This is a genomic window from Paenibacillus sp. R-74696 (assembly GCF_055814915.1).
On sequence record NZ_JBPULM010000005.1, the window covers coordinates 1 to 87,657 of the forward strand.

Consider the following 87,657-nt stretch of genomic DNA (forward strand, 5'->3'; position numbering starts at 1 on the left):
AGATTTGAGATTAGAGATTAGAGAATAAGGACTACGGACTAAACATTAGGTCGTCTTTTTGTTAGACGACCTGTTAGAAGCAGGAGCTGGCATGGGGATGCGCCATTTGTGGCGGATGTCAGCCCGCTCATCCCAGATTATGCCGCGCCGCGCTGCATCGAGCAAAGGCTCGATGTCGGCTGCAAGCGCCGCGTAGCTTGGCGTCGCCGCGAGCGCTGCGGCTAGCGGGTCCAGGCACCCGGCCAGCGCCGTGCGGTCGCCGGAGTAGAAGGCTTCGACATACCGTTCGTCAAGAGCCGGTATGTCTGTGAGGGCTCTAGTCTCGCGCGCGCACAGCAGCGCGAGCGCGAGCGCGGCTTTTGCCGCTGCTGGCGAGATGAGCCAGCTCGGCAGCGTGCGGTATTCGAAGCCGCCATGCGGCTGCTGGCGGTATTCGCCAAGGGCGCCGTAACGGGGGCGTCTGCCCCGACCGGCCGGGTCTTCGACGAGAGCGAGCGGAAACGCCGCGTAGCTGTCGAGCAGCCGCAGCAATCGGCTGGATAGCGGCGTGCCGCTGAGATGGATGTGCCCGCCGAGCGGCAGCCCCGGCACGGGCATTGCTCCGGCGACCCAGCATAGGCTGGGGTCGCTGATACGTTCGGCGGCGCGCAGCAGCAGCCGCCGGAGATTCGCGGCCAGTGCGGCCGGGCTTTCGGCCGGCTCCGGCCGCAGCTCGGCGACGGGGTAGACGATCCGTCGCCCAATAAGCATGGCGTCGCTGCCCGCAGCCCCTTGGGCCCCATCGCCAAAAAAGCGCGAAGCCGGCACAATTCGCCCATCCGGCCGCATCAGCGCAAACTCCGGGTCGGCGCCCAGCATCAGCTTGGGCGCCGTTCCGGGCAAAGGCGCTGCGGCCGCCTCATACCAGGCGGCCATTCGCGCCAAGCCCACTGCGCGCAGCTTCGCATCGCGCACAGCCCCCGCTGCGCGGACGGCGGCTCGCCCGCCTGCGCCCAGCACAACCTCGGCCTCGCCCATATCGAGGCCGAGTGCATACAAAGCGGCGACTGCGGCGCGGATGACCCGCCGCAGAGCCGCATCCCGCGGCCATGGCGCTGCCGCATGGCCGCCTGGCTCCGCCCGCAGCAGCGGCTGACCCGCTGCGGGCCTGCCCCACCGATCGAGGCGCTGCAGCTCGATCAGCTCCAAATGCGCAATAGCGACTCTATATAATCGGTCGCTATCTCCCAGCTCCTGCCGCCGAAGCAGGCCTGCCCGGCGCAGCCTTTGCTGCTGCTCGGCGGCAGACATCGCCGCAAAGCCGAGCTCGCCCTCATTCAGCAGCCAGATGCCGCTTGGCAAAGCAGGCAGCCCCTCCTTTTTCTGAAAAGCGCAGCTGCTCACGATAACCGCGTCGCCAGACTTAACCTCATCAAGCAGGCTTGCTGTTGGAGGTGATCCAGCGGCAGCAGTCTCTTTACCTGCCTGCTCCAACCGCCCGGTACTGCTGTTCCACAGCCACACTGCCGCCATCTCATTGCTCCTTTCGGCCATAATCTACTCACCCTTAACTTATGAGCACCATTTTCTGACCAAACCTCCCCCTTCTCCATCTCAGCCCCGGGCATACGCCCGAATATGTTCAATATCAACAAAAAGAGGGCTTTCGCCCTCAAGTTTGCGGACATTGCCGCATATCATACCGTACAGAAGCCGAGGCACAGTGGCGTTAAGCTGACGTGTTGAGGATTTAAGCTTCCTTGCCGGGAAGATTCAATCCACGCTAGCCATATGGCCGTCAGGCTGCCAGATTAAAGCTCGTCGTCGAGCAAATCCGGATCAAGATCCTCGTAGTCTTCATCGTCGAGTCCGTACTCGTATTCCTTGGCATCGAGGCCGTCCAAACCTCCAGGGATACAAGCAACCGTCACTTTCGTCTCGGCAACCAGCTCTACCGAAAATTCGCGTTCAACCCGGATGACAACGCCGGAGCCGCTCGATGAAACATTCGCTTCAATGCAATTCGGCTCCTGAAGCGCGTCTGCTGAAACTTCCACGGTTGTAGCGCGATGCTTCGGATCGACAAACGAAAGCGGAACATTTTCTACATAATGAACGGATTCCTTCGCAACTTCGGTTTGCGAGTTTTTGCTGTACGAGTACCAGATGTTAATGTCGTAAGTACCGATGACCTCAATTCCATCGCCCGAACGAACCGCTTCATATTGATGGTTGATAATCCATGCGCCCAAAATACTGGTCGGATGTTGAGGCGGCGTAACGGTATGGGTTACAGTGGAAAACTTACGACCTTTGCCGCAGACAGCTTTGGTGATAATTTCTCTGTATTGAAGCTGTTTATCTGCATTAGCCATTGATTTAACCTCCTCCATGCAATCATTCACTTAAAGTGTATGCAGGACGTGGGCGAATGTTGATAAAACGAATGCAGACAAAGAGAGATTGTTTTAAAAAACACCCACAAAACCCGCTGCAAAACGTAAATCCACGTTTCCCCAAGACCTTCGCTCCCCATTTCCCCGCCTTTAGTTGGCCGCTATATACGAGCAGCTTGCGGGAGGCTCGCCGCAAAATCCTTTTTTTCACCCTTGCAGCTCCCGCTCCTATTACGAAAGCGCCAGCTAAAATCGAACTATACTAATAGTTATGAAGCCACCCCAGCCATTATGCCAAAGCCTGTTTTTGTACCTCTTTTCAACCACGCACAAGCTAATTATCTTACATAAAAATCACTGCGTACAATGTACTACTGCTCACGCCAGCCCGCCATCAGCTTGCGCTCCAGCGCAGAAACGGCTTTGTACATAACCGTGGCGACCGCCGCAATGACTAGCAGACTGGAAAGAACAAGCGTAAAGTTGAACACTTGGAAGCCATAAATAATAAGGTAGCCCAGCCCAAGCTTCGCAACGAGAAATTCGCCTACTATAACGCCGATCCATGCCAAACCCACATTCACTTTCAGTGTCGAAATAATAACCGGGAACGAGGCTGGCAAAATTACGCTGCGAAAAAGCTGTGACCGCCCCGCTCCGAACAGCCGAACAACTTTAATGTAGCCTGCGTCCACCTCGCGAAACTGGTTATAAATGTTTAAAGTCGTGATAATAACCGTTACTGACAAAGTGACCGCTACAATGGAGAGAAAGCCGGGGCCAAGACAAACGATAAATATTGGCCCCAGCGCGACCTTCGGCATGCTGTTCAGTACGACCAAATAAGGGTCCGCAACCCGTGATACAAAAGGGAACCACCATAGCAGCGCCGCAAGCAGCGTGCCCAGTAGTGTGCCTAGTGCAAAGCCGACAATCGTTTCCGATACGGTCACTCCGATATGCGGCCAGATTGAGCCGTCCGACATCGTCCCCCACAATTGATGGAACATCTTCGTTGGATAGCTGAACAGCAGCGGATCAATCCACCGATTTCGTCCCGCGGCCTCCCACAGTCCAATAAATAGTACTAAAATTATAAACTGTGTAACCCCTACTAGCGCAGTCGTCCTTTTTGCCCGCTTCATATAAGCTCGGTGCAGCCAGTCTAGCCAGTCTGCTCTGACCTCTTTCACCTCAGAAGGAGATTGCTTCTGTCCCTGCCCTACTCGCTCTGGCTCTCTATCTGCATGTTCCCCGTCATCCTTCATTGCTTTCGCTCCCTTCCCAGAGGGTCTTCTCGGCAGCATCCAGCTCTGCCCATAATTGATCGAACAGCGGCTGAAACTCCGGCAGCTGTCGAGCTTTCATCGGCGATGCCTGCCGAATGGAATCCGGAATAGTCAGCTCGCAGCGAATTCTCCCTGGATTTGCTGCCAGTACAATGACGCGGTCACTCATCGCCACAGCTTCAGATAAATCATGCGTCACAAGCAGCGCTGTTTTTCCAAGCTTTCGCAGCGTTTCCTGTACCAAATCCTCCAGTTGAAGCTTGATGTGCAAATCCAGCGCCGAAAAAGGCTCATCCAGCAGCAATACTTCTGGCTCAGTTGCCAACGTCCGCGCCAAGGCAACACGCTGCCTCATACCGCCCGACAGCTCATGCGGATAACGGGTTTCCGCTCCGGGCAAGCCGAGCTCAGCCAGCAAATCGGCTACGGTTTCAACCGCAGTACGCGTCTTTTTCCCCGTTAGTTCCAACCCCAGCGTCGCATTATCCAAAATCGTCCGCCATGGAAACAAATAATCCTGCTGGAGCATATAACCGACAAGGGTAGACGGCTGTATTACCTGTCGATTGTTCAGGAGCACTTCGCCGCGTGTCGGCAAAAATAAGCCAGCCAGCATGCTGAGCACCGTCGTTTTTCCACAACCACTCGGCCCGACCAGACTGACGAACTCGCCGCGCTGAACGGTCAAATTCATATCCTCCACAGCAAGCGAGGCGCCCTTCTCATTCACATATACATGAGTCACTTGCCGCAGCGTAAGCGCGGGGTCACTATTCGCCATCGTTTTTCCTCCTCGCAACCATCGTTACTTCACGGCTTCAATCGCAGCTTCCGCAAAGGCCGTGTTTACGATGGCATCATGCTCGGTTCGCGCCTTCAGTTCGCCGGCCGAGGTCATGACGTCCAGCAAATTGTTCCATTCCTCCTGATCAATGATCGGGTCAACCGCAAAAGAGCCTTGCTGCTTATAACGATCGATTGAGCTAATCAAAATACCGCGATCTACATTTTCAAAATAAGGCAGGACAACGTCCGCAATGGTTTCAGCATTATTTTCAGCCACCCATAATTGCGCTCGATGAATCGCATTGGTGAAAGATTGCAGCGCACCCTTGTTTTTGTTTGTAAAGCTTTGCTTCGCCATATAAACGGTATACGGCAAATGACCGCTCTCCGCCCCGAAGGAAGCGACAACCTTGCCACGGCCCTCTTTCTCAAAAATAGACGCCGTCGGCTCAAAAAGCTGCACAAAATCGCCTGTTCCTGAAGCATAAGCTGCCGAAATATTGGCGAAATCGACATTTTGGATCAGCTCCAAATCCTTCTGCGGGTCAATTCCGAATTTTTTCAGCGTAAACTCTCCAGCCATCTGTGGCATGCCGCCCTTCCGCTGTCCAAGGAAAGTTTTTCCTTTCAACGACTGCCAATCAAAGCTAGGCTCAGGCTCGCGAGCGACGAGAAACGTACCATCGGTCTGCGTCAATTGGGCAAAATTGATGACCGGGTCATCCGCCCCCTGCTGATACACATAAATCGACGTCTCCGAGCCGACAAGCGCCACATCGATTACGCCTGACAGGAGCGCCGTCATCGTCTTGTCCCCGCCAGCCGTTGTCGTTAGTTCAATATTCAGCCCTTCCTCAGCAAAATAACCCTTCTCCAGCGCTACATATTGTGGCGCATAAAAGAGGGAGCGCGTGACCTCGCCGACTTTTAGCGTTGTTTTCTCACTTTTTCCGCCGCAGCCTGCCAGCACAGCGGTTGCAGCCAGCGTGACAACTAGCAGCAACGTTGTCCATCTTCTCCTCATCCTTTTTCTCCTCCCGCTATTTACAGCTTGCGTGTTGTACTCCAGCCTATGCGTGCGCACGCTCGGCGGTGATTGCCGCTAGCCGCTTTTTGGGCATGAAAAAGCCGTTATTCCACCTGTTGCGGAATAACGGCTCTACTAGGGCATGTATGCAATCGCTAGCAAGCTAGATCTCGAAAGAAGCCAACGTTCAAACGTCTTCCCTCTACTACCGAGAATGGCATAACTCATAAATGTGAGCCTACTCACCAAAAGACAGCTTCATGCTGCTCTTTTTGGAGCTTTGCTCCCTGCACAAGACACAAAGATAGACTTGGAGGACACAGCAGCCGCTATTTCAACCGAATCACTGGTTTTGGCACAGGTTGCGGACTCAGGAGACGCTAATGCGCTGTTCATCGTCATTTTGAGAGGATTATGAAGGGAATAGCGGATCTCCTGTCCGCTTAAGGCCCGAAATGAGAGTAAAATCCAGAATAACGGAAACTCAGTCCTTCAAAAAAGGAATAAGTTGCCAAATACACATTTTCTCAGCCACAGTGGTCTCTGTGACTGTGCTCTAAGTAACAATCGCATGCTGTGCTTCCTTAAGCCTTGAAAGGTCAGAGGGGATTGGCCTCGAATACGTACTTAGCAAGGTGCAGCAGGAAGAGCTTCCGTCTGCATGCACATCATTTGAAACAATAAAATAAATTTGCATTTTATAGAAGCTAATAAACATGTCAATCCACACTCCCGCACGGGGAGCGACCTAATTACACCTTAAAGGAGCTTGACCACGATCAGTTTCAATCCACGCTCCCGCACGAGGAGCGACAGTACGAAATTTCAATGCTCGCTGCATAACCTTGTTTCAATCCACGCTCCCGCACGGGGAGCCACAAAAACGTTCATCGGCTCCCAACCAGTTCCGTTAGTTTCAATCCACACTCCCGCACGGGGAGCGACAGCACACCCAAAAACTCCTTACCTAGCAAGGAAAAAAAGGCCCATTTTCGCGAATCTCATTTCCCTCTCTCTTATCCGTCCCATTATTTAACCCGAAATCCGCATTTCCGCTTATTGGGCGCGGAGTGCGAATGTCACGGGGTTTTCATGGGAGCTTGGGGTTCGCGTGGGGAGTCGGGTCCTGCCAATATCGCTGCTCCCTTCCCCCCCAAACCAAACCTTCCTTACAAGCTTTCCTTATAACTTACAACCATTCCCTTATTACAGCTTATAAATCTCGCTATATTTCTTCTCCAAATATTTCACCAAATATTGCGGGTCCAGCGGCTTTCCGGTTACATTTTGGATCAACTCAGAAGGTGTTCTGAGCTTGCCGTATTTGTAAATGCGTTCGCTGAGCCATTCTTTAATCGGCAGCAGATCCCCTGTACTTACAAGCTCCCAGAAGTTCGGCAGCTCCCGCTCCAGCGTATCGGCGAATTGCGCCGCATACATGTTGCCCAGAGAATACGACGGGAAATAGCCGAATGCGCCACCGGACCAGTGTACATCCTGCAGAACGCCTTCTGCATTTGTCGGCGGCTCAATACCCAGGTATTCCTTATATTTTTCATTCCAAATGGCTGGAAGATCTGCCGCCTTCGCACCTTCATTAAATATCATTTTCTCAATTTCATAGCGGATAATAATATGAAGATTGTACGTCAGCTCATCGGCTTCAATGCGAATAAGAGACGGCTGAACGACGTTATTGCCCCGATAAAATTGATCCAGCGTCACATCCAGCTGGCCCGGAAACTGCTGCTGCAAAGCGGCAAAATTATGCTGCCAGAACGGCTTGCTGCGGCCAATGACATTTTCCCAGAAACGCGATTGCGATTCATGAATGCCCATTGAAGTGCCCGTGCTCAGCGTCGTTCCATCCAGCTCAGCCATAATATTTTGCTCATAAAGCGCATGTCCGCCCTCATGAATGGTGCCGAACAAGGCGCTCGTCACATCGTCTTCCAAATAACGAGTCGTAATTCGCACATCGCCTGTGTTGAGTCCCGTTGCAAACGGATGCGCGCTTTCATCAAGCCTGCCCGCTTCAAAATCATAGCCCATCTGCTTCAAAATCCGCAGGCTGAATGCTTTTTGAGCTTGCTTTTCATAGTTTTGACGCAGGAAGGACGTATCCGGCTGATGCTTGGACGCAGCAATTGCTGCTGCGAGTGGAACCAGCTGCTCGCGCAAGCCGCCAAACACTTTATCCAGCTCCTTCACGGTCATGCCTGGCTCATATTGGTCAAGCAGCGTGTCATAACGGGTTTCTTTCGGTCCCCAGAGGTCGATAAACTGCTGCGTGTAGTCGATTACTTTTTCCAAATATGGCTGGAAGCCCTCGTAATCGTTCGCTGCCTTCGCTTCTTCCCACTTGGATTCAGCCTGAGAGCAAATAACGACATGCTCCTCATAAAGCTTCGGCGGAATTTTAACGCTGCGATCGTATTCTTCCCTTGTATCGGTTACAAGCTTGCGCTCGATTTCGCTTAGTCCACTGAATGTTTCTGGCTGTTCCAGCTCACTCAGCCATTCACCTAATTCAGGCGATGTGGAAAGCTTGAACATGTCGCCGGATAAAGATCCGATGACCTCCGAACGCATATCCATGCCTTTGCGCGGAGCGCCGGTGCGCAAATCCCAATAAAGTACGCCAAGCGCCTCACCGTAAGCCTTCAATTTTTTCACCGTTTCCAGAAATGGAGCTAGCGCCTTCGAATTATGTACGGTCATTTCTCATCACCCTTTCCAAATAAATAAAAGATCAGCCTAATTCAACATGAAATGTGCAATTGCTGCCAAAGAATAACAGCATTCCTTCATCTTTCATCTGATCTTAACTTGATCTTAACGATTACTGTACGTATAATCAACTTTAATCTAAACATCATTAAAGTGCGAATTGATATGGAAGAGAGGCATCACCTATGTTTATAACTTTTTCACCATCCGCAGTTGAGCAGCTTTCTCCCTATTTAGAAGACGGCGTTCACCAGCTTAAGCTGCTGCATGATACCGAAGGCTGCGGCTGCGTCGTCAGCGGTGTCCCCGCCCTACAGCTTGTAAAGGAATCTAGTGCAGACGACCGATTAACACAAGGACAGCCCTTCGCCTTTTTGTATGAACCCCGCCATGAAGTTTTTTTTGAACCTCAACTGCGCATCGGTTACGATACGGATCGTGGAACATTCAGTTTGAAAAGCGACGGACAAATTTATTCCCTTAATTTGCGATTTCTGACGGCCTGACGGCTCCCGCCTACTACACTGTATTTTATGAACTTTTAACTAAGATTAACCTGTAACACCAGATATAGGAGGAGCCTATGAACAACGTTGACCAAATCATGAACGACAATAAAGCTTTTGTCGAGCGCAAAGATTATGAGCAGTACATAACGAGCCGTTTCCCCGACCGTAAAATGGTCATCGTCACCTGCATGGATACGCGGCTGACCGAAATGCTGCCGAAAGCAATGAACCTGCGCAATGGAGACGCCAAAATTATCAAAAATGCTGGCGGCATCGTCACCCAGCCGTTCGGCAATATTATGAGGAGTGTTTTAATCGCCATCTATGAGCTGCAAGCCGATGAAGTATTTGTCGTCGGGCATCATGGCTGCGGCATGACCGGTCTTAATCCCGAGGTTATCGTTCAGCATATGACGGAACGCGGCGTACCCGAGCAGACGGTTGAAACGCTAAGGCACTCTGGGCTTAATTTCATGCGCTGGCTGACCGGATTCGACAATGTGAAAGAAAGCGTGGAGAAAAGCGTAGGCATTATCCGCAATCACCCCTTGCTTCCGCCTAATGTTCCCGTGCATGGCATGACGATTGAGCCGGAAACAGGACAACTCGATCTGATTGTCAACGGCTATGACAGACTGAAACAAGAATAGCCGCAAGCCTTTCCTACATATATCTATTGATTTGAAAAAGAAGCCATTCCCGCACAAAAGGGAAGCTGAACGTTCACTGCTTTCGCAGAGCCGTTCAACGATTGTGCGTGGATGGCTTCTTTTTTCTCGCGGCAATCGCTTCTTCTCTCGCGGCAATGACATCGCTGCGATCCCGCAACGTATGACGATGGATAAGCGCTTCGTCTGTCTTATCACTCGGCAATCCCCACTGCGACAGAGCCAGTCCTCTTTCGGCACATTGCTGCTCGCATAACAATTGCAGCTCGGCATCAACAATAACGAGATTCATATCTTTATAAGCAGGCGAAGTAGCATCTTCTAGCTGTTTTGACCTTGAAAGTGCAGCCTCCAGTTCTATTACAGCTACAGCGCCATCTAGCCCGAGTCTGTCCAGTGATTCGACAGTCAGCTTGCCAAGCGCTTGCTCATACATTTTTGCTGCACCTGCAAGATTGCCCCGCCGCTCATGATATTGGCCAACAGCCAGCTGAATCAGCCCAACCCAGATTAGCGCCCGTTCATCTGCGGGATGCTCCTTCCAATACTCTTCCAGCTGCTCATGGCATTCGAAAAAGTCTCTCGTCGCATGAAACTCAACTAAATACGATACATAATGACCTGGATATCTCATTGCAATCTACCCCTTCTGCCTTTCTAATCATTGTAGCGTTTTGCATTGCTGATGTGCAACTGACTATCAAGCACGATAGTACCACTTATAAAAAGGCCTAGATAACAAGCTGTTTCCGACGATCTAACGGAAACAGCTTGTTTTTTACAGACTCGCTGACCATTATTAAAATTTATCACCATATTACATCATTAATTTCAATTAAAACCTGAACCTCAGGCATATGTCCAAGCGAGCAAGCTTCTGCCTGCATTAAATAGTTAGAAATTATTATTAGGAGGTATTACGCTATGGCTTGTAGTAACAGTGCATCTGCTCTTACTTGCTGTTCAGATAAAAATTTCGTTCAAGATAAAGTATGTACGCCTTGGAGTGGCACAGTTGTAGCGGCTGATGTCCTTGTTGTTACTTTTACGAATAACATTAACCAAAATATTGTAGGAACTGGTTATTTGCAATATGACGTCGGTCCTGATGATATCACCTTTGATTTCCTTGACAGTACCGGAACCCCTATTAACCCTACTCCTTTTACACTTGCTCCTGGAACAAGCATGGCATTTACCTATCGTCGTTTCAGCTCTATCCAAATTACACTGCCGGCAGCATCTCCAGGCACTTATCAAGGAGAGTTTTGTATTACTACCCGATACCCTATTTAATAAAAAGGACGCAGGAGGTATAAACGCATATGTGTGATACTACACCTTCACTTAGTTGTTGTACGGACAAAATTATTGTACAAGATAAAGTATGTATCAATTGGCAGTTAGCTGCTGCAGGTACTCAAGTTATTTTTTCAGATAACATACCTCAAATTATTAGCGGTACAGGTTTTGTGAAATATGAAACAGGCACGGGTGCTCTAACCGTAAACTTTTTCGCGGCAGGAATTGTTGCTCCCATTGAAACGATTGTTATTCCTGTCGGAGGAAGCGCATCGTTCACTGTAGCACGATTTCAATCCATTTCCTTAACTTCAACAGCAGCTGTACAAGGCGAATTCTGTATAACCGTGCGTTACAATCTATAAAATAAGCAGGTTTTAATAAGGTGGTTCTTCCATTTCGATGGAGAACCACCTTATTTATTGCCCGTTCACTGTGGAGGAGCTGGCAGATAATTGCAAGGTGGTTGAAATCACATATTTTCCTTCCACATAGGTGAAATCATTTCCTTGTACAGAGATTTTAACTGATTTTACACCTTGCCCAATAAAATTGGATGTATTTCCGGGCAATACTATGATCCGCTTTGTTTCCTCGCCGCTTATGTCTACGTTTAAAGCATCCGTGCTCGCGGCATTTGAGAAAATACTTATTTGTGCAATCGTTGTTTGGGAGTCGACATCGGCCTCCCATATTAAAAATTCAGGCTGCTTTCCTTGAATAAGCACATTACCACAGCACTCTTTTTCAATGACGATATCATTGGCATTTTTACAAGGCTTCACCGGAATAATCGGGACGATTGGACTTATAGGGTTCACAGGGGTCACAGGATTTACTGGATTCACTGGGTTTACGGGATCTAAACAAGGTGCAGTGGGGAACGTAATTGGGAAGGAAAGTGCTTTACGGCAGCGTTTGGGACGGTTTAAAAAAACCGGACGCAATCTCCGTTTTCGCCTGCGATTTCTACAACGTCTTTTCTTTATCTTGCAGTTAAATTTGCGTTTGTGTTTGCGTTTGATTTTCTGAATACAGGAGGAATTCATTTTGAGAACGATCATAAACGAGGGCAAGATTTCTCTTCTTGAACGACGTCCCTTTTTCAGCATATTATCCCTCTTTCAACAACGACAATTCAGTCACTTACTTATATTAAATGTTCCTCCTCCGCATATGGTTATACATGATGAGAATTTATTTCAAAAAAACGGTTTAAGTGATTTCGTGCATTGACCAAACAACGCCATTCGTGGCCCCATTCCCAATATTAAGTGCAATAGTTAATCCGTTCGCATTATAAAATAATCCAATTACATCGCCTGCCGTAAGCGTAACCTCGCCCGCTAAAGTTACTTCTCCACTTCCGAGAACAGCGCGTAATGTTAACACCAGCACGACACTGACATTTAGTATAGGTAACAGACCTGCAACTAAAGAAGTCACAGTAGGAGAGGTTCTTTGAACAACAAAAAATGGGTTGATTCCTGCACCAAGGGTGACACTCAGAGCAGCGGTTGTTGCATAATTTATAGTCGCTAAAATCGTGTATCTTCCGGTTGCCGGAATTGTGAAATTCCCTGTTACAGCATTAAAATTCGGATGTCCATAATAAGGATTCGCCACCGACCAGTTTGTAAGCTGTCCAGTTGCGGATAACGCAATATTAGATAAAAATGCAGAAAATCCTTGTGTAGCAAAATTGGGACCGGTAGCCCCCGTTGCTCCCGTTCCTCCTGTGGCTCCTGTTCCTCCAGTCACCCCGGTAGCCCCAGTCGCTCCCGTTCCCCCAGTCGCTCCCGTTCCCCCCGTCGCTCCCGTTCCCCCCGTCGCTCCCGTTCCCCCTGTCGCTCCCGTTCCCCCTGTCGCTCCCGTTCCACCCGTCGCTCCCGTTGCCCCCGTCGCTCCCGTTCCCCCTGTCGCTCCCGTTCCACCCGTCGCTCCCGTTCCCCCAGTCGCTCCCGTTCCACCCGTCGCTCCCGTTCCCCCCGTCGCTCCCGTTCCCCCAGTCGCTCCCGTTCCCCCCGTCGCTCCCGTTCCACCCGTCGCTCCCGTTCCACCCGTCGCTCCCGTTCCCCCAGTCGCTCCCGTTCCCCCCGTCGCTCCCGTTGCCCCCGTCGCTCCCGTTGCCCCCGTCGCTCCTGTTGCCCCCGTCGCTCCTGTTCCTCCAGTCACCCCGGTTTCACCTGTAGCTCCAGTCCCTCCCGTCGCACCTGTCGCACCGGTTGCCCCTGTTACGCCTTTCTTGCTGGGTATTCCATTACAGCTTAACTGACCACCACAAGTACAATGGTTATTTGAACCTCCTTGGCAATTGCTGCAATATCCCGAGCTGCTTAAATACATCTGCTTAGCCACTCCCTTTATGCGGTTCTCCCCATTGCCTCAGATCATTAGAATCAGAAAAATATTGCTAACGATAAAATAGTAAACCTACTTGTTCTCGCCCTGCTATTAAAGAGAGTTATATTAAAGTCAGCGTTCACCCAACGCTCTAACATGCTTTGTTTACCAATTCCTCGACATGACTTCTCTACTACTAGTTAATGGATTTCTCAAGCACATGGTTTGTACGTATGCCTTTTCTTCATAAGAATAGTTTAGAGCACAAAGAAACCGGCTCCCTCACGAGCAGGCTTCTTTGACTTACCCATCTTTTTATTTCACAAGCCTTTAGAATTACTTCTTAATAAAAAAGAAACTCCCAGCAGCTTGCGCCGCAGGAGCCTCTAAATAATCACACCCAATCTATACGTTATCCGCTAAGTATTTGCACCATAGCCCAATAGATCGAGCCTTTCCTCATCACTGATTTTTGGGCAAGTGCTGCAATACCCATGCACCTGGTGTCCCTCCCGCCTCAGCCGGTAAGCCAAGCAGCAATAACGGCGTAAAACAATTGGAGCCCCTTCATATTGAGGATGATGAAATTCGCGAAATGAAACAGCCAGCGGGTTGCCCTTCCTTTGTTCTAACAAAATACTCCGATCGGCCAAAATAAGCTGTAATCGCTGTTCCGTTCGCCAAACATCCACATTCTGCTCCAGACGGGCATAGCTATTCTGAACATAATTCGAAATGAGCGACCACATCATGTTCACCTTTGCACCTGTATGCGAGGATACCGCCGCCAAAATCATTTCTGTATGCTGCAGCAAACGATCTGTCCAATTTTCAACCTCAACTTTGCGCTGTTCCAGCTCAAAAACGGGCAGTGATGGATGCGCCGCTACCCTTACCTGATATTCCATTGCAGCAAGACTCGTTATTCGAAATCGCACACTTTCAGGCGCTGTTGCAAGTCTGCAATCAAATAAACTAACAGCAGACACCAGCCCCATAAAAAACACGGCGTAACGTTTTGCAAACAAGGTTCCCACTACGATATCGCCCGGATCTTCCAGCTGTCTGGACTGGAGCCTCATAATATGAGAACATCTGGTAGGATCTAGAAGCTCTACGGCAGAAAATGGATAGGCATCCTTCTCCAATTCCCCTATGGAAATACGAAAATTCTGTTGTAAAAAGCAAGCCGCTTGTTCCTGCTGGGCATAGTCCTCCATCTGCTTACTCCATCATTTTCAATACTTCATCTATAATTTGTCCACGGCCAATGACGCCCCAGCCTTTAAACAGCCAAAACGAGTCTGTTTCATACACCTCATTATTTTGCACCGCAGAAACCTTATTCCAGAAGGAGCTGTCCTTAATGCTATTCAAATTATCCAGTCCATTAGGGTCAACTTCAAGCACGATATAATCAGCGTCGAGGTCAGAAATCACTTCTAAAGACAGCTCGCCGCGCTGCTCCTCTGGCGTCAATGAAGTTTTCGAAAAACCGAGATCATGGTACAACAGCGTATTTGTAGGATGGCCTTTTTCCGCGTATATTTGCAGATTCTTCTCTCTGACTCTTAAATAGGCAAGGTTATGATTTTCGATAGCCTTTATCTTCTCGCTGGCTTGCCTAGTCTTTTCATCAAGCTTGGCAATTTTCTCCTTAGCCAAATCCACTTTGTCGTACAGCTCGGCCACTTTCAATAAATCTGCAGTCCAGTAGGCCGTATCATCGCCATACTCCAGCCACTCCGTACCAAGCACAATCGTTGGTGCGATCTTTTCCAGCTGATCATACGTATTCTCCGCAGTCCGACTCTCTATGAGAATGACATCCGGCTCCAGCTGAACAATCGCTTCCAAATTGGGACTATCCGCAGAGCCCATCAGCTGTACACCTGCAAGCTCGCTTGCCAAATAAGGCAGGTAGTCTCCACCATAACGGGTCTCCACATTTACACCAACTGGTTTTTCGCCAATAGTCAGCAGATGATCGATATAAGCAGCGGAGAGCACGACTATTTTGTCGATTTTCGCAGGAACGATCGCCTCCCCTTTCAGATGGGTAACGGTACGAGTCGCGTTTTCCACTGGTTGATTCACAGGCTGATTCGTTTGCTCGGGTGCGCTCGCTTGTCCTTCTCCTTTACCACAAGCCGTCACCGCAAGCAGCAGCATAGAAAGTAATACAAGGTACATCATTCGGTACTTATTCATTTGTTTTTAACCCTCTCTTTATAGTAATAATAATCATTATCACTAATCATAAAGAAAGGCCCTTTCAATAACCATGGATAAATCCATGCAATTAAGGTGGATCTTTTCACTCTATTATTCCGAGCTTTAATGCCGTATAATTCATCGCCCACATCCTACCGGAAGGTCCCAGCGCTTTGAAAAATAAATCACTAGCGTCATAAACATGATGGCGACGTACCGCATCAAGTGATTGCCATTCTTCCGATTGAAGCAAATGCTGCAAGCGCATTTTCGAGCCTTTAGTGGGGTCAGCCATAAGAAAAATATGCTGTGAATTAAATAATGACAGGTCGTTTAGCTGGATATCGAGCGCCCATTCGTTGGCAGGGAACCGATCCGGAAGCGATAATCCCAGATCATCATAAAAAAGGCTGCCCGTTTGATTGTTTTTTCCATATACCCGATAAAAGTTCTGGCTTACCCTTATAAAATAAACGCTCTGTCCTCCCCAATGCGCCTTCAATCGTTCCTTCAGCTTTTCCGTTCTCTCGCCATACCTGCTTATCCATGCTGCGGCCTGCCGCTCTCTGCCCAATAGGCCCGCAAGCTGCTCCAGCGTCTGTCCGTATTTGTTCGAATGCTTAAGCATGGCAGTTGGCGCAATCTGATTCAGCAGCTCATCCCGCTCCAAGCGATCACTTGTCAGTATCAGATCAGGCTTTGTTCGGAGCAGCTTATCGTAATTCGTGTGACCGCCTTGGAGCATAGGGCTTTGCTGGCTGTACGCATTCTGCCTCGGAATAATGCAGGTCGAGGAAACCCGAGCGGTATAGGACAGTGCAGCAACCGGCTCATATCCAAGTGTAATTAAATGGTCATCTAGCCCATAATATAACGCAGCAATGCGATGGCATTTACTTTTAATATATAAGGTAGGAGCAACGCCTTCGGCTTTTTTGAAAACTCTGCTGAAATAATGCTCATCCTTGTATCCGACCTGCTCAGCTACACGCTTCGCTTTCATCGAGGAAACCAATAATTGCTTTGCTTTTGTAATCCGTTGTTGCAAAAGATATTCCGTAGGTGTGCTGCCCATTTGATTTTTAAACGTTTTCGTAAAATGATTCGGACTGAAGCCTGCCATTTCCGCCAATTGGCTAACCTGCAAATCCTTCTGGTAATTTTCATTCATGTAGGCCAGCACCTTGTCCATGCCTACAGTCTGCTGCTTCTCAGACCTGCTTTTGCCCATCAGCAGCAGCAGCAGCTTTGAAAGAATATAATGGATCGTATGCCTCTCCTGTACTCGGAAATGCCGACTTAACTCAAGCAATTGCTGGATTAGCCCCTCTACGGCTGAACGATCGTCCACTAGCTCAAGCTTCCCCTGCATTGGAAAAATGGGCCGCTTAACCGACCAGCCTTCTATCGGCTTGCTTAAATGCATACAGGAAAACAGAATCAAAGAATATTGAATCGGATCTATGGAATCAGAATACCCTTCAACCATCGTTTCAGGCTGTAGAAAAAATAAATCACCAGACTTGACTGGAGTGGCATGACCGCTTATTTTCAGCAAACCCTTGCCAGCTGTTACATAGCCTATGGCATAGGTATGGAGCATTTTAGGAGTTAATTTAGGGGTTAATGGATCGTCCGCTAGACCCCGGAAAGAAAAGCAGTGAACCGAGGTAAAGATAAGTCTCCTCATCAAGTTTGCTAGATTGTGCATGACCGCCCTCCCTTCATTTCTTTCACCCTAGAGCCTTCAATTTTGCAGCCTATTCAGTCGGAATATAGACGAATAAGCCATCTCCGATGCAATACCGGAAACAGCTTATCGCCTCGCTTCAGATCTTTTTTGCTGCAAAAAGGACCATTTAAGAACCGCGACGCCGCCAGCCAAACACGCGCACATGCACAATGCCCTTCGTCACCCAATGAGCTAAAACATACAGTACAATTAACACAATAAGGAGCGGTTTAAAAAAGATCACCGCCACTAGCCAGCTGACGAGAATCTGCCAGCGTTTCATGCGCCTTATGACCTTCATCGGTGCTAAAAAGATACGATACAGCTTATGGCTGTTTTGCAAGGCATTCAAATATTCATCCTGATACTGCTTATCCTCTGGATTGAGCCTGACGGCACTTTGCATATACTTTTCCTGCAGCGTATAGTCGCCCCGATGACCTGCCGCCCAAGCGAGGTGCAGAAGCACAGCAGGCTCTTCCGCCTCTGCCCGAATAGCCTGCCTGTCCAATTGCTCCGATTCCTCAAAATGACCGAGCAGCGCTTCCGTATAGCTCAGCACAGCCAAATAAAGCGGCGACTCTGCATTCAGCTGTAGCGCTTGCAGCAGATGCTCCTTCGCTTCCTTGAATTTCCCCATTTTGTTCATCCGACTAGCAAGCAAAAAGTAGTACTGAGCTCTGTATGGTTCAATTCGCAAAGCTTCATGTGCCGCTTCGAAAAAGGCCTTCACATCATCCGTATCGTAAAAGGTGACAACGCGTACATACCAAGCAACCGTATGGTCCGGATCACGCTTCAACACTTCACCAGACCAATACAAGCTTTTTTCGTAATCTTCCATTTGCAAATAAATTTGAGCTATAAGTGCCAATGCATCTATATCTTCCGGGTTATGGCGCAAAATCTGCTCCGTTTGCTCTAGAGCTTCCTTATACCGTTTCCACTCGAGCAGCTGATATACAGCAGCATACGTATTTTGCTCAAAATCTCTGTCTTCCGCCAAAGCTTCTCCCTGCCCCTTCCTGCTACTTAATGCCGTGCTTCTTCATATAATCCAGCACAACCTGATAGTCACGGTTGACATCACTGAAGGTGGCATAGTTTTTCGCAGTGGAGAACCACTCCAGCGTTGTCGCTTTGCGGGATTTTACTGCAGCTTTCACATCATTTTGCGAAATCGGCTGCACTTCACCCGTCTCCAGCATGCGCTCCATCGCCGATTCCACCGCATCGCTAACGACCTGCTCCAAATCAGCTCCGGAAAAATATTTCGTCTCGGCAGCAATTCGCTCCAAATTCAGTGAATCCACGGGCTTGCCTTTCAGCTTCAGCCCCAAAATCGTTTGGCGCTCTGCTTCCTCTGGCGGCGGTACAAATACAAGATGGTTAAAGCGTCCAGGACGTCTGAGCGCGGAATCCAAATACCATGGCGTATTAGTTGCTCCAATTACAAAAACATTTTCGTTCTCCGCTTGCAGACCGTCCAGCTCAAGCAGCAGCTGATTGACCAGCATGCGGTCGTGATGCTGGCGCATTTGGTTCCGGCTGCCGCCCATTGCATCCAGTTCGTCTATGAAAATGACACAAGGCCTGCACTGGCGCGCTTTTTCAAAAAAGTCATGCAAGTTATGCTCGCTCTGCCCCGTATACATCGAAAGAATCGCCTGCAGCTCTATATGAATAAAATTAGCTTCAATTTCGCCCGCCACCGCTCGCGCAAGAAACGTTTTGCCACACCCCGGAGGCCCGAACAGCAGCAGGCTTCCTCCTGCTGATTTGCCATAGGCTGCGAACAATTCCGGCTGCTTTAGCGGCAAAATAAAGTTCATGCGAATTTTCTTCTTAACATCTTCCAGACCGCCTACATCATCGAACGTTTCCGCTGGCTTATCTGACTCGACAAGCGATTGATCCTCTTGATTGAATTGAATAAGCTTTAGATTTTTGCGCCTTTGCGCTGCGAGATCATCAAAATCAGACATTAGGCTCTCTCCTCTACTAATCTAGCATGCTGAATTTACGCTATAAAACCAGAATAAAGAAATAAATTGTCGTTTGCAAGGGTAGCGGTTCATTCTACTATTCCTCCACTGCCTCTCCCCAGGCAGCTTCTCTTCCTTGCCTTTCAACCGACGAGCCATGTGCTCCCTTAAAGGGCGCCAATAAACTAGCGTCCCGGTCTACCATTTCATAAACCTGCACTCTGAAAATATTATCGGCGTTAATATAGCTGTCTTCCTCATCACCTGCGAACAAACGCCAGCCGCTGTCCTGCTCATCGTCGCCAGCTTCACGGTACATCCAGCATACGGCATCGCCCTGCTCCAAGCAGCGTCTAGATACGAGTGCCATCTTTTCGCCATCCGCAAGCCATCTCTCATCGCCTTCCTGCAGGATTGTTCTGGCAATATGCTGAGGCTCGAACACTAGGCTGTCTCCTGACTTCAAGCTTTTCAAATAGACCGGCTGGTTCGTCAACACCCCGGTGTATTGCTCAGTTGCTTGGTTAAAACCTGTAACCTCCACCCACATTCGTTCGGCTCTCGGCTCATTTTCACCCGGGTTTGCCAGTGTAAAATGCAATCTGACCCGTCTTCCTACTTCTTGCGCCCGCCGCTCCTTCGCAGGCGGGATAAAGAAGCTGTCTGGATACAGCCTGCTGGTCTGCTCTACATCTTCAAGCGTCCATTCCATCATTTGTTCCTCTCTCTCTTATATTCCTCGTATCCCCAGAAGGCTTCCTCTGTTCCGCCGTCCTCCAGCAGGATCATCACTGCGTAAGAGATGATGCTCAGCCACTCTTCCATCTGCTTCGTTTGCTCTTCTGTAATGAGGCCATTGCTTCGCAGCATGCCGTCCGGCTCTATTGCCCAGGCTCTGCCCAAATGGCAAATGCTCCACAAACAGCCCATCATTTCACTGCTAACCGATTTGCTCGCTAATTCGGGCGACAGCACATCAAGAATGGCCATCACCTCATGAAAATTATCCTCCACGAGCTGGCCGCTAAAGGGGCGAAGCATACCGAGAAACCCGTTCATCATCTTATCATGCTCGATATCTTCAAACGCAAAAGCATGACATTTTAATAAGACTAAAGCCTCTTCCCTATTCATTGGCCTCTCCTTGCATTTTCAAGTTTCGCCTTGTAATAGCCTTGTATTAAGAAAAAAGCTGTCCTCGCACAAATCAGAAAGTTGTGCTGTGAGCTGCAAAAAGCCTCTCAGTTCCATTCTTGTGCTTGGACAGCTTTATAGGTTTCAGGCGATCGGGAAAGGCTTAAAGCTCTTTCGACGCCTGCTCCAAATACTTCGTCAATTGCGAATAGTCGGGGGAATCCTTTTCTTGAATTTTAATTGTTTTCCGCTCCTCCGGCCCTTCAAACAGCTCCGCTGGCAAATCCAGACCTGTCGTATGGAACAGAGTGAAGGAAATCGCTTTTTTAGAAGGCGAAATGACCGCCGCATACTTGCCATTTTTCAAAAAATGAGGCTTCTTATATTGCAGTCGCTCCTGAACGTCTGGAATGACCTCGTGTATGAGGCTGCGCAGCTGATTCGATACGTCAACCTGCCATGGCATGTCCAATGCTTCTATAAAAGCGGTGATTTCTTCCGTTTCGGGCAAAACGATTCCACCTCTCGCATATCGTATATATTTCGACAATAGTTTACAGGCTTATTTCCAAATGTCGTTCCTGAGTGTATTATGCAGGATTATGGCAGCAATGTCCATATTCATGCATTTACGTTCCGCAATAAGTACGGTAAGCACGGCCTGACGGCTCAGGCAATGCTGCATATTCAGCCTGCTTTGGAGAATGGACATAGGGATCGGCAAGTGCTTCAAGCAGCCGCTCCATCACCGTATAATCTCCATTAACCGCAGCCTCCAGTGCCTCTTCCACCCGATGATTGCGCGGAATGATGGCTGGATTGCTGCTGCGCATGAGCTGCCCCGCTTCCTCTACGGACTGCTCCTGCCTGCCGAGCCTATTCTGCCAGCGCTCATGCCACTCTGTATATTCAGGGCTGCTAAACAAAGCCGAGTCATCCAGCTTGTTAAACGTTAACGCCACAAACGTATTGGTGTAGTCTGCGCCATGCTTCTCCATCAACGTGAGCAGGTCTTTCATCAGCTCGTCGTCCTGCTCCTCCTCATTGCAAATGCCCAGCTTTCCACGCATGCCTGCGAGCCAATGACGGTGATATTGGTCTGTAAAATCCGCTAAAGCTTTTTCCGCAAGCTTTAAAGCCTGCTCCTCATCGTCATGCAGCAGCGACAATAGCGATTCAGCCAATCTTGCCAAATTCCAGACCGCAATGTAAGGCTGATTTCCATAAGCATAACGGCCTTGACTGTCAATGGAGCTGAACACTGTCGCTAGGCTAAAAGCATCCATAAAGGCACATGGGCCGTAATCTATCGTTTCGCCACTAATCGCCATGTTGTCCGTATTCATGACGCCATGAATAAAACCGACGAGCTGCCATTTGGCAATAAGCGACGCCTGGCGCTTAATCACTTCCTGCAGCAAGGAGAGATAGCGATTGTCATCCCCAGCAATTTGCGGAAAATGTCTTTGCACGGTGTAGTCCGCCAGTGCTCGCAGCTCCTCTGCCGTTCCCCATTGGGCAGCAAATTGGAACGTTCCGACACGGATATGGCTCGCAGCTACGCGGGTCAAAATGGCACCCTGCTGTGTATCCTCGCGGTAAACAGGCTCGCCTGTTTTCACGATCGCCAAGCTGCGGGTAGTGGGAATGCCCAGCCCATGCATTGCTTCGCTAATGATGTATTCACGCAGCATCGGCCCAACCCCCGCACGGCCATCGCCACCGCGAGAATAGGGCGTTCGTCCTGCGCCTTTTAGCTGAATGTCGACTCGCTCGCCTGAGGGTGTAATTTGTTCGCCCAGCAGCAAAGCCCGTCCGTCACCTAAGCGGTTAAAATGACCAAACTGATGGCCTGCATAAGCCTGAGCAAGCGGCAAAGCGCCCTCGGGAATTAGATTGCCCGCAAGCATAGCCGCGCCTTCCTCGCTTTGCAGCGCCTCGGCACCCAGTCCTAGCGCTTCAGCCAGCTTGTCATTGCAAATTATCAGCTCTGGAGAACGTACCGGAGTTGGATTTGTTGCTGTAAATAATCCTTCTGGCAACCTTGCATAGCTGTTGTCAAAGTTCCATCCGATATGTATATTGGCTTGCTTCTCGCTCATATTCGATCGCCTACTTTTTCGTCAATTTGCACACTTCTTCATTATACTACAATCTGAAACTACATTCTGCGCTCCCGCTTAGCCGCTTAGCCGCTCAACAATTAGCCAGCCGCCTTCGTCTCAGGATATAATTAACAATATATCATAACAGATATAGCTATTTCATAATGAGGAGTGAAGCATACCTATGGACCAGCAGCTTCTGGCACAAATCAACCTTTGGCATGAAGAAGAAGCGTTCGAGAGCATTGTTGATCGACTGCAAGAAATCCCTGAAGCCGACAGAGATTATGAGGTCATTATCCAGCTTGCCCGAGCCCTTAACAATACAGATTGTTACCGTGATGCACTAAAGCAGCTTTCCTTCATTTCAGAGCAAGGCAGACACGACCCTTTATGGCATTTTCGCCAAGGCTATGCCTTTTATTTTCTAGCTCGTTACGTGGACGCCTTGCAGGCTTTTGAGCAGTCCTTCCGCTTGGATCCCAAATCTGAGCCAACCTTGGAGTTTTTGGAGTGGACCAAGCCGCTCGCTGATAAAATGGTACGCCAGCATAAGCGTTATGTGGAGGAAAGCGCAGCGGCTGGGCAAAATCGGGGCTCCGAGCCAGACGCACCATTGTCCTCACTTGATTTACAAAGCTTTTGGGAGGAAAGCGACTATGCCCGCAAGTCTTATGTGCTGCCGCCTCCAACCGCTGAGCTGATTGCATCCATTGAGCAGGAGCTTGGCTACAAGCTGCCAGCCTCCTACATTGCCCTAATGAACAGCCAAAACGGCGGAATTCCGGTCAATTGCCGCTTTCCAGCGGAGGAGCCAACCTCCTGGTCAGAGGATCACGTCGCGATTACTGGCATTATGGGTATTGGACGAAATAAATCCTACACGCTAGGGGGGGATTTGGGCAGCCGGTTTATGATCGAAGAATGGGGCTATCCTGACCTTGGGGTCGTTATTTGCGACTGTCCATCCGCAGGCCATGATGTCATCATGCTGGATTACCGCTTCTGTGGGCCAGAAGGCGAACCTGCCGTCGTTCACGTTGATCAAGAGGACGAATACAACATTACTTATTTGGCATGCAGCTTTGAACAGTTTATTAAAGGGCTCGTTCATGATGATGTGTACGATAGATCAGCTGAAGAGAAAGAAGCAGATTTGAAGAAAGTAGCCGAAGGCGCATTTTCCCCTCTATTGGCTGAGCTTTGTGCCGCTGTGACGGAAACCGATGAGCTGGAAGGGAAAATCCGGTCGATTGGCAGACAGATTACCGAGGAGAAAGGGTATTTCGTCTTTCAAGCCGACGAGCTGTCTACCTTGATGTATGATTTGCAATTTTGGCTTTATACGAAAACCTACCCGAATCCTGCACGAAAAAAATATTTAGACGACTATGATAAGCTGATCGCATTCGGCGAAGGAGAGTTTAGCACAGGCGGCTATGCGCCAGCCTTTATTACGGACTGGCTCGATGATCGTATCAAGCTGGGAAAAATCATCGTAACCGATCGTACTCTCGCCATGACGGATGAAGCTATCGAGCAGGTGATTGAGCAGTTAAACGCCTATGCAGCCCCTAACCATAAAGCAGCGCTTCATTCAGAGGCTGACGGGATTACAGCACATTTGCAGCCTCTTATTTTTATTGACCACGACAATAAATCCTGGTCTGTTATTTTAAATGCCGGCACCTACAAGCAGGAACTGTTTGAAACGAGGGCGGAAGAAGGCTTTCAAGGCAGCGGCTATGACTGGGGCTCGCTTGCAGCCGTATTTTTGGAGGAAAAAATGCCTGAGCTTGCCGAGCAAATCCACTTCGATCCAGAGGCAGATATGTTCTGCGTATATTCAAGCAATCGGGAAGCCATGGTGAAGTTTGCGTTAGCCTTCAAAGCAGCCTGTGAGGATCATGATTTAATCAGCGATCTATTTACTCGCGCAGAGCTGGATTAAATTTATGTAACGACCTGCCTTCATTCATTTAGTGCTGCTAACTTCCTTATTTTTCATAATCGCTAACTAAAAAATGCCCGATAGGCTCCTTTATAGAAGCCTTCGGGCATTTTTTCTAGCTAGTTTAGCTGATTTCGCTAATCTCATGAGGCTTATATAGCCCCACTCACCAAATTTCCTTTATACCATACGGACTGCCGCTGAGCTTTTCTTGCAACAGCCTCAGCCGAGCAGCTCGCGTGCGTCAATACAAAACTGGCGGCATCGCCTACTTTGGGCCACACCTGCTCGCCTTTCGCATTGAGCGGTGTAATTCCGCCTGTAATAAAGGCAAGTGTCTGGGACAACGAGGCTTCCTCTTGGCAACCATACAATTCAGCGTAGCGTCCTGCCTTATCCAGCAAATCCCCATTGCCAAATGGCGACCAGTGATCCGTGAGGCTATCGGTTACCAGCTTCACCTTGACGCCTTGACGGCTCAGCATCGGCAGCGGCATATTCATTTTCCCAATCGGCACTGTAGAAGCAATGGACATGCCCAGCCTAGCCATCCGTCCAGCCATTTCTTTTGCCTCCTGCGGCTCAGCGCCTGCAAACCAAAAGGCATGGCTAACCGTTACTTTTCCGTGCAGGCCCGCTTCTTCAGCTAGCTCCGCTAGCCGGCTTAAGGTTTCCCGTCCAGCTTCGTGTCCATCATGCAAATGAATATCGACGCCCGCACCATAATGAACGGCCAATTCAATGATCGTTTGCAACGATTTTTCAATATCTCCATCTACTGAATACGGATCTACCCCACCAACATGGGTGGCACCCTCAGCCAATGATTGCTTGACGAGTGCAACCGAATCAGAGCGAAGCAGGCCATGCTGGGGAAAAGCTACAATTTCGGCCGAGATTTTACCAGAGAACGTCTCCAAAGCTTGCTTCGTAGCTTCTAGCCGCTTAAGTCCGCTGACGGGTTCAATATTGCAGTGGCTGCGCACATGCGTGGCGCCAAATCGTTGAATCAGTGACAAAATACGCTCCGCTTGCAGCTTTGCTGTCGGCAGCAGCTTGGGCAATAAAACCTTCTCTTCCTCTATCCGTTCGAAAATACTCACTACAGGCTTGACTGCTTTCCACGGACCGCCAAAATAGGTTTTGTCTAGATGAATGTGTCCTTCCTCAAACGATGGCAGCAGCAATAATCCTTTTGCATCATATTTCGGCAGAGGGCTGGCTAGCTCCACTCCACCCTCCAAAATTTCAGCAATGGCTCCGTTTTCTATCCGCAAATGGCAGTTGCCCGTTCTGGTACCCGTTATCCGTCCAGCCTCAAACTCATACCCTTGCTCCAGCCTTGCATTGGTTAACCAATAAGATGTATTCACCATGTCAGCCCCGCTTTCATTTCAGCTTAAAACTATGGTAACATAGCTATCATCATACTAAAAATATTTAAAAAATTCGTTTTCCATACTTTTTTCGTTTGGAATGGGAAGGGTTTGCCGCATGGATATTCGCCAGCTTCGTTATTTCATTGCGATCGCGGAAGAGAAACAAATTACAGCGGCCGCTGAAAGGCTGCATATGACACAGCCTCCGCTTGGACAACAGCTGAAAGGACTGGAGGAAGAGCTCGGGGTACAGCTTTTTGTAAGAAGCGGGAAATGGCTGGAGCTTACTGACGCCGGGGAGGCTTTATATAGGCGTGCCTTATCCTTAACAAAGGCGCTCGAAGAGACCAAGCTGGAGGTGAAAGAAATTGGCAGCGGTACACGGGGCAAATTAATGCTGGGTATCAATACGTTGTCATCCATCGTTTTGCCACAGCTACTGCACAAGTTTAAAGAAGCATATCCGCTTATCACTTATAAGATTCAGCAAAATGAATCTGCCCAAATTGTCCGGCTTCTCAAGGAACGTTCCATTGAGCTTGGCATCGTGCGGCTGCCGCTGGAGCTAGGTGATTTCGAAGTGCTGGAGCTTCCTTCGGAGCCCTTTTATTTTGTTGCCGCGAGCAGTGTCCTGCACCCCGCTGACAAATGCTCCTACCGTGATATTCAGCGTTATCCGCTTATTTTGCCCAGTGCGGAAGGGCTCGGCCTTTATAAAAGCATCCTCCAGCAGTTTACTGATCGCGGCTTACAGGCTAATGTGATCGGAGAATGCTCCGATATTTCCCTACTGTTGAAGTGGGTAGCCTACGGGGATGGAGCAACCATTGTGCCACAGTCCGTTCTTGAGCTGCATCAAGGCTATGACATTCAATCATTCGCCATTTCAGACAGCGAGCTTCATTTTGCCACCGGACTCATCTGGCTAAAGGACCGTTATTTGACCAAAGCGGCACAACGCTTTATTGAATTGATGAAGCAGGAAATCGTTCATCTTCGATTGTGATGTTCCCACGCTCCAGTACCATAATTCGGCTGCACATGAATTGCACGGCCGCTAAATCATGCGAAATAAACAAGCAGGCAAAACCAAGCTGCTGCTGTAATCGCTGCAATAGCTTTAAAATCTGGGCTTGGATGATCATATCCAGGCTCGCGGTCGGCTCATCCAAAATAATAAAATCAGGCGCAATGCTGATCGCTCTGGCGATACATACCCGCTGCTTCTGACCTCCGCTCAGCTCATGGGGATATTGCCGCATGACGCTAGCCGGAAGCCCTACCATATCCAGCAAAAGAGCAGCCGCTTCGTCCCGTTTATATCGGCTATCACCTAAAAAAGCTGGTGTTTTGTCCCTGAATACGTCGAGCGGCTCCATTAAGGAATCCACAATCGTCAGCCTCGGGTTCAAGCTGGCTGCTGGATTTTGAAATACCGTTTGAATACGTCCGTTTATGAACGATCTTGCAGCAGCTTTCCGGTTATGCAGCGGCATTTGCTGGAACAGGAGCTCTCCTTTGTCAAGCGGCTCCATAAGCATTAAGCATCTAGCCATTGTACTTTTACCGCTGCCGCTCTCGCCGACCAGCCCTAAACACTCCCCAGCTTTCAGCGTAAAAGATACTTGATCCAGCGCCTTGATGCCTTTCGGGTACGTTTTGACAAGGTTTTGAGCAGCAAGCAAAGCATTCCCTATCGTAGTCGCTGCCCCTGTTCCCTGATCCAGCATCGTTTGATCGGCATCTACTAATTGCAGCATCGCTTCTTGTTCTATCGTTATTGCTGGTGACGACAATAGAGCCGACTCAGCCGCAAGGAGCTGCTTCGTATAGAAATGGGCTGGCTGTTCCAGCACGGACCGCACATCACCCGACTCGAGCACACAGCCTCCGCGCATAATCGCCACTTGATCGGCATAACGCCTGACATGCTTTAAATCATGTGTAATAAACAGAATAGCGCAGCCGATTCGCTCCTGCATTTTCTTTAGCAAACAGAGTATTTCCTCTCCCGTTTCCTGATCCAGCGCAGTCGTTGGTTCATCGGCAATAAGCAGCTTCGGCTGAAGCAGCATGGCTGCCGCAATCGAAACCCGCTGCAATTGGCCTCCACTGAGCTCACACGGATAGCTCTTATATACACGCTCTGCTGGCAGACGCACCTCTTCTAAGCAAGTCAAAATTTGCTTTTTCCGCTCCTTGCGTCCTAAGCCACTATGGGCTTGCAGCGTTTCATCCAGCTGCTTCCCCAGTCGAATAAAGGGACTGAACATCCCCGCATAATCTTGGAAAACATAAGCAATCTCTTTGCCTCGCAGCCCGTTTATTTGATGGGCCGAAAGCTCCGAAAGGGATCGTCCTTTAACCAAAATCTCGCCATTTGTCATACGCACAGCCTGAGGCAGCAAACCCGCGATCGCGAGGCCAGTCAGCGTTTTCCCGCTGCCGCTTTCACCAATTAATGCGAGCCATTGCTGCTTTTCAATAGATAGATGAAGGTCTTGAACAAGCTGCTGCCGCCCTGCGTTTAAGCTAAGTCCTGTTATTTTCAATACGCTCATCGCTGTGACCTCCTTTACTCCCTGCTGCGCTTCACATCCAGCCGATCACGAATCCGATCCCCCCAAGCGTTCGACAATAGTACAACTAGCATAATCGCAAGTCCCGGCGCAAGCATCAAATACGGAGCCTGGTGAAAATAGGCGCGGCCTTCATTCAGCATCGCTCCCCATTCTGGAGACGGCGGCTGAACGCCAAGTCCAATGTAAGATAACGACGCAATCATCAAAATAATTTTGCCCACGTCCAGCGAAGCAATAACGATCACATGGCTGAAGGCGTGCGGCAACAAATGCTTCATGACGATATGGAGCGAGCTTAAGCCATTCAAGCGGGCAATCGCTATATAATCCTTGTGCTTTTCAGACCTCACACTATTGCGCACAATACGCGAGTAAGCGATCCATTTGACCGCTGCAATGGCAAAAATCAAATTAAAAATGTCCGGTCCTAGCAGGCCGCTTAGCACAATAGCAATGATGAAATCCGGAAATGCAAGAAAGGAATCCGACACACGCATGAAAAGGCGATCGACGAAGCCGCCGATATATCCCGACAGCAGCCCTACAGGTATGCCAATGCTTAGCGCTGCCACAAGCACGATCAGACTAGCGCCTATCGTATTCCGCCCTCCAATGAGCAGACGCGAAAACAAGTCTCTGCCGAGTCCATCGGTTCCCAGCCAATATTGCGCCGTCGGCGGCAGCAAACGGTTGTTAAGATTCACGACATATGGATCATGAGGAACGAGGAAAACCGAGAAAGAAAGCACGGCGATAAGAAGCATGGCCATATATCCGTTAATACCTATCTTCTTCATCAGTTCTCCCCCTTCAAGCGCATTTCCGGGTTCAGAGCATGATTCGCCAAATCCACCATTAAATGAATAAGCGTAACGGCAATTCCCATCACGACCATATAACCTTGAATGACCGGATAATCCCTGCTCTGAATGGCATCCACAATAAATTTGCCCATGCCCGGATAAGCAAAAAGCACCTCAATGACAACCGTGCCGCCGAGCAAGCTTCCTATGCTGACACCGAACATCGTCACAACGGGCGTAAGCGCATGGCGAAAAGCATGACGGAGCAAAATTTTTCCGCTGCCAATGCCGCGCGACCTCGCTCCCCTAATAAAATCCTGCGTTAAGCTATCCATCAGGCTGGAGCGAATCAAGCGGACATAAACGGCAGACATCGTAAGCCCGAGCGTCAGCGAAGGCAGCACGAGATGTGCAAGAGTCCCCGTTCCCATTGACGGCAATAAGCCCAACCTTACAGATAGCCCTTCTATTAAAAGAAGCCCTAGCCAAAAGCTAGGGATAGAGGTTCCGAGTACAGCAAGGAGCCTACTTGCGCGGTCAATGAAACGATTGGGATAAAGGGCCGACAAAGCGCCGAGCGGCACTGCAATGAGTAATAAAATGAGCAGCGAGCTGCCGGTAAGCAGCAGCGTGGCTGGCATTTTACGAAGCAGCTCCTCGCTGACTGGCCGATTCGTCATATACGACTTTCCCAAATCAAGCTGCGCCAGCCTGGCAAGCCAGCTGCCATACTGAACCAATACCGGCTCGTTTAGCCCCAGCTCCTCCCTCTGTTGCTTGATTTCTGAGCTTGTGATCGCAACGTCATCTGAACGAAGCATTTGCTTAACGGCATCTCCCGGAGCAAGCTTAACGAAGACAAAGCTGACGAAGGAAAGCAGCAAAATAAACAGAACAAGCTCTACGCCCCTTTTCCAAACGATGCTCATTTCACTTCTACATCCAGCTCATTCGTCAGCATATAATATTCGCTTTTACTCGTCACCCAGTTTTTCACCTTGTCACGGTACACAACGAGCGTATTGGGATGAACGAGATAGGAATAATACATTTCTTCATTAATGCGGGTAAGCGCCTGTTTAATTAAAGCATAACGCTCATTCGTTTCAACCGTCTGATCCAGCTCATCAATCCAAGCGCTCAGCTCTTGGTCGTTGATTTTACCGAAATTGAGCGAGCCATCCGCCTTAAAGGCTACATTTAGAAAATAACTCGCATCCCCGCGCGGCGCAATTAACGGGCTGTATGTGCCCAAATCCCAATCATCCTTCTCCAGTAAATAATCCTCGTATTTATCGACTTGTGCGATCGTTATGGCAATGCCAAGCTCCTTCGCTTGCGATTGCAGCACTTGGGCCAGCAATGGAAATTCCGCTCGCGAAGCGTACGTGACCAGCTTGAAGGAAAGCGGCTGTCCACCCTTGGTCACCTTGCCCTGCTTAACCTCATAGCCTGCTTGCTGAAACCATTTGAGGGCAGCGGCCACTCCGTTTTCCTTCGGTTCATAGCCGGGCACGAACGGAAATTCCGGCAAAAAAGGACCGCTGGCAACCGTCGCTTGGCCGCCCATAATAGCGTCCTTCAACTCATCGCGATTGACGAGTGCATCGAAAGCTTTGCGAACATATTTGTTTTGAAAATCGGCATGCTTCGTATTAAAAATAAGCTCATGTGTCCGCAAGCTGACAACAGAATCCAAATGCAGGCTGGCATCACTTTTCATCGTTTCCATGCTTTCAACTGGCGGACGGTACACAATATCCGCATCCCCTGCCATAAGCGCTGACAAGCGGGCATTGGCATCCTCATTAAAGCTGAAGGTCGCATGGTTGAGCTTTGCTGCACCGTCCCAATATTTGTCGTAGCGATCCAGCTTAAGCGAGCTGCCTGAAGTGAATGAGGCTACTTGAAACGGACCGGTTCCGATTGGCTTTTTATCCGGCTCCGGTGCAGACACGTCAATAATCGCTGTATTGGGATGAACCAGCTCCGATGGAAACTGTGGAAATGGCTGCTCCGTCGTAATTTGCAAGCTTTGTCCACTGGCTTCCATTTGCTTGATTTTCAAAACCTGCTTCACACCCGGATTTTGCTCCATCGCCCGCTCAAGCGATTGCTTGACGGCATCCGCATCGAGCGCCTTACCATTTTGGAACGTCACCTGTTCCCGAATTTTAAACGTCCAATGCTGCCCATCCGGGCTGCTCCACTCCTCCGCAAGCCAAGGCTGGATTTGGAGGTCTTCGCCCAGCTTGACCAGCGTTTCAACAACACCTGCTCGGAGCGGTGTGTAATCCAGATGTGGATCTATCGTTTGGCTTGCAAAGTTAAACAGAAAGGACAGCTCTTTCTTAGGCGGTTGTGATTGCTCTCCGTTCGTATTTACCCCTTTGGAGCAGGCCGCCGTGAGCAGCAGCAAACCGATGAATAGAATGAATGGGATGATTTTTCGCATATGCAATGTAAGCTTACCTCCATATTTTTAAATGATACAAGATTACCTGCCTCATCGTACCTTAAGAAGCCCTGAATGATAATAGCCCTATCGAGCTATTGCGCAGCAAAAAATGTGACAATAATAAGCCAGATCAGAGCTCGTTTACAGCGTAAACCTGCTGTGCTATGCTCGGTTCTAGAGATTTTAAACTTTTCATTAAAGAAAGGCGGCGTTCCCATGATCCTCGTAAGCTCCTGCCTGGCAGGCATGAAGGTGAGATATAACGGGACGGATTGTTTAGACGAAACCGTTCGCAGGCTGCTGGACGATCATAAAGCCATAGCGGTATGCCCAGAGCTGCTTGGTGGCTTCTCCACCCCACGGGAATCAGCTGAAATCGTAGGTGGAAATGGTGAGGATGTGTTAGGAGGAACAGCCTTTGTCATCGACAAATCGGGGACGGACGTTACGGACCTCTATATAAAAGGCGCATATGAAACCCTTCATCAAGCGCTCGAATTAGAAGCCACAGTAGTTGTACTTAAAGAAAACAGTCCTTCCTGCGGCAGTACAATGATTTACAACGGACAATTTTCGGGTGAAAAGATCGCGGGAAATGGCGTTACATCGGCGCTGCTCCGCCAGCATGGCATCAAGGTCATATCGGAAGATGGGCTGCAGGATTTGCTGCTCCCTTGATTATGAACGTAACGAGCTTAGGCCGATCACCATTTATTTTTCCAACCAGACAGGCTAACGTTTAGTCTATTAATTGTTTATAAGCAACAAGGAGGAATACGTTATGCAATATGCAACATTCGCCGGCGGCTGTTTTTGGTGTATGGTTACCCCTTTCGAGGAGCTTCCAGGCATACATAGTATTGTATCTGGCTATATGGGCGGATATCAGGAGAACCCAACCTATGAGCAGGTAAAAACAGGAGAGACGGGACATGCGGAGGTTGTGCAAATTGCCTTCGATCCGCAGCTGTTCCCTTATGAGCGTCTGCTTGAGCTTTATTGGCCGCAAATTGATCCGACGGACGAAGGCGGTCAATTTCAAGATCGCGGCAGTCAGTACCGCACGGTGATTTTTTACCATAATGAGGAGCAGCATGCCCTAGCCCTCACTTCCAAGCAGGAGCTTGCGAGCAGCGGCCGCTTCGATAAACCGATCGTTACAGAAATTCGGGCGGCAGATACATTTTATGCGGCGGAGGAATATCATCAAAACTTCCATAAGAAAAATCCAAAGCATTACAAAGAGGATCGTGCGCAATCGGGCCGCGACGAATTTATTGAGCAGAAATGGAAATAGTGCTTAACTTATTAGAAGAAAAAATACCAAACACCCCTTCAGGCGATTGCTGGAGGGGTGTTTGGCTTTCCAAGCATTCATCTATAGATTATACGTTTAAGATAGCTATGTAATTCTCAATGTTGCCCGCCCTTAGGCCGATGCTGCCGTTTAGCAGCAGCTTGAGCGCAGCACAGCATCAGCAGACAAAAGGATCGGTTATGCCCAATATAAAAAGAGGATAGGTCATAGCGGTTACGATCCGGCTCGAACGTTACGAGCATGCGATGCTTCATTCGCTGCATTGCAAGCTGAATGAAATACTCCGTCTGCTCACAAGCCGGAAACGTAATATACGCATACAGCGAATGATCCTCTGGCTCATCAAGCACGCTAACGCCAGCGCATGAAAATTCCGTCGGTATGCCCAGATCCTTGAGCAGCGTCAGTGCAGGAAGCAGCTCAGCATCTATCGCAACATGCCCAAGCAGCAACGTTTGCTTCTGATGCTTGGTTATTTTTTCACGCTCTCGCCAGCTCTGCAATTCCCGTTCACGCCGCTGCCAGCGCTGCGCAGTATGCATGCTTATTACCTTTTCCACCTCGCAAGCCAAATATGTCTTCTGCGACAAGTTTTCTCCCCCTCCTTCACTTCATACGGCATACACCTAGTCTGCCCTTCTCATCACTCAAACAAGCTAAAATGATGCAGCAAATCATCATGCTCCCGCCAATTGCCCTGCGTTCCTTCTTCCGTCAGCAGCGCGACATCAAATGATCGAATGGATTTAATCGTAATTATTACGCTTTTAGGCGATCATACTTCCCCATGGGCAGACCTGTCAACTACATGGTTTTCGGTTTATATTCACTCAACGCCTCCTGAATATGAGACTGGAGCAGCGGGCTGCTCTCAATGATCGCCTTACGCTTCGCCTTGAGCACAATTTGCTCCATATCCGCAAAGCTGCATCCGGCAAGCAGACTGGCGGTCGTATCATATATATGAGCCTGCTGTTCAAAATCTCCAATTAACAGCGATATATATTCGTACCTGCAGCGATCATCCGGCATGCCGTAATGCATCTTCGTATCGAAGCGCCGCCATATCGCATTGTCCAGTTCCTCCTCCAAATTAGTTGCCGCAATAAAAATACTATCGCAATCAAACTCGTCCAAGCACTGCAATAGCGTATTAACGACCCTCGCCATTTCCTTCACTTCATCATTATTTTCACGGGTCCTTGCAATCGCATCGAACTCATCGAGAAATAAGACGCAGGGGGTCGCTTTGGCGTAATCGAATATTTTGCGGACATTGCTCGCCGTCTCTCCTAGATGACTATGGATAATCGCATCGAGCCTGACCAAAATAAGCGGAACATCCAACCGCTGCGCAATGTAGAAGGCGGTCAATGTTTTTCCCGTACCTGGCGGCCCGTACATAACGACTTTGTTGGGAATTGGCACATCATGCTCCTCAAACTTTTCCTTCATGCCCATAATCGTAAAAAATTCTTCCACGATTTGCCGATTCATCGGCGGCAGCACGATACGTTTCACCTTTTTCGCACAGTCCTTCGGGCTGTAAAAGCTAGCCATATCCGTTCCTTTGGCCCTTGGCAGCCGGTGATTGCCTTGATTTTTACTCATGTTAGCAAGACTCCTTCGATAAAAGTTTCGCGCGAAAAACCCGACTTGTTGGTCGGGCCATATCGCTAAATGGCGGCCATATGTTCAAGAAATCCAGAAGATGCCCTCCTGATCGATTTAACCCTGCTCCAGCTGCTGCTCAAAATGAGGATGCGGCGCTATTTCGGAGACAGCCTTCCAGCCGCCATCGCCGTCTGTGGCATATACATGCCACTGCTCCTGTTTCCAATGAAATTGGGCAATTGGTTCGCCCGTCCATTGTCGCTTTTCAAAATCCGGAAGCTCCTCTGTCAAAGTGAGCCGATTGCCTTCCCACTCATAGGTCAAACGGACAGCTGAACGCACAGCCGGGGGGATTTTGCGATGAATGTAGCCGTCCAATATTTTTTCCAGCCTGCGTATAGTAAATGGGTCCATGTTCTCCCCCCTTCCGAAAGAGTTTTCATTTCCGTTAGTAACGCCGTTAGGTTACCAGCTTGCTTTTTTAATGCCGGGAATTTGCCCTTTATAAGCAAGCTCGCGGAATGCGATCCGCGACACTTTAAATTTACGCAAGTAGCCATGCGGCCTGCCCGTCAGCTCACAGCGGTGATGCAGCCGAGCCCGCGAAGCATCGCGGGGCAGCTTACTAAGTCCAACATAATCCTTGTTTTCCTTGAGCTGCTTGCGAAGCTCAGCATAATGCGCAACTGTCTCCTGGCGTTTTCTTTCCCTAACTACTTTCGACTTTTTAGCCATCCTTGTCGTCTTCCTTTCTTATTTGGAGAAGCACATATTTTTGTTTATTCGTAAACTTTACGATTTATTATAGCGCATGGGCTGGGTTTTGGAAAGGGGGGATGCAAGCCTTACTGGCTCACATACTCTTCACCCGCCTGCTGCACCCATTGCACGAACAGCTTTGCCCCTTCCGTCAGCACCTCTTCATCGATATCGAATAAGGGATGATGCAGCGGATAAACCGTTTCGGCTGCTGGATGAGCACTGCCAATAAACGCGAATGCTCCCGGCACCTCCTGTACATACAGCGCAAAGTCTTCCCCAGCAAGGCTAGGCTTGTCCAAAATAACAACCTTATCGTCACCCAAGACGTTTCGCCCGGCCTGAATGGTCAGCTGAACGGCTGACGCGTCATTAAGCAGCGGTGTTCCTAGCCGATATTGCGACGTATAGCTGCCGCCATAAGTGCTGGCGACAGCACCCGCTCTCTTTTCCAGCAGTTGATGAATTTGCGCAGTCAGCTCCGGGTGAAAAACGCGATATGTCCCGCTCAGCTCGCTTTCCCCCGCAATTGCATTAATCGCAGTACCCGCGTGCAAAGTACCGAATGCGAACACCTTCGTTTCCCACGGGTCTGTTTCCACTGCAAGGGCGAATTTAACATCGGAAACAAATTGCACCGCCATCGACAGCGCGTCTACAGCCAAATGCGGCGTACTGTGATGACCGTTCAACCCTTGAAAAGCGATATGAAAATGTGTGGATGCCGCCATCGCCTCCTTGCGATGAATGCCAACAATACCCGTAGGCAGCTCCGGCCATACATGCATGGCAAAGCATAGGTCGACACCTTCCAGCACCCCAGCCTCAATCATATCTCGGCCACCACTTATCATCCGCCCATCAATTGGACTAGGAAGCGCACTTTCCTCAGCGGGCTGAAATACAAATTTAATCGTTCCTGACCATATATCTCGGTGCCGACTTAACGCCTTTGCTGCTCCGAGCAGCATCGTCATATGAGCATCATGCCCACAGGCATGCATAGCTCCTTCGCTCGCGGAACGGTGTTCAAATATATTTTCCTCCGTAATCGCCAGAGCATCCATATCTGCTCGCAGCACGATTGTCGGTCCCGGCTTATCGCTGCTGAGAATGCCAACAACGCCTTTGCCAAAATGCTTGCCGACATGCCGCTGAACTTGCAAGCCCCATTCCGATAAATAGCCCGCTACCTTCTCTGCAGTCCGGTCCACCTCAAATAATACCTCGGGATGCTTGTGAAAATCTCTGCGCAGCGCGATTAATTCCTCACGCAACGTATCTACATAGGCTAGCGCAGCTTGTGCCTTCATAAAAATAGCCTCCTTATATGTGAAATCTTTTTTATCCAGATCGACATATGCAAGCAAAAACGACTTCGTCGTCCTTCTGGGACGTGTGAAAAGCTTTGTCGGAGAATTCTAAGCGGATATAAGGATAAAACTTATAAATCCTTAGAATTCAAGGTGAAACGGCTGTCGTCGTCCTCTGGCGGCACAGCGCGTTTCACTCCGAGAAATATAGAGAAAGCATGGCGAAATCATATACTTTCCTATATTTCAAAAAAAGCGGAAACATCCCTTGTATCAGGATGTTTCCGCTTTTACGGTCAACTCTATTTTCAATAATAGGTATGGCCTAGCCATAAGTCAATGCCAGTTACATTTTAATACTGGCGAAAAGCAAGCACCGCGTTGACTCCGCCAAAGCCATAGGAGTTGGACACTGCTGCCGCGGACTTCACCGTACGCGGATTTTTGACAACCAAGTCAAGCTGCGCCTCCGGGTCTGGCTCATCCAAATTCGTAGTTGGCGGCAGCCAGCCATTGCGCAGCGCAAGCAGCGTAATCGCTGCTTCAATAGCGCCTGATGCGCCAAGCGGATGACCGTATAAGCCTTTCGTGCCGCTGACGGCTACCGGACGGTTGCCAAATACTTGGCGAATGACCCGCGATTCCGTCACATCATTGAGCAGCGTCGAAGAGCCGTGGGCATTGACATAGTCAATGTCCTCCGGTGCCATATCCGCGCTCGTCAGCGCCTGGCGCAAGGCGCGTGCTGCCTGCGTGCCGCATGGGAGCGGCGCGCTCATATGATGCGCATCGTTGGTCAGCCCGAAGCCTGCCAGCTCGCCATATATTTTCGCGCCTCGCGCCCTCGCATGATGCTCGGCTTCAATGACGAGCACGGCGCTGCCCTCACCCATGACGAAGCCGTCGCGATTGCGGTCGAACGGCCGGCTTGCCACACCCGGCGACTCATTGCGAGTAGACATCGCACGCAGCATGTCGAAGGCGCCGAAGGAAAGCGGCGCAAGCGGGGCTTCCGAGCCGCCTGCCATAATGACATCCGCTTCGCCGCGCCGGATCGCTTGCAGCGCCCGGCCAATGGCGACAGCGCCAGAAGCGCAGGACATTGCGTTTGTCTCATTTAGGCCCGTCATGCCAAACTCCATGGCAAGATTGCACGAGGCCGCGCCGCCGAACACGGAAAACCCCAGCGTCGGCGACACAGCCCGGAAGCCGCCATTATGGTAGCGGCTGCACTGCTCTTCCGCATAGGCGATGCCGCCCAGCGCACTGCCCATAAATACGCCTGCCCGATCAGCATCCAGATCGGCAGGGTTCAGCCCGGCGTCGCGCAGCGCCAGCGCGCCGCTGGCAACGGCTAGCTGCGAATAACGGTCCATGCGATGCGCCCGCTTTTTATCCATATAATGCTCCGCCTGAAAATCCGGAATTTGTGCAGCTATTCGGCTCCGCAGCCCTTCCGGCACAAAACGTTCAATTTCTCTCACCGCGCTTTGTCCCCGCACTAGACCTTCCCATAGCTGCTCCACACCTGCGCCAATCGGCGTTACACAGCCTATTCCGGTTATGACCGCCTTAATCGCATTAGCCATTGCGCCCACCTTCCTCTCTTTGTTGAATACTGGCTTGCTCTGCCGCATCGTTTGTGAACTGCTCAGCTAATTGTTCTCTTAGAGCCTCCCATTGCAGGTCTGTCCATTGCCCGGAATCAGGGAGCTCTTCTTGCACAGCTTGCTTCTTGGCAGCAAGCGCGGCTTCGAGTTCAGCCTGCTGCTTCAAGCCTTGCAGCGTTCTCTCCGCAATTGCATAGACGAACTGCTTGCCGATAAAACCGGCGAAAAGCCTGCGGCTCCATGGTGGAGAATTCCAGCGATGCACAATCGATACGGAAACCTTTTCTCCAGCCGGTACAATGCGCCATTCTACCTCCATCCCTTTCGTTACACCGCGCACATGGCGGTAACCAACGATCAGTTCCTCCTCGCTGACAACCATTTCGCTTTCCCACCAGACCGGCCACTGAAACCGTTTAAACGGCCGAACGGCGGCCATTCTCACGAGCCCTCCCCGCTCACTGCCGCCATAGCGAAACTGGATGTGGCGATAATGCGGGAGCAGCTGCGGCCAATTTTCGATTTTTCGCGCATAATGGAAGGCCGTCAGCGGCTCACAGCGCATCGTTACCTCGTTGTAGGTATGCATGTGTATTCAATCCTCCTTGTATGTGTAACTATTCACAAGCAATCGCCAATTACTGCCGCCAGGCGACTGCGGGCGGCAGGCAGCGAGCCAAGTCCACGCAAAGCGGATTGCCACAGCAGCTCATGCCTGCTCGTCCATTCAATTAATTTTTGCAGCCGAATAGCTGGTGCGAAGCGGCTTTGCTGAAGTGCCGCATAGCGAGCAAGCGGCGCATCGCTGTCGATCTCGAGCGCTTGAAGCAGCAGCGGCGCAGCAAGCTCCGCACTGCTGAGCGCGCGGTAAATGCCCTGGCCTGTCAGCGGATCATAATAACCGGCAGCATCGCCAATGAGCAGCAGCCCTGCTTGCTGCGTTGCCCGCACACGGCGGTCAAATGGCCCACAGGCGAGCACCTCGCCTGTGCAAGCCACACCCTGCAAGCGCTCCGCCAGCTCTGGCAGCTCGCCCGCCTTTTCAAGCAACCATGCAGCGCGCCCCTCCTTGCTTTTAGCAGAAGCAGCTCTGTTATCCGCTTCAGCAGGTGCAGAAGCCCGAACAGTCCCATCGCAAGAGGCAGGAGCTTTTCCACTTGCATTGACATAAAGCGATGCGGCTTCAAGCGTCTCCATCTGCGTATCCATAACCGTATCCATATCCGCATGACTAGCTTCATTCTTAACAGCTCCGCTTTCTTTCAAGCCCGCGGCTACTGCTGCCGCACTCCCGGCTCTCGACAGCTGGGCAAGCGTCATATTGGCCTCACCCCCGCCAATCGGCGCGAGCCCAACAACGAGGCCTCGCCCAGTGAACAGCTCGACACGTGGCTGCAAATCCCGCACACCGCTCACCCGCGCCGTGAACGCTGTTTTCCGCAGCGGGCCGAAGCTGCTAAGCCCCGCACAGCGGGCCACTGCTGAGCGAATCCCATCGGCGCCAATAACGAGGCGCGCCCGAAATTCCGCTGCCTGCCCCGCTGCGGAATAAGCGACAACACCAGCCACACGCCCTTGCTCCCAAATGAGACGCTGCACCCGCATTTGTTCTATGACCTGCGCACCAGCCTCCCCAGCATGCAGAGCAAGCGCATAATCCAGCTTTTCACGGGCGCAGGCCATTCCGAATTGGCCTGCGGGGAAAGACGCCAGCAGCTCCGCCTTTCCGCTTGTCAGCCGCCAGCCATGAATGAGCGAATGCTCCATGCTGCTGCGAATCGCAGCGAATTTTCCAGCAGGCAGTATACGCGCAAGCGCAGCGACTGCGCCAGGATTCAGCGATTCGCCGCACGGCTTGCGCCGCGGAAGCGATTCACGCTCCAGCACAAGCACCTTTACACCTTGAGCAGCTAACAGTGCTGCCAGTACGCTGCCCGCTGGTCCTGCACCGACAATGATGACATCATGCATGGCACACTAGCGCCAAACGAAATGGAAAATGCCGATGCACGACAGCAGCGGGAACACCTGCCTGTGCCAGCAGCTCCTTCGCTTCGCGCGCTGTATAGGAGCGCTGGACGGACATTGGCCCATCATGCTTCGTCACCGGGCTGCGCCAGATAAACTTCGCAAGCATTCGCGCGGACAGCAGCGCCAGCCGGTGCCGCTCCAAATCGGTGACGACCCAGCCGACCCTCGCTACCCGGTCGATTTCCCCCAGCATGCGGCTCGCCTCCCCATCATCCAAATGATGCAGCGCCAAATTGCTGAAGACGATGTCAAAGCTGTTATCCTCGAATGGAAGAGCGGTCCCATCAGCTTGCAGCACCTGTATGGCAGTCTGATGAGCGGTGCGTTTTGCCGCAAGCTCCACCATTTTAGGATGAATATCCACGCCGACAATTTCTACCGCCATACCGCGCCTGCTGCACCATTTCTCCAAGGCGATCGGGATATCCGCGAGCCCTGTCGCCACATCGAGCAGCTTTATTTTCACCCTATCGCCTTGCGCAGGCCTAGATCCTGACCCGGTCCATCCCCACTGTTTTCCTTGCGAATTCTTCGCCGTTCCTTGCTCTAGCTCCGCTCTCTGCTCTAGTTCTGCTCTCTGCTCCAGTCCCGCTCCTTGCTCCAGTCCGGCGCTCTGCCCAAATATCTGCTCCAGCTCCTGTGCACGCCGTGCGATAGCCGTCTGTCTGAGCAGCCGCTCCAAATGCTTGAACAGCACCGGATTGCCGCCCAAATAGCGGTTGACCTGCCACACCTCAGCGAGACTCCTCTCGAGCTCCTCCAGTTCTAACTCTTCCTCATCGAGCTTTTCCTTCGCATACAGCCGCTTCATAGCTGCCACCTCCTGCTTTGCTGTCCTTATTGTTATTGTTTTCCACCTTTTTTATCCGCTCACGGTTATATTTATTTCATTTTTTTACCTGATGGAATAAGGCAGCTGCCTTCGCAACCTCCGGCCTCCCCTTGCGTCTAATAGAGTAGAGAAACTAGAGGAGAGTGATAGATCGCTTATGAAATTCAAAATGAGAAAGCTGACCGCCTTGCTGGTGCTGCTTATGCTGAGCCAGGCTTTTGCCGCGGGCAGCAGCATGGCCGCGAGCTCCGCAACCAAGTACCGGGTGTATCAGAACGAGGCGGCGCTCAAGGAATTTACAACCGAGAAGCAGGCGATTGCCTATGCCCAAAGCTTTGCCTATAGTCATGTCGAGCAAATATCGGGTCGCGTGTGGGTGTGGGATAATTTTCCGAGGTATAAGGTTTATCAAGGCGGCGCCTCCAATCCCAAGTGGGAATATCGCACCTATGAACAAGCACAGGCCGCAGCGAAGCAGCTAGGTCAAGTACATATTCGGGATTTGCAGCAGCCAGGCTGGGTGTACGAATCTTATGCCAAATTCCAGCTTTATCAAGGCGAAAGCACGAAAAGCAGCTGGGGCTTTACTACCCTTGCAGCTGCTAAGAAGGAAGCTGCCAATTGGGGCAATGCCCATATTATTAAACGCTCCACAAATGAATGGGTATGGGATAATGTGAAGGCTGCCCAAAAGAAAGAGCAGCGTGCAGGCAAAGCCGTGTACACGATAACGAAGAATGGCGCGCAAATTTCCGGCACCAAAACATACGCTTACCTCTATGACGCTGTTCAAGCAGCAGCCAAGCAAGAAGACAGTGAAGTAACCAATACTGCGAAAGGCAAGGTCGTTTTCTCCAATGTTCGCAGTTACGAAGTTCAACAAAATGGCAAAACCATCAAAGCTTTTATTAGTGTTGATGCCGCAATACCCTTTTCCAAAAAATATGCTGGAGCAGATATCGTTTACAATAACGTAGTCTGGTGGACCAACAAGCCTTATTTATCCGTTTATCAAAACGATAAAATCATTAAAAGCGTACACACCAGAGAATCCGCAGTGACGCTAGCCAAAAGCTATGCAAATGCCACCGTTCGAAATGCGGATGGACGGATATTATGGAGCAATGCAACAAAGCTGATTTATATGGGCTGGAATGGTTCTTCGAACAGCCAGACGATTTTGGGGCATGTTGCGGGGACACAAGGGCTTGATATTGATTCTCCGACTTGGTTCGAGCTAGGCGACGCGAATGGCAAGCTGAACGATATGTCGGATGCTGCGACCGCCAGCACCTTGAAGGCGCAGGGCGTTCTCGTCATGCCGCTTCTGCACAACCAGTTTGATAAAAAGATGACGAGCGCCTTTCTCGCCAATCCAGCAGCACAGGCTGCTTTCATTAACAGCCTCGTCACCAAGCTTGCGGCGCTTCACGTCTATGGCCTCAATATTGATTTTGAAGAGGTAGCTGGGGCGGACCGGGCAAGCTATACCGCTTTTGTCAAAGCACTCACGAAAGCTGTTCATGCCAAAGGCATGAAGGTATCGATCGATCTGCCGCGCGGCAGCGCCAGCTGGAATCAGGCAACGGCGTATGACCACACTGCACTGGCAGGCATTGTCGATACGATTATTATTATGGCTTATGACGAGCACTGGAGCACAGGCCCAGAAGCGGGCTCTGTATCCAGCTTGGCGTGGGCTGAAGAGGGCGTGAAACAGTTTCTCGATTACGGCATTCCACGCAAAAAGCTTATGCTCGGCATTCCTTTCTACGTTCGCGAGTGGAAGCTGGATAGCGCAGGTGCCCTCATTAGCAATCGCGCAATTTATATGAAGGAAGTGCCGCAGCTTATTAAAGATACGAATGCTGTAGGAACGCAGGATGTAGCTTCCGGTCAAACGAAATACACCTATGTTAAAGATGGTTTTACCTATGTATTTTGGGCAGAGACCGCTTCAACCGTGCAAGCCCGCATCAATATGGCGAAAAAATATGATCTCGCAGGTGTTGCAGCGTGGCGCCTGGGCTACGAAAGTGCCGATCTATGGACGATGATGCTGCGTTTGAAATAATTTGTATATTTATTTTATGGATGAAAAAAGGTCAAGCCAGAGGGTTAATAGCCCTCTGGCTTGACCTTTTTGATAAAGCAAACTTTATTAGATTGGCTGTACTTATATCTGAGCCTTCACAACACGTTTCACGGCATCATTGGCCGCTTCCTCGATCGAAGAGCTGTTTATAGCCACATCGATTGGCAAAAAGGCTTGGCCGATTATTTCTTTCGCAATGGCTTGGTCGTTGTCGTTCGCAGAACCAACCAGTACCAAGGCAATAAGTCCCGCATTGTTTAGCAATGTGGCATAAACCGCGATTTGCCGCACAGATTCTTTTAGGCTGTTATCGATTAGCATCGTATGATAGCCTCTCGCTACCAACCGTTTCTCGATTCCCTTCGCAAGAGCCAAGTTGTCTGAAGCTGAACCAGTAAGCCAAAGCGTTAATGGCTGCTGTCCTTTTTGCTGGGCACGTACATCTCTTGTGATTTCCGTATCGAGCTGGCCCGCACTGTCAGAGCTTTGAAGAGCTTCGTCAATGACGCCGCAAGCGGATGTCATATTCGTTACACGATCGATGAGAATAAATCCACCGATGCTTTTATTTTTTTCAAACGCATCAAAGATAATACCATCCGATAATGAAAATTCACATTTAGCCACTTCATTCTTAACCACATGATCGGCTGTAACCGTATTGCCTGTATTAATATCGATTTTGTGTTTAATTGCCGTCACAGTACCAGGAAGAACCTTTGTACCTACCTTCACCAGAACATTTTTTCCCGGCGTCAGGACAGAATCATCCATCCAAAGAATCGTGGCGCTAAAGCTGTCGGCCTCTTGGAGCTGATTGTCCTTCGTAAACACACAACCTCTTGAAACGTCGACTTCCCGATCTAATTGAATAGTGACAGGTTGTCCGGCATGAGCCGAGTTCCTGTCTTGGTCGGTTACAAAGATTCGTTTAACCTTCGCCTTCTCACGGCTAGGCAGAGTTGTCAGTTCATCGCCAACTGCGATGCTGCCGGCTTCAATCTGGCCTTGGAATCCGCGGAATGTGTGGTCTGGCCTGCATACCCGCTGAATGGGCATCATAAACGGCAACACATCGTCGTTCGAATGAACATCAACACCCTCCAAATAGGGTAGCAAAGGAAGCCCCTCGTACCACGGCATATTGGGCGATTTCATCGTAATGTTATCCCCTTCTGTTGCAGAAACAGGGATCACCTGAATGCTTTCAAACTGGAATTCAGTAGTGGTGCGAGAGAAGTCTTCTTTAATTTCATCAAATTTCTTCGTATCAAAATCCACCAAATCCATTTTGTTTACCGCCAGGACCAGATGCTTAATCCCCATGAGGGCGCAAATCCGGGTATGGCGCTTCGTTTGAGTAATAATCCCTTTGGTTGCGTCCACCAGAATAATGGCAAGATCCGCAAAAGATGCGCCTACGGCCATGTTGCGTGTATATTCTTCGTGCCCTGGCGTGTCCGCTACAATGAACGAACGGTGATCCGTCGTAAAATACCGATAAGCCACATCAATCGTAATTCCTTGCTCACGTTCGGCTATCAGCCCATCAAGAAGCAAGGAGTAGTCAATTTTGCCGCCGCGGCTGCCCAGCCTGCTGTCCAGCTCCAAGGCTCTCTCCTGATCGGCGAATAAAAGCTTAGCCTCATAAAGCATATGTCCAATCAAAGTGGATTTCCCGTCATCCACACTTCCACAAGTAATAAATTTAAGCAGACTCTTCATCTTAGAAATAGCCCTCCCGTTTACGTCTTTCCATGCTTCCCGCTTCTTCCTGATCGATAACTCTTGTTGTCCGTTCGGATGATACCGCACCAAGTGTTTCTTCAATAATAGCATCCAGCGTGTCCGCATCTGACAGGGCGCCGCCAGTCAGCGGATAGCAGCCTAATGTGCGAAATCTCATCTTCATCATTTCAATCTTCTCACCCGGCTCAAGCTTCATTCGCTCATCATCCGCCATGATGATCTGTCCATCGCGATTAACGACAGGCCTTTCTTTCGCTAAATAAAGAGGAACAATATCAATGTTCTCTCTGCGAATGTATTGCCAGATATCTTTTTCTGTCCAGTTGGAAATTGGGAATACGCGAATGCTTTCACCCTTATTAATTCTTGTGTTGAAAAGCTTCCACATTTCCGGCCGCTGGTTTTTCGGATCCCAGGCATGATTTTTATTACGGAATGAGAAAATCCGCTCCTTCGCACGTGACTTTTCCTCATCACGTCTTCCACCGCCAAAAGCAGCTGTAAATCCGTACTTGTCAAGGCCCTGCTTCAGGGCTTGGGTTTTCATAATATCCGTATAAGCGGAACCATGATCGAATGGGTTGATCCCTTGCTCAATCCCTTCCTGATTGGAGTGAACAAGCATGTTGATTCCAAATTCTTTCGCCTTGCGGTCGCGGAATTCAATCATCTCTTTGAACTTCCACGTTGTATCAATATGCATGAAAGGAAACGGCGGCTTCTCCGGATAAAATGCTTTCAGCGCCAAATGCAGCATCACGGAGCTATCCTTACCGATCGAGTACAGCATCACGGGATTTTCACATTCCGCCGCTACTTCTCGAATAATATAAATCGCCTCAGCCTCGAGTTGATCCAGATGTGTCGTTGCATCTATGGAATCAAGCATCATTTTGTCCATGAAAAAAGTGCCTCCCTTTAATCCTTACTAAATCTATAGACTATAATATATATCCTATCAGATTTTCACTTTTATGCAAAGTGGAATAAAGTGAATTCTTTTATTTTTTTAATCCATCCGTTTTCATCAAAAAGCACAATGGAACTACACACAATTGGATTGGATAATTCCATTATAGAAAAAATGTAGGGATGATGTGTATCAAGCTAGCATGAACCCCTGATTCGGGATGATTGCTTTGAAGACGTCATTTTTTTGCGCCTTACTTAACCTCCTGCTCAAAAACCAGCTTCCCAAGCGGCAACTCCATGAATTTCGCATAAGCTTCTGCACGCTGTTCAATGCCATCCTTAAAATCATCAAGGGGTTCAAAGGGATGAATGACGACATCAATCCCCTTCTTCTTAATCGTTCGTTTCCATGTGCCTACGACTTGTCCATTAACCACAATCATCGGCAAAAACACGCCATTATTGCCAGGAACAATTCGCGGAGCAACTTCAGGCTTCAACACGGCGCTGCGTTCCTTATAGCCTAAAATAAATTCATCAAAGCCAGGCAGCAAATAAACGCCGGAAGCTTTACCCTGCTGCTCCTCATCCTTCGTATGCCTCTTTTCCCCCTGCTCTGTCCAAGCACCAGCTGTCTGCTTTACCATCCAATAGTCATTCCCGTCCATTCGCTCACTATCCAGCTTGCCTTTTATTGCTTCCAGTCCTTCCCTTGCATCCGCAAGCGTCATCCCTGTCCACCAGGCAAAATCATGAACCGTAGCAGGGCCATGAGCGGTAAAATATCGCAAAGCAAGCTTCGCAAGCGCAGCTTCACGCGTCAATTTCTGCGCATCAGTAGCCCATTCATCTAGCAACACGAACGTTTGCTGCTTGCCGCTTATCGGTCCAAAGCAAATCAGCCCTTTATAGGCGCTATGCCATAAAATATGATAACCCCGCTGGCTGTCCGTGCGTATGCCCGCCTGCTCAAGCTGTTCTAGCAGTTCTCCGCGCGAAACCTGCGCTCCCCCTTGCAGCATATTGCGAATCAAGCTTTCGCTGCGCGTAAGCGTTGCATCATCTAACTCAAGCTGCTCCCTCCGCCGTTTCGACTGCTGAAGCAAGCGCGGGGCAGCGAGTGATAACCGCCATAATACATCCTCCGTTGGCACAAAATGAATCGTTCCGCGCTGCGTCCAGGTCAGTACCATCTCGCGGCTTGCAATGCTCTGCTCAACCTTGGACAGCGTTGCTCCAGGCGAACGCAGGCCAATTGCCCACATTGCCTGCATATAATCCTGAGCCTGCACAGCGCCGAGCTGCTGGACTACCTGCTTAGGTGACCAATTGCTTTCAGCTGATGCTATCCCTTGATTTTGCAGGCGAAGTCCTGCTATCCTGTTTATGTTCATCCGGCACCCCTCTTGCACAAAATCCATGCATTTTGCTTCCATTTTACCACAGGGTACGAATACCGTTTCATCTTCATCGAAACAAGCCCACGGTTTCAAAACTGAAAATGTTACAATTTCGATACATTTTCTGCATATTTCGAAACGATTGCCCGTTATAATTCGTCATAGGGATCACTTAAGGAGGCATTTTTGAACATGAAGATAAAAAGAACAGGACAGGCTCTGACGGTTCTGCTGCTGCTGTTTGCGTTTGGCTGTACTGGCGCACAAGAAACGGTATCGCCCATAGCTAGCCAATCACCAGCAAGCAATACGAATACCGATGCTGCTGGGACAGCGGTGGATAACGCCGTGCAAGAAACGTCTGGTACCGTTGAGGATTTGCTTGTCGTAGCGAACCCTGCTGCAGCTGTTGTACTCGTAAACAAGCAATATAGCTTGCCAGAAGGTTATGAGCCGCAGGATTTGGTATATCCTGATGTGGCATTCACCTTCACTGAGAAAATCGACAAGCGCATGCTGCGCAAGGAAGCAGCTGACGCTTTAGAGCAATTATTCGCCGGAGCAGCTGGTGATGGCATTAAGCTAGCTGGCGTTTCCGGCTATCGATCTTATGATCGCCAGAAAACACTGTTCGACAATTATGTGAAAAAAGATGGCGAAGAAGCCGCTCGCATGTACAGCGCAGTTCCGGGTACGAGCGAGCATCAGACCGGCCTAGCCATTGATGTTACGGGTGCAGATGGCAAATGTGCGGCAGAGGATTGTTTTGCGGGTACGCCTGAAGCAGATTGGCTCGCAGATCATGCATCGGAATATGGCTATATTATTCGTTATCCCGAAGGGAAAGACAGCATTACCGGCTACAAATATGAGCCTTGGCATATTCGATATGTCGGCAAGGAGCTGGCTAAAGAGCTTGACGAGCGCGACATTACGCTCGATGAATATTACAATGCGGTTCCGGTGTCCGAGAAACGTTAATACGCATTAAAAAAAGAGGACGTTTGTAATCTGGTACCCATACACTGGACACTTCAAAAATGTGTTTAGTGCATGGGTACCTTTTTGTATACTGAAGACAACAGTGGAGGTAAGGTAAATGAACAAAAAGCTTTTCAATCAAACCGAACGTGAACGACTTGCGTCATATCTGTATGTTTTGCGAGTGAGCGAAAAATCGATTACCTATGCCGATGAATTTAAACGTCTGTTCATCGATCAATATTTGTCTGTTCAATCACCCAGAGAGATATTCGAGGCGAACCTATTCGATGTGGAGCTGCTCGGAATGAAACGAGTCGAGCAAGGTACGGATCGTTGGAAGAAAGCCTATGTGAAAGACGGAATTACGGGACTGGCGGACTCGCGTAAAGAAGCTGCACTACGCCCTTCAAAATGCTCCTTATCCCCAGAAGGGATGATTGCGAAGCAAGAAGCGAAGATTAAACTCATGGAGTCTCAGCTGGCATACGTAAAAAAGTTAGACAAGAACGAAGGAGGCTGTTAGCAAACGGACAAAATCTACACAAGAGTGACTGTTTTGAGCTTATCCAAAACGCGCTAAAGCATGGCCAAGAACGAATGACTCGTTACTTCTGTCAATTGCTAGGCGTGTCTCGTTCAGGGTACTACAACTACCTTAAAAGCGCTGAAAAACGACTTACACGCCTCAAAGCGGACAAGCCCGCTGGTGCTTTGATCAAGAAGGCACTTCATCGAAGAGGCTTCAAGAAGGGTTCTCGCTCCATTAAGATGACCTTGGAAAATGATTACCATACGGTGTATAGAAAAAGGCCTGCACGACCAATCTGGATGCAGACCATTCCTTCCTATAACTACAAACCGTTGTCCTCAATAATTTGCTGTTTGATTTTTAATATCTCATTTAACGCTTTCTGAGAGCTTGAAAAAAACTCTAAATCCTTCAAGTCAGAAAACTTTAAATTCTCTAATGGAATATTTGTAATTTCATTGCTATCACTAGTCAGATCTAGATAGCTAAAGAATGAATCAACAAGCAAATAACTATCTTCCTCAGTGTAATCATTTAGCTCTAGGTCAGATAAGAATACTAAATATTGATGATCTGGTTTCATTAGATTTTGAGTGGAATAATATAGCGGTTTTGTATGACCTTCTCTTATTGCAAAACCATACGTTCCATAAACGAATGCTGAGGTATTAACAATATCACTATTTCCTTTTATTACTTTCTCTATTATTATCTCCTGACCTAAGCTGAAATGCTTTTGAGTAATATTTCCTGCAGGTTTTGCTACCACTATTAAAGACGCACTTTTCACACTATCAAGATAAGTGCTCTGATAGTCTACAAAGCTTTCATAGGTATCTTCTGCAAATACATAATCGAGACCATGTTCTAAAGTAAATGCCTCTTCTGTACTTTTAATATCTAAAAGGCCTGCATCTGTAAATGTTGTTTTCAGAGATTGACCAATGACTAGAGCAACCACAACTATCAATACTTGCAAGGCAATCCAGCGTTTCATCATCATTCACCTTCACTTAGAACGCCATTAAGCATAAAAAACTTCTTATCACAAAGTTGATCAATATCCTCTTTGCTGTGACTCGCTAATAAGACCAGAGCCCCACGTTCAGACTCCTGTTTAATAATTGTCCTTACAAGCTCAATACCACTATCATCAAGGGCATTTGTAGGCTCATCAAGCAAAAGGAAATCAGGTTTTTCCATAATTGCTTGTGCAATTACGATTCTTTGTTTCATACCCAATGAATACTTCTTTACTGTTCGCTTATCATCCGGGTCAAGTCCTACTCTTTGTATCGCAACTTTTATTTCTTCATTACCAACTAGTTTATTGATTTTTGCTAACAGTTGAAGATTTTTAAAACCAGTAAATTCAGGATATAGTCCGGCATTTTCTATTATAATCCCTATTTTCTTTACAGAGTGAACTTCTTTGTGTAGCTCTTTTCTATCGATAAGAATCTTGCCAGTAGTAGGTTTAATCAAACCACTAAGAGCACGGAAGAGCATTGTTTTCCCAGATCCATTTTTGCCAACAAATCCGTATATTTGTCCACTTTCCAAAGAGATATTAATGTCTTTTAGTACCTGAGTCCCTTTTATATCTTTGCTGAGGTTGTAGGTTGTAATTTGTGGCAAGTTATCCAACTACCTTTCTCAATCAATTACTCTCATTGTCTATCATCGCTATATCCATCTTATTAATGTATCTAGCACCAATCATAACTACTATTCCATTTAAAAAGATAAAATAAGAACTAGTAGTTATATTCATCAAATCGTTCTCCATCATGTTCAAGATAATAGCAGCTACAGGATTAAGTAAAAGCAAATATGGGTTTTCATTAAAGATGGGAATGGAACGCATACTCAATGTAAGTGTAATTAGTATCATTATGACAATATAGACGCTTAGAAAGGCGATATTACTACTAAAGCGAATAGATAACAAGTTAATCAGTAACGTCACCAAAGTAAGGAATAAGGTAATCGTGATCCATAGAAATATAAGCATTTTTACAGTTTCAGTGTCCAATCCGTTATTTGATCGATATAAGCATACTAAAAGAATGGTAGCTAGGAATAGAGTGGTATAGCACCCAGCTATACTGACCAATTCTACACTTTTTTTATGAAACCATTTTCTTTTATCCTTCACTCTTGAAAACAGGTATTCACTGCCCACTAAAAAATTTCTGTATATGTGGGTTCCAAATAACATGCTAAAGAGTAAAATATAAAATAGCTTATCAAGTATCAACGTATAAGACTTAATACTTCCAACATGCAAAGCACCAAACAATAATTCTGCAATCATCGTTTTAATTGGAACATCTAATTGTGTTGAACTAGATAAGGTCAGGGTATGGTAAAACACGATTACAGGTACTATAGAGAATATTTTCAATAGCAAATTTCTTCTAGTCATAGTGTCCCCTAGATCTGGTCATGCCTACTGACCTGATATGTTCTAAATATAGAAAAACCGAGAATAGTTATGCAAAATATCAAATAGAAGGCTAGGCTTTTTCCTGCCGTTGTATCGATTGACACATAATCTAGCAAATCGGTATTTAGATATTTGGTCGAATTGAAAGAATGAAAATCAGCAGTGTCAAAGACAAACATCAAAAGATACATTGGAATAAATACTAAGACTTTGAACTTTTTAATCCAATAAGAACATGCTAAAGCAAATATACTTAGAAGTCCTGATAATAGAGATAACAAGAATAGATACAACAGATTGTAGAGAAAAGGACTAGTTAAATAAAATCCTAAAAACGACATACCGTATCCATAAGATTCATTTATAACATTTTGGCCAGTTAAATCTTTGATGAAATTTATATCATTAAAATAACCAAAATAGGTATTAGAGTTTTCGGGAAATGTGATTAAGTTCAATAAAATGTTCACAAGAAAAGGAATGAAAATCAATATAAATCCACCTATAAAAGCTATGATTAGTTTTGAATAGTAATAATTATTCCCCATCCTTGTCAGCAAAAACGGAGAAACTTTTACACTTTGATCATTAAGATAAGAAAATGAAAAAGGAAATACAACAATATAGGGGAAAATTGATGAAAAATATCGAAAGTAAGAACCAAATGAATTGCCAATATAAAAGGAGTCTGCTGAATAAAGGGTAGATATGTCCTCTCCCATATTTGAATAGACGTTCAATATGTAGACACCTACAGAAAACAACATCATTATCGAAAAGCCAATTTTGAAATTCAATTTGTTTACCATTAACGAAAATTGCATAATCAGTGACCTAGCTAAATCCATATAAATGTTCCTCTCAGTTAAAATCATTTTACTCATTGTCCAAATTGGCACATCCCAACATCTGGAATGTGCCTCTATTAGTTTACTTATTTTGCATCAAAAACACCAGTGATTTTGCAGTCCAACGCAGGATCATTTCCTTTAGCGTAAAATGAAAGAGATACTTTAGCTACTCTATATTCTGATGATATTGGAATTGTAATGTCTTCACCTTTTGGAACATCTACATTTGTACTTAGTGAGACAATAGTTGACCCAGAGCGCACTTGACCATCTATTTCTTTATAAGTACTGTTCGTTCCGTCAGCTTTATAAATGTTGCTTACATTAACGACTGGATTGCTAGTTGAATTTTTCGTTCCTGTTGATCCAACCACAATTCCAAACGAATTGCTATCTACATGTTGTTGAGTAAAGGAACCTGCGAAAGCAGCCTGTGCAGTGATTGCGAGCAATGCTGCGGTAATAGCAAATCCTTTCAAAGCCGTCTTTTTAGTAATCACTTTTTTCATTTTTAATCCCTCCAATTTTTAGGTTGAAATTCAAACTATTGTTATTATTAATTTGTAATTGTTTTATAATTACCCTCATTATCCTCCTTTATTTAAAAATTAATTACAAATTTTAAAATAATTAAATTTGAATCAACTAAAGATTAACCCAATATTTTTCATATGGCAAGTTAAATTTAATTTTCGGTATTTTAGAACCATATAACGACAATATTCGATATAATATATAGGTCTAAAGTAATTATGTGGAAATAAATGCTCGTACCTCAAGTGATTGATTGTCTGAATACAAAACAAAAGGAAAAATTCCAAATGATTATAGTAAGTTATCTGACTTTGGGGAGGGTCAACTTTTACGAGGATAGCAGAGGGTTTCTTCCTTACAACTCAACTTTCGCAGAGCGAAAATTGGCACAATAGAATGATATAACTGAATAAACGGAGAATCCAATTTAGTAGTTGTAAAATAGAAAAACACCGCTTCATTTGGTAAAGTGAAAGTGTCGAAGCAATCACTACAATACAGAAGAGATGTCCTCTTATGATAGAGCAAAATGTGCAAAAGAACCAACTCCCGAAAGAAATCAAAACAGCTTTCAAAGAACTGAAAGTGCTACAACACTTGAAAACAGCAGGTTTCAAGAAGAATTTTGGTTTGCCTGCTTGTTTTTATTCCAGCTTGTTTTTGTGCTCTTGTTCCATCACAGAAACTGGTTTCGCCTACTGGAAAGCGAGAAAGGTGAGTCTTTTTCTGGCAAGGATGCGGTCTATCGACTCCTTAATAACAGCGGTTATGCATGGCGTCGGTTTTTGTCCTTGCTCAGCTCCTCCACCATTGACAAAGTTCCACCGCTAAAAGGAGAAGATCGTATATCCGTATTTGTGATTGACGACTCTATGTTCAAACGTAATCTTAGTAAAGCGGTAGAGTTGCTTTCCAGATTTAAGGATCACGCGCCAGGTTTCTACTACAAAGGATTTCGAATACTCACGCTAGGGTGGTTGGATGGCCATACGTTTATCCCAGTTGACTTCTCCTTGCTCGCTTCTGTTAAATCTCAAGTGAACGGTATCATGCAAGGGATCAACAAGTGAACATCCGGATACAAGCGGCGGGTCGAGGCTTTACTCCCAGCTCCTGAAGTCATTCCAACTATGCTTGATCGTGCGTTTTCGGCTGGTATACAGGCTTCATACGTGCTTATAGTTGGTTCACACATGCTCCATTAATCCAAGCGATGCTTGATCTGGGTCTGGATGTGATTGGTATGGTCAAAGCAGACAAGAAGCGCTATATTTCTGGTGAATGCCGCTTATCCTTACAAGAGCTTTACTTTGAAGCTATCCCCGTTCAAGGAAAGAGTAAGTGGATCTTACGTTCCATTCGTACCGAGCTGTCTCCGAGGAAGAAATTATCCGGGTCTATGGAGTTCGTTGGGATATTGAAGTGTTCTTCAAGTGCGCAAAATCCTTACTGCGACTACAAACAGAGTTTTAGGGATGTTCCTATGACACGTTCATAAGTCACACTACCATTGTCTTTTCCCGTTACATTTTGCTCGCATGGCAACATCGAAAAAGTAAGCCAATTAGATTGGGCCATAGCCTTAAAACAACTCATTGAAATGATCGAGGATGACGCCAAGAAAGCAAATAAGAAGATCACAATATTTATTCAAACACAACTCCAGCAATGTATCGCCAGTTTGCCAAGTTACATCACATCAAGGGTCACGTACAGGAATCATCTCTTACGTGCTGCTTAATTCTTTTTTCTAAGTGTCCTTGACTTAGGGTCCAGATTATTGGCCATTTTTTTTATTTCCCCTTCTAATTCTCTTAAATATACTGCTCGTCCGTTGCCAGAATGGAATCCAGCAGCCCTGGAAAACATAAGTCGAGATTGTCCCGGCGAACGGAATAGTAGTGCTGCTTGCCTTCAATTCGCGGCTGAATTATTCCTCCTTCGCGCAATATTTTGACATGATGCGATAGCGTCGATTTGGACAGATGCTCCACCTCGAAGGAGGAGCAGTTTTTCTCCCCTGCCCGGGCAAGGCATAAAACAATTTTAAGCCGCACAGGGTCGCTCAGCGCATGAAGCACCGTTGTGAGCTTCATTTCATTGGCTTCTGGTAATTTTACAGTTCTCATACTGCCCAACGTATCACATCCGGCAGCATGTTTCAATGTTCGAGTTTATTCAAACTATTCCTTGTATTCCTTTGGCGCGTTATGCTAAGCTGTCATCAGTTCGATAATTATCGAACTAAATATTTATATCTGCGTAATAGGCGCAAAGATTAGGAGCAATGATGATGAACAACACGACAAAAGCAACCGTTTTAGACGATTATTTCCAACTTTTTGACGCCTCCCGTACAGACGAGCAGGCGATGGAGAAGCTGCTGGCTCTCTTCACACCTGATGTAGCAATTGTTTTAAATGGTACAAAACGTACAGGCTTCGAAAGCTTCATTAAAGCCTTTCACCAATTCAATAATGACATTAAGCATATGTGGGACAGCTGGGAGCTGCAGGGCAATGGCACTTACCAGACCAACTGGGCAGTATGCGGTAAAACAGCTGAAGGTGCTGTATACGCTAAAACCGGGATTGATATCGCCAAACTAACAGACGACGGAAAAATCTTGTATTTGGAAAACGTCCAGGATGACAAAGGCGCTTTTAAAAAATATGAATAAGCAAACGAATCAGCCCTGTCACTTTCCTCTTGGAAAAAGACAGGGCTGTTTCGTTTAGGGCTGCTAATGCTGCAGTGTTTTCCGTAAAATTCTGTGGGATAACTCATCGAGTTAAAATCGTATGCTCCAAATGTTCTTACCCCACAATTTAAGCAGGCCATCATCATAAATTTCACAATTGCCTCCTTTAAAAAATCTTTCCCTTGGGCAACATATAAGCGCAACGGAATATTTGAATGAAAGGAGCCGCAAACCCATGCTGCTCGTTTATGCTATCGCCCTCCTGCTTGGAGGATTATTCGCGGTGAATGCCGTATTCGCTTATCAGAGCAAGCATATAGATCCTGTTTTCTGGGCGACGATCTGGTATCAGTTCAAGCTGCTCCCCATCATCTTTGCTGCAAATGTCATGATTGGCTTTGGCGTCAAATTTTTGTATAAAGGCTTTGGAAATTTGACCTTTGCTCTCACCTTATCAAAAGGCATTGAAATTTTGGTTTGTGTAATTATTGGGATGATATTTTTGCGGGAGTTGCCCAATTGGAAAACAATTGCAGGGCTTGCTATCGTCGTGCTTGGCTTCTGGATTACGAAGCTCAAATGAGCGCTATCTATCCCAAGCATTACTGGAAAATAGCAAACAGCCTAAAGCCGCCCCCGTTATAGCAGGCGTCCGCTTTAGACTGTTTATTTTCATTAGTTCATAATTTCTTCGTTCTGCACATTGCTCCCACTGATCAATTCAAAGGCTGTTCGTATTTTCTCAATGTAAGCAGGATCATTGCCGGTACACATAAAGCGAACGCTGCCGCTTCTTACGCCGCCTACCATGCCTACTCGGCTTAGCAGCGCCGTGAGGCGTTTTATCGTGCCCGCATTGCCATCTATAATCTGAATGTGTGGCGGCAATATTTCGCGGAGCAGCCCTTTATAGAAGGGGTAATGGGTACAGCCCAGGACGACAATGCCATAACGGTCCAAATCATACCCAGCCAGCTTGGAGTGGAAATAGTCGCCCATAATGCGCTTGTCAAACTGCAAGTCCTCACAATAGCGGACAAGCTCAGGAAGCGGCAAGGAGTCTACAATCCCCTCATCGTCTACCCGTGACACAAGAGCATAATACTTAGGCTGCTGCAGCGTTAGCGGTGTCGCGAACACCAGCACCCGCTTCCCCGTCCTGCGGTTCATCTCAACCGCTGGCTTAACCGCCGGCTCCATGCCGACAATGGGAAAAGAATACATCGTTCGCAGCTCGGCAACAGCAATGCTGGTCGCTGTATTGCAAGCAACAACCAAGGCATCAATTCCTTCGCCCACCATCGTTTCCACAGCCTCCAGAATAAAAGCTCTGACTTCCTCCTTCGACTTCGTTCCATAAGGAACATGCAAATTATCAGCCATAAAAAGATAATCCTGAGCAGGGAGTCGTCGAAGCGCCTCAGCCATTACGGTTAGCCCGCCAATACCCGAATCCAAAAAACCAATTTTCATTTTTATCGTTCCCTAACTTTTGTAATAAAGGCTTATACCAGCATAGCGCGATAGCAGGCTATAGGCAATATCCGTAAAGAAGATTTCAGCAGCATACGCTCATAAACGAATAAATTTTTTCAAAAAAAGAACCAACCAGACGTTCCTGATTGGCCTTTTCCCCTATTATATATCATTTTACTTGCATTTTTTAATAGACGCCTACGGCATTATAAGCTTGCTTAACTGAAGCTACTTGCGTCGAAGTTGCGCCGTACAGCTCCGTTGCCGATTGGATGACTGCTGCACGAGTGGCGGAGAAATTAGAGAATGTCGACAAATAGTATACAAGCGCATTGTAATAAATTTGTACCGCTTGTTCCCTACCAATACCCGTAACGCTCACGCCGCTAAACGTTCCGCCTTGCGCCAGCAAATAAAACGCTTTGTTGTTAATGCCGCTATTGATATGCACGCCGCCATTGTCAGCGGAACCTGTATAGCGATTGCTGTAGTGGGCGGGCTGATTATATAAAGTTGGATTGGCTAGCGAGCGGAGCGCATCTCCCGGAATGCCTGGCGTATACACATCATCCCCAATCAACCAGCCGTCCCCTTCAATGGAGTTGCCGATAATATCGGAAATCGATTCATTAATAGCACCCGATTCGCCGTAATACTCCAGATTAGCCGTATATTCCGTTACGCCATGCGTAAACTCGTGGCCGACTACATCCAAATCGCCAGACAGCGGCTTAAAGGTTACGCCATCGCCATCGCCGTATACCATTTGCACGCCATTCCAGAACGCATTGTTATAGTTCGTATAATAATGGACCGTAGAACGGAGCTGCAGGCCATTGTTGTTCAAGCTGTTGCGGCCGAATTTCTGCCAATAATAATCATAGGTTTTAGCTGCATAAGCATGAGCGTCAACAGCAGCTCCATCCGTCCAAATGTTCGTTGATCTGGAGAAAATCGTTCCCGGAAGCGACAGCCCATTATTTGCATTATAAGTTATAATGCCGTTCCCGCGAGTTATATCATACAGCTGATAATTGGAGCCAACCTGCCTCGTTTCAAATGTCTTGCTGTCTCCGTTCACACCTGTTCCCGTACCCGTTATATGATGCAAAATATTATATTTAAACAATACGCTGCCTGTCTCCGCCGCGATAAAATATCTAACCCGCAGCGGCTCAGGCTCCAGTACATTCACTTCTGTAATATAAGATAATACCGGCTCGCCATCCTGTACGAAATAATACAAATCTGCTTTAGGAGTCGTTTGCGGCTCGCCAAGCGCGCCATACTCCTGTGCCACGTCAGCCTCGGCGGCGGCAATCGCATCTGCTTCGCTAATCGGAATGACCGGAACGAGCGTTTGCGGCAGCTTTTCCTGCACATTTTCAACAACGCTGCCGAGAAGGGACGTTACCTGTCCTTCACTATCAACATGCAGCGTCTGATCGGCACCATATACAGGAATGCCCGACGCATATTGGCTCAACCTAAAATGGATCGTCCCGGTTGTACCATTGGTCTGCTGCTCTACAATACGGAAATGATCACGAATGTCGCCCTCTGTGCCAACATTCAATCTGTCTCTTACACTTTCCAAATAGCCCCATACCTTTTCCTCAGGCGATACAGCCAAAGGAGCTACCCAATCCGGCGTCGTAATGAAAATTTGCGAGGAATCAGTAAAATTTGGCTCGCTATTTTCTTCTGCTGCGACTATCGAGGCGAATGAACCAAATACCAGCATACCTGCAACAATAGAAGCTACTCTCTTTTTCATAAAAATACACTCCTCCAATATGAATACTAGGATATAAATGTAAGTGAGTACCTGTTGATTTTCATTCAGGCGGATGCCAAAGCTGTTATCTGGGATGAGAGACGGTTGCGACGGACCACTTACCTTTCATTGCTAGTAGTCAGCTATAAACCTATCACCTACCTAATAAGGAAATTTTTACAATCTATTGAAGCTGATTTCATATTACACGAGAGTCTTTCATTTGTGAAGCTTTTTTTGATAATTTTGGAAATTTCTTCTAACCTACTATGTAAGATTACGTTAAGTTATTCGCCCCATGTCTTCCATAATTAATCATTCCAAAAGAGGATTTTGGAAAACTTTGACGAATGATGACAGGTATAGAGAGACTATATCACTATAGATGGGAGTCATATCTTTGCAAACACCACCTAGAAGACCGGGAACATCGCCCTATAGGCCCGGGCAGCCCTCAGCAGCGAGGCCTACCAGTGCCCAAACTCAGCGGCCAGTTGCCAATCCGCGAGTGGCCTCCGGACAAGCGACTGCAGCAGCACGCCAAGCCGCTCCTCCTGCGTCTGCTCGACCTGTACCACAACCCATACCCGCTGCGCACAACAAACAACCGAAAAATAGGCTGGCCTTAGCGATTATATCGCTCATTTTTGGCATTATCAGCGTATTGCTGTGCGTTGGAGGCTTGTTCAGTTTTATTGGGACGGCATTAAATCCATATGCCAGTGATACAACTGGAATGGCCAGTGTCATTATTTCTGCTATTCTCATTTTCATTTTCAGCCTGCTCGGATTTATATTCGGTCTGGCCTCCAAGCGTTCCTCCAGCGGCAAAGGCATGGCGATAGCAGGCATTATTTTATCCGCGCCTCCACTGTTTCTGACGGTGCTTGGGGTAGGCGGCTTTATGTTTGCTGCGATATTCGCAATGTATTAAGTTAACACTTGGCAACACTTTTCTTGAAGTAAATAAGCCTTCGCATTCCATATGGAATGCAAAGGCTTATTTTGTTTTTCTAGCTTGCTATAAATCTATTACGCTGCTACTGCTTCAAAATCCCTGGCAGCACTTCAATCAGCTTCTCTCTTGCAAGCGGATCAGTTGAAACGCCTAGGCTTCCATCAATAAAATAAACTTTCCCTGCTTTAACTGCCGGGAGATCTCTCCAGATTGGCTCAGTGATCATTTTTTTCGCCGCTTCGCCTTCTTCTGCATCAATGTAGACGATGAAAATGCGGTCGCCAGCCAACTCCGGCAGCATTTCGGCAGATATATCGACATAGCCATAGCCTTTTGGATCCTCAATCAGCTTTTGAATCGGTTCAGTCGGCTTAAAGCCGTCCTTATCATAAACAAAGCTTGCTAAATAGCTGGTTGTGTATACGCTCAGCCTGTTCGCCGTTAACATATGCTGAAATACAGAGGCTGTTTCACCCTCTTTGATCGTTCCATCCGTCACCAAAGCCTTCCACATGTCAGCTACTTTCCCATTATGCTCGTTTAGAAAAGCATCTGCCTCCTTTTCATAACCGAACCATTCGCCAATTCGTTTAATACGCTCTGCCATCGGGTCCCATTCGTTCGTTACGAGAACCGGAGCAATTTTGGACATTGCTTCAATTTGTGCGGCATCCGTAACTGAGGTAATAATAACATCCGGCTGAATCTCGATCAGCTTCTCTGCACTAATGGGCCAGCCCACATCTGCAACATCTTTAATTTTCTCTTTATATACGGCATTTTCCAAACCGCCTTGCACTAATCCCACAGGCTGAATACCAAATAACAAAATATCGCCTACCGTATTGTCTGTATATACGACCCGCTGCGGCGAGCTAGGAATTTCTACTTTTCTGTCTGCTGAATCCGTAACGGTTTTCGTTGCTGCTGCCTGTGATTCCGTATTTCCCGTTGCGGCTGGCGCTGCTTCTCCCTGCACCGAGTTAGTCCCGTTGCTGCTGCCACAAGCGCTAATCATCGTTGCCATTAAAATAAACATAAGACTCATCCATAACCATGGTGTCTTGTTCAATAAAGCTTTCATTTTGCACATTCCCCTTTATATATCGATAATGATTCTCAACATCATTTATTATATCGTTACACTTAATTGTGCCACAATGGATAGAACGGCTGTTTTTTTGCACCAATCGGAAGGCTGATGGACGAATCGGATGCATTGTAATGAATGGACATTTCGTGTAAAATCAATTCCATTGATAACTATTCTCAAAAAGAGGTGTTTGTTTTGAATTTGAATATGCTGCATGCCACGAGCCCGGTAAACTCCCTATCCTTTCAACTGTATGGCATGCTGCAAGGCAGCTTTTCTCACCCATTAATCGTACCACAGCAGGAGCTTACAACGTACACGCTGATCGTCGCACAGCAAGGGGAAGGTGTCCTGACTTGGAACAACGAAGAGCATTCCTTAATGTACGGCACCTGCTTTCTGCTAAATCCACACTGTACGATTGAGATAAAAAATACAGATCAATCCCCGCTATCGCTGTGGATTTTAACCTTTTCCATACATACGAACGAAAGTCATCCGCCTTCCCTTTTAAACGCTGGAGAGTTTAGCGTCCCGTCCTTCGAGGCGTTAATCCGCGAGCTCAAGGAAATCGCCAAGCACCAGCATACAGCTGATGCTCAGGAGCAAATGGCTGCACATAGCAGCTTTCAGAAGCTGATGGGCAGCCTGCTCCAGCATCTGGGACCGCATAAAAAAACAGAAAACTCGCGGCAAGCTGTGCTGGAAATCATCGCTATGTTGAAGGAGAATTATCAGCAGGACGTATCCGTTGAGGAGCTTGCTGGGCAAGCCAAAATCAGCATTCGCCGATTTACCCATTGGTTTAAGCTGTTGACCGGCACCAATGTATCCGGCTTTATGACCGCTTTGCGGATAAATCAAGCCAAGCAGCTGCTGCTGAGCGGCGGGCGCCTGCAGGAAATTGCCGATACAGTCGGATACCGGGATGAGTTTTATTTTAATCGGCGCTTCAAGCAAACCGTAGGGATATCACCCGGCCAATTCATTCGCAATCATAAAAAACAGCAGGTTAACATTTGCGCGATGAGCTGTCTCGGCCATTTGCTTGCGCTAGGCATTCGCCCCATTGCTGCTGCCAAAAACCTGGCGAACAATTTGCATCTTCGCGAGCTAAGCTCCGATATCCACAAGGTCAACAGCATCCCTATGCAGCTTGAGGAAATAGCCAATCTTCAGCCGGAGCTCATTCTTGCCCCATGTCAAAACGATTACGATAAGCTGTCCACCATTGCTCCGACCCTATTGTTGTCAGGTAATGAGCATAACCCACTCTCCCTGCTTCAAATGCTTGGGGAAACGTTCAATAAGCAGCAGGAGGCTGAGCAGTGGATTGTGCAATACAATCGGAAAACGGAGCGGCATAAGACGCGACTAGCTGCTATTTTTGCAAGAGACGAAACGTTCTCCTCTATTGAAATTCGCTCGGATTCGATTTATGTGTTCGGCAATTTCTGGTGCAGAGGCGCCTACAATTTATATGACGGTCTGGAGCTCGCTGCCCCAGCTATTATTCAGCGGGAAATGATTAACAAGGAAGCATACCGCATTATTTCGGAGGAGCAGCTCCCGCTTTATGTGGGCGATCATCTCTTTTTGACGGTAGTTGATCCCGATCGCTTTAAGCAATTATCGGCTACATTATGGTGGAAATCTCTGCCGGCAGTGAAGAATAGTCACGTCTATCATACGCAATTGGAAAAATTCCGCGTTAGCGACCCTATTTCGCTGCATAAGCAGCTGGATACGCAAATGAAATTGCTGCTTGCACGCTGAACACGCTAATTTAAAAGCTTCAAGGCTGATTTCAGCTTGCATTCAACAGATCATGCTTGTATACAACAGAAAGAACGGCGAGCCCAACGCTCGTCGTTCTTTTGTTCACTTGCAATCCTATTGGACCTTAAACCTCATGTGACCATCTTACCTTCAGGCTCTGGAACTATACAGCTTAGTTAACCTGCTCATGAAGCCTACTTGGCAGCGGATTGTGCATTAGGAATGCTTTGCCTGCCTGGCCCTGCAACGAATGCCGCCACAATGCCAAGAACAGCGAAGACAATACTTAGCATAAATCCATGATTAATCGCGGTTCCCAAAGAATCACGTACGAAAGCAATAATATCTTGCGGAACATTGCCTGCCCCTCGCACGAGCTGTTCTGGATTCGCCAGCGTTGCGATCTGATCCTGTGGAATGTGGTGCTCAGCCGCTCCATCCGACAGCAGCGTCTTCAAGTTGTTGTTGACTATGGTCGCCATGATGGATGCGCCGAGAACGCCGCCAATGCTGCGCCAGAAACCAACGATGGACGAGCTAATACCGATGTATTTGCGTTCCACGCTTGCCGCCATAGCTGTCTGCGACATGCTCATCAAAGGGCCGATAGCTCCGAGTCCAAGCAGTATCATAAGACCAATCATATACCAATTGGAAGCATCATGGCTAACCGTACTGAGCAAGTAGCTGACGATAACTCCGGCTGCCATTGTGAAAGCAATAAGCGTCCGATAAGCAAATTTGGATTGCAAGAAACCAAACAAAACCGCTCCGGATATTAACGAAACCATCATCGGAGTCAACAAAGCGTTGGAGTTTTCATGCCCTAATACGGCGGTTGAGAAAATCGGCAAATAAGCAATGGCCGAAAACATAATCGCTCCCTGACAGAGACAAGCGAGACATAGCCCGACGACCATCCGATTTTTGAACAAAACTAAGGGCAATATCGGCTCCTCTGCACGCAGCTCAACGGATATGAACAGCAAGCCCACGATAACCGACACCGCGAACAGCGATAAAATCTGCCAAGACGTCCACGCGTAGTCCTTGCCACCCCACTCCAAAGCGAGCATCAAGGAAATGGTGCAAATGATGAGGAATGCCGTTCCTAAATAATCGATTTTTGGCTTCCGCTCCGAACGAGATTCCTTGAGGGCAAAGAGCAATACAAGAAAGGATACGATGCCAATCGGAACATTGACGTAAAAGCACCATCTCCAGCCCCAAGCCTCTGATAACAACGTCCCGATTTGCGGTCCTGCAACGGAAGACAAGCCGAAGATACCGGCAAAAACGCCAGCCATTTTGGAAGCTTGCTTCGGATCGGCAAACACCGTGTAAATGATCGTAAAGCTGATTGGCAGCAGCGCCCCCGCACCAATTCCTTGAATAGCCCGGAACACGATTAATTGTGTTATATCCTGCGCCATGCCGCATAAGGCTGAACCAAGGAGGAAAATCGATATGCCAATAAGATAAAATAGCTTGCGGCCGAATAAATCGGACATTTTGCCAAAAACGAGCATCATGCTCGTTGAAGCGAGCATATAGGCGGTAAATACCCAGCTGACCTGCTCAAATCCGCCAATGTCTTTAATAATATGGCTCAGTGCCGCAGAGGTAATCGTGTTGTCGAGAGACGACATTAGCAGGCCGAGTGCCATTGCCAATACGATCAGCCCTGTTTTTTCCTTGTTCATGTTGAACCCCTTCTCCTTATAATTGAGCTTTCAGCTTCCGTAATCCTTCTACCAAAATTTGATGGGAGCTCTCCTGATTGGCAATACCGATTGTGATACACAGCTCTTGGGTAGCATTCATGTTGGGTTTCCAATTTGCATAATCTGCCGTTAATTGGGCAATCTCTTCCTCCTGTTTGGCAATCGTTTTCTCCAGCCATTGAATCACTTGCTCCTGATCTGCCCATTTTCCAAAAACGAGCCTCACCATAAAATCGGATTTCGTTTCCACAGCCTGGATATCGCTTTTTAAATAAAGCATAAACTGTTCCCGGCCCGCTTCCGTAATCGTATACACATTTTTATTCGGCTTGCCATCCTGCAAAATGCTCTCCTTCGTAATTAATCCCTGCTTCTCCATCTTGCCGAGCGTCGGATAAATCGTTCCATAGCTGGCATTGTAAAAATAAGAAAACAGCGTTTCAAATTTGTGCTTGATTTCGTAACCCGAACAATTCTCATCCATTAAAATTCCTAAAATCACATCTTGGCTGTTCAAAAAATTCCCCACCTTCTTTGTAAATATCATTGCGCAAACTTATATTAACATAAAGCATATATCAGTTCAACATATAAATGTTCAGCATATTCCGGTAAACGATATGAACAGTAGTGAAGCAGCTTCATGGCTAAATTCGTTATGCATTCAGCAGTTCATGCCTGTATGCAACAAAAAGAACGGTGATCCAGTGCTCACCGTTCTTTTTGTTCACTATTATTTTTAATCTATTCGGCTGGCTATTCGCTCTCTTCGTCCTCCGTTACGCCTAACGCGCGATTTTTCTCTTTAAACTTCTCATTATGCGAGGATACATAGGCCATCATCGGGGCTTCCGGGTCCAAATATTGCTTGGCGCTATTGAGTGCCATAATGCCATCCGTAAATGTGCCAGCGATCAGCTCAACTTTACTGCCATAGGTTACGAAATCGCCTGCGGCAAATACGCCCGGCAAATTCGTTTCCATATGTTCGCCGACGGTTACATGCCACGCTCCGAGGTCAAGACCCCAGCCCTCCACTGGCCCGAAATCGCATTTCATCCCGTGATTGACGATCACCGCATCGACTTCCAGCAGCTTACGTTCGCCTGTTTCCAAATGAGCGATGGTCACCTGATCAATGCTAGTCCCATTACTGCTTTGCAGAGCTTCTACGGTATAAGGCGTACAAATTTTCACCGAGGAGCTTCTCATGTTCGAGACGTTTCGCTCATGTCCGCCGAATTGGCTGCGGCGATGTACAATGGTGACGCTTGCTGCAATCGGTTCTAGTTCATTCGCCCAATCAACTGCCGAATCGCCGCCTCCCGAAATGAGCACATGCTTGCCGCGGAAGCCTTCCAGCTCCTGAACGGTGTAATACAAATTCGTTACTTCGAAACGGTCTGCTCCTTCGATTTCCAGTTTAACCAGCTTGCGGGCTCCATAACCTATGGCCAAAATAACGGTTTTCGTATGATGCTGCTCGCCGCTCGATGCTGTCAGCACAATCGTGCCATCCTCCTGCCGCTCAAAGCCTGAAATTTGCTGGCCAAGTACGATCGTTGGCTCGAAGGTTTTCGCTTGCTCTACTAATTGAGCGATCAATTTTTCTCCACGGATCGGGGTTATACCCCCTACATCCCAGATCATTTTTTCAGGATAGGTTAAAATTCGTCCTCCGAGCTCCGGCTGTGATTCGATCAGCTTTGTTTTCAAGTCGCGCATGCCGCTATAAAAGGTTGTGTACAATCCAGCCGGACCGCCACCGATTATCGTTACATCATAAAGCTCCAATTGTTTATTCATCTTCTGCCTCCAGCTTCTATAAGTTCGCTGGTAGTATAGATTCATTTTCCGCTGCTGACAATGGACACAACTGCTTGCCTTAACCAGATAGCCAGCCTTAAAGTACAAAGTAGAAAGCAAGCCGGCAGATTAGGGCGTGTCTGAAAACCCGTTCAGAGGCACCTTTCACCGCCTTTTCGCCCCCTGCTTCGTTCCGTTTGCTTGACGTACCCCCGGTACGCCTTCACAAGCGCGCCTTGCATGGAACGAAAATTCGGCAAAATTTGCTGTCCTCAGAGTTCTCAGACACGCCCTAGTGTCGCGCATCGTTCCATTTGTTTCTTTTCCTCCAACCCCCTATAATCGAAAGAACATATAGATGAGGAAAGTAGGAAAATAAAGATGAACCTGTCATCATTGCTCCCGGCTATTGAGCCGCTGGATTTAAGGAGCTGCCTGGTATCACATAATGGCAAGCTTATCATCGAGCATTACCGAAATGAGCGTACGAGAGAAGAAATTGCAAAAGTTAATTCCTGTACCAAAAGCGTCGTTTCTGCGCTGATTTGTATCGCGATGGACAAGCAGCTTCTGCCGGGGGCATCGACGCCCGCCGCTTCATTTTTCCCCCAGCTTGCTGAAGATCCTGATTCGCGAAAACAAGCGATCACGCTGGAGCATCTATTGACGATGTCAGCTGGCTTCAACTGGACGGAGTTCGGCGGGCAAAACTCCTTCCCCCGGATGACGCAAACGCCAAACTGGATTCAATTTGCCTTGGAGCAGCCTTTGTCGGAGGAGCCTGGTTCACGAATGGAATACAACTCTGGCATCTCACAAATGCTGTCCGCCCTTCTCGCACAAGCAAGCGGCATGACCACTGCTGCATTTGCCGAGCGTTTCCTGTTCCAGCCTTTAGGCATTACTCAATATGAATGGGAACATGATCCACAGGGCATTCATACAGGGGGCTTTGGACTAAGACTGCTGCCTGCCGATATGCTGAAGCTGGGAGAGCTGTATTTGCAGCAGGGTGCATGGAATGGACAGCAGCTTATCTCTCAAGCTTTAGTAGAACGCTCCGTCTATCCTGCAATAGCCGCTGAGTCTCCTCGTCATGGCCAGTACGGCTGGCATTGGTGGGTCGATTCTTATTCAGCAGCTGCGGACTCCGCTTCGCCTTCCGCTTTCGATTTTTATTATGCTTTAGGATTTGGCGGACAGACGATTACCGTTGTTCCCAGCCTCCATATCGTCGCAGTCGTCACCAATGACAGACTGAAAAGAGGCAAGCCTCCAGCGGATGTTTTCCGCCAGCACATTGCGCCGCTGCTCATACAGCAATAATTTGAAAACCAAGACAACCTCCCTCGCGGACGTTGTCTTTTTATGTCGTATAGTTTTCCAGAGCGCAAGCCATACTGGTAAATGTAAGAAACCAGGACATGGAAACTAGGTGAGCGAACATGACAACCGAGAATGGACATACGGGGACCAGCACTCAGGATACGATGCCGTCCGTACCACAAAGTGGACAATCAGGCAGCGGGGATGGGAAGCAACCGATTAACTCCACATTGGAGGACAATCTTCGTTATCTGGAATCTGTCTTTGACCGCAGCTCCGACATCATCTTTATGCATTGGCACTACGGCCCCGAAATGAAGCATAAAGCATGCTCGATCTACTACAGCTCGCTCATTCAAGACGATACCATTAACTATATGAAAATATCGCTGCAGGATCTTGTAGCGCATGAAGTCGGACCCGGGATGGAAGCCGGAATTGAAGAGGTCCGTTTTTTTTTCGAAAACCATGGCCCTTCCGGTAAAAAAGTACAGCTCGTAAACGATTTAGATGCTGTCGTAGGCAGCATTTCCAGCGGACAGCTGCTCATTTTATTCGATGGATGGAATCAGGCACTCAGCTTTAAAGCCCAATCCGTTGAGACGAGACAGGTCAATGAGCCCGTCAATGAATCGGTCGTGCAGGGGCCTCGGGAAAGCACCGTTGAAAACCTGCAGAAAAATTTAGGACTGCTTCGGCTGCGGCTGAAAACGCCGAAATTCAAAATTGAGCTCATGAGCGGCGGCGGCGATACAAACACAACGGTCGCATTCGGTTATTTGGAAGGCAAAGTGGATAACGAAATGCTCGCCGAGTTTAAGAAGCGAATGGAGCTCATTAAGACGGTCGATGTACTCGAAACCTCCTATATCGAGCAGCTTATTGAAGATTCCAGCTATTCTCCTTTTCCTCAGCATCGCTATACAGAACGAACAGACATGGCTGTGGCAGCGCTATTAAACGGCAAAATCGTCGTGCTCGTGCAAGGAACCGGCGGCATGCTGATTTGTCCAGGCATGTTTACTGAATTTTTCCAATCCAGCGAGGATTATTACCAGCGTACGGTAATTTCCACGATGATCCGCTGGCTGCGAATTATTGCCTTTATTATCGCGTTGTCGCTGCCCAGCGTCTATATTGCGCTATCGACCTTTCATCCCGAGCTTATCCCGACCGTCCTGCTGCTTGCGGTACTGAATGCGCGTGAGGGATTGCCACTCCCCGCTTTCTTCGAGGCACTGCTGATGGAATTTTTCTTCGAGCTGATGCGTGAGGCTGGGGTACGTCTGCCAAGGACGGTAGGCTCTGCTGTCAGCATAGTCGGGGCACTCGTCATTGGAGACGCAGCGATAAGCGCCGGGATCGCTTCCCCCATTATGGTTATCGTCGTCGCGCTGACAGGGATTGCCTCCTTCTCCATTCCACAATACGGCATCGCTATTGCGCTTCGAATTTTACGCTTTCCGCTTATGATCTCCGCAGCGCTGCTCGGCGGGTTTGGGATGATGATTTGCTTTCTGTTTATTTTGCTTCATCTATGCAAGCTGAGGTCGCTTGGTCAGCCTTATATGGCTCCGCTCGCACCTTTTCGACTGGTCGAGCTTCGCGATGTCATTATGAGAATCCCGCTTAAAAGGCTGCTGCATAAGCCGCAAAAAATGCATCGGCAATAAGTTCATGCAGCCAGCCGCAGCAAACTCAAAAATATGAAAAAGAATGGATCGATATGAGAAAACAAACGGGCGATTTCCCCCTTCCAGCCTCACTAATCATCATGCTGACACTACTCTCAACTGTGCTTACGGGCTGCTGGAGCAAATACGAGCTGACCGAGCGTGGATTTGTGATGGGCGTCGCGCTGGATGAAACGAAGGATGGAAAAATCGAAATGCTGACGCAAATTTATCGGCCAGCCTCGGTTGAAACCGGCAAGTCAGCGACAACCCAAACGTCCAGCGTCAGCATTCGAACGCATGATGACACGGTGATGGAGGCGATTCGAGACATACCCATTCATTTGGGTCGCAAAGCCCAGTGGAGCCATACCAGAATCATTATTGTTGGAGAAAAGCTGGCAAGAAGTCAGGATTTGGGCAAAACACTGGATATTTTTTACCGTGATCATGAGCCGCGCAGCAGTGTTAAGCTGCTCATCTCCAAGGGTCCAGCCCACAAAATGCTGGAGAAGCAGCCGCTTATTGAACAAACGACGGCGCAGCAAATTTTGCGAACAGAAGAGTTTTCTTATCTCAACGCAGCTAAAACGATGGATACCACTCTACTTAGCTTGCTGCTGCAAAGGGAAAGCGCTCATCCCGACGCCGTCCTCTCCTATGTATACAACGAAGCTAGCCCAGAGGAATCGATGTCCACTGCGGGGCTTGCCCTGATCAAGGATGGCAAGCTTAAAAAAATTATGCCACCGGATAAAGTGGAAGGGCTGCTCATGCTGCGTAACGACTATCATTCCGGCGTGCTAGAGACACCCTGCTCAGGCATGAAAGGGGAAAAGGAAACCGCCGAAGTGCTCTCGCTTCAAACGGCGATGACAACGAAGATCCATGACGGTCGGCCCCAGGTGAGCTTTCATATTAAAGGAGAGCTTGCGATTACCGAACTGAAATGCTCATCGATTATATCGTACGAGGACGAACAAAAATTTATTGAGAAATTTTCAGCAGCCATTCTTCGGCAAACGAGGGGAACGCTCCGTTTTTTACAAAAAAATAAGCTTGAGGTTATTGGTATTGGCAACCAGCTGTACCGTCAAAGCCCAAAAGAGTGGCTGAAGCTGCAGCAAGACTGGGATGAGCAGTTTGCACAGCTGCCGATTGAAGTTAAAGCGGAGCTTAAGCTTGTGACAGGAGGAACGATAAACAGCAGGCCATCCTCATAACTAGTAGAAAGGACAAATTCGATGTGGGAAAGAACGCTGGTTGTGGCAGTAGTTTTTGGGGGAATGCTCATTTATGACAGCATCACGCTGCGCGGGAAAACAACGAAGAAGGATAAGTGGATCTATGCCTTAATTGTATCTGCTTGCCTCTACATGGCCATTGATTATGTAGTAAACAAGGACTGGCTCGATTATTTTGACGTCGTTGAGCAAATTTTGGGCGGCCCCGCTAAACAGATTAATAGCATGCTGGGCGGACCTGGTTAAGAAAACAAGGAGAGGAGTTCCTTTGAATTGAATGGTCAAAAAGTCAGTTCTTTTCAAATAGCTGTGCTCCTCTATGTATTTTTGACTGGGGCTGCGGTCATATATGTACCTGGTCCGCTAATTGGCATAGCTGGTGCTGGCGCATGGATATCCCTGCTGTTTTCTGGCGCAATTGGCTTTATCATTCTCATGATGCTGTTTTATTTAAGCCGCCGCTTTCCTGGTCGGGATTACATTGACTACAGCCGAGCGTTAATTGGCAACGTACTGACGATGCTTTTTGGTCTTGCAGCCATCTCTTATCTATTGCCTATGCAAGCTTCTATCATCGAAGGTGTTGGCTTGTTTATGGTTAGCGCCATGATGAGAGAAACGCCCTTATACCTTTTCTCCTCCCTTGTGTTTCTCATTGCCGCTTGTACAGCACGCGCAGGAATTGAGGTAATAGCACGCATGTTCTCCCTCATCATGCTTGTGACTACTTTCTTCATCATCATCGTACTTGTATTTGCGCTCCCTGAATACCAGCCGGAACAATTGCTCCCCCTTTCTCCTAATGGGATGCTGCCGATCACTTACGGAGCTTATTTTACGTTCGGGCTTCCTTTTGCCGAGGTGACTATGTTTGGGATGCTGCTGCCATTCGTAGCAGGGAACACGTCGACAAAGCGGCTGCACCTATCTCTATCGCTTGCTCTAGCTGCCAGCATAATCACACTTTGCGCAGTGACGGTATGCATATTAATGGTATTTGGTCTGACAGCTTCTTTCAACCCATTCGTTCTATATTCCGTAGCCCGGCTCATTGAATTTCAAGAAATTATACAGCGTATTGAATCCGTTATCGGCATGTCGCTCATTCTCGGTTCCTATATGAAGGCAACCATTTCTTTATACTTGCTCAGCTTGTACATCACGAAGCTTTTCCGGCTAAAAGACAACAATACGCTCATTATGCCGCTTGCGCTGTGCGGCTTGCTATTGGGGCTGGTCACTTACGATAGCAATACGCATTGGAACAATTTCTTAATGGAATTTTATCCACTATGGATCGTGCTTGTCATCGTTGCTCCGCTGGTCCTTGTCACCGTTGTGGCAATGCTTCGGCCAGCGAAGCGATAAAGGGCAGATTTAAAGTGAACATTCGTTGATAAAACGGGGCACAGCTAAGAAAGGAGAGAATTCGGCTTGAATAAACAAAAGGTCAGTTCTTTTCAAATGGGCGTGCTTTTCTTTGTGTTCATGACCGGCTCCTCGATCATTTTTGTGCCTGGGCCGCTGATTGGAAAAGCGGGTGCTGCTGCCTGGCTCTCCTTGCTGCTGTCTGGATCAATCGGGTTTGGCATTCTAATGATGCTGCTGTATTTAAATCGCCGATTTCCCAGCCTGGATTACATTGACTACAGCCGCAAGCTGATTGGCAACGTCCTGACGGTGCTGTTAGGGCTGCTGACCATCTCGTATTTGCTGGAAATGCAAGCGGCTATTGTCGTAGGCGTAGGCCAGTTCATGATTGGGGCGATGATGAGAGAAACACCGATGTACGCCTTTACTTCCCTTATTTTCCTTATCGCTGCTTTGACAGCACGTGCAGGGATAGAAGTTATAGCCCGCATGTTCACCCTGATTATGCTGTTAACTTCTTTTTTCATGGTCGTCGTGCTGCTGTTTGCCATTCCTGAATACCGACCTGAGCAGCTGCTTCCGATCCTGCCTAAAGGCATGACGCCCGTCATGGCAGGAGCCTACTATACGTTTGGCTTCCCTTACTCTGAAGTGTTTTTGTTCGGCATGCTGCTGCCCTTCGCTGCGGGGAAAAAACTGAAAAAAAAGCTGATGACGACCTTGTCTATCTCCTACGCGGCAAACCTGATCGTACTCTGTGCTGTGACGGTGTGCACATTAATGGTATTCGGCACAAGCGCAGGAGCTGGACCCTATATGCTGTACTCCATAGCCCGGCTCATTGAATTCCAGGAAATTTTCCAACGGGTGGAGTCCATTATTGGCATGTCGCTCATTCTCGGCTCATATATGAAGGCGACGCTTTCCCTCTATGTGCTCAGCCTCTTTATGGCAAAGCTTTGCGGCATGAAGGACAACAATGTCATCATTATGCCGTTAGCTTTGACAGGCTTTCTGATGGGGCTCGTCACTTACGACAGCAGTACCCAGTGGGGACACATTGTAACAGAAATTCATCCGATATGGACGGGACTCGTGCTGCTCGTTCCGCTGCTTGTCGTATTGGTTGTCGCGATGTTTCAGCCAACTAAGACATAGAAGAGGAACGTAAAACTTCTTTTAAATAACCCGTCAGCTCTCGGGCTGCTTCCGCATGGGCTAATTTGCCGGGATGCTGTCTTGCTCCCCATGTTTCGTCTCTTGTATTGGGAAGCTGAAAAATGGATACCTGCTTATCCCCTGTTTGCATGCTATAAGCGTTTACAGCTCGGTAAATAGCTGGCATCATCGGTAGACCCAGCATGCCGTAGGCCCATATGATAGGCGCATTTGGGTTATATGCTCTAAGCTTAATAAGGAAGCGCACAACCGCCTCCTCAAATGTTATTAGATCCTCATCCTCAAATGTCCCATCTGCCTTTAATCGCTGCTTGTAAGCTTTGCCAGTCGCAGTGTCCACCCATTCCGGAGAATGAAAAGCGCCGCCATCATTCGATCCCAAATTCACGACGACGACATCCGGCTGCCAGGAGTCAAAATCATTTTTGTCAAACGCGCCTAAAGCTTTATTGTTCTCGCCAGTAAGAAGGCCGCAAACCTGTTCGTAATAATCAGGAAGATTGGCATGCGGATTGTTATCCCAGCTTGTAAGCACGCCCCATCCGCTTTGAGAAAGGACACGGTACTCTGCATTCAGCGCTTCCGCTGTCATTGCCGTATAATTGTCAACGGCGCTAAACCACATCGGAATCCAGTCCGTCTCGGCTCTCGCTCCAATGGCCCCTTCTCCAGAGGTAATGCTGTCGCCTATAAATTCGATGCGATATGGCTTTGCTTCAATCGGGGCAAATTCGCCGTCAGCCTTCACAGCGTGAATCTGCAAGAGGCAGCTGGAATCGGCGCTCATCGCCTGTACATCCTTTACGATGCGAACATTTTTAATCGCGGCCTTGTTCATGCCTCTAAAAATACAAACCCAGTACCTGCCCGCCGTTAACATTTGTCTACTCACCGGCATACCGTTAATCAGGATGCTGATCCAAGGCTCATACTGGTCGTAATTCACCTCTACTTCTATCCAAAGCTCAGACCCCTGTGCATTTAATTCAACGGAGCTTCCCGTCCAAAATAACGTTAATGGAGAGAGTCTGCCTGTCGTTCTTCCATGAACCTTAAGATGAGCGATATCCGATAACGCTTGTACCTTTAAGTGATCCTCTTCTTGCATCGTATGCGCCTCCTCATTTCTTTTTTTCGTAGATATCAATTTGATTATTATGATTATCCAGCCCATCGCTAATTTTATGAAAGCCATTCTTTTTCCAAAATGAAGCTCCTTTATGATTGCCATGCTGAACACAAAGTCTGACTTTGTCTATACGTTGTGCTGCCAATTCGTCATCTAATAATTTCAATGCTAGCGTTCCAATTCCTGCCCTTTCATGCTCCTTATGTATAATAAGCAGTCCAATCCACGGATGAAGATCATTCGGATTTTGCGGGAGATACGTAATCATTCCAACACATTCGTTATTTTCAATCAAGTGAAACATTTTTTCGCCATGTTCGAGATTTTTTTTATTTTCTTCCCTAATATCTTCGTCTGTTTGAAAACGCTTACCAATGACTAAGAGATTAAACTCAGGCTGTGAATTCATCATCGTCTTTTGAATTTTTATACTCTCTGTCGATAGAGGGTCTGTTACTAACGTTAAGTGAATCAGCTTCTACACCTTCCTTAGCTTAAAATGGAGCACGGTCTCACGCTAGCTTCTCCCATTTCGCCCACATTTCAGGCGGATTCAGTTCGTAAATTTCGTTTTCCCTGAACATGAATTGGTGCATGATAAATTCTCTGCGTATGGTGGCGAAATCCTCGTGATAGCTTTTAATGAACGCATTGATTTCTTTTTCGCTGTATTTTCGGCCTGTCTCTAGCTCTGATACCAGGTGCTCCAAGACAATTAGCTTTTTTTTGAGCTGTGCGGGGATGTGCTTCAATTTATTATCTAGCGTGAAAAAGTTTTTAACAACAGAAAGCTGAAGCCGCTTGTTTTTGTCATCCTCCAACATATCCGTACCTCCTTTTGTTTTTGTGTTTTTATAAATCAGCTCGGCAGCCGCTGTGGCACTGTTTTTGATAAAGTAATCATTTAAAGTAAAAAAGATCGTGTTTTTCTCTCTTCGCTCATTAATCAAGCTTGCTTCACGCAGCTTTGCTGCATGATGGGTAATCGTAGCCGGGGAGACGCCTAGCTTTTCGGCTAAAACCTGACCGTTAAGCTCTCCTTCCGACAGCAAAATTAAAATTTTGATCCTTGTTGGATCGGCAAGCGCTTTATGGTAAGCGACCACTTTGTCTAATTGCATTTTTTCACCTTCTGACCGAATATTTGAGGCGTCTTATTAAACTCGCATCTAATTTAATAAATATCTAATTAGATATTATCTTAATTAGATTCTCAAAGTCAAGCAAAGAGGAAATTTTTGCGAATCTTTCGAACAGCCTGTTTTGATTTCAGCTCTGTTCGTTTAATATAAAAGGAGTTCCCGCTTTCCACTTTATAATGAAATAAAACCTAATGAATAAGTTGGAGGTATGCTGCCGGATGAACATTCCTGAAGCCTTTATTAAGCCGTTTCCCGCGTATGAGGATGTTTTCTATGACGATATTGAAAATCATCGCAAGCACTTTTTGCCCATTTGCTCCATTCATTTGAAATGCATCGATCCTGAGCTTGATGAATGGGTGCATATCGTCTCTGCCAAGGAGATTTATGATGGCTGTGTGGGTGACAGCACGCAAGGGTACCATACCCTTTTTACGAAAGAAGATATGTTGGGGTTTGATGTCATAGATGGAAAATACAAATTTGAGGCAGACTGGAATTACTTCACCTTGCATCAGCAGCAGCATTCAGCAGACTCTGAAATCGACGAGGGCTTGAAGGCTGCCTATGAGCAAAATGATCTGGATTATCAGATCCGAAAGCAATTTTACCAAAACAATCAGAAAATTTACCCCTATTCCCGATTTAGCGAAGAATTCTCCTCGGCCGAGGAACTGCTAGCGGATTTTAACAAAAAACAAGCGGATGGTTGGGGACTAAGCTACCCCGAGATTAATGGAATATGGGATGATATCGCGTTTATGTCCGACGAAGCCCAAGGGTATTTGCAAAAATATAATGAAACCGTAGAAGAGCTGCGCAGGTTCGAAAACACCAATCTCTTTCATGTTCCTAAAAAAGCAAACGGAGAGGTCTTTGATTATATCGGCTCATTAACCGGCTATTATTTTCAGGCCTATGGCGCAGATAATGTATTTTTGTTTTACGATAAAGAGCTGCGCAAGGCTGTCATTTGCTTTGAATACACCTAAGCCAGTCCCTCTCTTTCAGCAGCAAATGCGGCGACCTTCGCCTCCATCTGCTCTCTCTCATCAGCGAACTGCTTGTGGCGGTGGCCGTTAGCCCCGGAAGGATGGGGAAATCCCCACAAGCAGCGCTTTTCCTCTAGCATATCCCCCAGTTCCTTGCTTTCAGCAAGCTCTTTGAGCATCGTTTCCACCGTTTTGCCTAAAGGAATGATGAGCGGCTTATGCAGCAGCTTCAGCTCAGCCTTAATAAATTTCAGCGCATAATCATGCAGAAAAACATTGCCCGCAAGCGGGGGCTTATGCCCCGTGTAATTTTTCCCAGCTACGAATACCGGATATTTGAGCAGCGAAGTCGTATGCAAGAGCCGATTATTTTCAGCAAATAGAGCCTCGCTGTCTGGAAGCCCAAAATACTCTGGCAGCTTCAGGCTATCCAGCATTTGCATCAGGTTGCGGCGCATCGCACCGGAAAATCTGGCGGCGATTTTGGCTGCTTTGCACACCTCGTCGGCCGATTTATTTTGCTCCAATGCGAGCTTTGCCGTTCGGTAGGCCAGTTCCATCTGGGTCCAGCCGGGCGTAATGCCGACAATTAAAAGGCTCGCCGATCCATTCCGATATTCATTATGAGGGGCGTAAAACATTTCAACCTCCCCCTCACGGTCGATCAGCAAATCCGGAACAAGCAAATCAGCAGGCTCATATCGGGACTTAAGCGGCAGCGTTTTTATAAACGGCTCATAGTGCAAATACTCAGTGGATAAAGACAATGGCAAACCTCTCCTCTCCATTCCATTCCGCTGTAACCCTCCTGCTTACTTCCTCACCGTAAAAGACACCGTTGTGCCTTGGCCTGATACACTTTGAATAAACAAGCCTTGTCCATACATTTGCTTCAATCGCCGATCCACGTTTAGCAGCCCAATGCCTTGTCGCTCGCTGGCACTTCTATCCAATAGCTTATCCAATACCGCCGCATCCATGCCGACACCGTCGTCTATAATCGCAACCTCCACCTGATCATCGCGTTCGGACACTTGCACTGAAATGCTTCCGCCCGCAGCACGCTTCATCACGCCATGCCTCACCGCATTTTCCACTAACGGCTGGATTGACAGCGGCGGGAGCATGTTTTTTAGACTGGCCTCCACCTGCCAATGAAGCTGCAATTTATTACCGAAGCGCTGCTGCTCAATATATAAATAGGAACGGACAAAATCCAGCTCCCGCTCCAGAGGAATGAGCTGCTCTGAATTTCTAAAATCAAAGCTCGACCGCAAGTAGTTGCTGAACTCCAAGAGCAGCACATGCATTTTGTCCAAATCAATGACACTTAGAGCCGCAATCGCATTCAACGAATTCAGTAAAAAATGGGGCTGGATTTGCGCCTGCAGCCAGGCCGCTTCCATACGAAGCCGTTCATTCATCGATCGATTCACATGGATCAAAGCGAGCACGCGTGATTTCAGCTCTAGCGCATTGGACGGCTTCGTCACATAATCATTCGCTCCCGACAGGAAGCCTGCGGCAATATCCTCCGCCCGATTGCGTGCGGTTAGCTGAAGAATCGGCAGCTCCGAGAGGGCATAACGCTCGCGAATGAGACGCGTGAGCTCATATCCCGACATATGAGGCATCATAATATCGGTAATAACCAAATCCCACTTTCTCGAATCCAGCAGAGCTAGTGCTTCCTTGCCGCTTGTGAGCGACACAATGTCAAAATCTCGCACGCCAAGCATATTTTCGAGCACCTGCAAATTAACCGTGTCATCATCTACCACTAATATAGCTGGACGATCTTTCGCTTGGGATGGTAGAGGTAGATGCCTATCGCCAGTGTGCTCTAGTGATTGCTCCCCTAGATAGGCTGTGCTTGTGACATTGGCCGCGGCAACGAGCATTTCCGCAGACGGAACGGACGGCAGAAGCTTATGATCATGGTCATGTTCGTTACTCGCTTCTGAAGCGGCACCCATTTCTGCCAGCGGCAGCGTAAAAGTAAACACCGAGCCTTGCCCCGGCTGCGAACGGACCTCAAGCGTTCCGCCATGCAGCTCGACCAAATGCTTGCAAATGCTAAGTCCAAGCCCAATTCCGCCGCCAGGTGCAGCGGTCATGCCCGAATCTCCCTGCTCATACGGTTCAAAAATTGTGCGCTGCGCCTCCTCATCCATCCCCATGCCTGTATCAGCTATGCTTATGTATGCCATTCCGCCCTGCTGGATCGCATGGATCGTAATATGTCCCTCGCTCGTAAATTTAATCGCGTTGTGCAGCAGATTAAACAAAATTTGAATGAGGCGATTTTCATCAGCAAGGACATAGGGAAATGCATGCGGAATCGTATTGGTCAGCCGAATAGGCTTTCCTTCCACCATATAATGGAGCATGTCGATTACGCCAGCAGCGACGCTCTGTACCTGCTGGCTGCCTCGATTCAGCCGAATACGCTGTTCTTTCAGTTGGGTCAAATCTATCAGATCATTCAACATAAATGACATCCGGCGGCCAACCGTTAAAATAAGCTCCAATTGCTTCACGCTTTGGTCACTGAGCGCCTGCTTGTCTCTATCCAGCACAATTTGCGTCATATTCAGCATGCCATGCAGCGGATTTCGCAGCTCATGGGACGTGTTCGCCAAAAAATCATCCTTTTGCTTGTCCGCCTGCTGCAGCTCCTCGGAAAACTGCTTCGACTGGGCGAAGGTATGAATGTATTGCTTAAACCAATACGATACGAACCCGAGAAAGGAGACGACCAGATCGACAGGGTAGTAGGAGCTTTCTACGCCAATTGCATCCTTCGCAACGCTCCAAATGATATTGTTCGTCATCGCAGCCACACCGAGCAGCAGCACAATCGCATCCTTATCGCTTCTCATCGCGGTTCGCAAGGTGATGATCGGATTGACGAGGAAGGGAAGAAAAACATAAATACCGAGCAAGCCAGCTACCGCTAATACATAAGAGGCTGGCGCAAACAGCACATATACCGCAAACAACATGCCGAGCGATGTATACCAGCGAAAAATTCGCACATTCCGGTATTCGGTTAATAAGCGCTTCGTAAATTCCAGCATAAATATTGCAGCACCCATATAGGAAAGAAACTGGATCTTTAAGCTCCAATCATCGTTCATTGGCAGCCAGACCATCAGCAGCATATCGTCCGATACTAGGAGCCAAAGTGCAGAGAAGATCATAGCGCCGGCGAAAAACAGCAACCCCGGCTGCCGCAAGCCAATAAAATACAAAATAAAAGCATACACGGTATGCAGTAAAAAAATAATAACGACCATCATTTGCAAATGGAGGCCAACTGCCGTTTCCTTGCTTACCGCTTTCTCCGTGCCAAATGAAATGAAGCCAAGAATGCCTCCGGAGCTCGCTGAATCATAGTTCGCGACTTGAATAGCAATATCGATCACTGGCTTGTCGGATGTGAAGGACGCTGAATAAGGCACGTTACGTGCTATGTAGCTTTCCTCCTCTGGTGCTGGCTGTCCTGCTTGAGCCACAAGCTCTCCATCCACATACACGGCGGAAGCCGACGGAATGTTCTTCAAGCGGATGCCGTACGTTTGACTTTTAACTGAATCGATGAATATACGCAGACGATACGTTCCGTAACCATACGCTGAATCCGCCTGCGGGGATAACACCGTATTCCAGTTTCCAGGCACCTGAATGAACGCCTGCCCTTTGGCTGCTTCCGCATTTTCTGGGCCGCGCATTCGTAATTGATGAGCATAAAATTCCCATTCGCCATCCAGCCTGATGGCCTCCGAGTCTGCCAGATTATACCCGCGCAAATCCAATTGCCCTTGCACGATAGCAGGATGATCAGGAGGGAGGGTCATATAAATCCAAATTAAACGGATCGATATGAGCAGACAGAGGAACAGGCCAGTGACGAGAACTATTTTTCGTTTAGTTAGCATAATTTCACAAATATTCGACAGAATTTGCTAAATCCCTTCTCGTTAGCCTGCCTGCATTAGAATTACTTTTGACCTATTCATAAACAGCCGTTATTTAATGGATTCTTACATCTGGAAGCAGCTTTTCATAAATGCTCCAGCCACTCGCTTCGCCTTTATACGTATAACCACATTGCTTGTAGAAGCGGTTAAGCTTTTCATTGTTTGCGATACAATCCAGCTTAATCCGGTCTTTGCCGGAAAACTGGCGATTAACGACTAGCCGGTGCAAAAAGATCGCGCTTCCCTTGCCTGCTTCCGCTTCGCCCCAAAGCTTCCGATCCCAATCGCTAGGCTGCTGCTGCAAAATAACAGCCCCCGCCAGCTCCTCTCCCCCTGCTTTGCGAAATGCAAAAACCTCGCCACGCGCTATCGCCCCTGCAAGATTGTGGCTATCCTCTCCTTGAAGCAGGCCGCCCCACTGCGTTGAGCCCATGCTGCTAAGCCAGCGAGCTGTTTCCATAATCAGCCCACGTACCGCCTCCTCATCCTCGGAACCCGCTTGAAAAGCATATATGTCGTCGTTAACGGACGAATTTATTATTTTTAAACCTTCCATTGTGCACCTCGTTAGTAGGAATTTTTCGAGTTATAGTTCTATATATTGAATAGGAGTTTAATATAACATAAGACGATCAACGAATAAATTACTTCTCCTTATTGCCTGGCGTATCACCTTTCTTCTCCTCCTGTTTTTCAAGCTGCTTCTCCAATTGCTGTTCAATTTCTTCATTAATTTCTTTAATTTCCTGCAAATCCTTGTGAATATGAAGAGTTTTGCGATAATTCAAAATCACAAACCTTCACCTCTATTTCCTTTTTAATGTTAGTTTAACTTAATTTATATGTAGGACTACCCATTTCCTTACGGAGCAAAAAAACGATAGCAGGCAAAAAGAAGCTATCGCCTCCTTCTGCCTGCTATCGTTCAGCTTTATTTTATGATGACATGGCATACATAAGCTATACGATCGTTTTATACTCGGTATTAACAGTAAATGTGTTCACGCCGGTATATTTCCCTGAAGCCGTTTCGGTTGTTTTCCCATTCGGGTACTCCACTTCAAACGTCACCGTATAGGGCACATCGATAACGCCCTGCAATAAAATAGCGGAAACCTCGATCGTTGTATTTGCTGGCAAAACGACTGGAACCTGCAGCGAAACCTCCTGGGACTCGTCTTGTGTCTTGGATTCCGAATAGCTGCGCGAGCCCTCTACCGAGATTTTCACACCTGTATCGCCTACAAGCGGCAGCCCCGCTTTAAACTCAAGCGTTTCCGATACCTTCAGCCCTCTCTCCCATTTGAAATTGTACGTTTGGCTTTTGGAAAACTTCAATGTAACTTGCTGCGTTTGCTGGATATTCGAATGATTGGTCACAAGCTGTTTGGCTGCTACGATTGGTACACTATTGATCACAATTTTGCTGTCCATTTGAAATTCCATTTTCTTGATCGTAATCTTCTTGCGATCGGGTACGAAAACCCATAATTCATTGATCTGACCGTGGCACCATTCCCACGTCACAAGCGAGTCGCCGCTTTTAAATGGGCCGTTGCCAGGAATATTAAGCTTCTGCTCCCAATCCACATAGCTGTTAATCGCATTGTGCGTTCCGGCAACATTGTCGTCACGCCATACCATGAGACCATTGACGTCCGCTTCTGTAACGAGCGCCTGATAAATCTTTGAGCCCTGCGTGGAGTCCTTTCTTCCAATGCACTTGCCCGTTGCTTTGTTAACGAGCGCATAGGCATTGTCATCTCCAGCGCGCACCTTTCTTTTTTCCCACAATTGATGTTCATTTCCGTACACCTGTGGCAAAATCGTTATGCCTTCCCCACTCTCAGCCGCTGTAATAACAAGCAGCTTATTATCCGATGTCCTCGCCTTAGAAACAATTACCTGATATTCAATTACATCCGCCATAATCCTTCATCCACCTTCCGCTCTATTTGATAAAGAATCCTCTTCGTCATCTATTCAACGTTTGCAATCGTGGATGCTCGCAGCTCTTTGACTTCTTATCATTAGCTACATCTTGGAGTAGATCACTCAGAGAATCTAACCCTTACAGAATAATGGCAGAATGTGTCAGGGAAATGGCAAAAAAATATAGACATTACATTTGCTTGGCTTAACCCGACATTTTATGACTGGACGTGCAAAGCAGCAGCCCTCGCTTACTCTTCTCGTTTGGTATAAAACTGGTACCCCGTTCTCCGCAAGGTGCGGATTTCTCCTTCATCCGGAGGCAAATGCAGCAGCGCCTGACGCAAGCGTTTAATGGCATGATCCACTGCCCGGTCGCTCCCGTCGTAGCCCGTGCCCCATACCTGCTCGATGATTTGCTCCCGATGAAAAATTTGATTAGGATGCTCCGTCAAAAAAAGCAGCAGCGCATAGTCCTTCGGCGTTATCGATAGACATACATCGTATAAGTAGACGCTTCTGTCGTTTAGATTGATTTTCAGGCTGCCGTACTGGATTTGATTTTCCGCAATTAAAGCATGCGTGCCTCTCCGCAACACAGCTTGAATGCGTGCTACTACCTCCTGCGGCTCGAACGGCTTGGTGATATAATCATCCGCTCCACTGTTCAGACCTGCCAGACGGTCAGCAATCTCCCCTTTAGCTGTAAGCATAATGACCGGACAGACGCTGCTCCTCCGCACCTTACGAAGCACCTCCCAGCCGTCCATTTCCGGAAGCATGACATCGAGCAAAATAAGCGCGGGCTGAAGCACAGCCAGCTGCTCCACCGCCTCTTTCCCTCTGTCAAAAATAATGCTCGCAAAGCCTGCCTTTCGTATATACGCCGCCAAAACGCGGGAAATAGCCGGCTCGTCTTCGACAATCATGATCGTTTGCAAGATTAGGCCTCCTTGGGGGAGCAATGTTACTTTCGGATGCGATGGTAGCGTTGTACTCTTCAACAAATAGGGAGCAGATGCCTCAGCAGCTTGCTCCCTAATATTCTAAATTTCCCAATCGCTGCTTACTGGAATTTTTCAGCCCTTTGTGTTGTGCGAAAAATAGGCAGCCAATACACTAAGACTTTCCTCCCGTAATATCCCAGCTGTGAGATCAGGCTTATGGTGAGAATTTTCAAATACGATTTGAGAGCAAGGGCTTCCTTGCTCGCCCAATATACTGCACAATTCCATGTTGCTGGCGCTATATACCAGTCGCCCCACATTTGTCCAAACCATCGCACCGCTGCACATATAACAAGGCTCACAGCTCGAATATAATGTGTATTCATGTAAATCCGTAATGTGGGTTTCTTCGCAAAATCGCCGCAGCAGCCCTGCCTCTGCATGGAAGGTTGGGTCGGTTGCCGAATAAATTTGATTTTCATTTGTAAATACAATTTCTCCGTCTTTAACGAGTATGGCTCCAAAAGGCTCGTTTCCATGCTCAACCGCAAGCTTAGAAAGCTTGATTGCTTCTCTCATAAAAAACTCGTCTTGACTCATATTCAGTTCTCCTTTTATGTGGCGTTCCATCACCATTCATTGAGCTCAAATACTATCTATTTTAACACATACAGACCATCCATTTTGCATTAGTTTCGAGGATTGGAATAGTCGGCTATTAACAAAAATAAGGGGCCTTCATGGCCCCCTTGCGTAATGCTTAAGTTATATGCCAGTCCTCTTATCCGACAATTTCAATTATTTTAATATCATCAAACTTACTAAGATCAATAAACTGATTATTTTCAAGCGCTATAAATGGTCGAGTCGGGTAGTTATAGTTGTTTAGTAGAATCGTTCCTCTTCTATTGTCTGATAAAACAACCTCACAACCGATTTGGGTGGAGAGAAGCATATCCAGAAACGTCAGCCCAATGACCGAATCAAAGCGATTTAAAATAATTTGTTGATGAATTTCTTCGATGGCTTCAAAAAATTGCAGCGCAGCCCGATAAGGTCTTTCTGAGATGATAGCCATATAAAAATCTGTCAAACCTACAATTTTGCTAAAATGATCCAGTTCATCCCCCTTCAGACCACTTGGATAACCGCTGCCGTCCTCTCGTTCATGATGCTGAAGAGCGACCAGAGCAACCCGAGGCTCAACGCCCGATTGGAGTAATAGCTCGTGTCCGAGAATCGTATGCTGCTTTATAATCGCGTATTCATGAGGGTCTAGCCTTGACTGTTTGGAAACGATTGCAGTTGGCAGCTTGACCAGTCCAATATCGTAAAGACTCGCCGCAGTCGTTAGCAAATCCAATTCGTTTTCTTTCAGTCCAAGCCGCTTACCTAAAGATGTCGCAATAACAGCCGTTCCTATACATTGCCTGTACCGGTAATCGTCCTGTTCCTTAAGCTCGGAAAATAACTGAAATAAATTATATCGCTTCGCTATTTCCTTTATAAAGGGAAGAACTTCTCGTTCAAGCTCATCGACAGGAACAATGCCGTTTTGGCGAACGTACTGATCCATATCGTTAAAATGCTGCTTAGCCCTTTCATATGATTCTCGGATGGATGGCTTTTGTTTAGGTGTATGCTCAGTAACCTCCTGATTCAGCTCAGAAGCATTCGCATCGATAGTTGTGACTTCCCCAATTTTGATCCTAAATTTAGCAAGTCTCTCGGTGTGACTTTTTAGAAGAATAGTTCCCTTTCTGATTAAAAGCGTTCCCTTTGTGTCGCGGATGCTTTTCGTTAGTATTTTGCCGATTAATTGTTCATAATCTTTAACTAACAATGATAGTTCCTCCCTAAGTGGATTACCTATTCTCTAATGTGGATTTCTGAACACTGGTTAAAAAAATATTCGGAAATATATCTGGAATACATTAGAAAAATAACAAAAATGATCTATAAGAATCATATTTCTAGAAATAATAACCAGTTATAACATGACTTTAAGACTATATCCTTATTTATTTTTAGGCATCAGGAACTAATCTATAAATTAGAGCTGCACCTCGCAGAGGAAGCCTTCATTGCAAATTTATTTTAGGGCCGTCGTCAATCCAACTCCCTGCTCATTTCTAAAGTTTAATCTGCTGCACCGGATTTTAGGTAGAGCGATGTTAGGGCGTGTCTGAAAACCCGTTCAGAGGCACCTTTCACCGCCTTTTCGCCCCCTGCTTCGTTCCGTTTGCTTGACGTACCCCCGGTACGCCTTCACAAGCGCGCCTTGCATGGAACGAAAATTCGGCAAAATTTGCTGTCCTCAGAGTTCTCAGACACGCCCTAGTTGCAACAACTAAAATAAACAAAAAAACAGGCTTTTCTCGGTAACAATCCGCAAAAAACCTGTCCTCATATAGAAAATATTAAGTTCCTCGTTGGCGTAGTCGAGCTTTACTGCTATAACTTCAGGCTCTTAGTAAGGATGATTTCCAAAGGCTCATCTTCAAGTATTAAGCATCCTGAATCTCGATAACCTAATTTTCTATAAAAATGCTGAGCCCCTTCATTAGCTAAAGTGGAGGTCATAACCAAGTTAAAACCGAGCTTCTTCATTTCATCTTCCCAAAAAAAAACTGCTTTCTTCCCTAATCCTTTACTTCGATATGTATCATCGATCCAAATCATATTCATAAAAGGTGTGTTATCCCAAAAATAGCTGTGCCGCATCCACCCAACGATACTATTTTCTTCATTATGTAGAATATATATCTCATTTCCCCTAATTTTCGGTAAGATTAAGTTTTCTAATATATGGTGATCATGTTTTCTAATATATTCGTAGTGTGAATCAGTTGCAGCAATAATCCTCATTATAATTTCTCCTCTTCATTATTTAATTGCATTATTATACATTCGTTAATTCCCCTAAAGAACGTAGAAGTTTTTAATACTCTCCTGCCAATACTACTTGCAGAAGCTTTAATACCCTATTCTTGATCATTTGTTCTGAGGTACATCCGTCAGCCAATCAGCCAATTCTTCTGTCTGCATCAGCACCGACAGCGGGTCAATAAAATAAGAGCGGATGTTAGGCCAGGCATAAAGTCTGCCATTTTTGACTGCTTCCAGCCCTCCCCAGATTGGATCCTCGCGAAGCTCCTCCACTGATTTCTCGGTAGTCAGGATAATATAATCTCCAGCATATTGCTCCAATACTTCCATGGAGATATCCTTGTATTTAGCTTCCTTAACTGCTTCATCATAGGATGGAGGCGATATCCGTCCTAGATTCTCATAAATAACTTTTCCGCCACGGCCAAACTCACTGCCATATATACTTAATGTTTTGTCTGTCTCCTGCATGATACTAAAGGTTGCATCGGCAGGTATCACTGCTTGGACCTTGGCACTAGCAGCAGCGATACGCGCATTATAATCGGCTATCCATGAAGATGCCTCCTCGTCCCGTCCAAGCAGATCTCCAAAGAAGTTCACTTCCTCCTCAATGGATGTGAAGTTCCCATAGGGAATAGCAATCGTTGGTGCAATTTTACTGTACTTTTTATATTCTTCCTCATCCGATGTCATGACGACAATCAGATCAGGGTTAAGCTCTATCAGCTTTTCAAAGGAAACATCGCTGCCGGAAGAACCAACAATCTCAATATTGTCCGTTAAACCGTTAAAATACGGGTTGTCCATGATACGCGTCGTAGAGGCGATGGGATTAGCCTTTACGGCTAGAAGACTACTCAAATATTGAATCGCCACAATGCGTTCCGGCTTTTTGGAAACTTCCACCTCGCCGAAAGCGGTATTCACAATTTTAGTATCTGTTACCGGCGTCGCTTTCTGAGTTAGTGCTGAAGAATTAGAGCCAGCAGTTACTGTTTCCGATGGGGACTGTAGATTCACATTCCCCCCTCCGCAGGCTGTAATCAATAAAGCCATACAGATAAGAAGTGCTGCCATCATATTTTTTCTGGATGTTCGGTACATGTAAGACTCTCCCTTTTCTTTATATTGATAACAATTATCATTATCACTATAACATGGAGAGGTAGACTCTGACATGGACAATCCCCACTTTTTATATGGATAATAACGAACACCATCTTTATCCGATAGCTTTTTTCTGAAAAGGCTGGGAGAAAGGCCAACGTTTTTTTTGAAAATACGGTTAAAATAAAACACATCCCCATAGCCTACACTCTGGGCAATATCACCAATCGAAGCATCTGTGTTTTGCAGCATATGACACGCTTTTTCAATACGAAGCCCTATTAAATAATCAATTGGGCTGTGCATCGTTAATTCCTTGAATCTACGGGCCAAATATTGGGGGTTGTAGCCAAACCTCTTCCCTAGCAGCTCCAGCGTCAATGGCTCATCCACATGCTCATTCATATACTGAGCTACTTGCTTCACAACTTCTGTCGGAAGGAGGTTCATTCCTAGCTGCTGCTTTTGCTGAAGCATTTCCAGAATAAATGGAAAGAAGAGTGTTTTCGCTAAAAATTTATCTTTCTCCGTCGATCGATTCCATGCGGCCTCCATCCGCTGCAGCATCTGATAGAGCCCTATAGGCTGAGCGGGAGCAAAAGCAAATATTTGCTGAAACGGCGGAATTCCTCCCTTGTCCAGAAATTGCCTTCGGCGCAGCGGAAATTCGCCACGATATAGCACCATATAATATTCCAAATATTCCGCTGCTTCAATATCCAGCCGCATTCCCTTGCTGCCATGCAGACAATGAAAATGCTCAACAGGATGAATAAGTCCATCCATCCGTATCGTCGCTTTGCCCTTATACAGAAATAAAAAGGCACTTGCAGGCAAACGGTAGCTGCTTCTGGACTCTCCCACACCTAGAGTATGCAGGCGGATGTCAGCCAGCTCAATATGTATGTGACTCCATGCCTTGTACTCTTCCTGCTGCTTCATCCTGTGACAAAAACTCCTTCCGTAATCGCTTTATTAACTTGGATAGATCAGTCTTGCATACCTGCCCTGAGTATAGCAGTTTCAGCAAATCTTTCAAAGACTGCGCTCATATACGGTTATTCGACTAGGACG

General features: G+C 47.5%; 81 protein-coding genes and 1 pseudogene. 23 read left to right on the top strand and 59 right to left on the bottom strand.

The genetic code is table 11. The features are described from left to right. Positions 1-45 precede the first annotated feature (45 nt). From ACSR9A_RS00715 to ACSR9A_RS00740, 6 genes are all read right to left on the bottom strand, one after another. Entirely contained in the window at positions 46-1,512 is a 1,467-nt protein-coding gene (locus ACSR9A_RS00715) for a putative amidoligase domain-containing protein (RefSeq protein ID WP_473755105.1), read from the bottom strand. Between the two features lie 278 nt (positions 1,513-1,790). Further along, on the bottom strand, positions 1,791-2,354 hold the full coding sequence (locus ACSR9A_RS00720; RefSeq protein ID WP_341277902.1) for an outer spore coat protein CotE: 564 nt from the start codon (positions 2,352-2,354) through the stop codon (positions 1,791-1,793). 392 nt (positions 2,355-2,746) lie between these two features. Further along, on the bottom strand, positions 2,747-3,520 hold the full coding sequence (locus ACSR9A_RS00725; RefSeq protein WP_473755180.1) for an ABC transporter permease: 774 nt from the start codon (positions 3,518-3,520) through the stop codon (positions 2,747-2,749). Between the two features lie 112 nt (positions 3,521-3,632). Next, positions 3,633-4,445: an ABC transporter ATP-binding protein gene (locus ACSR9A_RS00730; protein WP_473755106.1), complete on the bottom strand. Its 813-nt coding sequence runs from the start codon at positions 4,443-4,445 to the stop codon at positions 3,633-3,635. 24 nt (positions 4,446-4,469) lie between these two features. Further along, entirely contained in the window at positions 4,470-5,474 is a 1,005-nt protein-coding gene (locus ACSR9A_RS00735) for an ABC transporter substrate-binding protein (protein WP_473755107.1), read from the bottom strand. Positions 5,475-6,683: 1,209 nt separating this feature from the next. Further along, positions 6,684-8,198, bottom strand: a complete 1,515-nt coding sequence (locus ACSR9A_RS00740) for a carboxypeptidase M32 (protein ID WP_473755108.1) — start codon at positions 8,196-8,198, stop codon at positions 6,684-6,686. Positions 8,199-8,392: 194 nt separating this feature from the next. Here ACSR9A_RS00740 and ACSR9A_RS00745 point away from each other — a divergent pair, with 194 nt between their 5' ends. Together ACSR9A_RS00745 and ACSR9A_RS00750 are read left to right on the top strand one after the other, a co-directional pair. Beyond that, entirely contained in the window at positions 8,393-8,713 is a 321-nt protein-coding gene (locus ACSR9A_RS00745) for an iron-sulfur cluster biosynthesis family protein (protein WP_473755109.1), read from the top strand. Between the two features lie 77 nt (positions 8,714-8,790). Next, positions 8,791-9,366 (top strand): beta-class carbonic anhydrase, encoded by a 576-nt coding sequence (locus tag ACSR9A_RS00750; protein WP_473755110.1) that lies wholly within the window; start codon positions 8,791-8,793, stop codon positions 9,364-9,366. A 94-nt stretch (positions 9,367-9,460) separates the two neighbouring features. Here the strand turns inward: ACSR9A_RS00750 and ACSR9A_RS00755 are convergent, their stop codons facing one another. Next, entirely contained in the window at positions 9,461-10,018 is a 558-nt protein-coding gene (locus ACSR9A_RS00755) for a DUF309 domain-containing protein (protein WP_473755111.1), read from the bottom strand. A 290-nt stretch (positions 10,019-10,308) separates the two neighbouring features. Between ACSR9A_RS00755 and ACSR9A_RS00760 the strand changes: the two genes are divergently transcribed. Both ACSR9A_RS00760 and ACSR9A_RS00765 read left to right on the top strand, forming a co-directional pair. Continuing rightward, positions 10,309-10,680 carry a DUF3992 domain-containing protein gene (locus ACSR9A_RS00760; RefSeq protein ID WP_473755112.1) on the top strand — a complete coding sequence of 124 codons (372 nt, stop codon included), beginning with the start codon at positions 10,309-10,311 and terminating at the stop codon, positions 10,678-10,680. A 29-nt stretch (positions 10,681-10,709) separates the two neighbouring features. Further along, on the top strand, positions 10,710-11,051 hold the full coding sequence (locus ACSR9A_RS00765) for a DUF3992 domain-containing protein (RefSeq protein WP_473755113.1): 342 nt from the start codon (positions 10,710-10,712) through the stop codon (positions 11,049-11,051). 54 nt (positions 11,052-11,105) lie between these two features. Here ACSR9A_RS00765 and ACSR9A_RS00770 read toward each other — a convergent pair whose 3' ends face one another. The 11 genes from ACSR9A_RS00770 to ACSR9A_RS00820 form a co-directional block, all read right to left on the bottom strand. Beyond that, complete coding sequence (locus ACSR9A_RS00770; protein WP_473755114.1) at positions 11,106-11,798, bottom strand: S-Ena type endospore appendage; 693 nt, start codon at positions 11,796-11,798, stop codon at positions 11,106-11,108. Between the two features lie 103 nt (positions 11,799-11,901). Continuing rightward, entirely contained in the window at positions 11,902-13,044 is a 1,143-nt protein-coding gene (locus ACSR9A_RS00775) for a BclA C-terminal domain-containing protein (protein ID WP_473755115.1), read from the bottom strand. Positions 13,045-13,448: 404 nt separating this feature from the next. After that, positions 13,449-14,249: a hypothetical protein gene (locus tag ACSR9A_RS00780; protein ID WP_473755116.1), complete on the bottom strand. Its 801-nt coding sequence runs from the start codon at positions 14,247-14,249 to the stop codon at positions 13,449-13,451. A 4-nt stretch (positions 14,250-14,253) separates the two neighbouring features. Continuing rightward, complete coding sequence (locus ACSR9A_RS00785; RefSeq protein ID WP_473755117.1) at positions 14,254-15,240, bottom strand: ABC transporter substrate-binding protein; 987 nt, start codon at positions 15,238-15,240, stop codon at positions 14,254-14,256. Positions 15,241-15,346: 106 nt separating this feature from the next. Then, positions 15,347-16,954 carry an AraC family transcriptional regulator gene (locus tag ACSR9A_RS00790; RefSeq protein WP_473755118.1) on the bottom strand — a complete coding sequence of 536 codons (1,608 nt, stop codon included), beginning with the start codon at positions 16,952-16,954 and terminating at the stop codon, positions 15,347-15,349. A 148-nt stretch (positions 16,955-17,102) separates the two neighbouring features. Then, entirely contained in the window at positions 17,103-17,981 is an 879-nt protein-coding gene (locus tag ACSR9A_RS00795; RefSeq protein WP_473755119.1) for a tetratricopeptide repeat protein, read from the bottom strand. A 22-nt stretch (positions 17,982-18,003) separates the two neighbouring features. Then, complete coding sequence (locus ACSR9A_RS00800; RefSeq protein ID WP_046232510.1) at positions 18,004-18,960, bottom strand: ATP-binding protein; 957 nt, start codon at positions 18,958-18,960, stop codon at positions 18,004-18,006. A 97-nt stretch (positions 18,961-19,057) separates the two neighbouring features. Continuing rightward, positions 19,058-19,675 (bottom strand): immunity protein Imm33 domain-containing protein, encoded by a 618-nt coding sequence (locus ACSR9A_RS00805; protein ID WP_473755120.1) that lies wholly within the window; start codon positions 19,673-19,675, stop codon positions 19,058-19,060. Then, positions 19,672-20,094, bottom strand: a complete 423-nt coding sequence (locus tag ACSR9A_RS00810) for a hypothetical protein (protein WP_473755121.1) — start codon at positions 20,092-20,094, stop codon at positions 19,672-19,674. The genes ACSR9A_RS00805 and ACSR9A_RS00810 overlap by 4 nt, the downstream gene beginning before the upstream one ends. A 163-nt stretch (positions 20,095-20,257) precedes the next feature. Next, on the bottom strand, positions 20,258-20,560 hold the full coding sequence (locus ACSR9A_RS00815) for a DUF1801 domain-containing protein (RefSeq protein ID WP_473755181.1): 303 nt from the start codon (positions 20,558-20,560) through the stop codon (positions 20,258-20,260). Positions 20,561-20,723: 163 nt separating this feature from the next. Beyond that, positions 20,724-22,196 carry a protein adenylyltransferase SelO gene (locus ACSR9A_RS00820; protein WP_473755122.1) on the bottom strand — a complete coding sequence of 491 codons (1,473 nt, stop codon included), beginning with the start codon at positions 22,194-22,196 and terminating at the stop codon, positions 20,724-20,726. Between the two features lie 187 nt (positions 22,197-22,383). On the opposite strand from ACSR9A_RS00820, the gene ACSR9A_RS00825 reads away from it, so the two are divergent. Beyond that, positions 22,384-24,150 carry an Imm51 family immunity protein gene (locus ACSR9A_RS00825; RefSeq protein ID WP_473755123.1) on the top strand — a complete coding sequence of 589 codons (1,767 nt, stop codon included), beginning with the start codon at positions 22,384-22,386 and terminating at the stop codon, positions 24,148-24,150. A 152-nt stretch (positions 24,151-24,302) separates the two neighbouring features. On the opposite strand, the gene ACSR9A_RS00830 is transcribed toward ACSR9A_RS00825, so the two are convergent. Then, positions 24,303-25,526 carry an amidohydrolase gene (locus ACSR9A_RS00830; protein WP_473755124.1) on the bottom strand — a complete coding sequence of 408 codons (1,224 nt, stop codon included), beginning with the start codon at positions 25,524-25,526 and terminating at the stop codon, positions 24,303-24,305. A 118-nt stretch (positions 25,527-25,644) separates the two neighbouring features. Here ACSR9A_RS00830 and ACSR9A_RS00835 point away from each other — a divergent pair, with 118 nt between their 5' ends. Then, positions 25,645-26,535, top strand: a complete 891-nt coding sequence (locus ACSR9A_RS00835) for a LysR family transcriptional regulator (RefSeq protein ID WP_473755125.1) — start codon at positions 25,645-25,647, stop codon at positions 26,533-26,535. Here the strand turns inward: ACSR9A_RS00835 and ACSR9A_RS00840 are convergent. The 4 genes from ACSR9A_RS00840 to nikA are packed head-to-tail and all read right to left on the bottom strand — an operon-like array spanning position 26,492 to position 31,369. Beyond that, a complete protein-coding gene (locus ACSR9A_RS00840) occupies positions 26,492-28,090 on the bottom strand; it encodes an ATP-binding cassette domain-containing protein (RefSeq protein ID WP_473755126.1) in 1,599 nt (532 codons plus the stop codon). The two genes, ACSR9A_RS00835 and ACSR9A_RS00840, sit on opposite strands and share 44 nt — an antisense overlap. Positions 28,091-28,104: 14 nt before the next feature. Then, a complete protein-coding gene (gene nikC, locus ACSR9A_RS00845) occupies positions 28,105-28,908 on the bottom strand; it encodes a nickel transporter permease (RefSeq protein WP_473755127.1) in 804 nt (267 codons plus the stop codon). Continuing rightward, complete coding sequence (nikB, locus tag ACSR9A_RS00850; protein ID WP_473755128.1) at positions 28,908-29,843, bottom strand: nickel ABC transporter permease; 936 nt, start codon at positions 29,841-29,843, stop codon at positions 28,908-28,910. The genes nikC and nikB overlap by 1 nt, the downstream gene beginning before the upstream one ends. Next, a complete protein-coding gene (nikA, locus tag ACSR9A_RS00855) occupies positions 29,840-31,369 on the bottom strand; it encodes a nickel ABC transporter substrate-binding protein (protein ID WP_473755182.1) in 1,530 nt (509 codons plus the stop codon). Before nikA ends, nikB begins: the two co-directional genes overlap by 4 nt. Positions 31,370-31,588: 219 nt before the next feature. Between nikA and ACSR9A_RS00860 the strand changes: the two genes are divergently transcribed. Both ACSR9A_RS00860 and msrA read left to right on the top strand, forming a co-directional pair. Next, entirely contained in the window at positions 31,589-32,050 is a 462-nt protein-coding gene (locus ACSR9A_RS00860; RefSeq protein WP_473755129.1) for a 2-thiouracil desulfurase family protein, read from the top strand. 103 nt (positions 32,051-32,153) lie between these two features. Further along, the gene (gene msrA / locus ACSR9A_RS00865) at positions 32,154-32,669 is read left to right on the top strand and encodes a peptide-methionine (S)-S-oxide reductase MsrA (protein ID WP_473755130.1); all 516 of its coding nucleotides are present in this window, start codon (positions 32,154-32,156) and stop codon (positions 32,667-32,669) included. A 116-nt stretch (positions 32,670-32,785) separates the two neighbouring features. On the opposite strand, the gene ACSR9A_RS00870 is transcribed toward msrA, so the two are convergent. The 9 genes from ACSR9A_RS00870 to ACSR9A_RS00910 form a co-directional block, all read right to left on the bottom strand. Next, positions 32,786-33,280 carry a hypothetical protein gene (locus tag ACSR9A_RS00870; RefSeq protein WP_473755131.1) on the bottom strand — a complete coding sequence of 165 codons (495 nt, stop codon included), beginning with the start codon at positions 33,278-33,280 and terminating at the stop codon, positions 32,786-32,788. A gap of 214 nt (positions 33,281-33,494) precedes the next feature. Continuing rightward, complete coding sequence (locus tag ACSR9A_RS00875) at positions 33,495-34,301, bottom strand: AAA family ATPase (RefSeq protein WP_473755132.1); 807 nt, start codon at positions 34,299-34,301, stop codon at positions 33,495-33,497. Positions 34,302-34,418: 117 nt separating this feature from the next. Beyond that, a complete protein-coding gene (locus ACSR9A_RS00880; RefSeq protein WP_473755133.1) occupies positions 34,419-34,718 on the bottom strand; it encodes a DUF3024 domain-containing protein in 300 nt (99 codons plus the stop codon). A 51-nt stretch (positions 34,719-34,769) separates the two neighbouring features. Continuing rightward, entirely contained in the window at positions 34,770-35,039 is a 270-nt protein-coding gene (gene rpsN, locus ACSR9A_RS00885; RefSeq protein WP_473755134.1) for a 30S ribosomal protein S14, read from the bottom strand. 110 nt (positions 35,040-35,149) lie between these two features. Next, positions 35,150-36,376 (bottom strand): M20 metallopeptidase family protein, encoded by a 1,227-nt coding sequence (locus ACSR9A_RS00890; protein ID WP_473755135.1) that lies wholly within the window; start codon positions 36,374-36,376, stop codon positions 35,150-35,152. A 353-nt stretch (positions 36,377-36,729) separates the two neighbouring features. Then, complete coding sequence (locus tag ACSR9A_RS00895) at positions 36,730-37,965, bottom strand: beta-ketoacyl-[acyl-carrier-protein] synthase family protein (protein ID WP_473755136.1); 1,236 nt, start codon at positions 37,963-37,965, stop codon at positions 36,730-36,732. Beyond that, positions 37,958-38,575 (bottom strand): SRPBCC family protein, encoded by a 618-nt coding sequence (locus ACSR9A_RS00900; protein WP_473755137.1) that lies wholly within the window; start codon positions 38,573-38,575, stop codon positions 37,958-37,960. The genes ACSR9A_RS00895 and ACSR9A_RS00900 overlap by 8 nt, the downstream gene beginning before the upstream one ends. A 32-nt stretch (positions 38,576-38,607) precedes the next feature. Next, positions 38,608-39,957: an NAD(P)/FAD-dependent oxidoreductase gene (locus ACSR9A_RS00905; protein WP_473755138.1), complete on the bottom strand. Its 1,350-nt coding sequence runs from the start codon at positions 39,955-39,957 to the stop codon at positions 38,608-38,610. Next, on the bottom strand, positions 39,950-40,828 hold the full coding sequence (locus ACSR9A_RS00910; RefSeq protein WP_473755139.1) for a methyltransferase domain-containing protein: 879 nt from the start codon (positions 40,826-40,828) through the stop codon (positions 39,950-39,952). Before ACSR9A_RS00910 ends, ACSR9A_RS00905 begins: the two co-directional genes overlap by 8 nt. Positions 40,829-41,006: 178 nt before the next feature. Between ACSR9A_RS00910 and ACSR9A_RS00915 the strand changes: the two genes are divergently transcribed. Beyond that, positions 41,007-42,923 (top strand): glycosyl hydrolase family 18 protein, encoded by a 1,917-nt coding sequence (locus tag ACSR9A_RS00915; RefSeq protein WP_473755140.1) that lies wholly within the window; start codon positions 41,007-41,009, stop codon positions 42,921-42,923. Positions 42,924-43,025: 102 nt separating this feature from the next. Here the strand turns inward: ACSR9A_RS00915 and ACSR9A_RS00920 are convergent, their stop codons facing one another. The 3 genes from ACSR9A_RS00920 to ACSR9A_RS00930 form a co-directional block, all read right to left on the bottom strand. Continuing rightward, the gene (locus tag ACSR9A_RS00920; protein ID WP_473755141.1) at positions 43,026-44,669 is read right to left on the bottom strand and encodes a GTP-binding protein; all 1,644 of its coding nucleotides are present in this window, start codon (positions 44,667-44,669) and stop codon (positions 43,026-43,028) included. Position 44,670: 1 nt separating this feature from the next. After that, a complete protein-coding gene (gene cysD, locus ACSR9A_RS00925; RefSeq protein WP_473755142.1) occupies positions 44,671-45,594 on the bottom strand; it encodes a sulfate adenylyltransferase subunit CysD in 924 nt (307 codons plus the stop codon). 262 nt (positions 45,595-45,856) lie between these two features. Then, positions 45,857-46,999, bottom strand: a complete 1,143-nt coding sequence (locus tag ACSR9A_RS00930) for a winged helix DNA-binding domain-containing protein (protein WP_473755143.1) — start codon at positions 46,997-46,999, stop codon at positions 45,857-45,859. A gap of 198 nt (positions 47,000-47,197) precedes the next feature. On the opposite strand from ACSR9A_RS00930, the gene ACSR9A_RS00935 reads away from it, so the two are divergent. Together ACSR9A_RS00935 and ACSR9A_RS00940 are read left to right on the top strand one after the other, a co-directional pair. Continuing rightward, positions 47,198-47,986: a M15 family metallopeptidase gene (locus tag ACSR9A_RS00935; protein ID WP_473755144.1), complete on the top strand. Its 789-nt coding sequence runs from the start codon at positions 47,198-47,200 to the stop codon at positions 47,984-47,986. 118 nt (positions 47,987-48,104) lie between these two features. Then, a complete protein-coding gene (locus tag ACSR9A_RS00940; RefSeq protein WP_473755145.1) occupies positions 48,105-48,512 on the top strand; it encodes an HTH domain-containing protein in 408 nt (135 codons plus the stop codon). 328 nt (positions 48,513-48,840) lie between these two features. Here ACSR9A_RS00940 and ACSR9A_RS00945 read toward each other — a convergent pair whose 3' ends face one another. The 4 genes from ACSR9A_RS00945 to ACSR9A_RS00960 form a co-directional block, all read right to left on the bottom strand. Continuing rightward, entirely contained in the window at positions 48,841-49,515 is a 675-nt protein-coding gene (locus tag ACSR9A_RS00945; protein WP_473755146.1) for a hypothetical protein, read from the bottom strand. Positions 49,516-49,517: 2 nt separating this feature from the next. Further along, a complete protein-coding gene (locus ACSR9A_RS00950) occupies positions 49,518-50,156 on the bottom strand; it encodes an ATP-binding cassette domain-containing protein (protein ID WP_473755147.1) in 639 nt (212 codons plus the stop codon). A 22-nt stretch (positions 50,157-50,178) separates the two neighbouring features. Further along, on the bottom strand, positions 50,179-50,946 hold the full coding sequence (locus tag ACSR9A_RS00955; RefSeq protein ID WP_473755148.1) for a hypothetical protein: 768 nt from the start codon (positions 50,944-50,946) through the stop codon (positions 50,179-50,181). Between the two features lie 955 nt (positions 50,947-51,901). Next, positions 51,902-52,327 (bottom strand): hypothetical protein, encoded by a 426-nt coding sequence (locus ACSR9A_RS00960; protein ID WP_473755149.1) that lies wholly within the window; start codon positions 52,325-52,327, stop codon positions 51,902-51,904. Positions 52,328-52,868: 541 nt separating this feature from the next. Between ACSR9A_RS00960 and ACSR9A_RS00965 the strand changes: the two are divergent. Then, positions 52,869-54,093: pseudogene (locus tag ACSR9A_RS00965) on the top strand (IS4 family transposase). 73 nt (positions 54,094-54,166) lie between these two features. Here the strand turns inward: ACSR9A_RS00965 and ACSR9A_RS00970 are convergent. Continuing rightward, on the bottom strand, positions 54,167-54,481 hold the full coding sequence (locus ACSR9A_RS00970) for an ArsR/SmtB family transcription factor (RefSeq protein ID WP_473755183.1): 315 nt from the start codon (positions 54,479-54,481) through the stop codon (positions 54,167-54,169). 164 nt (positions 54,482-54,645) lie between these two features. Here ACSR9A_RS00970 and ACSR9A_RS00975 point away from each other — a divergent pair, with 164 nt between their 5' ends. Together ACSR9A_RS00975 and ACSR9A_RS00980 are read left to right on the top strand one after the other, a co-directional pair. Continuing rightward, entirely contained in the window at positions 54,646-55,032 is a 387-nt protein-coding gene (locus tag ACSR9A_RS00975) for a nuclear transport factor 2 family protein (RefSeq protein WP_473755150.1), read from the top strand. A gap of 256 nt (positions 55,033-55,288) precedes the next feature. Continuing rightward, entirely contained in the window at positions 55,289-55,636 is a 348-nt protein-coding gene (locus ACSR9A_RS00980; protein WP_473755151.1) for a hypothetical protein, read from the top strand. Positions 55,637-55,728: 92 nt separating this feature from the next. On the opposite strand, the gene murI is transcribed toward ACSR9A_RS00980, so the two are convergent. Beyond that, positions 55,729-56,526, bottom strand: a complete 798-nt coding sequence (gene murI / locus ACSR9A_RS00985) for a glutamate racemase (RefSeq protein ID WP_473755152.1) — start codon at positions 56,524-56,526, stop codon at positions 55,729-55,731. Positions 56,527-56,716: 190 nt separating this feature from the next. Next, positions 56,717-58,306, bottom strand: a complete 1,590-nt coding sequence (locus tag ACSR9A_RS00990; RefSeq protein WP_473755153.1) for a M4 family metallopeptidase — start codon at positions 58,304-58,306, stop codon at positions 56,717-56,719. Positions 58,307-58,706: 400 nt separating this feature from the next. Here ACSR9A_RS00990 and ACSR9A_RS00995 point away from each other — a divergent pair, with 400 nt between their 5' ends. After that, the gene (locus ACSR9A_RS00995; protein ID WP_473755154.1) at positions 58,707-59,240 is read left to right on the top strand and encodes an Asp23/Gls24 family envelope stress response protein; all 534 of its coding nucleotides are present in this window, start codon (positions 58,707-58,709) and stop codon (positions 59,238-59,240) included. Positions 59,241-59,346: 106 nt separating this feature from the next. Here the strand turns inward: ACSR9A_RS00995 and ACSR9A_RS01000 are convergent, their stop codons facing one another. Further along, the gene (locus ACSR9A_RS01000; RefSeq protein ID WP_473755155.1) at positions 59,347-60,348 is read right to left on the bottom strand and encodes an ABC transporter substrate-binding protein; all 1,002 of its coding nucleotides are present in this window, start codon (positions 60,346-60,348) and stop codon (positions 59,347-59,349) included. A gap of 204 nt (positions 60,349-60,552) precedes the next feature. Between ACSR9A_RS01000 and ACSR9A_RS01005 the strand changes: the two genes are divergently transcribed. Then, positions 60,553-62,133, top strand: coding sequence for a helix-turn-helix domain-containing protein (locus ACSR9A_RS01005; RefSeq protein ID WP_473755156.1), 1,581 nt, complete (start codon positions 60,553-60,555; stop codon positions 62,131-62,133). A gap of 197 nt (positions 62,134-62,330) precedes the next feature. On the opposite strand, the gene ACSR9A_RS01010 is transcribed toward ACSR9A_RS01005, so the two are convergent. The 3 genes from ACSR9A_RS01010 to ACSR9A_RS01020 all read right to left on the bottom strand — a co-directional run bounded on the left by ACSR9A_RS01010 (position 62,331) and on the right by ACSR9A_RS01020 (position 65,666). Next, on the bottom strand, positions 62,331-63,839 hold the full coding sequence (locus ACSR9A_RS01010) for a DHA2 family efflux MFS transporter permease subunit (RefSeq protein ID WP_473755157.1): 1,509 nt from the start codon (positions 63,837-63,839) through the stop codon (positions 62,331-62,333). A 16-nt stretch (positions 63,840-63,855) separates the two neighbouring features. Further along, positions 63,856-64,377: a PadR family transcriptional regulator gene (locus tag ACSR9A_RS01015; protein WP_473755158.1), complete on the bottom strand. Its 522-nt coding sequence runs from the start codon at positions 64,375-64,377 to the stop codon at positions 63,856-63,858. A 239-nt stretch (positions 64,378-64,616) separates the two neighbouring features. Next, on the bottom strand, positions 64,617-65,666 hold the full coding sequence (locus tag ACSR9A_RS01020) for an NAD(P)/FAD-dependent oxidoreductase (RefSeq protein ID WP_473755159.1): 1,050 nt from the start codon (positions 65,664-65,666) through the stop codon (positions 64,617-64,619). A gap of 381 nt (positions 65,667-66,047) precedes the next feature. On the opposite strand from ACSR9A_RS01020, the gene ACSR9A_RS01025 reads away from it, so the two are divergent. From ACSR9A_RS01025 to ACSR9A_RS01050, 6 genes are all read left to right on the top strand, one after another. Continuing rightward, positions 66,048-66,992, top strand: coding sequence for a serine hydrolase domain-containing protein (locus ACSR9A_RS01025; protein WP_473755160.1), 945 nt, complete (start codon positions 66,048-66,050; stop codon positions 66,990-66,992). A 119-nt stretch (positions 66,993-67,111) separates the two neighbouring features. Next, the gene (locus ACSR9A_RS01030) at positions 67,112-68,665 is read left to right on the top strand and encodes a spore germination protein (protein WP_473755161.1); all 1,554 of its coding nucleotides are present in this window, start codon (positions 67,112-67,114) and stop codon (positions 68,663-68,665) included. A 53-nt stretch (positions 68,666-68,718) separates the two neighbouring features. Then, a complete protein-coding gene (locus tag ACSR9A_RS01035; protein WP_473755162.1) occupies positions 68,719-69,888 on the top strand; it encodes a Ger(x)C family spore germination protein in 1,170 nt (389 codons plus the stop codon). A 21-nt stretch (positions 69,889-69,909) separates the two neighbouring features. After that, positions 69,910-70,155, top strand: a complete 246-nt coding sequence (locus tag ACSR9A_RS01040) for a hypothetical protein (RefSeq protein WP_473755163.1) — start codon at positions 69,910-69,912, stop codon at positions 70,153-70,155. A 27-nt stretch (positions 70,156-70,182) separates the two neighbouring features. Beyond that, positions 70,183-71,277, top strand: coding sequence for a GerAB/ArcD/ProY family transporter (locus ACSR9A_RS01045; protein ID WP_473755164.1), 1,095 nt, complete (start codon positions 70,183-70,185; stop codon positions 71,275-71,277). A 66-nt stretch (positions 71,278-71,343) separates the two neighbouring features. Continuing rightward, complete coding sequence (locus tag ACSR9A_RS01050) at positions 71,344-72,438, top strand: GerAB/ArcD/ProY family transporter (RefSeq protein ID WP_473755165.1); 1,095 nt, start codon at positions 71,344-71,346, stop codon at positions 72,436-72,438. Here ACSR9A_RS01050 and ACSR9A_RS01055 read toward each other — a convergent pair. The 3 genes from ACSR9A_RS01055 to ACSR9A_RS01065 form a co-directional block, all read right to left on the bottom strand. Continuing rightward, positions 72,428-73,567 (bottom strand): SGNH/GDSL hydrolase family protein, encoded by a 1,140-nt coding sequence (locus ACSR9A_RS01055; protein ID WP_473755166.1) that lies wholly within the window; start codon positions 73,565-73,567, stop codon positions 72,428-72,430. The two genes, ACSR9A_RS01050 and ACSR9A_RS01055, sit on opposite strands and share 11 nt — an antisense overlap. Before the next feature lie 13 nt (positions 73,568-73,580). Then, complete coding sequence (locus ACSR9A_RS01060; protein WP_473755167.1) at positions 73,581-74,000, bottom strand: GNAT family N-acetyltransferase; 420 nt, start codon at positions 73,998-74,000, stop codon at positions 73,581-73,583. Positions 74,001-74,100: 100 nt separating this feature from the next. Next, positions 74,101-74,709: a DUF2087 domain-containing protein gene (locus ACSR9A_RS01065; protein ID WP_473755168.1), complete on the bottom strand. Its 609-nt coding sequence runs from the start codon at positions 74,707-74,709 to the stop codon at positions 74,101-74,103. Positions 74,710-74,948: 239 nt separating this feature from the next. Here ACSR9A_RS01065 and ACSR9A_RS01070 point away from each other — a divergent pair, with 239 nt between their 5' ends. After that, entirely contained in the window at positions 74,949-75,722 is a 774-nt protein-coding gene (locus tag ACSR9A_RS01070; RefSeq protein WP_473755169.1) for a siderophore biosynthesis protein, read from the top strand. On the opposite strand, the gene ACSR9A_RS01075 is transcribed toward ACSR9A_RS01070, so the two are convergent. The 10 genes from ACSR9A_RS01075 to ACSR9A_RS01120 form a co-directional block, all read right to left on the bottom strand. After that, positions 75,719-76,489 (bottom strand): uracil-DNA glycosylase family protein, encoded by a 771-nt coding sequence (locus ACSR9A_RS01075; protein WP_473755170.1) that lies wholly within the window; start codon positions 76,487-76,489, stop codon positions 75,719-75,721. The two genes, ACSR9A_RS01070 and ACSR9A_RS01075, sit on opposite strands and share 4 nt — an antisense overlap. 45 nt (positions 76,490-76,534) lie before the next feature. Then, entirely contained in the window at positions 76,535-79,663 is a 3,129-nt protein-coding gene (locus ACSR9A_RS01080; RefSeq protein ID WP_473755171.1) for a hybrid sensor histidine kinase/response regulator, read from the bottom strand. A gap of 94 nt (positions 79,664-79,757) precedes the next feature. Next, a complete protein-coding gene (locus tag ACSR9A_RS01085) occupies positions 79,758-80,261 on the bottom strand; it encodes a GNAT family N-acetyltransferase (RefSeq protein WP_473755172.1) in 504 nt (167 codons plus the stop codon). Positions 80,262-80,349: 88 nt separating this feature from the next. Then, a complete protein-coding gene (locus tag ACSR9A_RS01090) occupies positions 80,350-80,493 on the bottom strand; it encodes a hypothetical protein (protein ID WP_473755173.1) in 144 nt (47 codons plus the stop codon). A 172-nt stretch (positions 80,494-80,665) separates the two neighbouring features. Further along, positions 80,666-81,634, bottom strand: coding sequence for an ETX/MTX2 family pore-forming toxin (locus tag ACSR9A_RS01095; RefSeq protein WP_473755174.1), 969 nt, complete (start codon positions 81,632-81,634; stop codon positions 80,666-80,668). 254 nt (positions 81,635-81,888) lie between these two features. Beyond that, positions 81,889-82,578, bottom strand: coding sequence for a response regulator transcription factor (locus tag ACSR9A_RS01100; RefSeq protein ID WP_473755175.1), 690 nt, complete (start codon positions 82,576-82,578; stop codon positions 81,889-81,891). A gap of 138 nt (positions 82,579-82,716) precedes the next feature. Beyond that, the gene (locus ACSR9A_RS01105; RefSeq protein ID WP_473755176.1) at positions 82,717-83,184 is read right to left on the bottom strand and encodes a nucleoside deaminase; all 468 of its coding nucleotides are present in this window, start codon (positions 83,182-83,184) and stop codon (positions 82,717-82,719) included. 181 nt (positions 83,185-83,365) lie between these two features. Continuing rightward, complete coding sequence (locus ACSR9A_RS01110; RefSeq protein ID WP_473755177.1) at positions 83,366-84,427, bottom strand: HD-GYP domain-containing protein; 1,062 nt, start codon at positions 84,425-84,427, stop codon at positions 83,366-83,368. Positions 84,428-85,038: 611 nt separating this feature from the next. Next, positions 85,039-85,452, bottom strand: coding sequence for a GNAT family N-acetyltransferase (locus tag ACSR9A_RS01115; protein ID WP_473755178.1), 414 nt, complete (start codon positions 85,450-85,452; stop codon positions 85,039-85,041). Between the two features lie 126 nt (positions 85,453-85,578). Continuing rightward, positions 85,579-87,525 carry an AraC family transcriptional regulator gene (locus tag ACSR9A_RS01120; protein ID WP_473755179.1) on the bottom strand — a complete coding sequence of 649 codons (1,947 nt, stop codon included), beginning with the start codon at positions 87,523-87,525 and terminating at the stop codon, positions 85,579-85,581. Positions 87,526-87,657: the final 132 nt, after the last annotated feature.

Bases quoted from the DNA above. Each gene is read 5' to 3' on its own strand.
- ACSR9A_RS00740 (WP_473755108.1), bottom strand. From the start codon at position 8,198: ATGACCGTACATAATTCGAAGGCGCTAGCTCCATTTCTGGAAACGGTG.
- ACSR9A_RS00875 (WP_473755132.1), bottom strand. From the start codon at position 34,301: ATGAGTAAAAATCAAGGCAATCACCGGCTGCCAAGGGCCAAAGGAACG.
- ACSR9A_RS00935 (WP_473755144.1), top strand. From the start codon at position 47,198: ATGAAGATAAAAAGAACAGGACAGGCTCTGACGGTTCTGCTGCTGCTG.
- ACSR9A_RS00760 (WP_473755112.1), top strand. From the start codon at position 10,309: ATGGCTTGTAGTAACAGTGCATCTGCTCTTACTTGCTGTTCAGATAAA.
- ACSR9A_RS01055 (WP_473755166.1), bottom strand. From the start codon at position 73,567: ATGCAAGAAGAGGATCACTTAAAGGTACAAGCGTTATCGGATATCGCT.
- ACSR9A_RS01065 (WP_473755168.1), bottom strand. From the start codon at position 74,709: ATGCAATTAGACAAAGTGGTCGCTTACCATAAAGCGCTTGCCGATCCA.
- cysD (WP_473755142.1), bottom strand. From the start codon at position 45,594: ATGGACAAAATGATGCTTGATTCCATAGATGCAACGACACATCTGGAT.
- ACSR9A_RS00800 (WP_046232510.1), bottom strand. From the start codon at position 18,960: ATGTCTGATTTTGATGATCTCGCAGCGCAAAGGCGCAAAAATCTAAAG.
- ACSR9A_RS00955 (WP_473755148.1), bottom strand. From the start codon at position 50,946: ATGACTAGAAGAAATTTGCTATTGAAAATATTCTCTATAGTACCTGTA.
- ACSR9A_RS01060 (WP_473755167.1), bottom strand. From the start codon at position 74,000: ATGATGAATTCACAGCCTGAGTTTAATCTCTTAGTCATTGGTAAGCGT.
- ACSR9A_RS00890 (WP_473755135.1), bottom strand. From the start codon at position 36,376: ATGAAGGCACAAGCTGCGCTAGCCTATGTAGATACGTTGCGTGAGGAA.
- ACSR9A_RS00730 (WP_473755106.1), bottom strand. From the start codon at position 4,445: ATGGCGAATAGTGACCCCGCGCTTACGCTGCGGCAAGTGACTCATGTA.
- ACSR9A_RS00790 (WP_473755118.1), bottom strand. From the start codon at position 16,954: ATGCACAATCTAGCAAACTTGATGAGGAGACTTATCTTTACCTCGGTT.
- ACSR9A_RS00980 (WP_473755151.1), top strand. From the start codon at position 55,289: ATGCTGCTCGTTTATGCTATCGCCCTCCTGCTTGGAGGATTATTCGCG.
- ACSR9A_RS01115 (WP_473755178.1), bottom strand. From the start codon at position 85,452: ATGAGGATTATTGCTGCAACTGATTCACACTACGAATATATTAGAAAA.
- ACSR9A_RS00860 (WP_473755129.1), top strand. From the start codon at position 31,589: ATGATCCTCGTAAGCTCCTGCCTGGCAGGCATGAAGGTGAGATATAAC.
- ACSR9A_RS01020 (WP_473755159.1), bottom strand. From the start codon at position 65,666: ATGAATAAACAATTGGAGCTTTATGATGTAACGATAATCGGTGGCGGT.
- ACSR9A_RS00785 (WP_473755117.1), bottom strand. From the start codon at position 15,240: ATGAATAAGTACCGAATGATGTACCTTGTATTACTTTCTATGCTGCTG.
- ACSR9A_RS00940 (WP_473755145.1), top strand. From the start codon at position 48,105: ATGAACAAAAAGCTTTTCAATCAAACCGAACGTGAACGACTTGCGTCA.
- ACSR9A_RS01070 (WP_473755169.1), top strand. From the start codon at position 74,949: ATGAACATTCCTGAAGCCTTTATTAAGCCGTTTCCCGCGTATGAGGAT.
- ACSR9A_RS00725 (WP_473755180.1), bottom strand. From the start codon at position 3,520: ATGAAGCGGGCAAAAAGGACGACTGCGCTAGTAGGGGTTACACAGTTT.
- ACSR9A_RS00960 (WP_473755149.1), bottom strand. From the start codon at position 52,327: ATGAAAAAAGTGATTACTAAAAAGACGGCTTTGAAAGGATTTGCTATT.
- ACSR9A_RS00745 (WP_473755109.1), top strand. From the start codon at position 8,393: ATGTTTATAACTTTTTCACCATCCGCAGTTGAGCAGCTTTCTCCCTAT.
- ACSR9A_RS01120 (WP_473755179.1), bottom strand. From the start codon at position 87,525: ATGAAGCAGCAGGAAGAGTACAAGGCATGGAGTCACATACATATTGAG.
- ACSR9A_RS00720 (WP_341277902.1), bottom strand. From the start codon at position 2,354: ATGGCTAATGCAGATAAACAGCTTCAATACAGAGAAATTATCACCAAA.
- ACSR9A_RS00835 (WP_473755125.1), top strand. From the start codon at position 25,645: ATGGATATTCGCCAGCTTCGTTATTTCATTGCGATCGCGGAAGAGAAA.
- ACSR9A_RS00905 (WP_473755138.1), bottom strand. From the start codon at position 39,957: ATGCATGATGTCATCATTGTCGGTGCAGGACCAGCGGGCAGCGTACTG.
- ACSR9A_RS01040 (WP_473755163.1), top strand. From the start codon at position 69,910: ATGTGGGAAAGAACGCTGGTTGTGGCAGTAGTTTTTGGGGGAATGCTC.
- ACSR9A_RS00755 (WP_473755111.1), bottom strand. From the start codon at position 10,018: ATGAGATATCCAGGTCATTATGTATCGTATTTAGTTGAGTTTCATGCG.
- ACSR9A_RS00930 (WP_473755143.1), bottom strand. From the start codon at position 46,999: ATGAACATAAACAGGATAGCAGGACTTCGCCTGCAAAATCAAGGGATA.
- ACSR9A_RS01030 (WP_473755161.1), top strand. From the start codon at position 67,112: ATGACAACCGAGAATGGACATACGGGGACCAGCACTCAGGATACGATG.
- rpsN (WP_473755134.1), bottom strand. From the start codon at position 35,039: ATGGCTAAAAAGTCGAAAGTAGTTAGGGAAAGAAAACGCCAGGAGACA.
- ACSR9A_RS00765 (WP_473755113.1), top strand. From the start codon at position 10,710: ATGTGTGATACTACACCTTCACTTAGTTGTTGTACGGACAAAATTATT.
- ACSR9A_RS01080 (WP_473755171.1), bottom strand. From the start codon at position 79,663: ATGCTAACTAAACGAAAAATAGTTCTCGTCACTGGCCTGTTCCTCTGT.
- ACSR9A_RS00715 (WP_473755105.1), bottom strand. From the start codon at position 1,512: ATGGCGGCAGTGTGGCTGTGGAACAGCAGTACCGGGCGGTTGGAGCAG.
- nikC (WP_473755127.1), bottom strand. From the start codon at position 28,908: ATGAAGAAGATAGGTATTAACGGATATATGGCCATGCTTCTTATCGCC.
- ACSR9A_RS00805 (WP_473755120.1), bottom strand. From the start codon at position 19,675: ATGATGGAATGGACGCTTGAAGATGTAGAGCAGACCAGCAGGCTGTAT.
- murI (WP_473755152.1), bottom strand. From the start codon at position 56,526: ATGAAAATTGGTTTTTTGGATTCGGGTATTGGCGGGCTAACCGTAATG.
- ACSR9A_RS00990 (WP_473755153.1), bottom strand. From the start codon at position 58,306: ATGAAAAAGAGAGTAGCTTCTATTGTTGCAGGTATGCTGGTATTTGGT.
- ACSR9A_RS01035 (WP_473755162.1), top strand. From the start codon at position 68,719: ATGAGAAAACAAACGGGCGATTTCCCCCTTCCAGCCTCACTAATCATC.
- ACSR9A_RS00880 (WP_473755133.1), bottom strand. From the start codon at position 34,718: ATGGACCCATTTACTATACGCAGGCTGGAAAAAATATTGGACGGCTAC.
- ACSR9A_RS00810 (WP_473755121.1), bottom strand. From the start codon at position 20,094: ATGAATAGGGAAGAGGCTTTAGTCTTATTAAAATGTCATGCTTTTGCG.
- ACSR9A_RS01000 (WP_473755155.1), bottom strand. From the start codon at position 60,348: ATGAAAGCTTTATTGAACAAGACACCATGGTTATGGATGAGTCTTATG.
- ACSR9A_RS01085 (WP_473755172.1), bottom strand. From the start codon at position 80,261: ATGGAAGGTTTAAAAATAATAAATTCGTCCGTTAACGACGACATATAT.
- ACSR9A_RS00840 (WP_473755126.1), bottom strand. From the start codon at position 28,090: ATGAGCGTATTGAAAATAACAGGACTTAGCTTAAACGCAGGGCGGCAG.
- ACSR9A_RS01105 (WP_473755176.1), bottom strand. From the start codon at position 83,184: ATGAGTCAAGACGAGTTTTTTATGAGAGAAGCAATCAAGCTTTCTAAG.
- ACSR9A_RS00830 (WP_473755124.1), bottom strand. From the start codon at position 25,526: ATGGTGAATACATCTTATTGGTTAACCAATGCAAGGCTGGAGCAAGGG.
- ACSR9A_RS01025 (WP_473755160.1), top strand. From the start codon at position 66,048: ATGAACCTGTCATCATTGCTCCCGGCTATTGAGCCGCTGGATTTAAGG.
- ACSR9A_RS00915 (WP_473755140.1), top strand. From the start codon at position 41,007: ATGAAATTCAAAATGAGAAAGCTGACCGCCTTGCTGGTGCTGCTTATG.
- ACSR9A_RS00750 (WP_473755110.1), top strand. From the start codon at position 8,791: ATGAACAACGTTGACCAAATCATGAACGACAATAAAGCTTTTGTCGAG.
- ACSR9A_RS00945 (WP_473755146.1), bottom strand. From the start codon at position 49,515: ATGAAACGCTGGATTGCCTTGCAAGTATTGATAGTTGTGGTTGCTCTA.
- ACSR9A_RS00735 (WP_473755107.1), bottom strand. From the start codon at position 5,474: ATGAGGAGAAGATGGACAACGTTGCTGCTAGTTGTCACGCTGGCTGCA.
- ACSR9A_RS01010 (WP_473755157.1), bottom strand. From the start codon at position 63,839: ATGAACAAGGAAAAAACAGGGCTGATCGTATTGGCAATGGCACTCGGC.
- ACSR9A_RS01095 (WP_473755174.1), bottom strand. From the start codon at position 81,634: ATGGCGGATGTAATTGAATATCAGGTAATTGTTTCTAAGGCGAGGACA.
- ACSR9A_RS00910 (WP_473755139.1), bottom strand. From the start codon at position 40,828: ATGAAGCGGCTGTATGCGAAGGAAAAGCTCGATGAGGAAGAGTTAGAA.
- ACSR9A_RS00895 (WP_473755136.1), bottom strand. From the start codon at position 37,965: ATGGCTAATGCGATTAAGGCGGTCATAACCGGAATAGGCTGTGTAACG.
- ACSR9A_RS00970 (WP_473755183.1), bottom strand. From the start codon at position 54,481: ATGAGAACTGTAAAATTACCAGAAGCCAATGAAATGAAGCTCACAACG.
- nikB (WP_473755128.1), bottom strand. From the start codon at position 29,843: ATGAGCATCGTTTGGAAAAGGGGCGTAGAGCTTGTTCTGTTTATTTTG.
- ACSR9A_RS00820 (WP_473755122.1), bottom strand. From the start codon at position 22,196: ATGAGCGAGAAGCAAGCCAATATACATATCGGATGGAACTTTGACAAC.
- ACSR9A_RS00780 (WP_473755116.1), bottom strand. From the start codon at position 14,249: ATGGAGGACTATGCCCAGCAGGAACAAGCGGCTTGCTTTTTACAACAG.
- ACSR9A_RS00815 (WP_473755181.1), bottom strand. From the start codon at position 20,560: ATGCCATGGCAGGTTGACGTATCGAATCAGCTGCGCAGCCTCATACAC.
- ACSR9A_RS00825 (WP_473755123.1), top strand. From the start codon at position 22,384: ATGGACCAGCAGCTTCTGGCACAAATCAACCTTTGGCATGAAGAAGAA.
- ACSR9A_RS00900 (WP_473755137.1), bottom strand. From the start codon at position 38,575: ATGCATACCTACAACGAGGTAACGATGCGCTGTGAGCCGCTGACGGCC.
- ACSR9A_RS00975 (WP_473755150.1), top strand. From the start codon at position 54,646: ATGAACAACACGACAAAAGCAACCGTTTTAGACGATTATTTCCAACTT.
- nikA (WP_473755182.1), bottom strand. From the start codon at position 31,369: ATGCGAAAAATCATCCCATTCATTCTATTCATCGGTTTGCTGCTGCTC.
- ACSR9A_RS00920 (WP_473755141.1), bottom strand. From the start codon at position 44,669: ATGAAGAGTCTGCTTAAATTTATTACTTGTGGAAGTGTGGATGACGGG.
- msrA (WP_473755130.1), top strand. From the start codon at position 32,154: ATGCAATATGCAACATTCGCCGGCGGCTGTTTTTGGTGTATGGTTACC.
- ACSR9A_RS00770 (WP_473755114.1), bottom strand. From the start codon at position 11,798: ATGCTGAAAAAGGGACGTCGTTCAAGAAGAGAAATCTTGCCCTCGTTT.